Below are 115343 nucleotides of genomic sequence, written 5' to 3'. Positions count from 1 at the left end.
ATCGATCACCGCTGCGCGACGGCTGGCGGGGTCCGACACCAGATAGCTGATGGTGTTGGTCGGCTCGTCGAAAAACGCGCGGATCCGCGGCGAGATCCGCTGCGCCGACACCTGCGGGGAAGACGACACCTGGGGGGAAGAAGGGCTGGTCACGAGCATTTTCCCTGGTCCGGTAGAATGACTGTTGCGCCCCTTCGATATCTATTAGCATATTCGTCCCGTGCAAGCCGGGATCTGTAGAATTTCATGCTGATGGGTGTCACCGCCGCCGACATCGTCACCGTCGCGAGTGGCGGGTTGGTCGGGTTCATCCTCGCGCTGATCGGCGGCGGCGGCTCGGTGCTGGCGGTGCCATTGCTGGTCTATGTGGTCGGCGTCCGCTCGCCGCATGTGGCGATCGGCACCAGCGCGATCGCGGTGGCGATCTCGGCGCTCGCCAACATGCTGAGCCACTGGGCCGCCGGCAATGTGCGCTGGGCCTGCGCGCTGGTGTTCTCGGCGGCCGGGATCGGCGGCGCGTTCGCCGGCTCCACCGTCGCCAAGCAGATCGACGGCCAGCAATTGCTGGTGCTGTTCGGCCTGCTGATGATCGTGATCGGGTTGCTGATGTCGCGCGGCCGCGCCGGCGGCGGCGACCCCACCATCCGGCTGACGATGGCGACCGCGAAGACGATGCTGCCGAAGCTGATCGGCACCGGCTTCGGCGTCGGCGTGCTCGCCGGCTTCTTCGGCATCGGCGGCGGCTTCCTGATCGTGCCGGGACTGATCCTCGCCACCGGCATGCCGCTGACGTCGGCGATCGGCAGCTCGCTGGTCGCGGTGTTCGCGTTCGGCGCCTCGACGGCGGCGAGCTACGCACTGTCCGGACTGATCGACTGGCGGCTCGCCGGCTTCTTCATCGGCGGCGGGCTCGCCGGCGGACTGATCGGCATCGGCGCCGGCAGGCTGATCGGCTCCCACGACAAGGCGCTGCGCGGGGTGTTCTCCGCCGTCGTGGTGATCGTCGGGCTTTATGTCTGCACCCGCGGCGTGATGCACTTCCTGTCCTGACCGGGAGAGCCGGTCTTGCGAGCGTCATCGATGCGGCTCTAGACTTCCTCCTTTCAGCACCAGGGAGGATTTCATGGACTACACCGGCTTGCGCCCGCGCAGCGGCGCCACCGAGCGTCGCCAGACCAACCCCGATCGCGCCCGGACCGTCGATGCCCTCATCGCCCTCCGCGCCGGCCTGAAGCAGCTTCCGCCGAAGGGCCCCGGCAACTTCCTGCTCGCGACCTGGAATATCCGCCAGTTCGGCGGCAGCGGCCGGACAGACGATGCGCTGTACTGCATCGCCGAATGCATCAGCCGCTTCGATCTGGTCGCGGTGCAGGAAGTGCGGCAGGATCTGGTCGCGCTGAAACGCGTGATGCGGCTGCTCGGCCGCGACTGGGACTACATCTACACCGACGTGTCGTTCGCCGACGGCGGCAATGGCGAGCGCCTCGCGTTCCTGTTCAACCGCTCGCGCGTCCACTTCAGCGGCCTCGCCGGCGAACTGGTGCTGCCGAGCAAGGCGGCCACCGAAATGGTGGCGCAGATCGCGCGGACGCCGTTCATCTGCGGCTTCCAGTCGGGCTGGGCGAAGTTCAATCTCTGTACCGTTCACATCTATTACGGCAAGGGCAAGAAGGACGATCCGAAGCGGATCGAGGAGATCGACCTGACCGCGAAGCTGCTCGCCGCCAAGGCCAAGAGCTACATCAATCTGGACTCCGCGGCCGACTACTCGCCGGAAAATCTGGTGCTGCTCGGCGACTTCAACATCTTCGGCCGCGAGGACGCGACGTTCCAGGCGCTGACCCGAAACAAATTCATGATCCCCGAACAGCTGCTGCGGCAGACGAAGGGCAGCAACGTCGCCCAGGACAAGTTCTACGACCAGATCGCGTTTTTCAAGGAAACCCGCGGCATCAAAGAGATGAGCGCCGGCGTGTTCGACTTCTACAAATACGTCTTCAACGATCCCGAGCTCTACAAGGACGCGATGCCGGCGAAGGCGAAGTTCAAGGACTGGCGCACCTATCAGATGTCGGACCATCTGATCATGTGGACCGAGTTCGACGTCGACAAGGCCGACGTCTACCTGAAGTCGCTCGCCAGGGAGCACAGCGGCGAGAGCGACGCCGGCGGCGCGAAGACGACCGCGACGAAGAAGACGGCCAAGAAGCCCGCCAAGAAAGCCAAGAAGAAGACACCGGCGGAATAAGCCGCGGCAACACTCCCGACTGTCGTCGCCGCGACCACTGCGACGCGATGCGGCCACGCGCGCTGCGACAGAGCGCCTCAGGCCGGGTTGCCGGGCTAAACATCACTGTCATGTTGCACGGCTAATCTTGGGCTCCGCGATGCTTGATCGGCGGGTCGACGCAGATCGGCCGCCGCAGTCGATCAGGCGCAGTCGATCAGGGCGCAGCAATGCGTTTGCACGTCTCCGCATTCTCCGAAATCCAGCGAAAGGCTCCCTCTTTCATGCGCAACACCATGCTGACTTCGTTCGTTTCCGCTCTGCTCGCAGTGGCGGCGTCGGTCACCGTCGCGGCTGCGGCCGACGGCGCCATCGACAACGGCGCGCTGGCGAAATCCGAATTCCGCGATCATGCGCGGACCTTCGGACTGGTCTACACGCTGCCCAAGAACGTCAACGATGTTCTCGATGCGACCATCAGGGGCCCGCTGAAGGAAAAGCTCCTGAATGCGAAGCTCGACACCGAAGCGCAGATGCACAACATTCCGCACGTCACGGTGGTCCACATCCATAATGCCGATCCCGCCACGCCCGAGAAGATGCTCGCGGCGCTGCCCAAACTGCCGCCGGTCCTCGACGTCACGCTGAAGAATTTCTACACCACCGAAGCCGCCAAGGGCGCCGGCCATCCGTGGTGGCTCGACCTCGGCATCGTCAAGGAAGGCAAGAGCTTCGAGGAAATGATGGCGTTCAATACCGCCGCCACGGCCGCGCTGGCTCCGCTCCGCGACGGACCGCTGCCGCGTTGCACCGGACCGGTCTATGCGGTGATGAGCGATGCCGCCAAGGATCTGGTCCGCACCGTCGGCGTCAGCGGCGTCAATGTCGTCAAGGACGGCAAGGAACTGCGCTCGCACAACCCGCACAACACGCTGGTCTACAGCATGGCGAAGTTCACCCCGGAGCTGCAGGCGCAGATGAACCAGGCGGCGAAGGAGTTCAACCAGATCCTCCCGGACGGAATCCCCACCTCGTTCAAGAGCGTCTCGATCGTCGAGCTGGGCTTCGCCGGCAACGTGCTGCGCGAAATCTATCGGATCAGCCTCGAGGACGGCTCGGTGCTGAACGTCGCCACCGGCAAGATGGCTTCGCTGAAGTAGGCATCGGACCGGGCGCTCCGGCGTTTCGGTGCGCAAGCCGGCCAAGGAAAAGGGCGGCCCGATGATGGGCCGCCCTTTTTGATTCGCGATTTGGTTTCGATCCAGCCGAGGCGTTCGAAGTTACTCGGCCGCCATCTTGACGTCGGGCGCGGCGGCGAGGACTTCGGCGTCGACCTGCGCTTCGAACTTGGCGAAGTTCTTCTGGAACATGCCGACCAGTTTGCGCGCCGTCGCATCGAACGCGGCCTTGTCGGCCCAGGTCTTGACCGGATCGAGGATCTCGCTCGGCACGCCGTGCAGCGACGTCGGCACCGCGAAGCCGAAATACGGATCGGTGCGGAATTCGACGTTGCGCAACGAGCCGTCCAGCGCCGCTGTCAACAGCGCGCGGGTGACCTTGATCGGCATGCGGTGGCCGGTGCCGTAGATGCCGCCGGTCCAGCCGGTGTTGACCAGCCAGCAATCGACGTCGTGCTTGGCGATCAGCTCGCGCAGCATGTTGCCGTAGACCGAAGGATCGCGCGGCAGGAACGGCGAGCCGAAGCAGGTCGAGAATTCCGGCTCGGGCTCGGTGACGCCGCGCTCGGTGCCGGCGACCTTGGCGGTGTAGCCGGACAGGAAGTGATACATCGCCTGCGCCGGGGTCAATTTGGCGATCGGCGGCATCACGCCGAAGGCGTCGGCCGCGAGCATCACCACGTTCTTCGGCTGGCCGGCGCGGCCGGTCAGCGACGCATTCGGAATCGATTCCAGCGGATACGCCGAGCGGGTGTTCTCGGTCTTGGAGCCGTCGTCGAAATCCGGCTTGCGGGTGATTTCGTCGAGCACGACGTTTTCCAGCACCGCGCCGAACCGCGACGACGCCGCGAAGATCTCGGGCTCGGCCTCGGCCGACAGCTTGATGCACTTGGCGTAGCAGCCGCCTTCGAAGTTGAAGACGCCGTCCTTGCCCCAGCCGTGCTCGTCGTCGCCGATCAGCGTGCGGTTCGGGTCGGCCGACAGCGTGGTCTTGCCGGTGCCGGACAGGCCGAAGAAGATAGCGGTGTCGCCCTGCGGTCCGACATTGGCCGAGCAGTGCATCGGCATCACGCCCTTCTCGGGCAGATAGTAGTTCAGCGTGGTGAACACGCTCTTCTTCATCTCGCCGGCGTATTGGGTGCCGCCGATCAGCACGATCTTGCGGGCGAAGTCGATCGCCACGACGTTCTCGGAGCGGCAGCCGTGACGCTTCGGATCGGCGCGGAAGCTCGGCAGATCGATCAGCGTCAGCTCGGGAACGAAGCTCTCCAGCGCGGCGCGGTCGGGACGGCGCAGCAGCGTACGGATGAACAGCGAGTGCCAGGCGAGCTCGGTGAACACGCGGGTCTTGATCTGGAACGACGGATCGGCGCCGCCGTACAGGTCCTGCGCGAACAGCGTCATGCCTTCGGCGTGCTTCAGGAAGTCCTGATACAGCGTCTCGAACTGATCGGCGGTGATCGACTGGTTGCCGCCCCACCACATCGTGGTCTCGGTGGTGGCGTCGCGGACCGTGAACTTGTCCTTCGGGCTGCGGCCCGTGAATTCGCCGGTGTCGGCGCAGAGCGCGCCGTCGGCCGACAGCACGGCTTCGCCGTTCTTCAGCGCATGCTCATAGAGCTGCGGAGCGGCGAAATTCCAGTACACGCCGTTGAGATTTTTGAGTCCGAATTTGTCGGCGCCATGAGCACCGTTATGCACGCCCGTCTCTTGCACGAATGAATCCTCCTCGAGTCCGCGTTGTCCCGATCGCGCGATTGCCGCCAATGCGCTTCAGCCCGCGGTAAACGTCAATATATACCGCCTTGGTCCAGGTGGGGCGACTGAATAGTGGCGAACCTCGGCTTTGCCAACCCGGGCGGCAGTATTTCGTTTACCGCCGGAAGACATTGCGCTGGCTCAAGTCATGCGGCGGCCCGGGCGATGTCTGCCATGCGTTTGAGCATGTCCCGCAGCGCTGCGGCGGTGGTCACCCGCTCGGGAAACGGCAGCCGCAGGGTGGTTCGGCCGGCTTGCAGATCGAGCCCGTCGGGATCGAGACCGGTGCAGCGCCAGTCGCCCGCAGCGGCGCCGAGCAGCCGGGTCGCATAAAGATTCATCGTGCCCAAATGATCCGCATTCATGTGCTCGACCGCAGACGCTTCGGCTTCCAGCAGGCCGGCGGCCCCGCCGAGATCGGTCAGATAGTCCGAAGGCTCGAGATCGACGATGCGGCCGAAGCCCGCGACCAGATGGGCGGCGCTGGTCTCGATCCGGTACAGCGCGAAATCGGAAAAATCGATGTAATCGGCGGCTCCGGGGTGGGCCGCCAGATAGCGCCTGCGGAGCTGCGGAACATCGGCCGGATCGGCTTCGGCGGCGACGCCGAGCAGCATGATCCGGGCCCCTTCCAGCGGGTCCCCCTCGGCGCGCTCATCGAGCATCAGCGATACCCGCGGGTCGGCCAGCAGGTTCCGGGTGTGCACCGCCAGGCGGGAAATCAACAGGATCGGCGAACCGTCCGGCGCGCTGGCGAGGTTGACCAGCGAGCAATAGGGACCGCCGCTGCCGCGCAGCAGGGTGGCCAGCGCGCCCTCGCGGCGGCGGCGCAGAAGCGAGCTGGAGACCTTGCGGGGGTCGAATTCGGCCGTCGGCTGCATGGGGAAAATTCCGTCAATTCATTGCCGAATGGGGCTTTGATGCCCAGAAACCGGGCTTATATCAATGCCGGCCTGCGCCCCGTTCCCGAGATTTAGAAACCGGCCACATTTCAGCCCAGCTTGCATTGCTCGTTGACTGTGCTTTTTGGGCAACCTGAACCACGGATCGCCGAATCGTTCGCGGTCTCGCCACGCCGTTTCGGAAAGAGCTACATGCCAACAATCGCCCTGGTCGACGACGACCGCAACATCCTCACATCGGTCTCGATCGCTCTGGAAGCCGAAGGCTACCGGATCATGACCTACACGGATGGCGCGTCTGCGCTCGACGGATTCCGCACCTCGCCGCCCGACCTCGCCATCCTGGATATCAAGATGCCGCGGATGGACGGCATGGAGACGCTGCGGCGGCTGCGGCAGAAATCCGATCTGCCGGTGATCTTCCTCACCTCGAAGGACGAGGAGATCGACGAATTGTTCGGCCTCAAGATGGGCGCCGACGATTTCATCCGCAAACCGTTCTCGCAGCGCCTGCTGGTCGAGCGCGTCAAGGCGGTGCTGCGGCGCTCGGCGCCGAAGGACCCCGCCGCGGCGCCGAAGGAAACCGACGCCAAGGCGCTCGATCGCGGCCTGCTGCGGATGGACCCGGAGCGTCACACCTGCACCTGGAAGAACGAGCCGGTGACGCTGACCGTCACCGAATTCCTGATCCTGCAGGCGCTGGCGACCCGGCCGGGCGTGGTGAAGAGCCGCAACGCGCTGATGGATGCCGCCTATGACGACCAGGTCTATGTCGACGACCGCACCATCGACAGCCACATCAAGCGGCTGCGCAAGAAGTTCAAGGTGGTGGACGACGATTTCGAGATGATCGAGACGCTCTACGGCGTCGGCTATCGTTTCAAGGAAACCTGAACGGCGTGCCGGACCGCGGGCGCATCGGCGCCTGACGGCGCCGCCGCATTGCGATATGCTGGCGCATGATCCCGAAAAGGGAATACCGGTTTTCGGAGAAGATCATGCGGCAACGAGAATTGCTCATCGCCAATCACCGGGCAGGCTTGGCCATTGCTGGATCGCACCGCGGCTGATCGAGAGGTCCGCGACGGCGACGACGCCGCCGCGCAGGACGAGGCCGTGGCGCAGGTCCGGCCGTGGACGCGGCCGCTCGCCTGGGCGCGCCGCGCCGGGCAGTTCTTCTTCACGCTGAGCTTCTCCAGCCTGACGCGGCGGATCCTGTCGCTCAACCTCGCTGGCCTGATGGCGCTGTCGGCGAGCATTCTGTATCTGTCGCAGTTCCGCGCCGGCCTGATCGACGCCCGCGCCCAGAGCCTCTTGGTGCAGGCGGAGATCATCGCGGGCGCGATCGCCGCCTCCGCCACCGTCGAAACCAACACCATCACCATCGATCCGGACCGGCTGCTCGATCTCAAGCCCGGCGAGACCTACGGCCCGCCGGACGAATTCGCGGTGCTCGACTTCCCGATCAATCCCGAACGCGTCGCGCCGGTGCTGCGGCGGCTGATCTCGCCGACCAAGACGCGGGCGCGGATTTACGACCGCGATGGCGTGCTGATCCTCGACAGCCGCAGCCTGTATGGCCGCGGCGACGTGATGCGGTTCGAACTGCCGCCGCCGACCGCGGAAAAGCCCGGCATCGTCGAACGCGCGATGATCGCGGTCCGCACCTGGCTCAATCGCGGCGACCTGCCGCTGTATCGCGAGCTCGGTCCCGAAAACGGCAACGGCTACCAGGAGGTCGCCGATTCGCTGAAGGGCCAGAAGAACTCGATGGTGCGGATCAACGAGCGCGGCGAAGTGATCGTCTCGGTGGCGGTGCCGGTGCAGCGCTTCCGCGCCATCCACGGCGCGCTGATGCTGTCGACCCAGGGCGACGACATCGACCAGATGGTCACCGCCGAGCGGCTGGCGATCCTGAAGATTTTCGGGCTGGCGGCGATCGTGATGTTCGTGCTCTCGGTGCTGCTGGCCTCGACCATCGCGGGCCCGGTGCGCAGGCTCGCCGACGCCGCCGAGCGGGTCCGCCGCCGGATCCGCGCCCGCGTCGAAATTCCCGACTTCACCACAAGGCGCGACGAGATCGGGCATCTGTCCGGCGCGCTGCGCGAGATGACCGACTCGCTATACAACCGCATCGAGGCGATCGAGGCGTTCGCCGCCGACGTCAGCCACGAACTGAAAAACCCGCTGACCTCGCTGCGCTCCGCGGTCGAGACGCTGCCGCTGGCCAAGAATGCCAACAGCCGCTCGCGACTGCTCGCGGTGATCGAGCACGACGTGAAAAGACTCGACCGGCTGATCTCGGACATCTCGGACGCCAGCCGCCTCGACGCCGAATTGCAGCGCCAGGATGCCGCCCCGGTCGATCTGCGCCGGCTGCTGACGACGCTGACGCTGGTCGCCAACGAAACCCGGCTCGGCAATATCGCGATGGTCGACGTGCGGTTCGAGGGGCCGGCGAGCGATCCGTTCTCGGTGCCGGGCCATGATTCGCGGCTCGGCCAGGTGATCTCCAATCTGCTGTCCAACGCGCAGTCGTTCTCGCGCGAGGGCGGCCGCGTCCAGATCGTCTGCCGCCGCCGCAAGACCGAGATCGAGATCGTGGTCGACGACGAAGGCCCGGGCATCCGCGACGACGCCTTCGACAAGATCTTCGAGCGCTTCTACACCGACCGGCCGCATCAGGGCTTCGGCCAGAATTCCGGGCTCGGCCTGTCGATCTCCAAGCAGATCGTGGAGGCGCATGGCGGCAAGATCCGCGCCGAGAACCGCCCCGGTCCGCGCGATGCCGACGGCGAGCCGACCATCGCGGGCGCCCGCTTCATCGTCCGGCTGCCGTCGACATGACGGCCGCACCCAGCGTGCACGCCTCCGCCGTCCGGATCGGCGACCGCGCGGTGCTGATCCGCGGCCCCTCCGGATCCGGCAAATCCCGCCTCGCCTTCGGGCTGATCGTCGCAGGACGGGCGCGGCAGATCCCGCCGGTGGAACTGATCGGTGACGATCGTGTCATTCTGCAACGGCGCGACGGCCGGCTCTGGGTGCGCCCGGCGCCGGAGATCGCCGGAATGATCGAGGTCAGAGGCCTCGGCCTGCGCCGCGTTCCGGCCGCGCCGGAGGCCATGGTCGGCCTCCTGGTCGACCTCGCCGCCAGCGACGCCGCCCGCCTTCCGGAAGCTGCGTCGATGCGCGGGATCGTGGAGGGCGTCGAATTGCCGCGGGTGCCGGTAGGTGAAGCCTACGATCCGCTACCTCTGGTGGTGGCGGCGTTCACGACCATCGACGCCGTCGCCGCTGCGACACAGTTGGACGATTGCTGGAAGGATTTTTGTAACCATATGAGCCACACAATCGTCACTGAATAGACCGGCCCCGGTTCCCGATTTGCCCCCGTCTTGAAGGGAGAATCGCGAGAACCCCCTTGCATAGGGGCTCTGGATGGTCAAAGTGACCCGTTCGCGCGGTGCACCCACGAAGCGCCCGCGAGGAGTTTCCGATGATTGGTCTAGTACTTGTGACCCACGGGCGCCTTGCCGACGAGTTCAAGGCAGCGCTGGAACACGTGATGGGGCCACAAAAGCAAATCGAAGCCGTCACGATCGGCGCCGAAGATGACGCCGACCTGTGTCGCAGCGACATCATCGAGGCGGTGAATCGCGTCGACAGCGGCGACGGCGTTGCGATTCTGACCGACATGTTCGGCGGAACGCCGTCGAATCTCGCGATCTCCTGCATGAGCCGCCCGAAGGTCGAAGTGCTCGCCGGGATCAATTTGCCGATGCTGGTGAAACTGGCCAAGGTCCGCGAGGAACGCGCTTTGCCCGATGCCATCGCGCTGGCCCAGGAAGCCGGGCGCAAATACGTCACCATCGCCAGCCGGGTGCTGGCCGGAAAATGACCGCAGACGTGCCCCAGACCGCGACAGACGCACAGGCGGGCACCACCGCCGGAAAAATCTCCCGCGAGATTCCCGTCATCAACAAGCGCGGCCTGCATGCGCGGGCCTCGGCCAAATTCGTCCAGATGGCCGAGAAGTTCCAGGCCGATATCACCGTGACGCGCAACGGCGAGACCGTCGGCGGAACCTCGATCATGGGCCTGATGATGCTGGCCGCCGGGATCGGCACCACCGTCACCGTGTCGGCGACCGGACCCGAGGCGCAGCAGGCCGTCGACGCGCTGGCCGAACTGATGGGCAGCAAGTTCGGCGAAGAAGAATAAGCCCGCGCCGGCTTATCTCGCCGCCGCCGAGGGCGGCAGCACCAGGAAGAACACGTCCTGCACCGTGCCGCCCGCGATCCCGAGCAGCGGCCGGCTGAGCCACACCTTGCTGCGCAGGATCTGCGGCTGCGCCGCCACGATCTGCTCGGCGATCGCCAGACAGGCCTGATCCGCCGCCGGGCACACCAGCGCCGCGCCGCGCGCGGTGGCGTCGGCTTTCAGCGTTGCCAGATCGGCGGTCGCGAAGGCGCGGCTGTCGGTGCGCAGATAATACGCGGTGTTCTGCGCCAGCGCGGTTTCGCCCGCGACCAGCGCGATCGGCCTGTCGGTGTGGCGCTGCCAGACCCGCGCGATGTCGGAGGCCAGCAGGGAGGCGTATTCGAACGGCTCCGGCGCGCTGCTCGTATGGATCGCCACCGCCACGCCCGGCGCCGCGGCCAGGATCGTCAGCGCCAGCGCCGCAGCCCCGATCAGCATCCGCCGCAGCGCGTCGCGGCCGACCGCGATCAGCGGCGACGACAGCAGCACGATCGGCAGCAGCGTGAAGGCCGGCATCGTCCACAGCGGCACGATGCGGATGCCGGTCACCAGCGCCAGCGGCGCGGGGCCCACGATCATCAGCAGCTGGATCGTCACGATCAGCCGGCGCTGCGGGTCGGCCGGCCAGAGGCTCTCCGCCAGTGCGGCGCGCGACGGCCGCAGCAGCACCCAGGTGGCGATCAGCGCCAGCGCCGCATAGCCGACGCAGCCGGCGAGATAGCGCAGCGTGTCGAGCGCATTGTGCCCGAGGCCGTCGGATTCCCGCGCGGCCGCGTAGGCAAAGGTCGGGAAGCGGTGATCGATCAGCCAGGCCAGATGCGGCGCCAGCACCACCGCGCCGGCTGCGATCATCAGCCACGGCGCCGGCGAGGCGAAAAACCGCGCCCGCCGCCGATCCAGCAGCGCGCCGAGGCCCAGCGCGCCGATCAGCACGATCGACCAGTATTTGCCCAGCATCGCGCAGCCGGCGAACACGCCCGCCAGCGTCGGCCACAGCAGGCCGCGGGCCTCGAAGGCGCGCAGGAAGCAATGGATGGTCAGCGCCCACAGCGGCAGCAGCACCGCATTGGCGTTGTATTTCAGCGCGATGAAATTGAAGAACGGGATCAGCGTCAGCAGCGCCAGCCCGAACAGCGCCTTCTCGGCCGTCATATAGCGCCGCATCGTCCGCCAGGCGATGTACAGCGTGACCGCGATGTTGACGGTGGCGAGCAGATGGAACGTCAGGTCCGAGACCGGGACCACGCTGAACCAGGCGCGGGCGACGAAGGCCGAGAACGGCGGGTGTTTGTCGTAACCGAACGCCAGATGCTGCGACCAGGCGTACAACTCGGTTTCGTCGGCGTGCAGGTCGCGCGGCCAGGTGGCGATCGTCCGGTAGGCGGTCCAGATCGCCGCGTAGACCGCCAGCGACAGGATGACGGTACGCTCCTGCCGTTTGGGATCGAGCAGCGCGTCGATCCAGCGCTCGATCAGCGACAGGCGGCCGCGGGACGTGGCAATCGAGGTCATCCGGACCCTGGGTTCGAGGCATGCGCGGCGGACATCAGCCGGTTCGGCCCGCCCCGTCAAGCACGCCAAAAGCGGCGGTTTTTCGGGCGGTTGCGGTCGCCCTTCGCCTTGCCGCGCCGGAGTCCCGGTGCTATCTCGCGACCATGACCACCGCCCCCATCGACAACATCCGCAACTTCTCCATCGTCGCCCATATCGACCATGGCAAGTCGACGCTCGCCGACCGGCTGATCCAGATCACCGGCGGCATGTCCGACCGCGAAATGGCCGGCAAGGAGCAGGTGCTCGATTCGATGGACATCGAGCGCGAGCGCGGCATCACCATCAAGGCGCAGACCGTGCGCCTGAACTACCGCGCCAAGGACGGCAAGGACTACATCTTCAACCTGATGGACACGCCCGGCCACGTCGACTTCGCCTACGAGGTGTCGCGGTCGCTGGCGGCCTGTGAGGGCTCGCTGCTGGTGGTCGACGCCTCGCAGGGCGTCGAGGCCCAGACCCTGGCCAACGTCTATCACGCGCTCGATGCCGGCCACGAGATCGTGCCGGTGCTCAACAAGGTCGACCTGCCCGCGGCCGAGCCGGAGAAGATCAAGCAGCAGATCGAGGACGTGATCGGGCTGGACGCCTCCGACGCGGTGATGATCTCGGCCAAGACCGGCCTCGGCGTGCCCGACGTGCTGGAAGCGATCGTGACGCGGCTGCCGCCGCCGAACGGCGACCGCTCCGCCCAGCTCAAGGCGCTGCTGGTCGATAGCTGGTACGACGTCTATCTCGGCGTCGTGGTGCTGGTGCGGATCGTCGACGGCGTGATGAAGAAGGGCCAGCGCATCCGGATGATGGGCACCAACGCGGCCTATGATCTGGAGCGCGTCGGCTACTTCACGCCGAAGATGACCACGGTCGACGAACTCGGCCCCGGCGAAATAGGCTTCATCACCGCCGGCATCAAGGAAGTCGCCGACACCCGCGTCGGCGACACCATCACGGACGACAGGAAGCCGATCACCGAGATGCTGCCGGGCTTCAAGCCGGCGATTCCGGTGGTGTTCTGCGGCCTGTTCCCGGTCGACGCCGACGATTTCGAAACGCTGCGCGGCGCGATGGGCAAACTGCGGCTCAACGACGCCTCGTTCTCGTTCGAAATGGAAACCAGTGCCGCACTCGGCTTCGGCTTCCGCTGCGGCTTCCTGGGCCTGCTGCATCTGGAAATCATCCAGGAGCGGCTCAGCCGCGAGTTCGACCTCAATCTGATCGCGACTGCGCCGAGCGTCATCTACAAGATGACGCTGACGGACGGCACCGAAATGGAGATCCACAATCCGGTCGACATGCCGGACGTGGTCAAGATCGCCGAGATCCAGGAGCCGTGGATCGAGGCGACGATTCTGACGCCCGACGAATATCTCGGCTCGGTGCTGAAACTGTGCCAGGACCGCCGCGGTAATCAGAAGGAGCTGACCTATGTCGGCGCCCGCGCGATGGTGAAGTACGACCTGCCGCTCAACGAAGTGGTGTTCGATTTCTACGACCGCCTCAAGAGCGTGTCGAAGGGCTACGCCTCGTTCGACTATCACCTCACCGAGTACAAGCCGGCCGATCTGGTGAAGATGCAGATCCTCGTCAATGCCGAGCCGGTCGACGCACTGTCGATGCTGGTGCACCGCACCCGCGCCGAAGGCCGCGGCCGCGCCATGGTGGAGAAGATGAAAGAGTTGATCCCGCCGCACATGTTCGTCATCCCGATCCAGGCGGCGATCGGCGGCAAGATCATCGCCCGCGAAACCGTCCGCGCGCTGCGCAAGGACGTCACCGCCAAATGCTACGGCGGCGACATCACCCGAAAGCGCAAACTTCTCGAAAAGCAGAAGGAGGGCAAGAAGAAGATGCGCCAGTTCGGCAAGGTGGATATTCCGCAGGAGGCGTTCATTGCGGCGTTGAAGGTGGATAGTTGAGGGATTCGGATCTCCCGTCACTCGGAAATACACCGGCAGATCGGATAGCCGCGATATTGCGCGCAGTCGTAAGCACCGCTCCAGTTGTCGGGGGCTTGCTCACCGAAATCATCACAGAGTTGATCCCCAATCAAAGATTGGATCGGGTCGAAAGGTTCATATTAGCATTGGCCGAAGAGGTGCAGCGCGCCGGTTGCGAGCGATGCTTGCCCACTTCTGAGGGGCCTCAACTGGAGTTGGTCGAATCTGGCCTCCGGGCGGCCTCAATGACTAGCTCAACTTCAAAAATTGAACATCTGGCCAAGTGCGCGGCAAGGGGGCTTACCAAGGACGAAGGGGATGCGATTCGAGCTCAGAGGATCCTAAAAATCCTATCCGAGCTTGATCCCGAAGAGCTAATAGTATTGTTGTATCATACAAAGCTAACGATAGCGGCCGCGCAAGAATTTCGTAAGCTGCATCCGGCTATCTTTGATCTCCCCTTGCTTATGTACGGATGTGATCAAGACGTTCGTAAGCGGAATGCGGAATATCAGGCGGCGGAACGTCATCTTATTTCTTTGGGCCTGGTCAGCGAAGAGATTAAATTCGATAGCAAGACTGGTTCAGCTAAACTGACTATAAGGAAGGCCGAGAAGGACGTTCAGCTTACGATCGTCGGACGCCTAGTTCTGCATCATGCGGGATTGATCGAAGAGGTTTAGCTCACAAGCAGCCCGGTTGAACGAGGTGGCGTCAAGAATACCTGTTTTGCCCGCATACATTTTTAGCGGAGGCGAACGCCATGACCGATATGACTTACGATCCCGAAGCCGACGCGGTGTATATCAGGGTCGGGGCAGGCGAGGTCGAGAACACCGAGGAAGCCGGGCCGTTCATCTACGATCTGGACCAGCACGGCCGCATTCTGGGAATTGAAATCCTGACCGCGACCAAGGTCCTCGCGCCAGGCGATTGGCAGAACGCGCGCTTGCCGGGCAAGGCGCGCTTCAACGCTGCCGAGTAGCAACCAGCCTGCTACTCCGCCGCATCCCCGACCGGCCGCAACTCGCCGGCGGCTTTCATCTCGTCGTGCAGGGCGATCGGGTCCCAATCATAGCCGTTCGGCCAGGTCGGCACGCCGTTCTCCACAAAAACGCGTTTGAAGTATGCGGGGTCCTTGAGCGGCTCCAGCATCGGGCCGTGCTCGCTGAGAATAAAGCCGAGATCGTGCTCTCCGACGGTGTCATCGGAAAACTCAAGTTTCAGCCGGTGACCATCAAGCGCTGTCGCGCGTCGCACCTTAATCATCATCATCGTCCGGACCCGCAATTCGCTCGAGCGTTTCGTGCCGTCGCGCCCGCTCCCAATTCGCAAGCAGTGCCGTCCGCCGCAACGTTACCCATCGTCGCACAATCAGCATCGCGGTCGGTGGCAGTTTGCCCCGCAACAGACTGGCGTCCTCAATCACCACCAATGCCTCATAACCTTGATAAATCACGTGGACATGAGGTGGGTTATGGTCGCGATAGTACATCGCGATGGCAATTCCGAGAAAGTACGCGATCGTCGGCACGCCCGTCTCCACTTCGGCAGTCTCACAATAAGACGCAATAGACCCAGGATGACAACCAGGAATTGCAATCGCCGCCTGACCTGTTACACATGCCGCCATGCCAACCGATCCAGATAAGCCCACCTCTGAAACTGCCTGTGACCCTTTGGCATCGCTGCGGGAGCGGCTGCGGACGCAGGGCTTGCGGCCGATTGTGCGCAGCGCGCCGGACATGTGCGATCCCCAGTTTCTGGCCGATCTCCGCCGCGAAGTTGCGATGATGGCGCGCCATCCCGAGAATGATGCGATCGATGATGGGATCGAGGCGAATCGCGATCTCGAGGGTGGGGTGTGGGACGGCGATTTCGAAGATTTCCCGTAGCCCCCCGCCCCCTTCGCCGCAACGACCCGTGCTCCGTTTCCTGCTATGCGTCGCCGATTCAACGCTCTGCAAGGTGATTCGGATGGCAAAGCTCGCTCGCGCATTCGCTTCAAGTTTCATTGCGCTACTGATGGTAAGCGGCTCCGCCCTCGCCGATCCGATCGCACCGGCCGGCAAGCCGATTGGCCAGGACGGGGGCGGTCACACCATCTATCAGGTCAACGCCAACGGTATCTCGATCGGTTACAAGCTGATCGGTAGCGGCGCGCCGATGGTGATGATCATGGGGCTCGGCGGGACCGCCGAGAACTGGCCGCCGAAGGTCGTCGCGGCGCTGTCGCAGCGCTATCAGCTGATCCTGCCGGACAATCGCGGCATGGGCCACACCACCGCCAACGCCACCACCTTCAGCTATCCGCTGTTCGCCGCCGACGTGATCGGGCTGCTCGACGCGCTGGGTGTCAAACATACCCATGTGCTGGGCTATTCGATGGGCTCGACGATCACCCAGCAATTGCTGCTGCAATATCCGGATCGTTTCAACAAGGCGCTGATCCACGCCACCTCGACCGACGGCAGCAACGTCGCCAAGGCGCTGCATGGCCGGGTGCCGGCCGATCCGATCGTGGCGCGGCAGGTCGAGGCCACCACGCATTGGAAGACCCCGCTGGACAAGCTGCCGGCGATCCCCAATCAGGTGATGCTGGTGGTCGGCACCGCCGACGACGTGGTCGGCACCGACAGTTCGAAGACGCTGGCCGCCGCGATCCCGGGGGCGTGGCTGGTGCAGTTCAAGGGCGCGACGCACCACCTGATGTACGAGACCCCCGAGGGCTTCTCCGCCGCCGCGCTGACGTTCTTCGACACCGACGAGACGGTGACGGTGAAGCCGCAGGCCGGCGCCCCGGTGGTGCCGCCGGCCGGGCAACCCTGAGCGGAACGCCAGCACGACAACCGCCGGGCGAGCCGCCATTTTGCGTCAGATCACGACGCCGCCCCCGAATCCGCCGCATCATCGCCGGCGATGACCGCCACCGCCCACCTTCTCAGCGCCGCCGACATCGAGGCCGCCACCCGGATCGCCGAGCCGGATTTCGATCTGCTCGACGCGCTGGTGCGGACCGACGATCCGGACGATCAGGCCCACACGCTGGCGCGCGTGGTGTTGGCGGCGTTCGACAATTATTACGCGGTGTCGCGGCGGATTCCGGCGCTGGCGAAAGCGGCGTTCGAGGCGCGCGACTGGTCGGCGACGGTGCGGCTGTCGAAGATCCGGCTCGGGCTGTACACCGCCTGCATCGATCAGCTCGTGCCGCTGCTGAAGGCCGGGCTGCCCGAACTCGCCAATGACGAGCAGGTCTGGGCGCGCGCCGAGGCCGAGCTGCTGGCGGCGATCGCCGGCCGCTACGAGGCCGATTTCGCCTTCGCGTTCTGGCAGTCGCTGCGCCGCAAGCTGGTCAGCGACGAATGGCGGCCGGTGTCCTACGATACCGGCCCGGCGGCGCGTCCGCCGGCCTCTGTCGCCGCGGTGCTCAAGACCATCGCCGCCACGCTGCCGATCCGGCCGGAGGTGATCCGCGATGCGCTCGACGCCGCGGGCTTCACCGGCCCTTGGCGCGATCTCGACGGCGACGCAGCGCTTGCCGCCGCCGCGATCGAGGCGGCGCTGGAGCCGCTCGGCCCGCGCGCCGGCGAGAGCGCGAAGATCGAGATCGCCCAATCCGGATTCTTTCGCAATCGCGGCGCCTGCCTGATCGGGCGCATCCGGCTGCGCGACCGCGGCGACATGCCGCCGCGCAACATCCCGTTGCTGATCGCGCTGCTCAACGAGGACGACGGCCTCGTCGTCGACGCAGTGCTGTGCGACAGCGACGAGCTGCAATTCGCATTCTCCTCGACGCTGGCGAATTATCACGCCACCAACCCGCGCTATCACGAGCTGGCGCGGCTGCTGCACGAGCTGATGCCGAAGCGGCCGCTCGGCACGCAATATTCCTGCATCGGCTTTCATCACCTCGGCAAGGTCGCGGTGATGAACGAGATCCTCACCGAGCATCGCAAGAGCAAGCAAAAGCTCGCCACCGCGCCGGGCTTCAAGGGCACGGTGGCGATCGCGTTCACGATGCCGTCGTCGGCCTATGTGCTGAAGATCATCCGCGACCATCCGACCGACGACTACAAGTTCGATTATTTCGACGGCCTCGACGCGGTGCTGCGCAAGTACAATCTGGTGCACGAGATCGACCGCGCCGGCTCGATGCTCGACAACATCATCTATTCGAACGTCAAGCTCGCCCGCACGATGTTCGCGCCCGATCTGCTCGACGAGCTGCTCGAATCCGGCATCGACACCGTGACGCTGGAGCGCGACGCGCTGGTGTTCCGGCATCTGATCGTGCAGATCAAGCTGACGCCGCTGCCGCTGTATCTCACCACGGCTGCGGGCGCCGACGCCCGCGCCGCGGTGATCAATCTCGGCGACTGCATCAAGAACAACGCCGCCGCCGACATCTTCAACAAGGACCTCGACGGCCGCAATTACGGCGTCAGCCGGATCCGCAAAGTGTATCTGTTCGACTACGACGCGGTCGAACCGCTGACCGACGTCAAGGTCCGCAGCACCGCGATCGCCCCGGTGCCGGAGTTCGAGGACGGCGTGGTGTTCCGGCCCGAGGAGATGCTGGAGGGGCTGCGGATCGACGATCCCGGCCTGCGCCGCGCCTTCCGCGACGCCCATCCGGAACTGATGCAGCCGGACTATTGGGAGGCCATGCAGCGCGCGCTGCGCGAGGGCAGGGTGCCCAAGGTGATGAACTACCCGGCGTCGCGGCGGCTGCGGCGGTAGCTCCGCGCAAGTCCGGCCCGTGCCCGGGATGGGGCTGTGGCCAATGAAGTCGGGCACTTTCGTTTCAACGCGTCATGCCCGGCCTTGTGCCGGGCATCCACGTTCTCCCTGCGGAAGCCGCAAGAAAGGCGTGGATGGCCGGGACAAGCCCGGCCATGACGGGGTGAACTGCGAAGTGAACGACTGCGCAGGGCGAGCCGGGCGTCGCGAAGGATGAGGGATGCAGTGTGGAGAGGCCGCCTGACCACCCCGCCCTTGCCGAAGCTCCTCGCCGCCTCTACCTGTGCGAGGCTCATTCCCGGACGAGGACACCGCCCATGCTCGACGCCGCCATCAAGGCGCTGACCCAGATTCTGTCGCCGCCGATGCGCTCGATCCTGTGGCGTTCGATCGGCTTCGCGCTGGCGCTGATCGCAGTGGCGGCGATCGGGCTGCAGCGGCTGCTGAGCTGGCTGGCCTCGTCGAGCGAGTTGTGGGCCGAGGCCGCGCTGGGCGGCTTCCAGACCCCGCTCAACATCCTGTCCTGGGTATTCTCGATCGCCGCCGGTCTCGGCATCGTGGTCGGCGCGGTGTTCCTGATGCCGGCGGTGACCTCGCTGGTCGCCGGCATCTTCGTCGACGAGGCCGCCGAACATGTCGAGCGCGAATATTATCCGCATGACGAGCCGGGCGTCGCGCTGCCGGTCGGCGTGGCGCTGATCGAGACCGTCAAGACCGCGCTGCTGACGATTCTGGTCTATCTGGTGGCGCTGCCGTTCCTGCTGTTCGCCGGCGCCGGCGTTATCGTGTTCTTCGTCGCCACCGGCTGGCTGCTCGGCCGGGAATATTTCGAACTGGCGGCGATGCGCTTCCGCCCCGCCGCCGAGGCCAAGGCGATGCGGCGCGACAATGCCACCACGGTGTTCATCGCCGGGCTGGTGATCGCCGCCTTCGTGTCGATCCCGATCGTCAATTTGGCGACGCCGTTGTTCGGCATGGCCTTCATGGTGCATCTGCACAAGCGATTGTCCGGCTCGCGGCCGGAACTGATCGCGCCGGAGCGACGGGAGATCGGCGCACGCTGACGAGCGCGGGCGCCTCAACGACGGAGCGTCGTGTTACTCCGCACGACCGTCGCGGCGCCAGCGGCGCTTGACCGCATAGGCGACCTCCTGCGCGGCGCCACCGACGATCATCAGCAGAAAATTGGCCAGATGAGACATCTTCATCGCATCACTCCCGGTTCGGGCGGCTCGCCGCGATTCGTCGCGGCCGCTGCTACGACTCTCCCTGACTTGTTAGTTCAGGGTGCGCTGAATTGAATATTGGAATGATTTGCAGAGTTGCGAACCGAAATCTGCGGCATTCATGCCGATTTCACGCTTGTCATCGCGTGCTGACAGATTTGGTCAAGGCGATCGACCAGAGCCTGGCTGCGATCCGCCTCGACTGTCGTGCGGCGCTGACACGGAGTGTCAGTCCGGCGCGTTCGTGATCACCAGTCCGAACATGGCGCGCCCGATGACCGCCCGTCGCGGCTCCGCCATTACTATAATCGAGTACCACTTCGCAGATAATCCGTGGCCTGCCGGAACCGGGCGTCCGTCGCGCATTTGACAGTATGCGCCGGCGATGGTGGCCTCAGCGCAACAACGGACAGGGCGATGATGCGCGCGCTCAACGACAACAACCCTCCGCCCCGCGCGCCGCGCGCGGCATCGCTCGCCAAACCCGGCTGGGACGTCGAAGGCCGCGACTGGCCCAATCGCGACGCCAGTCGGTTCGTGCACGCCGCGGGGCTGCGCTGGCACGTGCAGCAGATCGGCCGCGGCCCGGTGCTGCTGCTGATCCACGGCACCAGCGCGGCGACGCATTCCTGGCGCACGCTGGCGCCGCTGCTGGCGGAGCACTTCACTGTCGTCGCGCCCGATCTGCCGGGCCACGGCTTCACCGAAACGCCGGCGCCGTCGCGCATGACGCTCGACGCGATGGCGCAGGATCTCGCCGCGCTGCTGCGCGGGCTCGGCCACCAGCCGGTTCTGGTCGCCGGCCATTCGGCCGGCGCCGCGCTGCTGGCGCGGATGTGTCTCGACGGCGGCATCGCGCCGGCCGGCCTGGTCGCGCTCAACGGCGCGCTGCTGCCGATCGGCGGCGCCGCGGGTCGGTTCATGCTGCCTTTGGCGCGGGTGCTGGCGTCGAGCGCGATGGTGCCGCGGCTGATGGCGCGGTTCGCCCGCAACCCCGGCATGGTCGAGCGCATGATCGCCGACACCGGCTCGTCGATCGAGCCCGCCGGGATCGACTATTATCGTCGGCTGGTCGGCAGCCCCGGCCATGTCGCCGCGGCGCTGCGGATGATGGCGAGCTGGCGGCTGGAGCGCACCGCGCTCGAGCTGCCGCAACTGGCGACGAGGCTGCTGCTGATCGCCGGCAGCAACGACAAGACCATCGCGGCGAGCAATTCGGCGCAGGTGCAGCGCATGGTGCCGGGCGCGCAGATCGAACTGATGCCGGGGCTCGGCCACCTGGCGCATGAGGAGCGGCCGCACGACGTCCGCGACCTCATGGTGGCATTCGCCCGCGACGCCGGCCTGCTGCCGCGGCGGCTCGCCGCCGCGGAGTGACCGAGGCAGAGTGACCGGCCGGCACCGGGCGGCGCTTACACGCCTTCGAACAGCGCGGTCGACAGATAGCGTTCCGAGAACGACGGCACGATCGCCACGATGGTCTTGCCGGCGTTCTCCGGGCGCTTGCCGAGCTCGATCGCGGCCGCAATCGCTGCGCCCGACGAGATGCCGCCGGGGATGCCCTCATGCCGCGCCAGCGCCCGCGAGGTCTCGATCGCGGTGGGGCCGGCGATCTGGATGATCTCGTCGATCACCGAACGGTCGAGAATGTCCGGTACGAAGCCGGCGCCGATGCCCTGGATCTTGTGCGGGCCGGGCGCGCCGCCGGACAGCACCGGGCTCTCCTCCGGCTCGACCGCGACGATCTTGATCGAAGGCTTGCGCGGCTTCAGCACCTGGCCGACGCCGGTGATGGTGCCGCCGGTGCCGACGCCGGCGACGAAGATGTCGATGCCGCCATTGGTGTCGTTCCAGATCTCTTCGGCGGTGGTGCGGCGGTGGACCTCGGGGTTGGCGAGGTTCTTGAACTGCTGCGGCATCACCGCGTTCGGAGTCGAGGCGATCAGCTCCTCGGCCTTGGCGATCGCGCCCTTCATGCCCTTGGCGGCTTCGGTCAGCACCAGCTCGGCGCCCAAAAACGCCAGCATCTTGCGGCGCTCGATCGACATCGATTCCGGCATCACCAGCTTCAGCCGATAGCCCTTGGCGGCCGCCACATAGGCCAGCGCGATACCGGTATTGCCCGAGGTCGGCTCGATCAGGATGGTGTCGGGCTTGATGATGCCCTCGCGCTCCATCGCGGCGACCATCGCGGCGCCGATGCGATCCTTCACGCTGGAGGCCGGGTTGAAATATTCGAGCTTGGCGAGGATCGTCGCCTTGACGCCGTTCTGCTCCGGCAGCCGGTTCAGCCGCACCAGCGGCGTGTCGCCATAGGCATCGGCGACCGAATCATACACCCGGCCGCGGCCGGGCTGATGGGCGGGCGCTGCGGCGGTGGATTTGAGCGATGCGGTTGCTGCGCTGGACATGGTCGCCTCCGGGAACTGAACGGTCGAAATCGGGATTGTCTGCTACGCATCTGATAGAAGCCGCCCGCGAACGTCAACGCGGCCGGTAAATATGGAACAATCGCCTCCATTCGCGGGCGTTCCGGCACATCCATTCTCCCGGATTTCCCGCTTTTGGACGGAATTCGCCACGCCGGCGAGGCTTCCATCCCGCTTGCCCTTCACAACGGCGTCACGCTGGCTGTAGTATCCCTTCCATGCTGCTTCGCAGCGTCGATCGGACGGGGGTCAGGAGCGTTTCTTGAACGCGCATGTCTCTAACGCGCATGTCTCGCATGGCGGTTGGCCGGTGCTGGTGTTGAACGCGGATTTCCGGCCGCTCAGCTACTATCCGCTATCGCTTTGGTCGTGGCAGGACGCGATCAAGGCGGTGTTCCTCGATCGCGTCAACATCGTGGCGCATTACGATCGCGCGATTCACAGCCCGAATCTCGAGATCCAGCTTCCCAGCGTCGTCTCGCTGAAATCCTTCGTGAAGCCATCGACGCATCCGGCGTTCACGCGGTTCAACGTATTCCTGCGCGACAGGTTTTCCTGCCAGTATTGCGGCGCACCGGAGGATCTCACCTTCGACCACATCATCCCGCGCTCCAAGGGCGGGCAGACGACGTGGGAGAACGTCGTCGCCGCGTGCTCGCCATGCAATCTGCGCAAGGGCAATCTGACCCCGGCCCAGGCCAAGATGTTTCCGCGCCAGACCGCATTCGCCCCGACGGTCCACCAGTTGCACCGCAACGGCCGGCTGTTCCCGCCGAACTATCTGCACGAGAGCTGGCTCGATTACTTGTACTGGGACACCGAGCTCGATCCGTAACCGGACTGGCGGCGGCAGGGCCGATCAGAGATTCCAGTTCGCGACGTTCAGGCGCTTGCGCTGATCGACGTCGTCGCCGATCCCGGCGAAGCCCGCCGGCGCCGCGAGGGACTCAGCGCCGCGCTACGGCGCGTCGGCGCTCGGCACCTCGCCGCTACTCGGCACGCCGCCGGTGGTCTCCTCGCCGGCGTTGGCTGCGGCTTCGCGCGACGTGGAGTAGATGTCCCACACCGCGATGAACATCGCCGCGATCACCGGGCCGATGACGAAGCCGTTGAGGCCGAACACCTGGAGGCCGCCGAGCGTCGAGATCAGCACCACGTAGTCCGGCATCCTCGTGTCCTTGCCGACCAGCACCGGGCGCAGCACGTTGTCGACCATGCCGATCACCAGCGCCCCATAGGCGATCAGCAGGATGCCCTGCCACATCGAACCGGTCGCGATCAGATAGACCGCCACCGGCGCCCACACCAGGCCGGCGCCGACCGCCGGGAGCAGCGAGACGAACGCCATCACCACCGCCCACAGCAGCGCGCCGCCGATGCCCAGGACGTAGAACGCCAGCCCGCCGAGCGCGCCCTGGATCAGCGCGATCAGCATGTTGCCCTTCACGGTGGCGCGAATCACCACGGTGAATTTGTTCAGCAGCAGGTTCTGCTGATCGACCGACAGCGGCAGCCCGCGGCGGATCCGGCCGGCGATCAGGTCGCCGTCGCGCAGCAGGAAGAACAGCAGATACAACATCACGAACAGGTTGACGGTGAAATCGACCGTGCTCTGGCCGATCGTCAGCGCCTGGCCGGCGAAATACTGGCTGCCGCGCATCAGCACCGAACTCAGCCGCTGCTGCAGCTCGGCGACGCTGCCGATGCCGAACCGCTCGAGCAGGTCGTTGATCCAGCTCGGGGGCTGTTCGATGAAGTCCCGCAGGTTGTTGAGCAAAGCGAGATTGCCGGATTCGATCCTGGCGTAGAGGCCGGTGGCCTCCTTGGCCAGCGCAGTGCCGATCGCCGAGAACGGCAGCAGCACCAGCAGGACGATGATCGTCACCCCGACCACCGCGGCGAGGTTGCGGCGGAAGCCGAAGGCGCGGTTGAGTTGTCGATACAGCGGCGCGAACAGGATCGCGATCACCACGCCCCACAGCAACGCGCCGTAGAACGGCAGCAGGATCCAGACGAAAGCGACCGAAGCGGCCGCCAGCAGAAAGAGAAAGAACTTGTTGTCGGCCGCGCGCATTCAAAAATCCCCATTGCCGTCGCCGGAGCCAACGATCGAGGCGGACGATTGGCTCCCGCGCCGAACGTAGTCCTGCAAACGTGGCGTGTATCGCAGCGACTCCTGCAACTCTCCCGATCGCGACACGCGTATCGCGGCATTCTCTCGCCGCAGCGTAAGACATTGGACGGCGGATGGAAATCCTTAGCCGCGCCCGACGAAGGACGGTCCGGCGATCACTCCGGAAGCGAAAGCGCTTCATCGCCACCAACGTCGCCTCGTAGCGATACGTGGTCGATTGTTAACTATGCAAAAAGTTCCATCCCACACCATGCTGCTGATACGGCCATGCTTCGGACCAGCTCCGAGGTGTCAGGCAGAGCGGCGGCCCTCTGTCTGTACATCACCCACAGCACATCCCCCGGCGCCTGAATCGGCAGGACGTTTTTCATGTTAGCAAAGCTCTCCATTCGCACCAAGATCACCACGCTGGTCGCGGCTCTGTTGATCGCCATGTCGGGCCTGGGCGCGATCGGCCTGCTGAAAATGCAGGGGATCAACGCCGCCACGGTCGAGATCACCAGCAACTGGCTGCCGACCATCATGACCCTCGGCGATATTCGGGCTGAAGTCATCCGCTATCGGCTGAACCTGCGAAACCACCTGCTGGAGACCAACCCCAGCCGCATGGCCAACATCGAAAAGCAATTGGCCGACAACGAAGAGCGGATCAAGAAGGCCCAGAATACCTACGAGCCGCTGATCTCGTCGCCGGAGGAGCGGCAGATCTACGAAACATGGGTCGCCGAATGGGCGAAATACCGGGCCATTGTCCCGAAGCTGCTCGAGTTGTCGCGCAACAGCCATGACGGGCAGATCTCGGCCGAGGGCGTTGAGATGCTCTCCAGCACCTTCAATCCGATCGGTGCTCGTATGGACGAGGCGATGAGCAAGGACATCGCGCTCAACAACAACGGCGCCACCCATGCGAGCGGCGTCGCCACATCGACCTACACCTCGGCGTTCTTCATCGTGGTGTCGATCCTCGGCGTGGCGATCGTGGTCGGCGTCATCGCCAGCGTGATGGTGGTCCGCGACATCACGTCGGGCATCGCCGCGATCATCAAGCCGATGCAGACCCTCGGCCAGGGCGATCTTTCCGCCGACGTGCCCTATCGTGGCGCGAGCACTGAAATCGGCGCGATGGCCGATGCGCTGCAGGTCTTCAAGGAGGCGCTGATCGCCAAGAAGGCGGCCGACGAAGCCGCGGCGCATGAGGCCGATGCCAAGATCGCCCGCGCCCAGCGCGTCGATACGGCGACCCGGCAATTCGAGTCGGCGATCGGCCAGATCGTCGAGACGGTGTCGTCGGCGTCGACCGAGCTGGAAGCCTCGGCCAGCACGCTCACCGCCACCGCCGGCCACGCCCAGGAACTGACCACCGCGGTCGCGGCGGCGTCCGAAGAAGCCTCGACCAACGTGCAGTCGGTGGCCTCGGCGACCGAGGAGATGTCGTCCTCGATCACCGAGATCAGCCGTCAGGTTCAGGAATCGGCGCGGATCGCCAATGATGCGGTCGATCAGGCCCGCAAGACCAACGACAGCGTCGGCATGCTGTCGGCGGCCGCGGCGCGGATCGGCGACGTCGTCGAACTGATCAACACCATCGCCGGCCAGACCAACCTGCTGGCGCTGAACGCCACCATCGAGGCGGCGCGCGCCGGCGAGGCCGGCCGCGGCTTCGCGGTGGTCGCGTCGGAAGTGAAGGCGCTGGCCGAACAGACCGCGAAAGCGACCGGCGAAATCGGTCAGCAGATCACCGGCATCCAGGCCGCGACCGATCAGTCGGTGTCGGCCATCAAGGAGATCGGCCTGACCATCGGCCGGATGTCGGAAATCGCCTCGACCATCGCCTCGGCGGTGGAAGAGCAGGGCGCCGCGACCCAGGAGATCTCGCGCAACGTGCAGCAGGCCGCGCAGGGAACCCAGCAGGTGTCCTCCAACATCACCGACGTCCAGCGCGGCGCGACCGAAACCGGCTCGGCGTCGTCGCAGGTTCTGTCCGCGGCGAAATCGCTGTCGCAGGACAGCAACCGGCTGAAGGAAGAAGTCGCCACCTTCCTGGAGACGGTGCGGGCGGCCTGATCGGCCGCTTCGGCACCGCAAATCGTCCAGACAGCGCCGCGCGACACCCTCGCGCGGCGTTTTGCCGTGAGCGGGCCGACGCGGCTTGCTTTGATCCGGAGGATCGCCACTCTCTGCTCATGACGGCGGAGCCGCCGGTTCATGTGGAGAGACTTGCGATGAGCGATGCCGTGGTCGACGACATCGTGGCGCTGCTGCCGCCGCTGCTGCGGTCGATCGAGGCGCTGGGCTTCGTCGCGCGCTATCTACATCCGCCGGAATTCGGCGAGGTGATGCGGCTCGCCGGCGAGCCCGACGCCGATCTGCGCGCCGAACTGCCGCGGCTGGCGGCCTGGCCGGATGCGTTCGCGCATCTGCGCGAGCCGCTGAAGCTCGCGGGCGAGCATGTGCTCGCGGCGTTCGACGGGCTGCGCGCGGTCGACGGCGGGCAGGGCGATCTCGTCTCGGTGTTCCGCGCGCTGCGCCATCTGCCGCAGGCGCTCGAGGCGCTGTATCCGCTGGCGGCGACCCTGCCGCCGGTGTCCGGCCTCTATCTCGATCCGGCGCTGCGCGAGGACGACGCCGTGCTCGCCCGGCTGGCGCAGCCGAAGCATCCCGACAGCGGCGTGTTCCACCACGACAACGAACCGGGCAGCCGCGGCGGGTTCTCGTTCTACGTGCCCGAGGACTACACGCCGGAGCGCGCCTGGCCGCTGGTGGTGGCGCTGCATGGCGGCAGCGGCCACGGCCGGCTGTTTCTGTGGAGCTGGCTGCGCGACGCCCGCAGCCGCGGCGCGATCGTGGTCGCGCCGACCGCGACCGGGCCGACCTGGGCGCTGATGGGTGAGGACGCCGACACGCCGAATCTTTCGCGCATCGTCGCGTTCATCCGCTCGCGATGGTCGATCGATCCGCAACGGCTGCTGGTCACCGGGCTGAGCGACGGCGGCACGTTCTGCTACGTCACCGGACTGGAGCGCGCCTCACCCTTCACGCATCTCGCGCCGATCGCCGCGAGCTTCCATCCGCTACTGGCCGGCATGGCCGATCCGGCGCGGCTGCGCGGGCTGCCGATCCAGATCGTGCACGGCCGGCACGACTGGATGTTTCCGGTCGAAATGGCGCGGCAGGCGCAACAGGCGCTGGTCGCCGCCGGCGCCGATGTCAGCTATCGCGAGATCGCGGATCTCAGCCACACTTATCCGCGCGAGATCAATGCCGCCTTGCTGGACTGGCTGAACGGGACAGGCTGAGCCTACGCCCGGCGCAGCCGCAGCACGGCGGACTTCGCCAATTCGGCCGCGTCGCCGCGATCGGCATAGAGCGCCAGCAGCAGCAGCACGAAGCCGGCGTGAAACAACGCGGCGCCGAACCCGACATGCGCGATCTGCCAGATCACGACAGGCGCGGCGCACATCAGCGCCGGCGCGATCACATAGATCAGCGACAGAGCCGGCGACGCGGGGTAGCCGAGCCGCCACACCGCGGCGCCGAGCGCGAACACGGCGAGCAGCGCCTTCACGGCGGCCATGAAGCGCAGCAGCATCACCAGTTCGGCGTCGGATTGCCGAGCGGCGAGACTGGTCGCGTCGGGCAATGTCGCCAGCAGTGCTGCGACAATCGCGGCGGCAGCGACGATCAGCGCAATGGCACGGCGGGAGGCCGATCCATGCACGCGATGCGTAGCAGCGGCGGACGTCGGCAAGGCTGATGCGTCGGTCATGGTCCGGCTCCTTGCGGCGGTAGCACAGCATCACCAGCCTAGCGCGGTTCATCGATTGATTGAAGCGATATGACCCTTGCCAGATGCACTGACTCCTCATCCTGAGGAGCCCGGCGAAGCCGGGCGTCTCGAAGGATGCGGAGACTCAGGGCCGACCGCGCATGGTTCGAGACGGCGCTACGCGCCTCCTCACCATGAGGTTGTGCATGCGGCGAGGATCCCTGAACGCCAGCGCTGATTCCATCAGAAACAGAACGACTCTAGCGCGCAGCGGTCGCGGCGACAAATCACGTTCGTCGCCACCCCCGCCGTGATCGCCCGGCGCGACCGGGCGAATCCGCCCAGTATCCCAGAGCGTTCGCGATCATCATCCGCCCCCCGCGATCATCATCCGTGCTCTGCAATACTGGGCCCTCCGCTTTCGCGGACGGCTGAGGATGGAGCGGGCGCTTCGTCGGAACGCGGACTCTGAACCACCGAGTTGAAGCAACTCTCCTCTCACGCGCCGCGAACACGAGCGGGCCGAACTACCTCACCAGCAGCGTCACCAGCACCGGCACCAGCAGCGCGGTGATCAGTGCGTTGAGGCTCATGGCGATGCCGGCGAACACGCCGGCGATGGCGTCGACCTGGAACGCGCGGGCGGTGCCGATGCCGTGCGACGCCAGCCCGACCGCGAAGCCGCGGGCGCGGAAATCGCGGATGCCGAGCGCGTTCATCAGCGGCGTCACCACGATCGCCCCCATGATGCCGGTGAGGATCACCGCGACCGCGGTCAGCGACGGATCGGCGTGCAGCGATTCGCTGATGCCCATCGCGACGCCGGCGGTGACCGATTTCGGCGCCAGCGACAGCACCACCGGCTCGGGCAATCCTGCGAGCTGCGCCAGCACCACCACCGAGACGATCGCGGCGACGCAGCCGACCACCAGCGCGATCGCCATCGGCACGATCGCGGCGATCACCCGATGGCGGTTCTCGTACAGCGGTACCGCCAGCGCCACGGTCGCCGGGCCGAGCAGGAAGTGCACGAACTGCGCGCCGCTGAAGTAGCTGGTGTAGGAGGTGCCGGTCAGCCACAGGAAGGCGCCGATGATCCACATCGCGTGCAGCACCGGATTCATCAGCGGATTGCGTCCGGTCGCCTGCGACACCGCGTCGGTCCCGGCGTAGACCAGCAGCGTCACCGTCAGCCACAGCAGCGGCGTCTGTGACAGATAGACCCACAGCGAGAACGGATCGCTGCTCATCGCGCGCCCCACATCGACAGCAGCCGGGCGGTGACCAGGAAGGTCGCGACCGTCACCAGCAGCGTGATCAGCACCGAGCCGGCGAGCACCAGCGCGATCGCGACGCCGTGCGCGGCGATCATGTCGAGCTGCTGGACTACGCCGACGCCGGCCGGCACGAACAGCAGCGACAGATGCGCCAGCATTCCCTTCGAGGCGTTCTCGACGCCGTCCTGGCGCAGCGGCCCGACCGCCAGCCATTTGAAGCGGTCGCGCGCGAGCAGCAGCAACAACAGCAGCACCAGCCCGAGCACGGGGCCGGGCAGCGGCAGCGCCAGCGCGCGCACCACCACCTCGGCGACGAGCTGGCACAGCAGAATCAGGCCGAGACTTGCGATCATCCGTCACCCCGGGCGTGCGTGAAGCCGCCACGGATGCGGCGTATCAGCCGGGCCTGTCAATTGCCCGGCCGCGCGATGCCGCAATGCAGCGGAGGAGGCCCTCAGCCCTTCAGCCGCTTGTTGCATTCGCTCCAGTAGCCGCCGCCCTTCTGGATCCAGCGCAGCCCGCCGGTGGTGTTGGCGGCCTTGTTGGCCTTCCATTGCTCGGCGCAGGTGTGCAGCCGCGCGCGGGTCGGCTTCTCCTTGGCGAATTTGGCGTCGACCGCGGTCGGGAACACGGCCGGTCCCTGCGGCGTCGTCGGCTCTGCGGATTTCGGCTTCGCTTTCGGCTTGGCCTCGGTCTTGGCCTCGGTTTTGGCGTCCGTCCTGGCTTCGGCCCTGCTGTCGGCTTTCGGCTCCGCCTTGTCCTTGTCCTTGGACTCCGCGGCGGCGGCCACCTCGCCGCATTGCGCCTTGCGGAAATCGCTCCAGCCCTGGCCGTCGAGCGTGCCGGCGGTCTTGGCGGCCTGATATCGGGCGCTGCATTCCTGCGCGGTCAGCGCGGTGCCGGGCGTCGTCGACATCCATGTCAGCAGCGCCGTCCCCAGCATGGCCGCTGCGATCGTCCCGAATGGTGGAGCTCTCATCGTCCCGGTCTCCTGGTTCATGACCCGGGAACATCCTAGCGCTGCTCTGCGCCCTGACAATTGCAAACTGGTCGAACTGCAACCGTTGCTGTCGCCGCCGCCCGCCCTGCGGCCGCGCCACCGGTATGGCGGGACGCGCCGTTCGCATTTGTCGGCGGTATTTGTATTTGCGATAAGGTCGCGTGCCCCCGAATCCCGCGCTGACCCGCACCGAGCTGTGGTCGAAAACCCTCAACGTCCTGGAGACCATCGCGATCGGCGCCGCCGGCGGCGGGCTGTCCTATTGGGTGCAGCTTCCCGGCGGGCTGATCACCGGCGCCATGGTGGCGGTCGCCGCCGCGGGCCTCGCCGGCCGCAACATGGGCCTGCCGCCGCCGCTGTCGCATATCGTGCTGATGGCGCTCGGGGTCTCGCTCGGTTCGATGGTGTCGCCGGCGATGATCCACAATCTCGGCTCGTATCCGGTGACGATCGGGCTGCTCGCGGTCGCGACGTTCTTCGCGACGTTCGGCAGCGCGATCTATCTGCAGCGGGTCCACGGCTGGGATCGCACCTCGGCGCTGCTCGCCGGCAGTCCGGGCGCGCTGTCGCAGATCATCATGCTCGCCACCGAGCGCAAGGCCGACGTGCCGGGCATCGCGGTGGTTCAGATCATGCGGGTGATCATCCTGACCAGCGCGGTGCCGCTGCTGCTGGCCGCGACCGGCATGATGGCGGGCGGGCCGCTGCCGGTGCGCGGGCCGGAGGCGACGCCGCTGGTGCTCGCGGCGATTGCGGCGGTCGCGGTCGGCGCGTCGCTGCTGCTGCGGCTGATCAAATTCCCGGCGAGCTGGATGTTCGGCGCGATGCTCGGCTCCTCGGTGCTGCACGGCTCCGGGCTGGTCGAGGGCACGCTGCCGGAGTGGGCCTATCTGTCGGCGCTGGTCGGGATCGGCACGCTGATCGGATCGCGGTTCGGCGCCATCAAGCTGCGCACCATCCTCAGCTATCTCGCCGCTGCGCTCGGCTCGTTCGCGGTCGCCATCGCGATCTCGTCGGTGTTCGTGGTCGCGATCCTGCTGACCACGCCGGTGCGGACCGCCGATCTGGTGGTGGCGTTCGCGCCCGGCGCGATGGACGCGATGATGGCGCTGGCGCTGACGCTGCACATCGATCCGGTGTTCGTCGGCGCGCATCACCTGTCGCGCTTCGTCTACGTCTCGATCGTGACGCCCGGCATCGTCCACTGGTTCGGACGAAGCCCCGACGATCTCGACGACTAGCGCTTTTCCGGTTCTGATAGAATCAGAACCGGAGCTCTCGATTCTTGATTTGACGCGTTTTCTTCACGCGAACCGGTATCCACTTCGCTCGAAAACGCTATAGCGCTCACGGCTTCTCGAAGAACGCGTCGTTGCGGGCGCGCCATTTCGGGTCCGAGAGCCAGTTGTAGTCCTGATCGGGCATCACCGGCACGGTCTCCATCACGTCCTTCACGATCGGGAGAAAGAAGCTCGATCGATCCTGCGTGACTTTGAGCGACCGGATCGGCACCACGATGCTGTCCTTGCCGGTGGTGAAGAATCCGCCCGACGCGATGATCGCGTAGTCGCGCCCGTCCTTGGTACCGAACACGATGTTGCGGACCTCGCCGACGATCTTGTCGTCGGAACTGCGGACTTCCGCCCCGATCATCTCGTCGGTCCGCAAACCGGGAGTGAGCTGGTCGATCCTGATCAGCGGTTTGGCGTCCTTGTCGTCGCGGCTGCCCGCCGGCGTCCCGCGCCGCGCTTTCGGCTCGCGCGCGGAATTCTGGATGTCGGCCTGCTCCTCGTCATTGTCTCCCAACGACCCCATCGGCGGCCCGGCGATCAGTTCGCGAATGTTGGCGAGCAGACGCTCGCAGTCGTCGTGGCGCCCATAGGATCGCAGCGTGAAGGCGGCGTCGCGCAGGCTCCGAAGGTCGCGCACGGCCTGACTGTTCGCCGGCCCGCGAAACCGGGGATTCTCCTGAATCGCCTCTTCGAGCTTGGCGTCGGCGATCTCGCACGCGGCCAGCGCCTGGGGCGTGCCGACGGTGCCGATCACTGCTGCCACGACCAGGAGTTTTGCGGTTGTCATTGCGAAGTGTCCTGTATCTGGCCCGAGCGTTCGAGCCCGAGACGTGAAGAGCGGTGCGAGCGACGACATTCAGCGAGTTCGGCTGGGCCGTCACGCCGCATAGGTCAGCCGGCGAACAGCATCGATGATTTCCGCCGGTTGGTAGGGCTTGAGGAAGAACAGGGCGTCCGGCGGAAGATCGCCGGCCTGCAATTTGAAATGTCCCGAAGTCGCGATGATCTTGATCGGGGGCCACCGTTCCCTGACGGCCGCCGCCAGTTTCAGACCGTTCATGGCACCCGGCATATCGATATCGGTGAACATCAGCCGGATATCCGGATCGCGCTCGAGCAGCCGAATGCCTTCGGCCGCACTGATCGCCTCCACGACGTCGACGCCCGCCGCGCGCAGAAACTCGACCACGTCCATGCGGATGAACATTTCGTCCTCGACGACGAGAACGCGGATGGGTGGGTTGATTGAAGCCATCTAACAGGGACTCACAGGGTTCGCATGACCCGGCGTCCGGGATGTCGACTGCAACTCGCGCATCGAACGGTCGGTCATGGCGGGTCGAGCGGAAACTTGATGGTGAACAGGGCTCCCCGGGGGATGTTCCTCGAGATCTTGAGTTCGCCCATCAACTGTCGGACCAGGCCGAGAATGACGCGAAAGCCGAGGCTCTTTCGCGGCTGGTTGATGTCGAATCCATCGGGCAGGCCGGCGCCTTCGTCGGAAATCTCGACGAGCAGATGTCCGTTGATCTCCCTGGCGTCCATCCTGATCACGCCGGGTCCATCGACATAGGCGTATTTGATGGCGTTGGTGACGAGCTCGTTGACCAGCAGGCCCAGAGGGATCGCCTTGTCGGCGGACAGGATGACGGGATCGGAGCGCGATTGAAGCGTGTGTTCCGGCGCCGAGCTCTGGAGATTCTTGCACAGATGGCCGACGAAGTCGGACAGATCGACGAAGCCGACCTTGCTGCCCCGCCACAGATGATCGTGCACCTCCGCGATCGAGGCGACGCGCATCGCCGCGTTTTCCAATGCGTTCTTGACGTCCGCGGACTCCGAACCGCGCGCCTGGACACGCAGCAGGCCGACCACCGAGGTGAGGCTGTTCTTGACGCGATGGCTCATCTCGCGCGTCAGCAGGGCTTCGTGATCGAGCGCTTCCTGAAGCTTGGCGTCGGCGTGCTGCCGTTCGATCGCGATGCCGAGCAGGCCTGCGAAGCCGGCCAGAAAATCCGCATCGGCGTCGTCGAACTGCCCCGGATCCGGACTATCCGCCTCGAGAATGCCGAACGCCGCATCGCCCTCGCCGCCCCGCCTGATCAGCACGTTGATCGCACGCTTGATGCCGTGATCGGCCAGGAGTTTCGGCGTCCGGAAGCGCGTCTCTTCCTGCAGGTGATTGGAGATGACCGATTGCCCGGTCTGAAAAGCGAAGCCCGCCGGCGATTCGATGTCGGCGCCGAGCGACACATGGTCCACGGTGCCGGCGGGCCAGCCGATGCCGGCACGCACGATCAGGCGCTTTTCGCCGGCCTCGTATTCGAGAACCTTGGCGTAGGAGCATCCCAGGCCGCGGGCGCTGAGATCGGCTGCCTGTTGAAGGATGTGCCGGAAGTCGCGCGACTGCAGCGCGGCCGTCCCGAACTCCCGTAGCAGCGCCTGTTGGCGGCGGCGGTAAGGCAGTTCATCCTGGCGGTTGAGAGAGGCATCAGAGGCCGCCGATGAGACCAGCCTCGTTTCGGAAGGCATTAAGCGGCCGATTCTGAGTAGCGTCACTTCGCAGGGATGCTGGCCACACGAGCGCCTCGACGAGAACCCGCACCAACCGCCCGAATGACGATACCCGACAACGCCGTCGAGGTGTTTCGGTTCCTGATCCCGATCGGTCGGCGCGCCGAAACGGCCGGTGGCCAGCGGGCGTTCAGCGCCTGATCCGGCCGATCCCCCAGCCGGCAATGGCGGCGAGGCCGAGCGACAGCAGCACGTTGTAGCCGGCGAAGGACAGGCCGAGCATGCGCCATTGCGCCTCGTCACAACGCACCACGGTCACCTTGTCGAGCTGGTCGAGCAGGCTGCCGGCACGGCCGAGATCGAGCACCGGGCCGCTGCAATCGCTCGGCCCGGCCCAGAACTTCCATTCGACGCCGGCGTGATAGGCGGCGAGCCCGGCATTGCCGAGCGCCAGCACCGCCAGCACCGCGAGGCCGGCCAGCAGCAGCGACACCGGAGCCTCGCGCCGGGCGGCGATCACGATCAGCGCGGCGAGCGGGACGGACGCATAATAGGCGTAGCGCTGCTCGAGGCAGAGCGGGCACGGGTAAAAGTCGAGGAAGAGCTGGAAATACCATGCGGTCGCCAGCGCCGCCACCGAGACGGCGCCGATCGTCAGCGCCACATTCTGCGCGATGCGCGCCGCGCGCGCCGGTCGCGAAGCGAGGCCGGGCTGGTCGAGGAGGTTGGCCGTCACGGGTTTCTCCGGGTGCGGCAGGCGTCGTATCGCGCGACCGGGGCGGTGTCGAGACGGCGGCCGATCAAACCGGAGTGTGAGCGGCGGCCCCCAGGCCCCCCGGGTTGACCCCGAATTCCCGCCCGCTATAGTCCGCGCGCTTCGCGGTCGGGCCTCTTCCGGCGGCGTTGGCCCCTGTGGCGGAACTGGTAGACGCGCTCGACTCAAAATCGAGTTCCGCAAGGAGTGCTGGTTCGATTCCGGCCAGGGGCACCATTCCCACGCCTCCCACAACGCTGCTTCTCCTCAGACCTGCGGCGCGGCGGGATCGCCTCGCGTTGATCGGGGGCAATGGACGGGGCGGCGATTGCGCCTAGAAATGCATTGACACATTTGCACGCTGAGTGACTAAATTACCTGAGTTTGTAAGTATTCATTTTGATGATCCTGGCAGGAGCGAGAATTGCTGGGGGGTTTTCTCGATACGTTCGAGTTGCGAGGCTCGCCCGGCGCGCAGAGTACCAGGCGATATCTGCGCAGCTTCGATCCGCCCGGCCGAGCCGTCACCATTCCGTGGCGAGACGAGGCCGACCTCCGCGGCTACTACCTGCCGGCGGGCGGATCCGATACGAAGGCCGCACCCGCAGTCGTTTGCATCGGCGAGACGCACAGCAAGGACACCCTGCTGGCAGTGATGGCCGCCCCGGCTCGCGCCAGGGGGCTGGCGCTGCTCTGCGTCGACCTCAGCCTGGCCGGCGCCGCCCCGGCGCCGCGCGGCTCCGTCCGCCTCGAAAGCTGCGTCTCCGCGATCATCGACGACCTTGCCGAGCGGCCCGGGATCGACCCGACCCGCATCGCCGTGGTGGCCGACGGCAGCCCGTCATCGCTCGTCGCCAGGGGCGTCGCGATGGACGGGCGCGTCGCCGCGGCGGTCTGCGACGGCGGGCTGTGGGAGCTCTGGGCCGATGCGCACGGCGCGTCGTCGGGTTGCTGCGCCGCCCTGCCACCGATGCCGATCGCCGCGATGATCCGTTGCCCGACGCTGGTCGCGCTGCGGCGGGACGGCGGAATCGATCCGGCCCACGCCAGGCGGCTCCTCGCCGGCCGGCCGGGCAGTCACCGCAGCGACTTCGTCGTCGCGGACTGTGCCGGGGCAGACGCCGAGATGGCACCCGAGACGATTCTCGGCTGGGTTGGACGGCGGCTGTCGCGGCAGCGCGGCCGACCGGCCGCAATCTCAATCGACTGAACGCCTCAGAAGCCTCCGGCGATCTTGAGGCAGGCCTTCTCCAGGCGAATCTTCAGCTCGGCGAGCTGTGCCGTGACGTCCTCCAGCGCCTCGCCGGAAAGATCCACGAAGATGAAGTCGTTGAGCGACTGCTCCTCGGCTGCGAGGCCGGCGATCTGCCTGGCGGCCTTGTCGGTCAGCGACAGGTTCACCACCCGGGCATCGGCCTCGTCGGCCAGCCGGCGAAGCAGGCCCTTCGCTTCGAGCAGCTTCGACTGTGTCGTGATGAACGAGGAGTCGACATGAATGGCCTTGGCGACGTGGCGCACCGAGACGCCGTCGCCGTCGTCGAGACGCTGAACAGTGGTCAGAATCGCGAATTGCGGGCCGCTGATGCCGAGGCTCTTGGCGCGAAAGTGCCGGATCTCATCGAGATAGACGGCGAGACTGCCGACCGTCGACGTGAACTCCCGGACTGCAGCCGGGTCGACCCCGTTTGTCCGCGTTGCGAGACTTGTCTTTGCCTTCTTGGGCATTCGCCCTCCGTCATGGACTGATGCCGGACTTTATCATGTGTTGCACATCGTTTTCTATATCAACGAGGTAATGCGGTGCTGTCAAACCCGACGTGCCGGCGCCGGCCGACATGCGCGCCATGCATCCCTTCCTCGGCTCCGTTCGGAGGCGATGGACCGCCGGCGGCGCTTTTCGGCCACAGCCCGCGGTTCTGCGAGACATTGTTTTGCAAAGGCTGCAACAAGTCGCGCTGAGTACGGCTGATCTGTCGCGGGAAGTGCCCATCCCCCGGCCCGTCTGTGGCGCAAATACAACGACAGTTCCAAAACAATTAGATGACTAGATAAACAATTTCCATCACGTGATGAAATCAATCATGATCGCCGCAGACGGGTGGGGCATAGCGAATCGTCCCGTTTGAGAAGCGTGTTCGGCCGAGCGCCGGGCATCCATCGAAGCACAGGGTCGTCTAGGCCGAGGCCTGCAGGGTGACCCTCAAGCACAGTTACTCTGGAGGACTGTACATGAATTCCGTCAAGCGACTGGCACTCGGCTCGGCCGCGGCACTGTTTGCCGTCGGCAGCGCGCAGGCGGCGGATCTTCCGCTCAAGGCCAAGGCCGTGGAATACGTCAAGATCTGCTCGATCTACGGCGCCGGCTTCTATTACATCCCGGGCACCGACACCTGCATCAAGCTCGGCGGCTATCTGCGCGCCGACGCCACGATGAACGGCGCGAGCGCGTACAACGCGCCGGCCTGGAACGGCGCCTCGGGTGCCAAGAACCGCAACGCCAACGGCTACATCTTCCGTTCGCGCCAGGATCTCAACATCGACACCCGCACCGCGACCGAATACGGCGTGGTCCGCACCTATTTCGATGCGACCTTCAACTGGACCACCGGTGACGGCGTCGCCGCCGGCACGCTCGGCGTGTACTACGCCTTCATCCAGTTCGCCGGCTTCACCTTCGGTAAGGCCGTGTCGCAGTTCGACACCCCCTGGACCGGCTACCCGGGCAACAACACCTCCTTCCTGATCGGCGGCTACGACGACGTCACCGGCATCAACCAGATCGCCTACACGGCGGAATTCGGCAACGGCGTGTCGGCCTCGATCTCGCTCGAAGATCAATCGTCCTACCTGCAGTCGGCTCTGTACAACACCCGCATTGCTTCGACCGTCACTGGTGGCTTCGGTGCCAACTCCTACGCCGGCACGCAGATCCCCGACATCGTCGGCAAGATCCGCGTCGACCAGGCCTGGGGTCTGTTCCAGGTGTCGGCCGCGGCTCACCAGGTTCGCGCCAGCTACTACGACACGGCCCTCGAGACCTCCGGTCACCCGAGCGATACCTGGGGCTATGCGGTGCAGGGCGCGATCTCGCTCAAGAACCTGCCGACCGGTCCCGGCGACAGCATCAACCTCACGGCGACCTACTCGAACGGTGCGACCCGTTACGTGATCGGCGGCGTGAGCCCGAATTCGTTCGCGATCTACGGCAACAACAGCGCCCCCGGCTCGTATCAGAGCATCGCGTTCGCGCATGCGGCTGACGGCGTGTTCTGGGGCCCGAACAACGTCGTCGGCACCGGCATCGAGAAGACCACCGCCTGGGGCGTCCGTGGTGCCTTCAACCACAACTGGAGCCCGTTCTGGTCGACCTCGCTGTTCGGGTCGTACACCTCGATCGACTACAACGGCACGGCGACGGCTCTGATCGCGGCCTCGTGGGGCGCGCCGTTCAATCCGGATTTCCGGATTGCCCAGATCGGCACCGTCACGCGCTGGACCCCGGTCAAGAACCTGACCTTCTCGGGCGAAGTGATGTACACCTACCTCGACCAGGCGAACGCCGGCTTCCAGGCGATCACGGCGATTCCGGCTCTCGCCAAGCCGGCCGCCACCTACGAGTTCAAGGACCAGGGCGTCTGGAGCGGCAACCTCCGCGTTCAGCGCACGTTCTGATCCCATCTCCGAGCGATGGACCTTCGAACCCCGGCGGGCGACCGCCGGGGTTTTTCATGTCGGACACCTATGTCGGCCACCGCGATGAGGTCGCTCCAGCCCGTGCAAACGGCGCATCCATCGCGGCCATCGCAGAGGTCGCTACGGATCGGCGGCGGCGCATAGCCGTACGCCGCGACGCGCGGACCGCCGGCCCGAAATCATAATGACTGACTAACTCAGCTATTGAACTCAGTGAAAATGCTCATATACTTCCCACGTTGGCCGACATGATTGGTCGGCGCCAGCGAAGGAGATCGCAGAGCTCTTCTTTATGTAATACCTCCAAGAAACCTCCGGCAATGCCCTGCCGGAGGTTTTCGAGTCTTTGGACGACCCGTCGCCTCGCCCCCGTCTGGCTTCCTCTGCACACCCGACCCGCTTCCTTGCGTTCCTTACGGCGACGCGCTCGGGGTTGCTCCGGGCCGATCCCGGAGTCGGGCGCGTGCACATGGCATGTCCGCGCATAGGCGTCCCCGATCAATGCGACCCAGCATTGCACGCGCGGCATGTCGGCATCCGCGCCGGATCGCCTGCCTCCGCCGCATCGCGCGAAGAGAGCACGTAGAATCAAGTCGCTAGCCGATCGATCCGATCGCAGCGCAAAGCTCCAGTCCCTTCAGCGGCCGAACTGCTGCGCCGCAGCAAATAGCGGCGTCCGCCGTTGGTTGCATGGCCCTTTTCCGCCAGGCGATTAGAGCAAATGGATCAATCACTTCCGTGGGCGGACCGGCCCGCGCAGCAGAAAGAGTCGTGATGGACGTCCCCGCCTCCCGCGTTCTCGCTCCCCACCTCCGTGCGAAGATCATGACGGCGGCCGACGCTGCCGCGCAGATTCCCTCCGGCGCCAATGTCGGGATGAGCGGCTTCACCGGGTCGGGCTATCCGAAGCTGCTGCCGCTGGCGCTGGCCGAGCGTATCAACGCGCATCACGCCCGCGGTCAGAAATTCAAGGTCTCGGTCTGGACCGGCGCCTCGACCGCGCCCGAGCTCGACGGCGCGCTCGCCAAGGTCGACGGCATCGAGATGCGGCTGCCGTATCAGTCCGATCCGACCTGCCGCAAGCGCATCAATGCCGGGCGGATGGAGTATATCGATATCCATCTGTCGCACGTCGCCCAGCACGTCTGGTTCGGCTTTCTCGGCAAGCTCGACGTCGCGATCGTCGAGGTCGCCGGCATCCGCGAGGACGGCAGCCTGATCCCGTCGTCATCGATCGGCAACAACAAGACCTGGCTCGACCTCGCCGACAAGGTGATCCTCGAAGTCAACGCCTGGCAGGACGCCCGCCTCGAAGGCATGCACGACGTGTACTACGGCACGCAATTGCCGCCGCACCGCAAGCCGATCCCGATCCTGGCCACGGGAGACCGGATCGGCGAACCCTATTTGCGTTGCGATCCGTCGAAGATCGTCGCCATCGTCGAGACCAATCTGCCGGATCGCAATTCGGGATTCTCCGCGCCCGACGAGAGTTCGCAGGCGATCGCCGAGCACATTCTCGAATTCCTCGGCCACGAAGTGAAGAAAGGCCGGCTGCCGCCGAATCTGCTGCCGCTGCAATCCGGCGTCGGAAATGTCGCCAATGCGGTGATGGCCGGGCTGGAGAGCGGCCCGTTCGAGAACATGACGGCCTACACCGAAGTGCTGCAGGACGGCATGCTGAGCCTGCTGCGCAAGGGCAAGCTGACGCTGGCCTCGGCCACCGCGCTGTCGCTGTCGCCGGACGGCTACGACGAATTCCTGCGCAATCTCGATTTCTATCGCGAGCGCATCGTGCTGCGGCCGCAGGAAATCTCCAACCATCCGGAAGTGATCCGCCGCCTCGGCGTGATCGCGATGAACGGGCTGATCGAGGCCGACATCTATGGCAACGTCAACTCGACCCACATCATGGGCACCAGCATCATGAACGGCATCGGCGGCTCGGGCGATTTCGCCCGCAACTCGTATTTGTCGTTCTTCATGACGCCGTCGGCCGCGAAGGGCGGCAAGATCTCCTGCATCGTCCCGATGGCCTCGCATGTCGACCACACCGAGCACGACGTCCAGATCATCGTCACCGAGCAGGGCCTCGCCGATCTGCGCGGCCTGTCGCCGAAGCAGCGCGCCAAGGTGATCATCGAGAACTGCGCGCACCCGACCTTCAAGCCGGCGCTGAAGGAATACTACAAGCGCGCGCTGGAATATTCGCCCGGCCTGCACACCCCGCACATCCTCGACGAGGCGCTGACCTTCCTGCCGAACTGGATGGCCAACAAGGCGGCCCGCGAAGCCTGGCGCGAGGACGCGGTGGTGCAGGCGGATGTGTGGCGGTGAGGCACGCGTCATTGCGAGCGAAGCGAAGCAATCCAGAGCGCCGCGCACGAGCTGGATTGCTTCGTCGCTTCGCTCCTCGCAATGACGAACTCAAGCGCCTGATCTTGTTGCTATCAATCTGAGTCAGACGCTGAGGAGCGGCCTGTAGGCCGAGTCTCGAACGTTGAGCGACGAGCACTGTGCCTTGCGGCCATCCTTCGAGACGCCCGCCGAAGCCCTGCGGGCTTCGCCGTGCTCCTCAGGATGAGGAGATGCCCGTTGTGATGTTGAAGGGTTGCTACTCAGCCGGCTGCAGCCGAACCGCTTTCTTGCGCGGGGCGATCCAGAAGGCGTCGGGGCGTTCGAACAGGAAGGTGGCGCCGCTCATCATCGCCAGCCGCCAGATGATCAATGCGCCGACCACGCCGGCGATGTTGACCAGGATCGCAATCACGCCGAGGTCGAGAAAGCCCGCGAACTTCAGCAGCAGCGACCGGCTGATCGCCATCGGCAGGAAGAAGGCGAGATAGATCACGATCGAATGCTCGCCGCAGAACCGCAGGCCATCGAGCCAGCGCTTCTCCGCCAGCAGCGTGCCGGTGGCGATGATCGCGCCGGCGCCGGCGAGGCCCAGCACGAGCGACAGCAGCGGTGCTTCGCTCAATCCGGCATGGACCAGCGCGGCGTTGATCACGGCCCATAGCGCCAGCCCGATCAGCGCCAAGGCCGGCCGCGCCCGGGCGGCGTCGGAGAACGCGAAGACGTAGCGGGCGAACAGATAGCCGGCATAGAAATAGAAGAATCGCGCGCAGAATTCGTCGGGCACCATCCAGCCGGTCTGGAGGTGCAGCGATTCCAGCAGTGCGGCGACGCCCAGGATCAGCAGCGGCGGCACGCGCCGCGTCAGCTTGGTGACGACGAAGAAGATCGGCAGCAGATAGATGAACCACAGCGTGCCGAAGGGATCGATGAACGACAGCGCATACAGCTTGGCGACGCCGGCCCAGCCCATCTCGGCTGCGAAGCTCGGCGCCTTGAAGGCGAACTGGATCGTCACCCACAGGATGTAGAAGTAAGCGAAATGCACCACCTTGCGGTCCAGATAGGTGCGCCAGTCGCGATCGATCACCACCGCCAGGAACAGGCCGGAGAGCAGGAAGAAATCCGGCATCCGGAACGGCTTGGCGAATTCGACGACGTAGTGCATGAAGCTGGTCTGACCGGCCGCGGCCTCGACGCCGAGCACGGAATGCATCATCACCACCATGATGATGCAGATGCCCTTGGCGTAGTCCACCCAGTCGACGCGGTCGCCGTGCATGCGGGCCGGGACATCTGTGCCGTTTGCGGTCATCATTGTTCCTGTCTGGTGCGGCTCGCGCGTATCATCGCCGATATCGGTTGCGTTAGTGTTTCCGCGATCAATGAATGTGCCGGACTTGTCCCGATCCGGCGGGTGCGTCGCTTTGCTGCGGCAGTACGAGTCTGTTAACCATCGTCGCCCGCATCACCCCTCGAGCTGCCCTTGCCCCGTTCCTTCGATACGCCTCTTCCCATCGACGACGCGCTGGACGATCTCGCCGCCGCGCTGGGCGGCAACAGCACCGCCGTGCTGGTGGCGCCGCCCGGCGCCGGCAAGACCACGCGGGTGCCGCTGGCGCTGCTCGATGCGCCGTGGCTGAAGGGCCAGAAGATCATCGTGCTGGAGCCGCGCCGGATCGCGGCCCGCGCCAGCGCCGAGCGGATGGCCAAGACGCTGGGCGAGCGCGCCGGCGAGACCGTCGGCTATCGGGTCCGGTTCGGCACCAAAATCTCGCGCGCCACCCGGATCGAAGTCGTCACCGAGGGCATCTTCACCCGGCAGATCCTGGATGATCCGGAACTTGCCGGCGTCGGCGCGGTGCTGTTCGACGAATTTCACGAGCGCTCACTCGACGCCGATCTCGGTCTGGCGCTGGCGCGCGACGCCCAGCAGGGGCTGCGCGAGGATCTGCGCATCCTGGTGATGTCGGCGACGATCGACGGCGCGCGGGTGGGCAAGCTGCTCGGCGACGCGCCGGTGGTCGAAAGCCTCGGCCGAGCGTTTCCGGTCGAGACCCGCTATCTCGGCCGGCGTTCCGACGCGCCGATGGAGCGGCAGATGGCCGAGGCGATCGCGTCGGCGCTGCGCAGCGACGCCGGCTCGGTGCTGGCGTTCCTGCCGGGCGCGGCCGAGATCCGCCGTACCGAGACGATGCTGCGCGAGCGCGTGCAGGACGCGTCGATCGAGATCGTGCCGCTGTTCGGCGCGCTCGATGCGGCGGTGCAGGACCGTGCCATCCAGCCGGCCCCCAAAGGCCAGCGCAAGGTGGTGCTGGCGACGTCGATCGCCGAGACCTCGCTGACCATCGAGGGCGTCCGCATCGTGGTCGATTGCGGGCTGTCGCGGGTGCCGCGCTACGAGCCGGATATCGGGCTGACGCGGCTCGAGACCGTGCGGGCCTCGCGCGCCGCGGTCGATCAGCGCCGCGGCCGCGCCGGCCGCATCGAGCCGGGCGTGTGCTACCGGCTGTGGGACGAGCCGCAGACCGCCTCATTGCCGGCCTATACCCAGCCGGAGATCCTCAGCGCCGATCTCACCTCGCTGCTGCTCGATCTGGCGCAATGGGGCGTGGCTGATCCGGCGACGCTGGCGTTCCTCGATCCGCCGCCGGGGCCGGCGCTGAAGGAAGCGCGCGAACTGCTGCGCGAACTCGGCGCGCTCGACGCCGACGGCCGGATCACAGATGAAGGCCGGTCGTTGCGCGCGATGGCGCTGCCGCCGCGGCTGGCGCGGATGATCGTCGATGCGGCGCGGCTCGATCACGGCGAGGAGGCCGCCGAGATCGCCGCCATCCTCACCGAGCGCGGCCTCGGCGGCGACAGCGTCGATCTCGACCATCGCCGCGACCAGTTCCGCCGCGACCGCTCGCAGCGCGCGAGCAGTGCTCGGCAGATGGCGCAAAGGTGGGCGGGGCAGGCGGGCACGGCGTCCTCTTCTCCCTCCCCCCTTGCGGGGGAGGGTCGGGGTGGGGGGTCAACGGGCACGGCTGCGGTTCGGGGCACCCCCACCCCCGACCCCTCCCCGCAAGGGGGAGGGGAGTCGCGCCGAGGGTCGGGGCGGCGAAGTGCCCAACAGGCAGATGGCGATCAGTCTTTGTCGACAGGCGTCCTGCTCGCCTTCGCCTTCCCGGATCGCGTCGCCAAGAATCGCGGCAATGGCTCGTTCGTGCTCGCCAATGGCCGCGGCGCGACGATCGAGCAGACTTCGGCGCTGGCGCGGGCGCCGTATCTGGCGGTGGCGGAATTGACCGGGACGGCGGCGCAGGGGCGGATTCTGCTGGCGGCGCCGCTCACGCTGGCCGAGATCGAGCAGCATTTCGCCGACCAGATCACCGACGCCGACGAGGTCTCGTTCGATCGCGCCGCGATGGCGCTGCGGGCGCGGCGGCGACGCGCGCTGCATGCGATCACGCTGTCGGAGGCGCCGCGGGCGCTGACGCCCTCGGCCGAGACCGCGCGGGTGCTGGCCGACGGGCTGGTCGCGGCCGGGCTGGAGCGGCTGCCATGGTCGAAGCCGCTCGCACAATGGCGCGGCCGGGTGATGTTTCTGCGCAAGGCCGAAGGCGATGTCTGGCCGGACCTCTCGGAAGCCGCGCTCGCCGAGCAGCGCGAGCAGTGGCTGATGCCGGCGCTGTTCGACAAGACCGGATTGAAGGATTTTTCCGCCGGCGATCTGTCCGATGCGTTGATGAATCTGCTGCCGTGGGAGCTGCGCGCGCGGCTCGAGCGCGAGGCGCCGACCCATTTCGAGGCGCCGACCGGCACCCGCCTGCCGATCGACTACGACGCCGAACAGGGCCCGACCATCGCGGTGCGGCTGCAGGAATTGTTCGGACTCACCACGCATCCCTCGGTGGCGGGCGGCAAGGTGCCGCTGGTGCTGGAACTGCTGTCGCCGGCGCAACGCCCGGTGCAGGTGACGCGCGACCTGCCCGGATTTTGGCGCGGCTCCTATGCCGCCGTGCGCGCCGATCTGCGCGGCCGCTATCCGCGCCACCCCTGGCCGGAAGATCCGGCGAGCGCGCCGCCGACCCGCCGTGTCAAGCCGAAGGGCACCTGAATACGCGGAGCCCGAAGTTCCGCACCCGGCTTTAAGTCTTCACTCACCCTTTTGGGCAAAATAGCGGGGCGCGCGGGCCGCATCGGTCGCAGCGCCTGCGCGCGCGTGATCCAATCGCGCGGCTGTTGTTCTTGTGGGTAGGCGTCATGCGTAACATCATGATTTTCGCAGCGGTCCTGGTGGTTCTCGGCACGGTGATGGCCCAGATCGCCGACCGGATGATGCCGGCGCCGGCGCAGGCCAGCGTCGCCAGCAAGGCCACGATCGGGATGTCGTCGCATGCGGGCGGGCGCAGCGTGGCGATTCCGCGCGATGCGCGCGGGCATTTCCAGACCGACGGCCGGATCGACGGCCAGCGCCTCGCCTTCATGGTCGACACCGGCGCCTCGGTGGTCGCACTCAACGAGACCTCGGCGGCGCGCTTCGGCCTGCGGCCGCGGCCGGCGGAGTACACCGCCAAGGTTTCCACCGCCAACGGCACCGTGAAGGCGGCGCGGACGCGGATCGCGATGCTCGACATCGGCGGGCTCATTGTGCGCGACGTCGACGCCATGGTGCTGCCGGACGAGGCGCTTTCGGAAAATCTGCTCGGCCTGTCGTTCCTGTCGAAGCTGAAGCGCTTCGAATACGCCAACGGGCAGATGGTGCTGGAGCAGTAATTACTTGCGCCCGAGCAGCATGTCCTTCGCGGCCAGCAATCCGCCGCCGGCGATCAACAGCGCCGCGAACGCCAGCGTGGCCGTCGGCCGCGCGTAGCCGGCGAGGATCAGGAAGCCGGTCGACAGCAGCGGCGTCGCGTAGGACGCCGCCCCCAGCACGCGGATGTCGCCGCGCTTCATGCCGATGTCCCAGGCGTAGAACGCCGCCCCGACCGGGCCGATGCCGAGCGCGACGATCGCGAGCCATTGCGTTGCGCCCTGCGGCCACATCGTGGATTCGATCAGGCCGTGGACCAGAGCCGCGAGCAGCGCGGTGACGAAGCAGAAGCCGGCGACCGCATCGGTCGGCACGGCCTTCAGCCGCCGTGACAGCACCGAATAGGCCGCCCACACGAAGGCGGCGACGAACGCCGCCGCCAGCCCGGCCCAGTTGGCCGGATCGAGCGCCGCGCCATTGCCGGTGAACAACAGCGCCGTGCCGGCCAGGCCGAGCAGCGCGCCGGCGATGTGGTGCGCCTTCAGGCCTTCGCCCGGCAGCAGTCCCGAGAACAGCACGATCAGCAGCGGCCACAGATAATTCAAGAGCCCGGCCTCGGCCGGCGGCGCCAGCCGCAGCGCCAGGAAATACAGCGCGTGATAGCCGAACAGCCCGCCGACGCCGACCGCCCAGACCAGCGGCGGCTGCCGCAAGGCGCCGATTGCGCCCGGCCGCACGATCCATCCGGACGCCGCGGCGATCGCGCCGATCACGAAGGTCATGGCGGCGAGTTGAAACGGCGGGATCGATCCGGTCGAAACCGTCAGCACCGCGAGCAGCGACCACATCAGGATCGCGGACAGTCCGATCAGCGTGGCGGCTCTTGGTGTCATCGCGCGATAAACGCAGGCGTCTGCTCGATCCAGCCGATGACGTCTCCCCGCGTCATGGCCGGGCTTGACCCGGCCATCCACGTCTCTTGGCGCCGGCCGTCGTAAGACGTGGATACCCGGGACGAGCCCGGGCATGACGATTCTGTTTTTTCCAGGATTCGCAGTTCGAGGCTCACGTCATCAACTGGCCGCCATTGATCGACAGCGTCGAGCCGGTGATGTAGCCGGACTCGTCGCCGGCGAGAAACACCACGGCGCGCGCGATCTCCTCGGCCTCGCCGAGCCGGTTGCACGGGATCAGCGGCAGGATCGCCTTGTCGAGCACGTCTTTCGGCACCGCCTGCACCATCTCGGTGTTGATGTAGCCCGGGCAGATCACGTTGACGGTGATGCCACCGCGCGCGTTCTCCAGCGCCAGCGCCTTGGTGAAGCCGATGTCGCCGGCCTTCGCGGCGGAGTAATTGACCTGGCCGAACTGGCCCTTCTGGCCGTTGATCGACGAGATGTTGACGATGCGGCCGAACTTGCGCGCGCGCATCCCCTCGATCACCTGCCGCGTCATGTTGAACAGCGAACCGAGATTGGTGTTGATCACCGCATTCCATTGCTCGAGCGTCATCTTGTGAAACGCGCCGTCGCGGGTGATGCCGGCATTGTTGACGAGAACGTCGACCGGCCCGAGATCGGCCTCGACCTGTTTGACGCCCGCCGCGCACGCATCGAACGAACTCACGTCCCACTTGTATACCGGGATACCCGTCTCGTTCTTGAACTTCTCCGCCGCCGAATCATTGCCCGCATAGGACGCCGCGACCGCATAGCCAGCCGCCTTCAACGCCTTGCTGATCGCCGCACCGATTCCGCGCGTCCCCCCAGTCACCAACGCCACACGCGCCATTTTTGAAATTCCTCCCGCAGACATACTTTTCTAGAATTCGATTGTGTCGTCCCAAATAAAATCCGCCGGCGATCCGAACATCAAGCAAAAACGCCCGGCAATCTGCCGGGCGTTTGAACATTCGGTGGTGCAGCGCAACTCCGCAAAGATCGTGCCGAGTCGTGCTGCTGTTTGTTGCGTCAATCGCGCGCAAGGCACATCGCGATGCCCATGCCGCCGCCGATGCACAGCGTCGCGAGTCCTTTCTTCGCATCGCGCTTCTGCATCTCGTGCAGCAGCGTCACCAGCACGCGCGCGCCGGATGCGCCGACCGGATGGCCGATCGCGATCGCGCCGCCATTGACGTTCACTTTGGAAACGTCCCAGCCGAGATCCTTGTTCACCGCGCAGGCCTGCGCCGCGAATGCTTCGTTGGCTTCGATCAGATCGAGATCGCCGATATTCCAGCCGGCCTTTTTCAGCGCCGCGCGCGACGCCGGGATCGGGCCGGTGCCCATGATCTTCGGATCGACGCCGGCATGCGCCCACGACACGATGCGGGCCAGCGGCGTCTTGCCTTCCTTGGCGGCCTGCTTGGCCGTCATCAGCACCACGGCGGCGGCGCCGTCATTGATGCCCGAGGCGTTCGCCGCGGTGACGGTGCCGTCCTTCTCGAATGCCGGCTTCAGCTTCGCCATCGCGTCCATGGTGGCGCCGTGGCGCGGATACTCGTCGCTGTCGACGACGATGTCGCCCTTGCGGGTCTTGATCGTGAACGGCACGATCTCGTCCTTGAACCTGCCGGCCTTCTGTGCGGCTTCGGCCTTCTGCTGCGAAGCGACCGCGAACTCGTCCTGCTGCTGACGGGTGATCTGGTACTGCTTGGCGACGTTCTCGGCGGTGTTGCCCATGTGGTAACCGTTGAAGGCGTCCCACAACCCGTCCTTGATCATGGTGTCGACGAATTCGACCGCGCCCATCTTCACGCCACCGCGCAGATACTGGGCATGCGGCGCCATGCTCATCGATTCCTGGCCGCCGGCCACGACGATGTCGGAATCGCCGTTGAGCAGCGCCTGATAGCCGAGCGCGACGGTACGCAGGCCGGAGCCGCACAATTGATTGACGCCCCAGGCCGGGCTCTCGACCGGAATGCCGGCGGCGATCGATGCCTGACGGGCGGGGTTCTGGCCCTGCGCGGCGGTAAGGATCTGCCCCATGATCACTTCGGAGACGCGCGCCGGCTCGATACCGGCGCGTTCGAGTGCCGCCTTGATGGCGACGGCGCCCAATTCGTGCGCGGGCGTGGTGGCGAAGGCGCCGTTGAAGCTTCCGACAGCGGTGCGTGCAGCGCTGACGATGACGACATCGTCCGACATGGACATCTCCTGGGGCTTGGGTTGTTTGAAACGAATTTATTTGGACGGCGGGTGCCGGTTGGGTCGGCCAGCGTCGGCCCCATCCTGAGAATGCCGCCCCGGCGTGTCAATCCGGGGACGGGTCGATCTTGCCCATAAAGTCACGCCGACGGCATCATTCAAGGCACCGAATGCCCGCCGATTAACCCTGGCGCACAAAACGGTAGCCGAACCGGATTGGAAGTGCTTACTTTATTGCATTGCGTTCTGCCCCGCTGTCGGGAGCGGCGGGTTCCTTTCCTCCATGCGTGTGGGTGCCATGGCGAAATCAGACCAACCAACGACAATCAAAAAATATGCGAACCGGCGGCTCTACAACACCGGCACCAGTACTTACGTCACACTCGAAGACCTCGCGACGATGGTGAAGGACGGCGAGGACTTCCTCGTTTACGACGCCAAGACCGGCGACGACATTACGCGATCGGTGCTTGCGCAGATCATCTTCGAACAGGAGAACAAGGCCGGGCAGAACCTGCTGCCGACCACCTTCCTGCGCCAGCTGATCCGCTTCTACGGCGACAGCATGCAGATGGTGGTGCCGAAATATCTCGAGCAGTCGATCGACTCGCTCACCCGCGAGCAGGAAAAATTCCGCAAGCAGATGTCCTCGACCTTGAGCATGACGCCGTTCGCGCCGCTCGAGGAAACCGTCCGCCGCAACATGGAGCTGTTTCAGCAGACCTTCTCGATGTTCGTGCCGCGCAAGCCGAGCCACGAGGCGGACGCCGAGGCGGTCTACGCCGAGCCGGTGCGCGAAGCCGACAATATCGACGACCTGCGTCGGCAGATGAAGGACATGCAGGAGCGGCTCGACCGGATGTCGCTCGAGCAGCCGAAAAAAGAAGAGTAATCAGTTCACGATGCGGTCCCGGCCGCGGCGGGCTCCGCTGCGGCCGGCCTGTCCCAGGGACGATGCTGTGAGGCCAGCCCGATCAGCCGGCCCTGGATGTAGTCGCAACCCCAGTCGCGCAGCATCAGCGCGGACTCCTCGTCCTGCACCCATTCCGCCACCGTCTTGATGCCGAGCCGTCGCGCCAGATCGATCAGCGTCTGGACGAAGGCGCGGTCGTCGGCCGAGCGCGCGATGTTCTGCACGAAAGCGCCGTCGATCTTCACGATATCGACGCCGAGACTGCGCAGATTGCGGAACGAGGTGTAGCCGGCGCCGAAATCGTCGATCGCGATCTTCGAGCCGAATTTCTTCAGCCGGGTGACGAAGCCGCGGACTTCCTCGATGTCCTGGATCGCCACCGTCTCGGTGATCTCCACGATCAGCCGTTCGGCGACGCCGGGATGCGCCAGCATCAGCGATTCGATTCCCGCCCACCAGTCGCCGTCCATCGTGGTGTCGGGCGAGATGTTGAGGCTGAGCGTCATCTGCGGCGCGGCGGCGAGTTCGGCGACGACGAGTTCGAGCACGCGGTGATCGACCAGCCGGATCAGCCCGAGCCGTTCTGCGACAGGCACGATGTCGGGCGCGAGCAGCACCTGACCGTCGTTCTGCCGCATCCGGACCAGGCATTCGTGAAACGCCGGCGCGCGGGTCGCGGCGTCGACCACCGGCTCGTAGGCCAGCACGATCCGGCGTTCGTTCAGTGCGGTGACGATCTCGTCGGTGACCCGGATGTTGACGCGGCGCTGCGCGTCGCGCTCGACATTCGGCCGCCACATCGAAAACGCGCCGCAACGGCGATGCTTGGCGGCGGCCAGCGCCTCCTGGGCGCGGTTGATCGCCTCGTCGGCGGTGCGGGCGTGGCGCGGCGAACTGATCGCGCCGATCGACGCCGTGATCGACACTGGGCCCGATCGGGTCGGGACGATCTCGTCACGGATCGCGGCGAGGAAACGCTCCGCCGCGACATGCGCATCGTCGATGGTACAGGCCTTCAGCACCACGCCGAATTTGTTGCCGGAGAACCGGCCGAGCTCGTCGCCGGCGCGCAGCCGCGCGCGGACCCGCTGCGCGATCGTGCAGATCACTTCGTCGGCGACGTCGAAGCCGAACGAATCATTGATCCGTGACAGATGATCGATGCCGATCAGCATGAAGCAGAGGCTGTTGCGGAAGCGCGAGGCCTCCTCGATCGCCTCGGCCAGCGCCGCGACCAGATTGATGCGGTTGAGTTCGCCGGTCAGCGGATCGTGCTGCGACAGCTTCAGCAACTGCTGGTCGCGGGCGTGGCGCTCGTTGTTGATGCGGACGACGCCTTCGACGCGGACCGGTCGTCCGTCGGCGCCGGCATGCCAGCAGCCGCTTTCCTCGATCCAGACGATCGGCGCGGAGGTCGCGGCGCGGACGCCGTATTCGATCCGGTACGGCACGCAGTTCGGGCCGGCGGCGGCAGCCGCGTTGAGCAGCGCGTCGGCGCGGACCGCGCGGGACGGCTCGAGCAGCGAGGCGAAAGCGGTGCCGGTCGACAGCGTTTCGGCGGGAATGTCTTGAAACAGGTCGGCGGCGGCGCCGGTCCAGACCATGGCGTCGGTCGCAAGCTCCCAGACGAAGGCCGCCTGTCCGAGCGCGGACAGGATTTCCGCCGGATCGGGCCCGCGAGACTCGGTCGACGCGATCGGCTGGTCGGGCGCAGAATCGGCTGGCGACACAACTGCCTCGTTTCGGGACGGGATCAGATGATTCTCCACCACAGAATAGAGCGTTGCAGCTTGTTCAAGCTAGGGCGAGATCGTTAACAATCGGGAAACCTACTTGAACGGCACCTCGGAACGATACGAGGCGAAGCGGCATACTCCTTGCGATGTGACCTTTGAGGCGCGGCAAGTGTCCCGAAATGGTTCAGGCTTGAAACGATGGCGAAGATTTGGGTCGATCGAAGCGATGACGATATTGTCTTCGGAGCGGACCACGCCGCCGAGCCGGAGCTGATCGAGCCGATGCCGGTTCCGGTGCTGCCGCAGCCGCGGCGGAGCCGCTACACCGATCAGGCCGTCCGCCCCTCGTCGAATTTCGTCGCGCAATTGATGGCAGTCGATCGGGGCTATCCGCAGACCCGCGCGGTGGATCGCGCCGAGCCGGGCCAGGCCACGGCGGCATACCGCACGGCCAACGCCTATGCCGCGTCCGGGCGCACCCGACGATTCTCCTGAGCCGATGTGATCGCCGTCATCGCTGCGGCTGACCGGCCGCGACGTCTTCGGCCGGCTGCAGACGGGGCGACTGCACCCGCGGCGATGCCGCGGCGGCTGCGACCGGCTGGGGCCGATCCAGCAGCACGGCCTCTGCGATCGAGGCCGCCGATGTCGAGGCGTCGGTCGGGGCCGATGACGCCACCACCGGCGCCATGGATTCGGGAGTCGTGGGTTCGGGCGTCTTGGGTTCGGGAGTCGTGGACGACGGAGTGGTCGCAGCTTGCTGCGGCGGGTCCTGTGCGACCGCCGGAGCGGTGCGGGCCTTGCGGGTCGACCGATGGCGCAGCGCGATGCCGGCGAGGAAATCGACCAGCATCAGCGTCGCCAGCAAGAACACCGTGGCGTTGGCGAACGGCGGCAGCATGACGAATTCGGCGACCGTGCCGCCCAACACCAGCAGCGACAGCAGATGGTCGGTGAAATAGCGGGCGCCCGGGCGACCCGCCTTGATCACCTCGAACAACAGCATCAGGACGCCGAATGCCACCAGGATGTCACCGGCGGTGAGGGTCCAGACTGCGCCCGAAGGCAGGGGGATCCGGCTGAAGACCGCGTCGAAACCGACACCCGGCATCAGGAAGACGACGATGTTGCAGATCGCGATCGGGATCAGCAGCAGCGGGAAACCGATAATCGACATCGGCAAAAGCCTGTTGTTCAGAAAGACCACAAGTCAACGGGCGACCGTCCGGGCGCCCGGCGGATACTCTCTAACGCAACAGTTGGAACGAATTCGGGCGTCGGGCGCCGCCGCCGGATCATATCCCAGCCCCGACGTCGCGGATCAGCGACGTCACTGGTATCGCCCGCCAGGCTTGCAAGCCCGCAAAGCGGCGCGGCCAGGCCGCGCCGGGAGCGCCTGAGCCGGGCTCAGGCGTCCTTCTTCTTGATCACCTGGCGACCCTTGTACATCCCGGTCTTGAGGTCGAGATGATGCGGGCGGCGCAGTTCGCCGGAATCCTTGTCTTCCGCGTAGGTCGGGCGCTTCAGCGCGTCCGCCGACCGGCGCATGCCACGCCGCGAGGGCGAAGTTTTTCTTCTCGGAACGGCCATTTCAGTGATCCTTGACGGGATTGATCTCGTCGTCCACGGCGGGACGGCCCGGCACTCGCGCGCAGGCGTAAAGCTAGGCCGGGCTTATAACGGAAGGCCGGCCGCAATGCTAGAGCGCGGAGCGGTCTAAATCGCCTCAGGATCCGCTATTTTCGCGCCAGCATTGCTGCAATTCGGCGGATCTCGCCCGCGCCACATAGGTCACGGCCAGCCGGCGCACGCCCGGTCCCGGCTTCTTCGCGCTGCGGATGCGCGGATTGGGCAGGATCGAGGCCATCAGCGCGGCCTCCTTCTGCGTGAGCTGGCTGGCCGGGCGGCCGAACGCATAGGCCGCCCCGGCTTCGGCGCCGAACTGCCCGTCCGGGCCCCATTCGGCGATGTTGAGGTAGAGTTCGAGAATCCGCTGCTTCGACAGCACCAGGTCGATCCACATCGCCAGCGGGAATTCCAGCGCCTTGCGCACGACGCTGCGGCCCGGCCACAGGAACAGGTTCTTGGCGACCTGCTGGGTGATGGTGGAGCCGCCGCGGGTGGCCTCGCCGCCGTCCTGCAGATCGTCGAGCACGTCACGCACCGAGTCCCAATCGATGCCGCGATGGCTGCAGAATTTGGCGTCCTCGGAGGCGACCACGGTGCGCGGCAAGGCCGGCGAAATCCGTTCGATGTCCACCCACTCCCGGGTCACCGTCGATCCGGTCAGCCAGCGCCATATCATCAGCGTCGAAACCGGATGGCCAGCGCCGTAAAACGGGGTGAGAACGTAGGGCGCCGCGAGCAGCACCAGCAGCGTCAGGAGGGCGGCGCGGATCGGCCGTCTCATGCCGCCCCGGTGCGGGTCGGACGGCCCTCGACGTCGAGGATCGGATTGGCCGGCATCATTTGCGCCCCCTGATGTACCGCCACGTCGAGCGCCGAATTGACGAAGCCGGTGCCATGATGAATGGTCCGGCCGAATTTTATCTGGAGCACTTCCGAATGGCCACCGGCACTTCCACAATCGACTTTGCCAAACGGCTCGACTCGACCGCCGAGGATACCGAATCCCTGCTCGGACGGCTGTTGTCCGACGAATTGCTGGCGGACGAGATCGCCCGTCCCCGCCGGCTGATGGAGGCGATCCGCTACTCGACGCTCGGCGGCGGCAAGCGGCTGCGGCCGTTTCTGGCGGTGGAAAGCGCGGCGGTGTTCGGCGTCGATCGCGCCTCGGCGCTGCTGGTCGGCGCGGCCCTGGAGTGCATCCATTGCTATTCGCTGATCCACGACGATCTGCCGGCGATGGACAACAGCGATCTGCGCCGCGGCCGCCCGACGCTGCACAAGGCCTATGACGACGCCACCGCGATTCTGGCCGGCGACGCGTTGCTGACGCTGGCCTTCGACATCATCACCCGCGACGAGGTGCATCGCGATCCTCAGGTGCGGCTCGATCTCAACCGGGTGCTGGCGCGTTGCGCCGGGCTCGGCGGCATGGTCGGCGGCCAGATGCTCGACCTCGCCGGCGAGGGCCGGTTCGGCGACCGCGAGCCGGTCGACGTGGCGAGGCTGCAGCAGATGAAGACCGGGGCGCTGCTGCGCTACGGCTGCGTCGCCGGCGCGATTCTCGGCGAGGCGCCGCCGGAGCATTATCGCGCGCTCGACGATTATGGCCGCGCGCTCGGCGAGGCGTTCCAGATCGCCGACGATCTGCTCGACGTCGAGGGCGACGCCGCAGCTCTCGGCAAGCCGGCCGGCGCCGACGCGGCGCTGGGCAAGACCACCTTCGTCACCCAGCTCGGCGTCGACGGCGCCAAGCAGCGGGTGCGCGATCTGATCGCGCGGGCCGACGAGGCGCTGGCGCCGTTCGGCCCCAGGGGCGATGTGCTGCGCGCCGCCGCCCGGTTCGTCGCCGAACGGAAGAACTGATCCGCGGATGAGCGGCGAAGCGCCCGAGGATCCGCACCTCCTGCGCTTCAGAAGACTACCGCGCGCGGTCCGGGTGGTGGTTTCCCGGCCGCGGCTGTTCATCTCGATCGCGGTCGGTGGCGTCGCGTTTCTGCTGCTGCCCGCGACGCTGCGGCCGGTGACGCGGGCGCTGATCGGCTGGGACGTCTCGATCGTCGTCTATCTGGCGCTCGCCTTCGCCATGATGGTCCGCTGCGGCGTCGACTATATCCGCCGCAACGCCGTGCTGCAGGACGACGGCCGTTTCCTGATCCTGATGATGACCGCGCTCGGCGCCTTCGCCAGCATCGCGGCGATCGTCAGCGAGCTCGGCGCCGGGCATCGCGGCGCGGCGGAGCTTGCGCTCGCCATCGTGACGATCGCGCTGTCCTGGGCGATGGTGCACACCACTTTCGCGCTGCACTACGCGCATGAATATTATCGCGGCGGCAAGGCCGGAGGGCTGGCGTTTCCGGGAAGCGGCGCGCCCTTCGAGCCCGATTATTGGGACTTCGTGTACTTCTCGTTCGTGATCGGCATGACCGCGCAGGTGTCCGATGTCGGCATCACCGACAGGGACATCCGCCGCACCGCGACCGCGCATGGCGTGGCGTCGTTCGTGTTCAACACCGCGCTGGTGGCGCTGATGGTCAACATCGCCGCCAGCGCGATCTGAGGCCGGTTAGCGGTCGCGGCGAAACGACTACTCGGTCGCCAGCGAGCGGACGATGTCGAGCAGGCGGCGGGCTTCGGGATGCGACGTGCGCGCGTCGTCGTCGTCGAAAGCGACGAGCCGGACACTGTCTTCGTTGGAGCAATCGAGCCGGGCCATCGGCCAGTGCGGGAAGGCTCGCTCGGCCACCGGGCCGAACGCCAGCACCTGGACGTCGCCGTGCCGCTCGTCGCGCTGAATCTTCTCGAACACCATTTCGACGGCGTGGCGCGGACCCTCCAGCAATTGGGCGAAGACGCCGCGACCGATCGCCAGCGCGCCGGTGATGCCGAGCCGCGGGTTGTTGTGGCGCGCCGCGGCCAGGATGGATTCGACCTCGGCCGCGGCCTGGCCCGGCCCGCCCTCCGTCCGTTGTCTGCTCCAGTAGACGCAGCGATAGTGCCGATCCGGCATTCAGGCGGCTCGGAACGGATCGTCACGGCAGACTTCTTCTTCGTCGCCCTTGGCGGCGAGGAAGTCGTCGACCTGTTCGGGCGGAATCGGCCGGCTGATCAGATAGCCTTGCACATGCGTACAGCCGTCGGCGGCGACGCGCTCCATGTGCTCGGCGGTCTCGACGCCCTCCGCGACGGTCGCCATGCCGAGGTTCTGGCCGAGCGAGGCGATCGCGCGCACGATCGCGCGGTTGCTGGGGTCTTCGGCGGTGCCGCGGACGAAGCACTGGTCGATCTTGATCTTGTCGAACGGGAAGCTGCGCAGATAGCCCAGCGACGAGTAGCCGGTGCCGAAATCGTCGAGCGAGACGCGAATGCCGGTCCCGCGCAACTGCTGCAGCACGCCGAGCGCGGTGCCGCGCGCGTCCAGCATGACGCTTTCGGTGATTTCGAGCTCCAGCCGCCTCGGATCGAGATCGCTGTCCGCCAGCGCCGACAATACGGTCGTGGCGAGCGTGCGGTGGGTGAATTGCACGGCCGAGATGTTGACCGCGACGGTGATGTCGTCCGGCCAATTGGCGGCATCGCGGCAGGCGGTCCGCAGCACCCATTCGCCGATCGGATTGATGATGCCGGTCTCTTCCGCGAGCGGAATGAAGTCGAGCGGCGACACCGTCCCGCGGGTCGGGGAATTCCAGCGCAGCAGCGCTTCGAAGCCGGTCACGCGCCTGGTCTGCAGATCGAATTGCGGCTGATAGACCAGCGAGAATTCGCGCAACGCCAGCGCCCGGCGCAGATCGGTCTCGAGCGCGCGCCGCGCCTTCACGGTCTCGTCCATCCCGGATTCGAACACGCAATAGTCCGTCAAGCGGTCCTGCCGGGTGCGGTTCAGGGCGAGGTCGGCGTTCTTCATGACCTGGTCGACATCGGCGGCATCCAGCGCCAGCGGCGCGATGCCGACCCGGGCCGTGATGTCGATCAACTGCCCTTCCAGCATATACGGGCGGCTCAGCAGGTCGCACAGGCGCTTGGCCAGGATGATCGCGGAATCGGGTTGCGCACGTCCGAACTGAATGATGCCGAACTGATCGCCGTACAGCCGCGTCACGATGTCGACGTCGGACACGGCGGAGCGGATCCGCTTCGACACCAGACAGAGCAGGGCGTCGCCGATGTTGCGGCCGAGCGCATCGTTGACCGCCCTGAAACGGTCGAGGTCGACGGTCAGCAGGGCGCAGTCGCCACGCACCGCGGGCGAGCTGTCGAGCAGATCCTGCAGCCGCTCGCGCAGCAATCGCCGGTTGCCGAGCTCGGTCAGCCGGTCGGTTCGCGCCAGCCGCGCGTCGCGCGCATCCTGAGCGAGCTGATCGGTGATGTCCCCGGCGCAGACGAAATAGCCTTCGGGCAGCACCATGGTGCGGATCCGGAAGCTGCGGCCGCTGGGGAACAGCACGGTGCGTTCGCCGCCTTCCAGTTTCTGCCAGGACTCGATCTGCAGGCGCGCCAGCAGATCCCCGGGCGAGATATCGCCGAGCAGCCGACCAAAGGCCGGATTGGCCATCAGGATCCGGCCATCGGGCGCGATCATCGCCAGCGCCGAATCGATCGCCGCGAAGGCGGACAGCGCCAGTCCGGCGGCCTGCTTCGGCGACACCGTGCGCAACGACCTGCGCGTGTGCGATTCGGCGAGCGCGGTCCCAGCTTGTGTGATGGAGTGCACGGATCCCATACCGCCACAAAACGTCGGGAATGTTGCCAAAGGTATAACCGATAGTAGCGCTGTCCCCCGACGGTGAACGGGGGGTTAGCGAACGCGCGCCAACTGAACCGGACTTGTTGATTTGGTGGTTACGCTGCCGATCCGGGCGCACCGCAGGCGCCGCCGATCGGCGGCGTGCGGGGCTCTCTTGACCTGCCCGGGCGACCGGGCGATGCAGACCGCGTCGGCCATTCGACCGACCAGCTCGTGGGTCTCGTGGAAGCGAAATTCCAGATCTTCCTGATCCTGCTCGCCGTGCTGGCGGCGACCGCGCTGCTGGCGCGCCGGCTCCACGTGGCCCCGGCGATCCTGTGGCTGCTGGCCGGCATCGTGCTGGCGTTCATTCCCGGCATGCCGGCGATCGAGCTGCCGCCGGACCTGATCCTGCTGCTGGTGCTGCCGCCGCTGATCTATTCGGCCAGTGTGGCGATGAGCTGGCGCGAGTTCCGCTTCAATCTGCGCGCGATCGGCCTGCTGGCGATCGGCTGCGTGATCTTCACCGCCTGCGCGGTCGCGGTGGCGACGCACTATCTGCTGGGCCTGCCATGGGCGGTCGGCTTTCTGCTCGGCGCCATCGTCGCGCCGCCCGACGTGGTGGCGCCGCTCGCGATCGCCCGCAAGCTCGGCCTGCCGCGGCGGATCTTGGTGGTGCTGGAGGGCGAGGGGCTGGCCAACGACGCCACCGCGCTGATCCTGTATCGCTTCGCGCTGGCCGCGATCATGACCGGGATGTTCTCGCTACCGAAGGCGTCGGGCAGTTTCGTGGCGATCCTGGCGGGGGAGATCGCCTTCGGCATCGCGATCGGCTGGCTCAGCCTGCGGGCCCGGCGCTACGCCCGCGATCCGCAGATCGAGATCACGCTGTCGCTGCTGACGCCCTACATCGCCTACTGGATTCCGGAGCATCTCGGCGGCTCCGGCGTGATCGCGACGGTGGCCTGCGGCCTCTACATCTCGTGGAACGGCCCGCTGCTGATCCCCGCCGCGACCCGGCTGCAGGGCATCTTCTTCTGGGATTTGATCATCTATCTGATCGAGGGGCTGCTGTTCCTGCTGATCGGCTTTCAGATGCGGGCGATCCTGGAGCGGTCGGAAGAGTTCGCCTTCGACGACATCGCGGTCGCGACGCTGCTGGTGGCGGCGATCGTCGTCCTGGCGCGCTTTCTCTGGGTCTATCCGGCGACCTATCTGCCGCGTCTGATGAGCAAGCGGATCCGCGCCCGCGAGCGGCGTCCGAGCTGGCGCGCGGTGTTCGTGGTCGGCTTCACCGGCGTGCGCGGCGCGGTGTCGCTCGCCACCGCGCTGGCGCTGCCGTTCACGCTGCCGGACGGATCCGGCTTTCCCGAACGGGACCTGATCCTGTTCGTCGCCTTCGGCGTCATTCTGATCACGCTGGTCGGGCTCGGCCTGACGCTGCCGGCGGTGGTGACCGCGCTCGGCATCGGCCGCGACGGCCGCAGCGAGCACATCGCCGAGCACGAAGCCGAGATCACCGCGCGGCGCGCGGCTTTGGCTGCGGCGCTGCAATCGCTCGACGCGCTGACCGACGGTCGTGAATTGTCCGCGGAGGTGGTGAAGCTGCTGCGCGCACGGCACGACATCCGCGCCCATCAATTGCCGGCATCGCTCGACGACAAGGCCTATGCGGCGACCGCCAACGCGCGCGCGCTGGTGCGCGAACTGATCGCGGCCGAGCGACAATTCATCCACGCCCAGCTCCGCGCCGGCAAGATCACCGACGAAGCGCGGCGGCGGATCGAGCGCGACCTCGATCTGGAGGAGGCGAGCCTGGCGAATCGGGAGTTTCGGAGCGGATAGGGCGTATGTGGCCCCACTAGCCTCGGAAGCCTTGGGGGCCGGCCGTCCGGGCATTCGCCCCGCTGACAATCGGACCGACATCAGTTAGCGTTTCGCTATGACCAAGCACGGCCTTGAACTTCTCTTCGAGCGCGTCGCGGCTTGGCCCGAAGCGGCTCAGCAGGAACTCGTCGACTCGATCGCAGACATCGAGACGCGACACGACGTCGTCTACAGGCTGAGCGAGGAAGAGCGCGCGGCTGTCGGCCGTGGTCTTGCGGACATTCGCGCCGGCCGGTTCGCGGGCGATGAAGCGGTCGAGGCGCTGTTCGATCCGGCGAAAAGTCCTTTTATGGAATCGACCGAAGCTAATTATTAGCAACGCGCAAGGGTGCGAGCTATGAGATTGCTCCTTTCCAAATTTCTATTTTTGCTTAGTTTTCTTATTTTGTTTTCCCATCCCGCCTCTGCGGAGGTTGTTAGTCATCCGACTGTTTGCCGAAATTGGGGGCAAATTGCGATGGGCGTCTACGCCCGATATCACGCCAGGTATAAGACTGTCTTTGCGTTTATGGCGTCTCAAGCCCGAGATGAAGAGGCCGACGCGCGCGGAAAGGGTTGGTCAGAAGAGGATATTAGGCACCTGCAAATGATCGTCGCTAAAGCGCAAAGCAGTCAATCGAATGGTGTCGAGCAATTTGGCCAAGAAGAGTTCAACGATTGCATCGCTCAATGGAAGTCGACTTCAACGGACGAAGAACGTGCCGCAGAGGACAAGGCTATCGAGCGACATAACGCATCCATCTTAGTATCAAAGAAGAAGCAAATGACGCAATTGGCGCGCACGTTGTGGTGCCAGAAATATCAGAGCGTAGCCATTGATCTCATAACTTCGCATCGAACCGGCGTAGACTATAAGGATGCGGCAATACTGGCTGCATCAAAAGCCTATGGCCAAGGCGGCGAAGTGTTGCGCAATTCCGACCAAGACTCAAATTACTATATGATGCTTGCCGCCGCAGTCTACTTTTCGCGCGAGAAATACGGCGCTGACAATAGGGCTTTCATCGCCCGCGTATTCGACGATTGTATGCGCGGCGAATTACTCGACGCTAGTGTGGGCCGGTAGTGGGACGTTAGACTCTAAATAGGTGAATTCCCAGTATAGTCGGTTGTGCCCATAAGATCAGTTGGTCTCTGTTGTGGGTCAGAGGTGAATGGGTCGGCAAACATGAGATGTTGATATGATCTTCATTTGGTTCGAAGCAGAACTTAAGGGTGAAATAGACAGCCTCTATTTGGAATGGCGCCGAAATGCCGCAGCAGGGGAGGGAGTGATGATGGCTTTGGATTCAGAGGTGTGGGGGCCTCCTGAAGGAACGATGCTAAGCCGCAGTTACCCGTCCGAGTTCTTGGTCTTTCTGAAACAGAGAAAGTTCCCCTTTCGACAGCGACGCTGATCGAGGAGAAGTCGGTGGATTAACGTCGCGAAGAGGTTTCGTCAGTAGAAGCCTGCTTCGTCTCTTGGCGCGGATTACTCCGCCGCCGGCACCATCTGGGCCGCGCCCGGCTTCGGCGAGGCGCCGTAGCGCTGTTCGATGTAGTCGATCACCAGCGCCTTGAAGTCGTTGGCGATGGTCGGGCCGCGCAGGGTGCGGAATTTTTCGCCGTCGACGAACACCGGCGCGGCCGGGCTTTCGCCGGTGCCGGGCAGCGAGATGCCGATATTGGCGTGCTTGCTCTCGCCGGGGCCGTTGACGATGCAGCCCATCACCGCGACGTTGAGGTTTTCGACGCCCGGATAGCGGGTCTTCCAGCTCGGCATCTCGACGCGGATGAAGTCCTGGATCGAGCGCGCCAGTTCCTGGAACGTGGTCGAGGTGGTGCGGCCGCAGCCTGGGCAGGCCGCGACCAGCGGCACGAAGGTGCGGAAGCCCATGGTCTGCAGCAATTCCTGCGCGACCTGCACTTCCAGCGTGCGGTCGCCGCCGGGCTCCGGCGTCAGCGAGATCCGGATGGTGTCGCCGATGCCCTGCTGCAGCAAAATGCCGAGCGCGGCCGAGGAGGCGACGATGCCCTTCGAGCCCATGCCGGCCTCGGTGAGACCAAGATGAATGGCGTAGTCCGAGCGCGACGCGAGGTCCTGATACACCGCGATCAGATCCTGCACGGCCGACACCTTGGCGGACAGCACCATCTTGGTCTTGGGCAGGCCGATCTCTTCGGCGCGGGCGGCCGACAGCAGCGCCGACTGCACCATCGCCTCTCGGGTGACGGCGCGGACGTCGCGCGGCTGCGCCGAGGCGGCGTTCTCGTCCATCAGCTTGGTCAGGAGCTCCTGATCGAGCGAGCCCCAATTGGCGCCGATCCGGACCGCCTTGTTGTTCTTGATGGCGATCTCGACGATGTCGGCGAACTGGGTGTCGCGCTTGGCCTTGAAACCGACATTGCCCGGATTGATCCGGTATTTGTCGAGCGCCTCGGCGCAGGCCGGATAGTCGGCGAGCAGCTTGTGGCCGATGTAATGGAAGTCGCCGATCAGCGGCGTGGTCAGGCCGAGCTTGCGCAGGCCGTCGCGGATATGCGGCACGGCGGCGGCGGCCTCCTCGCGGTCGACCGTGATCCGGACCATCTCGGAGCCGGCGCGCGCCAGCGCTGCGACCTGCCGGATGGTGCCTTCGACGTCCGCGGTGTCGGTGTTGGTCATCGACTGCACGACGATCGGCGCACCGCCGCCGACGGCGATGTCGCCGACCATGACCTGGGTGGTTTGGTGCCGCGGCGCGGGGCCGGCGACGTCGTTCTGCAGCGGATTTTCGAGCTTGTTCATGGCGTCCGGAATATCAGGTTTTTGTGACAGTCAGCAATGGATCAATCGGCGCAGGAACCCTCGAGCAGCAGTCCATTGGCGTGGAACCCTGGGCGCAGAGCCGCGAGTTCCGACCTCAAACAGCCGCAACCCGGCCCGGCCGGTTGACCAGATACAGCCCGGCCATCACCAGCAGCGCCGCAAAGCCGAAGGCCGGGGTCAGCGGTTCGTGCAGGATCAGATAGCCCGCCGCCACCCCGAATAAAGGGGTGAAAAAGGTAAATGCCGACAATTTGCTGGCCGAATAGGTCATCACCAGGCTGAACCAGAGTAAAAAGGTCAGCCCGACCACCCAGATCGACTGATAGGCCATCAGCGCCAGCGACAGCGGGCTCGGCACCTTGTCGATGGTTTCGCCGGACACCAGCGCCGCGAAAGCGAGAATCGGGATCGAAATCGCCACCTGGTAGGCCAGCCCCTTTTCGGCGGGGGCCCGTTGCAGCGGGCTCGCCTTGACGATCAGCGTGGTGGCTCCCCACAGCGCCCCGCCGCCGACCAACATCAGGTCGCCGAGCAGCACCTTCGCGTCGACATTGGGCTGCGGCACCCCGATCGCCGCCGCCACGCCGGCGAAGCTCAGGGCCAGCCCCGCCCACTGGATGGCGCGCAGCCGTTCGCCGAGGAAATGGTAGGCGCCCAGCGCCACCACAAACGGCGCCACATAGAGAAACACCACCCCGCGCGACGCCGTGGTCAACGTCAAACCGTAATAGATCAGCACGAATTCCAGCCCGAACAGCAGGCCGGCGAACAGCCCTGCCTTCAGCGTACCGTCGCGCTGGAACAGCCTGACACCGCGCGCCCAGGCGATGATCAGGAGCACCAGCAATCCCGCAGCCGAGCGGATCGCCGCCTGTGTGAACGGCGGAATTTCCGGCAGCACCAGCTTCACGGCAATCTGGTTGAAGCCCCAGCTGAAACAGCACAGCAGCATCAGGGCGATCGCGCCCGCAGTCAGCGGCCGGCCGACCGAGCCGCCTACCGTTGACGCCATCGGCCGGATGTCTGTTGTGCGTTGAAAGAAAAAATGGACATTGCGCCTCCGGCTTGCCGCCGTGTTGTCGCGGGCGTGCTCGCATGCGAGCGACGCTCCTCCCAATGGTTCAAGGCGTAGACCGCGTCAGGTGGATTGGCAATGCCCGCAGACGCCGGTGATCTCCACCACCGAGAGCTTCGGCGTGAAGCCGGTCTGGCGCGCCGCCTCGCTCAGGCTCTGCGCGACAGCGGTCGCCGGAATCTCGCCGACCGAGCCGCAGGATTCGCAGATCAGGAATGCGACCGCGGAGGCGTCGTCGTGTTCGCGTCCGCAGGCCAGAAAGGCGTTGCGGCTTTCGATCCGGTGCACCAGCCCGTTCTGCATCAGGAAGTCGAGCGCGCGATACACCGTGATCGGCGCCGGCCGCGGCATCACCCGCGCCAACTCGTCGATCACCTCGTAGGCGCCGAGCGGGCGATGGCTGGACAGCAGCGCGCTCAGCACCTGGCGCCGGATCGGCGTCAGGTTCTGTGATCGGTCCGCACAGATCCGTTCGGCGTGCTCGATGCCTTCCGCGGCGCAACGGTCGTGATCGTGACCGGGCGCGGGAAAAGCCGGCTTCAAAGCTGTCATCGCATGGCCTCAACGCAGCAGCAGATCCCGCCGCAGTCCCCAATGCGGCAGCACCAACGGATAGTTGACGACGCCCCTCCGCACAAGCCTCGCGACGCCGTGCCGGTTCCGACGGAACGAGCCATGCGAAAGTCCAAGGGGCCGCATGCGTAAGATGATACTGTCGCAATTCATGAGCTTGCTTACTTTACGCCAACTCACAAAGCGAGGCATCCCATGAGCCCCGGGTCGGTCGATCAGCATTTCATGTTCACATTGGCGGAGGTGCAGCGGCTGCTGCGCGCCTATGCGGATCGGCAGGCGGCGCGGCACGGCATCACCCGCGCCCAATGGGCGGTGCTGGCCAAGGTCGAGCGCGCCGAAGGCCTCAAGCAATCCGAACTCGCCGAGCAGATGGAACTGCAGCCGATCACGCTGACGCGATTGATCGACAAGCTGTGCGACAGCGGCTGGCTGGAGCGCCGCAGCGACGACAGCGACCGCCGCGTCAAGCGGCTGTATCTGCGCAAGGCGGCGCGTCCGCTGCTCGGCAAGCTGTCGGGGCTGCGCTCCGAACTCACCGCGACCGCGCTGGCAGGCATAGCTCCTTCGGATGCGCAGCGGCTGCTGACGCAGATGGAGACCATCAAGGAAAACCTGCGCAATGCGATCCAGGTCTGCAACGCCGACTCTCACCGAAAGGAACAGCGCCATGGCTGATCCCGTCCTCAAATTTCCGTCCGACCAGAAGGCCGCTCCGGACGAGGCCGGTGCGCCTCCGGGCGAACGACCGAGCCGGGGTCTGCTCGCCGGCCTGCGCCGCTATCGCCGGACGCTGTTGCTGGTGGTGCTGCCGATCGTGGTGCTGATCGCCGGCGTCGCCTTCTATCTGGAGGGCGGCCGCTACGTCACCACCGACGACGCCTATGTCGGGGCGCAGAAGGTGCTTATCACGCCGGATGTCGCCGGCAAGATCGTCGCGATCACCGTCAAGGAAGGCCAGGTGGTCGCTCCCGGCGACGTGCTGTTCCAGGTCGATCCGGTGCCGTACCGGTTCGCCGAACAGCAGGCCCGCGCCAAGCTCGCCGACGCCAGAACCTCCTACAACAACCTGCGCTCCAACGTGAAGATCTACGGCGCCACGATCGATCTTCTGAACGCCGGCATCGGCCTCAAGCAGCGCGACGTCGAGCGCAAAACGTCCCTCGCCGAGAGCCGGTCGGGCTCGCTGCTCGATCTCGACAATGCCAACGCCGCGCTGGTCACCGCCAAGGCGCAGCTCGAGCTCGCCAAGCAGCAGCAGGACACGGCGCTGAACCAGTTGCTCGGCAATCCCGATCTGCCGCTCGAGCAGTTTCCCGCCTACATGCAGGCCAAGGCGGCGCTCGACGACGCCGAGCGCAATCTCCGGCTCTCCACCGTGCGCGCGCCGATGCACGGCACCGCGACGCAGGTCGATTCGATCCAGCTCGGCCGCTTCGTCGCCGCCGGCACGCCGGTGTTCAGCGTGATCGACACCTCGGCGCCGTGGGTCGACGCCAATCCGAAGGAAAGCGATTTCACCTATGTGGCCGTCGGGCAGAAGGTCGCGATCGACGTCGACGCCTTCCCCGGTCACGAATTCACCGGCACGGTATCGTCGCTTTCGCCCGGCACCGGCGCGCAATTCGCCGTGCTGCCGCCGCAGAACGCCACCGGCAATTTCGTCAAGGTGGTGCAACGCGTGCCGCTGCGGATCAAACTCGACGAGTCCGATCCGATGGTGCGGAAGCTCAAGGCCGGCATGAGCACCACGGTGTCGATCGACACCGACCATCGCCGCTCGCTGGCGAAACTGCTCGGCTTCGGGCCGGCCGTCGCCGCGCCGCACGAGGGCAAGTAAGTGATGCCGGCGGCTGCGACATCGTCGGCGGTCCCCGGCTTTCGCCGCAACATGGTGACGATCTGCGCCATGACGGCGACGATCATGCAGGCGCTCGACACCACCATCGCCAACGTCGCGCTGCCCTATATGCAGGGCTCGCTGTCGGCGTCGCAGGACCAGATCAACTGGGTGCTGACCTCCTACATCGTCGCCGCCGCGATCATGACCGCGCCGGTCGGCTGGATCGCCAACCGGTTCGGCCGCAAGCGGATCTTCATCATCTGCGCGGCCGGCTTCACGGTCGCCTCGGTGATGTGCGGCCTGGCGCAGGACATCACCCAGATGGTGGCGTTCCGGCTGCTGCAGGGCGTGTTCGGCGCCGCTTTGGTGCCGCTGTCGCAGGCGGTGATGCTCGACAGCTACGCGCTGCACGAGCGCGCCAAGGCGATGGCGATCTGGGGCATGGGCGTGATGATGGGGCCGATCATGGGCCCGTCGCTCGGCGCCTGGCTGACCGAGACCTATTCGTGGCACTGGGTGTTCTTCGTCAATCTGCCGTTCGGCGCGATCACCGTGATCGGCCTCCTGATCTTCATGGACGAGACCGACAAGAACCACGAATTGCGGTTCGACTGGTTCGGCTTCCTCGCGCTCGCGGTCGGGATCGGGTCGATGCAGCTCGCGCTCGACCGCGGCGAGCAGCTCGACTGGTTCAATTCGCCGGAGATCATCGTCGAATCGATCGTGTCGGCGGCAGGCTTCTACTACTTCTTCGCGCATTCGTTCACGACGCCGAAGCCGTTCATCCAGTTCGCGATCTTCAAGGACCGCAACTTCATCGGCGGCTGCGTGTTCATGGCGGTGATGGGCCTGGTGCTGTTCTCCACCATGGCGCTGTCGTCGCCGTTCCTGCAGAACGTCGAGGGCTTTCCGATCATGACTGCCGGCCTGCTGCTGGCGTCGCGCGGCTGCGGCACCTTCGTGGCGATGATGCTGGTCGGCCGGATCATGCGGCACATCGAGGCGCGGATCCTGATCGCCACCGGGCTGACGCTGACCTGCCTGTCGCTCTACGTCATGACCGGCTGGACCGACCAGACCAGCGTGCGCACCATCATCGCCACCAGCATCGTGCAGGGCTTCGGCTTCGGCCTGGTGTTCGTGCCGCTGTCGACGGTGGCGTTCATGACGCTGCCGGGACATCTGCGCACCGACGGCACCTCGATGCTGACGCTGCTGCGCAACGTCGCCTCCTCGATCGGCATCTCGCTGGTGATCGCCCAGCTCACCTCGGGCACGCGCGCCACCCACGCCGTGCTGGTCGAGCACATCACCCCGTTCAATCAGGCGCTGCAGATGCCGAACGTCACCGGCACGATCGACATGGCGACCACCACCGGCAAGGCGATGATGGACGCCATCGTCACCGCGCAGGCGCAGATCATCGCATTCGCGCTGGACTACCAGATGGTGATGCTGTTCACCGCCTGCACCATCCCGCTGGCGCTGCTGATCGGCTCGACCAAAGCCGCGCTGCGCAAGCAGGGCGAGGCGCCGGATCATGCCGCGGTGATGGAGTAGCGCCTGCTCTCGATCAGCGCGGCGGTTATTCACCATCGTCATGCGCGGGCTTGACCCGCGCATCCATCGCTCTTCGAAGAAGATGGATTGCCGGGTCGAGCCCGGCAATGACGTATGTTGTTGCGTTAGTTCACCTTCTCGATCGCCATCGCGACGCCCTGGCCGACGCCGACGCACATTGTTGCGAGCGCCAGCCTGCCGCCGCGCTTCTCCATGCCGTGCACGGCAGTGAGGGCGAGCCGCGTGCCGCTCATGCCGAGCGGGTGGCCGAGCGCGATCGCGCCGCCATGCGGATTGACGAAATCGGCGTCGTCACTGACGCCGAGCTGGCGCAGGCAGGCGATGCCCTGCGAGGCGAAGGCTTCGTTGAGTTCGATCAGGTCGAAATCGCTGATCTTCAGCCCCAGCCGGTCCATCAGCTTGCGGGTCGCCGGCACCGGGCCGATGCCCATGATCCGCGGCGGCACCGCGGCCGACGCGATGCCGAGAATCTTCGCCCGCGGCGTCAGCCCATGCCGCTTCACCGCGGCTTCCGACGCCACGATCATCGCGGCGGCGCCGTCATTGACGCCCGAGGCGTTGCCGGCCGTCACGGTGCCGGGATTGCGCACGATCGGCTTCAGCTTGGCGAGGCCTTCGAGCGTCGTCTCCGGGCGCGGATGCTCGTCCTTGTCGACGATGATCGGCCCGGCCTTGCCGCCCGGCGCCGACACCGGCGCGATCTCCTCGGCGAAATAGCCAGCCGCAATCGCCGCGCCGGCGCGCTGCTGGCTGCGGATCGCGAAGGCGTCCTGGTCGGCGCGGGAAATCTGGAATTCCTCGGCGACGTTCTCGCCGGTCTCCGGCATCGCGTCGACGCCGTATTGCGCCTTCATCAGCGGGTTGATGAAGCGCCAGCCGATCGTGGTGTCGAAGATTTCCGCCGAGCGGGAAAATGCCTCGGTCGCCTTGCCTTGCACGAACGGCGCTCGCGTCATCGATTCGACGCCGCCGGCAATCGCCAGATCGATTTCGCCGGCGCGGATCGCGCGGCCCGCGGCGCCGACCGCGTCGAGGCCCGAGGCGCACAGCCGGTTCAGGGTCTGGGCCGGCACCGAATCCGGCAGGCCGGCGAGCAGCGTCGCCATCCGGGCGACGTTGCGGTTGTCCTCGCCGGCCTGGTTGGCGCAGCCGAAGAACACCTCGTCCACCGCGCTCCAGTCGAGATTGGGATGCTTGGCCATCAGCGCCTTGATCGGAACCGCGGCGAGGTCGTCGGCGCGGACCCGGGCGAGCGACCCGCCGAACCGGCCGATCGGGGTGCGCACTGCGTCGCAGATAAAGACGTCGGCCATCATTCTCTCCCTTGCTGGCGCGTTCCGGGCTGCGGCCGGAATTGGCGGCGAGTTTTAGGAAGCGGCTCGGGGCAGGTCAATGTGCGCCGGCCGCACAGGGCGTTGCGGAAACCGTGCATGGCGGCCGTCGCCCGGTAGGAAGGTCGGGCGGAATTTTGCTATGCATCGGGTCATGACCATCCGCCCCGACATCGCTCCGCCACCCGACACACCCGTGCCCGCCGAGCCGCCGGCGAAGGTGTCGCCGATGATGGAGCAGTACCACGAGATCAAGGCCGCCAATCCCGGCCTCTTGCTGTTCTACCGGATGGGCGATTTCTACGAATTGTTCTTCGAGGACGCCGAAATCGCCTCGCGCGCGCTCGGCATCACGCTGACCAAGCGCGGCAAGCATCAGGGCCTCGACATCCCGATGTGCGGCGTGCCGGTCGAGCGCTCCGACGACTATCTGCACCGGCTGATCGCGCTCGGCCATCGCGTCGCGGTGTGCGAACAGACCGAGGACCCGGCCGCGGCGCGCGCCCGCAAGAGCGTGGTGCGCCGCGACGTGGTGCGGCTGATCACGCCCGGCACGCTGACCGAAGACACGCTGCTCGATGCCCGCGCCAACAACTATCTGCTGGCGATCGCCCGCGCCCGCGGCTCGTCCGGCGCCGACCGCATCGGGCTGGCCTGGATCGACATCTCGACCGGCGAATTCAGCGTCACCGAATGCGCCACCGGCGAACTCTCTGCGACGCTGGCGCGGATCAACCCGAACGAGGCGATCGTCTCGGATGCGCTGTACAGCGACGCCGAGCTCGGGCCGAGCCTGCGCGAACTCGCAGCCGTGACGCCGCTGACCCGCGACGTGTTCGACAGTGCCACCGCCGAGCGGCGGCTGTGCGATTACTTCGCGGTCGCCACCATGGACGGCCTCGCGGCGCTGTCGAGGCTGGAAGCCGCGGCGGCCGCCGCCTGCGTCACCTATGTGGACCGCACCCAGCTCGGCAAACGCCCGCCGCTGTCGCCGCCGTCGCGCGAGGCCACCGGCTCGACGATGGCGATCGATCCCGCCACCCGCGCCAATCTCGAACTGACGCGGACGCTCGCGGGCGAGCGTCGCGGCTCGCTGCTGGATGCGATCGACTGCACCGTCACCGCCGCCGGCTCGCGGCTGCTGGCGCAGCGCCTCGCCGCACCCCTGACCGATGCAGCCGCGATCGCCCAGCGGCTCGACGCGGTCGAAGCCTTCGTCGCCGACGGCGCATTGCGCGAGCAGATCCGCAGCGCGCTGCGCGCCGCGCCCGACATGGCCCGCGCGCTGGCGCGGTTGTCGCTCGGCCGTGGCGGCCCGCGCGATCTGGCGGCGCTGTGCAGCGGCATCCGTGCGGCCGACGAGGTGCTGCAACAGCTTTCGCAGCTCGCCGCACCGCCGCAGGAGATCGCCGCCGCGATGGCGGCGCTGCGGCGGCCGTCGCGCGATCTGTTCGTCGAACTGACGCGGGCGCTGGCCGACGAACTGCCGCTGTTGAAGCGCGACGGCGGCTTCGTCCGCGACGGCTACGAGGCCGCGCTCGACGAGACCCGCAAGCTGCGCGACGCCTCGCGCCTGGTGGTGGCGGCGATGCAGGCGCGCTACGCCGACGAGTCCGGCGTCAAGGGCCTGAAGATCCGGCACAACAACGTGCTCGGCTATTTCGTCGAGGTGACCGCGCAGCACGGCGACAGGCTGATGGCGCCGCCGCTCAACGCCACCTTCATCCATCGCCAGACGCTGGCCGGCCAGGTCCGCTTCACCACCGCCGAACTCGGCGAGATCGAGGCCAAGATCGCCAATGCGGGCGACCGCGCGCTCGGGCTCGAACTCGAGATCTTCGACCGCCTGGCCGCGATGATCGACGCCGCCGGCGACGATCTGCGCGCCGCCGCGCACGCCTTTGCGCTGCTCGACGTCGCCACCGCGCTGGCGAAGCTTGCCGTCGACGACAACTACGTGCGGCCGGAGGTCGACTCTTCGCTGGCGTTCGCGATCGAGGGCGGCCGGCATCCGGTGGTCGAGCAGGCGCTGAAGCGTGCGGGTGAGCCGTTCATCGCCAATGCCTGCGATCTGTCGCCGGGACCGGCGCAAGCCTCAGGGCAGATCTGGCTGCTGACCGGCCCCAACATGGCCGGTAAGTCGACCTTCCTGCGCCAGAACGCGCTGATCGCGCTGCTGGCGCAGACCGGCAGCTTCGTGCCGGCCGGTCGCGCCCGGATCGGGATCGTCGACCGGCTGTTCTCCCGCGTCGGCGCCGCCGACGACCTCGCCCGCGGCCGCTCCACCTTCATGGTCGAGATGGTCGAGACCGCCGCGATCCTCAACCAGGCCGGCGAGCGCGCGCTGGTGATCCTCGACGAGATCGGCCGCGGCACCGCGACCTTCGACGGCCTGTCGATCGCCTGGGCGGCGATCGAGCATCTGCACGAACAAAATCGATGTCGCGCGCTGTTCGCGACGCATTACCACGAGCTGACGGCGCTGTCGGCCAGGCTGCCGCGGCTGTTCAACGCCACCGTCCGGGTCAAGGAATGGCGCGGTGAGGTGGTGTTCCTGCACGAGGTGCTGCCGGGCTCGGCCGACCGCTCCTACGGCATCCAGGTCGCGAAACTCGCCGGGCTGCCCGCCTCCGTGGTGGCGCGGGCGAAATCGGTGCTGGCGAAACTCGAAGCCAACGACCGCGGCCAGCCCAAAGCCCTGATCGACGACCTGCCGCTGTTCGCCATCACCGCGCGCGCGCCCGCCGAACCGTCGCCGCCGAGCGAGGCCGAGCAATTGATCGCGGCGGTGCAGGCGCTGCACCCGGACGAGCTGAGCCCCCGCGAAGCGCTCGACGCGCTGTACGCGCTGAAGGCGAAGCTGCCGAAGGCAGATTGACCTCCGTTCCGCGTCATTGCGAGCGCAGCGAAGCAATCCAGAGCCCCGTGCACTGAGCCCCTGGATTGCTTCGTCGCTTCGCTCCTCGCAATGACGGATCTTGCGCGGCTGATCCGGTGCGCAAAACGACAATGGCCGGGACGAGCCCGGCCATTGAAATCGTTCAGAACTTTGCCGAAAGCGGAGCTTACTTCTTCGCCGGCGCCTTGGCGGCGGGGTCAGCGGGCTTCGCCGCGTCGGCGGGGGCAGCGGCCGGCTCGGCCGGCTTGTCGAGCCGCTCGACCTTGGCGGCCTGGCGGAGCTGGGCGACGTAGTCCGACTGCGCCTTGCGGGTGACGTACTGCTCGATCTGCGGCCTGACCTGGTCGAAGGTAGGCGGCTTGCGGTTGCGCTTCTCCTCGACCTTGATGATGTGCCAGCCGAACTGGCTCTTCACCGGGTCGGAGATCTTGCCGGGCTCCAGCGCAAATGCCACCGCGGAGAATTCCGGCACCATCTGGTCCTTGGTGAAGAAACCGAGGTCGCCGCCGTCGGAGGCGCCCGGATCCTTCGACTTCTTCTTCGCCAGCTCGGCGAAGTCGGCGCCCTTCTTCAGTTCCTCGGCGACCGCCTTGGCCTCGTCCTCGGTCTCGACCAGGATGTGGCGGGCGTGGACTTCCTGCTCGCCGGAAATCTGCTTGGCGGCGTCCTCATAGACCTTCTTCATCGCCTCGTCGGTGGTCGCGGCCTTGCCCTGAACGCCGAGCAGATCGTCCATCAGCAGGCGGTTGCGGGCGAAGTCGAGCCGCTTCTTGAATTCCGGGCGGTCGGCGATCTTCTTGTCTTCGGCGGCCTTGGCGACGATCTTCATGTCGATCAGGAACGCCAGCACGTTCTCTTTCTTGGTCGCCGGGTCCATCTGCGCCAGGCTCGCGCCGAGTTCTTCCTCGGCGAGCGCGACGTCGCTCTGACGGATCTCGGCGCCGTTCACCTTTGCCAGCACCGGGTCGGCGTCCTGGGCGCGCGCCATCGGGCTCGCGAGCAGCGCAAAAGCGAGACAACCGGTCGCGGCCGCGCCGATGATGCCGGAGCGCAGGGCCGATCGGGCTGCGGGTGACGCAGGGGTCATGGAAAATCCTTGTTCTGAAAGCCGGGGTGTCGGGGGCGGCGGGACAGTCACCCAATCACGGAGCCTTGGCAACGCGAAAACTCTGTCAAAATGATGAATTCCATCACCGGGCCGCGCGTTGACATCCCCCTACCCCAGCCATATCTCTGCCGCCACTGGCACGGGTATCAAGGTCGTCCGACGGCCCTGGCCACGCCGCCGGCCCTCGGATTGCTGGATGACCAATCATTTCGCGCCCGCGCCTGTATCCCGATAGGTGGCTGGGCGTCACGATGAGTTGATAGCGGCTCGAGTGAACGGCACACAGGCTGCGAAGTCACATCGCAAGGACAGGAAGCTGGTATGATCGGCGCGTTCGCCCGCAAACTCTTCGGCTCTTCGAACGATCGCAGGATCAAGGCCTATCAGGCTCGGGTCACCGCCATCAACGCGCTGGAGCCGGAGGTCGCGGCGCTGTCGGACGAGGCGCTGCGCGCCCGCACCGTCGACTTCCGCGCCCAACTCGAAGCCGGCAAGACGCTGGACGACCTGCTGGTCCCGGCCTTCGCCACCGTCCGGGAGGCCGCCAAGCGCACCCTCGGCCAGCGCCATTTCGACGTGCAATTGATCGGCGGCATGGTGCTGCACGAAGGCGACATCGCCGAGATGAAGACCGGCGAAGGCAAGACGCTGGTCGCCACCCTGGCGTGTTATCTCAACGCGCTGGCCGGCAAGGGCGTCCACGTCGTCACCGTCAACGACTACCTCGCCAGCCGCGACGCCGGCTGGATGGGTCAGATCTACACTTTCCTCGGCATGTCGACCGGCGTGATCGTGCACGGCCTCGACGACAGCGAGCGCCAGCGGGCCTATGCCTGCGACATCACCTACGGCACCAACAACGAATACGGCTTCGATTATCTGCGCGACAACATGAAGTATCGGCTCGAGGACATGGTCCAGCGCGGCCATTTCTTCGCCATCGTCGACGAAGTCGACTCGATCCTGATCGACGAAGCCCGCACCCCGTTGATCATCTCCGGCCCGCTCGACGACCGCTCCGAATTCTACAACACCATCGACACCTTCATTCCGAGCCTCGACAAGTCGGACTACGACATCGACGAGAAGCAGCGCTCGGTGGCGCTGACCGAAGCCGGCATGGAGAAGATCGAAAAGCTGCTCGGCGACGCCGGCCAGCTCAAGGGCGAGTCGCTGTACGACATCGAGAACGTCTCGGTGGTGCACCACATCAACCAGGCGCTGCGCGCGCACACCCTGTTCCAGCGCGACAAGGACTACATCGTCCGCAACGACGAGGTGGTGATCATCGACGAATTCACCGGCCGCATGATGCAGGGCCGGCGCTATTCGGAAGGCCTGCACCAGGCGCTGGAAGCCAAGGAGCACGTCACGGTCCAGCCGGAAAACCAGACGCTGGCCTCGATCACGTTCCAGAACTACTTCCGGATGTACGGCAAGCTCGCCGGCATGACCGGCACGGCTGCGACCGAAGCCGACGAATTCTACGACATCTACAAGCTCGAAGTGGTCGAGATCCCGACCAACCTGCCGATCTCGCGTCTCGACGAGGACGACGAGGTGTATCGCACGCAGGCGGAGAAATACGCCGCGATCCTCGCCGAGGTCGAGCGCGCCAACAAGCGGCTGCAGCCCGTCCTGGTGGGCACCGCGTCGATCGAGAAGTCCGAGCTGCTCGCCGATTTCCTGCTGAAGAACGGCTACAAGCAGATCGATTTCGGCGATCCGAAGGCGCTGGAGAAGCTCTATGCGGCGGCCCGCGCCGGCAAGCCCGCCAAGCTGTTCGCGGTGCTGAACGCGCGCTTCCACGAGCAGGAAGCCTACATCGTCGCCGAGGCCGGCGTGCCGGGCGCGATTACCATCGCCACCAACATGGCCGGCCGCGGCACCGACATCAAACTCGGCGGCTCGCTGGAAATGCGGGTGCCGCAGGAGACCGCGGGCATCACCGACGAGGCCGAGAAGGCCGCCAAGATCGAGCAGATCAAGGCCGATATCGAGCGCTTCCGCGAGATCGTGCTGAACGCCGAGGACGAGATCGAGATCGAGCCGGCCAAGGGCAACAAGCCGGCCAGGACCGTCAAGCGCCCCGGCGGCCTCTACATCATCGGCTCGGAGCGCCACGAGAGCCGCCGCATCGACAACCAGCTCCGCGGCCGCTCCGGCCGTCAGGGCGACCCCGGCCGCTCCAAATTCTTCCTGTCGCTGGACGATGATCTGATGCGGATCTTCGGCTCCGGCAAGCTCGACACCATGCTGACCCGGCTCGGCCTGAAGGAAGGCGAGGCGATCATCCATCCTTGGATCAACAAGGCGCTGGAGAAGGCGCAGCAGAAGGTCGAGGCGCGCAACTTCGACATCCGCAAGAACCTGCTGAAGTTCGACGACGTCCAGAACGATCAGCGCAAGGTGATCTTCGATCAGCGCATCGACCTGATGAAGGAAGAGAGCGTGGTCGAGACCGTCACCGACATGCGCCACACCTTCATCGAGGATCTGGTCAGCAAGCACGTGCCCGAGCACGCTTATGCCGAGCAGTGGGATGTCGCCGGCCTCAAGGAAGAGCTGAACCGCGTCGTCGGCCTCGATATTCCGGTCGACGAATGGGCCAAGGAAGAAGGCATCGCCGACGAAGAGCTGCTGACGCGGCTCGAGAAGGTGTTCGACGAGCACATGGCGGCGAAGGTGGCGCAATGGGGCCCCGACGTCATGCGCTACGCCGAGAAGAGCATCCTGCTGCAGACGCTCGATCATCTGTGGCGCGAGCATCTGGTGATGCTGGATCATCTGCGTCAGGTGATCGGCCTGCGTGGCTACGGCCAGCGCGACCCGCTGCAGGAATACAAGTCGGAGGCGTTCAACCTCTTCCAGGAGATGAGCGCGCATCTGCGCGAGGCGGTGACCGCGCAACTGATGCGGGTCGAGATCATCCCGCCGGAGCAGCCTCAGGAGCTGCCGCCGATGGAGGTCCACAAAATGGACCCCAACACCGGCGAAGACGAAATGGCGTTCGCCAATGTCTCGCTGGCGCCGGCCGACACCGCCGACAAGACCGCCCGCGACCCGAACCGCCCCGAGACCTGGGGCAAGGTCGGCCGCAACGAGGACTGCCCGTGCGGCTCCGGCAAGAAGTACAAGCACTGCCACGGCAGGTACGCGTAAGCGCGTCGACCTCGGTTCATCGAATCGCAGCAATGCCCGGCTTGCGCCGGGCATTTTGCGTCTGAGGACCGCAGAATCCGAGTCGTGACGATGTCGCCACCGAGAGGGCGGCCCATCAGGTCGTCATTCCGGGGCGCGCCGTCAGGCGCGAACCCGGAATCCAGAGGTTGTTCGCGACGCGAGATTCCGGGTTCGCGAGCTGACGCTCGCGCCCCGGAATGACGATGGTGGTGGGTGTTGCCGATCCTCGGCCGGCGGGTGAAGCGTGAGGTCCGCCTCAGCGGAACGCCGAGAACCGGCTGTCGAAATTATTCGACGACACGACGGGTGCGGCACCGGTGATCGTGCCGGTCGATGACGGCCGGGTTGCGGTCGCGCTGGTGTCGACCGACGGCTTGAGCGGCGGCCGGCCGGTGGCCTGTTTGGTCTCGCTCGACCTCGGCACGGCCGCCTGCGGCCGCGGCGGCGCGGGTGTGGTTTCGTTGCGCCGCGCGGTGATCACCTGCGGCGGCGAGGACGGCGGCGATGCGGTCGATGCGGTGGTCTCGCCGCTGCCGACCCGGCGCGACAGGCCGGACAGCAGGCCGCCGATATCGTCCTTCGCCGCCGAGGCGACGCGCGGTGTCGTCGGCGCAGAGGTCGCGGCCACGGTCGTCGTCTCGGGCGCGTTCTGCAGCAGATTGTCGGACGGCCGCGGCGGATTCACCGTCGGCGGGATGGTGCCGGGTGCACGCTCCATCGCCAGCGATACCGGGCTCTCGTCGGCTTCGGAAAGGCCGGTCGAAGCGTCGGGGATCTTCGAGGCGAACACCTGATGCATGCCGCCGTCGATCCCGGTGCGCAGCCGCGCCACCGGCGTCCCCTTCGAGATCAGTTCGGCGAGCTTGGTCTGGTCCTTGTGGTCCTTTTCGCGCACCGCGTCGGCGATGTCGGCGGGGACCGTATAGGCCGGGCATTTGGCGGACGCATTGAATGCCAGCGGCCTGGTGGAGCCGGGCGGGGGCGCGGCGTCGAACACGTATTTCTGTTCGCAGAAGTCGACCTTGGGCTCCTGCCGTGTCACCTCGAAATGGTCGTTGCCGACCTTCAGCATCTTCCAGAACGCCATGTTCGGATTGTTGCGATGCTTGGCGAAGTTCGCCGGCGTCATCTTGAACGGATAGGCCTGGAGCTGGAACGCGCGCTGGCCGCCGAAGAACGATTCCCGCCCCAGCGCGTAGATCTCGGCGATCTGCTCGTCGGTCATCGCGTAGCAGCCGCGCGACGAACAATCGCCGTGCACCATAAGTTGGGAGCCGGTGCGGCCCAGCGACTTGTCGAACGCGTTCGGATAGCCGGTGTTGAACGACAGGTAATAGGACGATTGCGGATTCATCTGGCCGGGCGAGATCGAATAGAACCCTTCCGGCGCCTGGCGGTCGCCCTCGCGGATCTTCGGGCCGAGATCGCCGGACCAGCGGCAGATCGGGTAGGTCTTGAGCAGCGCGAACACGCCGCTGCGGTCCTGCTTCCAGACCTCGAGCTCGGCTTCCTGCTTGAACAGCCGCACCAGGATCGGCGACTGCAGGTCCATGTTCTTGTCCTGCATCGCGGCGACCAGCTTGGGCGACACCGGCTGGTTGGCCTTGGCGTTTCTGGCGAGCGACATCTGGTCGCCGTTGCAGCCGGCCAGCACGGCGCTCGCGGCGATCGCGGCGGAGGCCAGCAGCGCGCGCAGCAGCGGAGTTCTCGTCACAGCGAAGCTCCCCAGACGACCGGCAAACCTGCACCCCACATTGATCGGCTCAATCCGTGAGCAGCTCAGTCCGTCGCTCCGACGCGATCCCTCCGGCCCATTGGGTCGAATTGTGTCGCTCGAATTTACCAAGAAGCGCAGGAGGTTTTCGCCTCGACACGGCGCATCCTGCACTCACGAAAGATTATCCTTAAGCCCCCGCCCTCGCAAGCCGGGCGGCTGGCCGCACGGGTCCCGCGTCGAACGTGGTCAAGGAACACTGAATTGCGTCCCCGCGGCGAAACTGCGGCCGGGCGGACGAAATCGGGGGCTGGCCGACGGGATGGTTAGCAAACCCGCAATGGCGCGGCGCCGCGGGTCAGCCGAGCCTGCGGCCGATTTCCAGGAATTTCTGCCGGCGCTTGGTGCGGACCGCGCTGGGATCGAGGCCGCCGAGTTCGGCGAAGGCCGCCGCGATGGCGTCGCCGGTGGTGGCGATCATTGCCGCCGGGTCGCGGTGGGCGCCACCCTTCGGCTCGGACAGGATCTGGTCGATCACCCCGAACCGCAGCAGATCCTGCGCGGTGATCTTCATCGAATTGGCGGCTTCCTGCGCCTTGGTGCCGTCGCGCCACAGGATCGAGGAGGCGGCTTCGGGCGAGATCACGCTGTAGATCGCGTGTTCGAGCATCAGCACCTTGTTGGCGGTGGCGATCGCGATCGCGCCGCCGGAGCCGCCTTCGCCGATCACCACGGCGACATTCGGCACGCCGAGCGACAGGCAGGCGTCGGTCGAGCGCGCGATCGCCTCGGCCTGGCCGCGCTCCTCGGCGCCGATGCCCGGATAGGCGCCGGCGGTGTCGACCAGCGACAGCACCGGAATGCCGAAGCGGTCGGCCATTTCCATCAGCCGGACCGCCTTGCGGTAGCCTTCGGGCCGCGCCATGCCGAAATTGTGCTTGAGGCGGGTCTCGGTCGAGGAGCCCTTCTCCTGACCGATCACGCAGATGCTCTCGCCGCGGAACCGGCCGAAGCCGCCGATCAGCGCCTCGTCCTCGCCGAATTTGCGGTCGCCGGCCAGAGGCGTGAATTCGGTGATCAGTGCTTCGATGTAATCGACGCAATGCGGCCGCTGCGGATGCCGCGCCACCTGGGTCTTCTGCCAAGGTGTCAACGTCGCATACAGCTCGTTGAGCGCCTGGACGGCCTTTTCCTCGATCTTGGCGACTTCCTCGTGGATGTCGCTGCCGGACGCCGCCAGCGCGCGCAATTCGTCGATCTTGGAATCCAGTTCCGCGACCGGCTTTTCGAAGTCGAGATAGCTGCGCATGGGCTCGGACATGACCAGGGACATGGGGAGGGCTGCGGCGGCCGACATCGGCCCGGCTCCGGCTTTTCCAGCCGAACGCGCATCAAGTCAAGCGGCTGGGCCGGCCGGCGGCTTAGGCAAAAGAATCAGGCGCCGCCGGTTGCAAGCCTGCTGCGGTATGGCGCGCCGGCCTCAGCCCTCCGCCAGCGGATGCAGGTCGCGCACCAGGCTTTTCAGCCGGTCCTCGACCACATGGGTGTAGATCTGCGTGGTCGAGATGTCGCTGTGGCCGAGCAGCGTCTGCACGATCCGCAGATCGGCGCCGTTGTGCAGCAGATGGCTGGCGAAGGCGTGGCGCAGCACGTGCGGGCTGACCAGCCGCGGCGGCAGCCCGGCGCGCATGGCGAGTTCCTTGAGGTCGCGGCCGAAATGCTGCCGGGTCAGATGGCCGCTCTCGCCGAACGACGGAAACAGCCATTTCGAAACGGCGGCGGCCTTCTTGTTGCCCGCCGCAGCCTTCTCCGCGGCTGCGGCGGTCGCGAGATAACGCGTCATCGCCTGCTTGGCGCTGGAATTGAGCGGCACCAGCCGCTCCTTGTCGCCCTTGCCGCGGACCACGATCATCCGGGCATCGCCCCGCGCCGCCGTCCGCGGCAGCGACACCAGCTCGGAGACCCGCAGCCCGGTCGCGTACAGCACTTCCAGCAGGCAATACAGCCGTGCGGCGCGAAGTCCCGCCGGGCCCTCCGCGGCGTCGGCCTCCTGCCGCGCGCAGGACAGCAGGCGGTCGACATCGGCGATCGACAGCACTTTCGGCAGGCCGCGGCCACGCTTCGGCCCGGCCAGGATCGCCGCCGGATCGTCGACCCGGATGCGCTCGCTCAGCAGGAATCGAAACAGATGCCGCAGCGCCGACAGCCGCCGGGCCACGCTCGACGAGGCGAAGCCGCGGGTATCCAGATCGGCCAGATAGCCGCGCAGCGCCTCGGTGTCGGCGGAAGCGATGCTCTTGCGGCGGCGGCCGAGATAATGGGAGAGGTCGGCGAGGTCGCGGCGATAGGCGTCGATGGTATTGGCGGAAGCGCCCTGTTCGGCGGCGATCATGTCGAGAAACAGCTCGCTCAGCCCGGCATCCGAATAGGAGGCGGGCCGCAGCGGCGTGGTGTCCCGTTCGGCCTCGGAGGCCGGGACGCTGGCGGAAGGACTGAATCTCGCTCGCGGTTTTCGCATGCGACCAGCCTACCGGCTATTTCTTGAGAAATTTGTCCTGCGGCACCACCACGGTGATTTCCCGCGGTTTCGGGCTGGTGAAGTTGGCGAGTGCGAAGATGGCCCCGTAGATCAGGCCGCCGATCACCGCGACGACCGACAAAAAGCGGAACAAGGTAGGCATTCGCTGATCTCGGCGGCGGTGGAACGGCGATTGCCGGCGCAATTGCTGGATGACGGCCGACGATGACCATGTTCGCCCGCGCGTGGCAAGAGACTCTGGCAACCGCAGCAACCGCAGTAGTATAGCTGGCCGTTCCGAGCCCAGAGATCCGGCGCCCAAGCCCACGGGTGATACGACTATGTCTGAAACCGCACCGACGGCCGCCGCCGCCAGGTCCCAGGAAGCCGAGATCGTCGCGGCGCTGGGCCAGCGCCCGGTCGTGCTCATCGGCATGATGGGCGCCGGCAAGTCGACCGTCGGCCGCCGGCTGGCGCTGCGGCTCGGGCTGCCGTTTCTCGACGCCGACACCGAGATCGAGCACGCCGCCGCGATGACGATTCCGGAGATCTTCGAAACCCATGGCGAGCCGCATTTCCGCGACGGCGAGGCCCGGGTGATCGCGCGGCTGCTCGACGGCGGGCCCAAGGTGCTGGCGACCGGCGGCGGCGCGTTCATGCGCGAGGAGACCCGCGAGCGGATCCGCGACAAGGCGATCTCGATGTGGCTCGAAGCCGAGGCCGACGTCATCCTGCGCCGGGTCAAGCGCCGCGCCGACCGGCCGCTGCTGCAGACGCCCGATCCGGCCGGAACCATCGCCCGGCTGATCGACGAGCGCTATCCGGTGTATCGTGGCGCCGATCTGACGATCGCGTCGCGCGATGTGCCGCACGAGAAAATCGTCGACGAATGCGTTGCCGCGCTGCACGACTATCTCTGCAGCGCCCCCGCCCCAACCCTGAGCGAGACACCATGACTGCGCCGCTGAATCATTCCGCTCCGATCAATGTCGAGGTCGCGCTCGGCGACCGCGCCTATGACATCGTGATCGGCCGCAACGTGCTCGGCACGCTCGGCGAGCGGATCGCGAAGCTGCGGCCCGGCGCGCGCACCGCGATCGTCACCGATCGCACCGTGGCGCAGCACTGGCTGGCGAAGACCGAAGCGGTGCTGGATGCGGCCGGCGTCGCCCATCAACGCATCGTCGTCGGCGAGGGCGAAAGCTCCAAGACCTATGCGGGGCTGGCGGAGGTCAGCGAGGCGCTGATCGCCGCGAAGATCGAGCGCAACGATTTGGTGATCGCGCTCGGCGGCGGCGTGGTCGGCGATCTCGCCGGCTTCGCGGCCTCGATCCTGCGCCGCGGCGTCGATTTCGTGCAGGTGCCGACCTCGCTGCTGGCGCAGGTCGATTCCTCGGTCGGCGGCAAGACCGGCATCAACTCGCCGCAGGGCAAGAACCTGCTCGGCGCGTTTCATCAACCCGTTCTGGTGATCGCCGACACCGCGGTGCTCGACACGCTGTCGCCGCGGCAGTTCCGCGCCGGCTATGCCGAAGTGGCGAAATACGGCGCGCTCGGCGACGAGGCGTTCTTCGCCTGGCTCGAGGCCAACCACGCCGAGATCGTCGGCGGCGGCCCGGCGCGCGAGCACGCCATCGCCACCTCGTGCCGGGCCAAGGCGGCGATCGTGGCGCGCGACGAGCGCGAAAACGGCGAGCGCGCGCTGCTCAATCTCGGCCACACCTTCGGCCATGCGCTTGAGGCCGCGACCGGCTTCTCCGACCGGCTGTTCCACGGCGAGGGCGTGGCGATCGGCATGGTGCTGGCGGCGCGGTTCTCCGCCGAACGCGGCATGATGCCCGAGGCCGACGCCATCCGGCTGCAGCGTCATCTCGCCGATGTCGGCCTGCCGACCCGGCTGCAGGACATCGCCGGCTTCGCGCAGGAGGGACTGGCCGATGCCGATGCGCTGCTGGCGCTGATGGCGCAGGACAAGAAGGTGAAGCGCGGCCGGCTCACCTTCATCCTGATGGAAGGGATCGGCCACGCCGTGATCGCCAACGATGTCGAGCCGGCGCCGGTTCGCGATTTCCTCGCCCGGCAGCTCGCGCGCGCATCGTGAGCGAGCGCGACATGATGGACTGGTTCGCGTTCGGCGTGGTGATCGCCTGCCTGTTCGGCTCGGCGTTCTTCTCCGCCAGCGAGACCGCGCTGACCGCGGCCTCCCGCGCCAACATGATGCGGATGGCGAAGCAGGGCAATCGCAACGCCGGCATCGTCGGCCGGCTGCTGGCGACGCGCGAGCGGATGATCGGCGCGCTGCTGCTCGGCAACAACATCTTCAACATCGGCGCCTCGGCGCTGGCGACCGGCCTGTTCACGGCGTGGTTCGGCGAGTTCGGCGTGCTCTACGCCACCGCGGTGATGACGGCGCTGGTGGTGATCTTCGCCGAGGTGCTGCCGAAAACCGTCGCCATCAACGCGCCGGACCGCTTCGCGCTGTCGGTCGCCAAGCCGATGCGGCTGATGGTGCTGTTGCTCGGCCCGCTGCTGACGGTGATCGAGGCGCTGGTCCGCGTGCTGATCCGGCTGCTCGGGATCAAGGCCGGCGCGCATCCTTCGCTGCTGTCGGCGACCGAGCGGCTGCGCGGCGCGGTCGAACTGATCCATCACGAAGGCGGCGTCGCCAAGCACGATCGCGACATGTTCGGCGGCCTGCTCGATCTCAGCGAGCTGCAGGTCTCCGACGTCATGGTCCATCGCACCGAGATGGTGATGGTGAACGCCGACCTGCCGCCGGAGGAACTGGTGCGCGAGGTGCTGGCCACCGAGTACACGCGAATCCCGCTGTGGCGCGAGAAGCCGGAGAACATCATCGGCGTGCTGCACGCCAAGGATCTGCTGCGGGCGATGCGCGCCGCCGATGGCGACGCCAGCAAGATCGTGGTCGACAAGATCGCGCTGCCGCCGTGGTTCGTGCCGGAGATGCGGCTGGTGTCGGAACAGCTCAAGGCGTTCCGCTCGCGCAAGACTCACTTCGCGCTGGTGGTCGACGAATACGGCGAAGTCGAAGGCATGGTGACGCTCGAGGACATCCTCGAGGAGATCGTCGGCGACATCTCCGACGAGCACGACGTCGTGGTCGCCGGCGTCCGCACCCAGCCGGACGGCTCTGTGGTGGTCGACGGCTCGGTGCCGATCCGCGATCTCAACCGTGCGATGGACTGGAATCTGCCGGACGAGGAAGCCACCACGATCGCCGGCCTGGTGATCCACGAGGCGCGCTCGATCCCGGAGCGCGGCCAGAGTTTCACCTTCCACGGCTTCCGCTTCCGCGTGCTGCGCCGCGAGCGCAATCGCATCACCGCGCTCCGCATCGTCCCGGTCCTGCGCGAGACGGAAGCCGAACTCGCCGACAAGAAGAAGGGCAAGATCGCGCGCATCAGCGGTCCCGCGGCTTGAGCCCCGGCGCGTGGCGCCGCTTACGCTTCGCCCGGCGCCTTGGCCTTGAGCGCCAGCGCGTGGACGCCGCCAGCGAGTTCCGCCGCCAGCAGCTCGTTGACCATGCGGTGGCGGTCGATCCGGCTCTTGCCGGCGAATGCGCCCGACACGATATTCACCCGAAAATGCGACTCGCTGCGGCCGGAATGGCCGGCGTGCCCCTCATGAAGGTTGGATTCGTCGATCACCTCGAGGCTTTCCGGGGTGAAAGCTTCGCGCAACTTCTGTGTGAGACTGTCCTTGACGCCCATGGCCCGACCGATCACTCGTGCTTCGTCCGCTCTCACCATCAACCTGGGGCTTGCTGATAATGTCAAGACTTGAAGCTCGGGCCGAGGCGTAGTCAAAGTCACCCATGGCAATCGACTCGTCCAAATTCTTCGACAAGATCCGCGTCAAGCCGACCAAGGCCGCGGCGGCGAAGGAGGCTGCGCGCGAACAGGTGATCATGTGCGACGCGCCGGGCTGCGCCAATCGCGGCGCGCATCGGGCCCCGAAGGGCCGCGGGCTGGAGAAGGATTACTGGCACTTCTGCCTCAATCACGTCCGCGAATACAATCAGGGCTACAATTTCTTCGAGGGCATGAATGCCGACGCGGTGGCGCGCTATCAGAAGGACGCGCTGACCGGGCATCGCCCGACCTGGAAGATGGGCCAGAACGGCGCCAAGAGCCGCACCAGGAACCCCGAGGATCTCGAGGGCGCCGCCGATCCCTTCAATGTGATCAACGAGTTCAACGGCCGCAGCCGCTGGCGGCGCGGGCCCGATCCGTCCGCCGAGCAGACCAAGTCGGAACCGCGCAAGGTGTTCAACGCCGAGCGCAAGGCGCTGCAGGTGATGGGGCTCGACAGCGACGCGACGCTCGAGGTCGTCAAGGCGAAGTACAAGGCGCTGGTCAAGCAGCATCATCCCGACGCCAATGGCGGCGACCGCTCGACCGAGGATCGCCTGATCGAGATCATCAAGGCGTATAATTACTTGAAGACGGTGGTGCGGACCTGAGCACCGACTCTGCCGCCCTATAACGCCCGCAACAACATTCCCCGACCCTCATCCTGAGAAGCCATGCTTGCCCGCAGAGCGGAGCCGGGCGTCTCGAAGGATGAGATGCGTGGCACATGGTTCGAGACGCGCCGCTGCGCGGCGCTCCTCACCATGAGGTTGTGCCTGGCGCTGGCCTCGAGAGGCTATGCCGCGCGCCTTACGTCGGGTTCACGCCGCTCCGCCGTCGCCGCCACAGCAGCCAGCCTGCGAAAATGACCACGCCGGCCACGCCCGCGACCACCGGCAGCCAGTGGTGCCATCGGCCGTGCGCCTGTTCCAGCGCGGTCGCGGCGATCACGCCGGGCAGCACATGCGCCGGGGCCCACAGCAGGATCGCCGGGATGTTGATCGCGAAGAACCGCGCCGGCTGCATCTGCAGCGCGCCGGCCGTGATCGGGACGAAGGCGCGGATCGGCGGCACGAACCGGGCGAACAGCACCGCCCAGCCGCCGTATCCGACGAAGAACGCCTCGGCCCGCGCCACCAGTTCGGGATAGCGCGCCATCGGCCACGCCGACAGGATCCGCCGTTGCTGGCGGTGCCCGATCCAGTAGGCGGCGCCGTCGCCCAGCGCGGCCCCGGCCGCCGCCGCCGCGAGCACGCCGATCAGATCGAGTTGCCCGCCGGGAATCAGCGCGCTCAGCGCCAGGATGATGGTCGAGCCCGGCACTACGGTTCCCAGCACCGGCACCGCTTCGAGCAGCGCGGCCGTGAACAGCGTCAGATAGGCCAGTTCGCGATGGGCGGAGGCGAAGGCGATCAGGGTATCGAGAAAGGCGTTCACGCAGGGCCTCGCAGGCGCGGGAGGGTGTCGGTGGCGGCAGTCTACGCCAATGCGGCTCAGGAAGAGTTGCGCGGCGCGCGCCGGCGAAGCCGACCCGAACGGCCTGCGGTTTCGCAAGGCAGCCTTCCAAAAACCGGGTTCGGTGCCTATCTCAATGAAACATCGACGGAACTTTGATCATACGGCGGGCTTCTGCCGATCGCGGCGGTCTGCTAGGTTTAAATCCGCACTCAACCGCATCCACCACATAGATCGGGTTTCGGGCGCGTCCGGGACCACGGAGGATTGATGACCGCCGCCACGACCAAAGCCCAGGAGATCACCGGCCTGCCCGACATGAAGGTGTCGGTCCGCCAGGTCTTCGGCATCGACAGCGACCTCGAAGTGCCCGCATTTTCCGAGGCCGATCCGCATGTGCCCGACGTCGACAGCGACTACCGCTTCGACCGCGCCACCACACTCGCAATTCTGGCCGGCTTCGCCCGGAACCGCCGCGTGATGGTGACGGGCTTCCACGGCACCGGCAAATCGACCCATATCGAGCAGGTCGCGGCCCGGCTGAACTGGCCCTGCGTCCGCGTCAATCTCGACAGCCACATCAGCCGGATCGATCTGGTCGGCAAGGACTCGATCGTGGTCCGCGACGGCAAGCAGGTCACCGAATTCCGCGACGGCATCCTGCCCTGGGCGTTGCAGCACAACGTGGCATTGGTGTTCGACGAATACGACGCCGGCCGCCCCGACGTGATGTTCGTCATCCAGCGCGTGCTGGAAGTCTCCGGCCGGCTGACGCTGCTCGACCAGAACAAGGTGATCAAGCCGCATCCGGCGTTCCGGCTGTTCGCGACCGCCAACACCATCGGGCTCGGCGACACTTCGGGCCTGTATCACGGCACGCAGCAGATCAATCAGGGCCAGATGGACCGCTGGTCGATCGTCACCACGCTGAACTACCTGCCGCACGACGAGGAAGTCGAGATCGTGCTCGCCAAGGCCAAGCACTATCGCAACCCCGAGGGGCGCGACATCGTCAACAAGATGGTCCGGCTCGCCGACCTCACCCGCAACGCCTTCGCCAATGGCGATCTGTCGACCGTGATGAGCCCGCGCACGGTGATCACCTGGTCGGAGAACGCCGAGATCTTCGGCGACATCGGCTTCGCGTTCCGCGTCACCTTCCTCAACAAATGCGACGAGCTGGAGCGCCCGCTGGTGGCGGAGTTCTACCAGCGTTGCTTCAACGCCGAGCTGCCGGAAAGCTCGGTGAATGTGGCGATGAGCTGATGACTTCTTCTCTCCCCGCCCGGCGGGGAGAGGTCAGCGAGCGGAGCGGGCCGGGTGAGGCGTCTTCTTCACCCACTCCCCCGCCAGCGGCGGGGAAGAGAAGGTAGCGATGAAGGCCAACCCGAAATCCCGTTCCGAAGGCGACGCGACCACGACTGCGTCCGAGCCTGCACGCTATGAAAAGGATCTCTACGGCTGGGTCGAGGATCAAGTCGTGCTGTTGAGGGCGAACGAGGTCGGCTCGATCGATGCCTCGCATATCACGCGGGAGTTGGCCGAGTTGGGACGCAGCGAATTCGAGAAGCTGGTCAGCGCCATTCGAATCGTTCTCGTTCACCTCTTGAAATGGGATCATCAGCCCCAACGCCGCTCGCGAAGCTGGGCGACGACGATCCGGGAGCACCGCGATCGGATCGACTACGTGCTACGTGACAACCCTAGCCTGAAGCCTCGTATTCCGCAGGCGACAAAGGATGCCTACCGCTTCGCAAGGCGCGGAGCAGCGCGCGAGACGTTGATGGACGAAGAGGCCTTTGCGGCCGCGTGTCCCTACAGCTGGGAGGACATCACGATGCGGCCTGTGTTGTGGGACGACGAGGCCTCTCGTCGAGAGCGCGAACGCGGCGAATGAAGACAAGCGAGAAAGCAGAATCCGATCTTGCGGCAGCGTCCCGTTCCTACGAGGCGGACTATTACGGCTGGATCGAGGATCAAGTTGCGCTTTTGAAAGCCGGACGGCTGTCGGAGATCGACGCCGAGAACATCGCCGAAGAGATCCGCAGCGTCGCCCGGCGGCAATACGACAAGCTGGAAAATGCGATGCGCGCACTGATCTACAATCTGCTGAAATGGGATCTTCAGCCGGACCGACGATCCCCCAGCATGGTGTTGTCGATCGATGCGCATCGCGATCAGGTCACGGCGATTCTCGACCGCAATCCAAGTCTTGCGAACAACGTTCCCGAAGCGCTCGTCGATGCTTATCTATATGCGACCTACGACGTGATGCGCGACACTGATCTTCCCGAATCGACGTTCGCGCCTGAATGTCCTTACGACTGGTATCTGATCAGAAACCGGCCGGTCGAGTTCGATGCCGTCAATTCACCGTCCTCCAGCGAACGCCCATGACCACATCCAACACCAAATTCCGCACCGGATCCAAGGAAGCGCCGACCGAGCCGTTCAAGCGGGCGGTGACGTCGTGTCTGCGGGCGATCGCCAAGGCGCCGGAGCTGGAGGTCAGCTTCGCCGCCGAGCGCCCCGGGCTGTCGCCCGGCAAGGCGCGGCTGCCGGAGCCGGCGCGCAAGATGAGCAAGCGCGACGCCGCGATCGTGCGCGGCCATGCGGATTCGATTGCGCTCAAGCTCGCCTGCCACGATCCGAAAGTGCATCGCAAGCTGATGCCCGGCAATCCGCAAGCGCGCGGCGTGTTCGAGGCCGTTGAGCAGGCGCGCGTCGAGGCGCTCGGCGCGCGGCGGATGGCGGGGGTCGCCAAGAACCTCACCGCGATGCTCGACGATCATTTCCATCGCGGCAAGTTCGACGAGATCACCGACCGCGCCGACGCGCCGCTGTCGGACGCGCTGGCGATGCTGGTGCGCGAGCGGCTGACCGGGCTGGCGCCGCCGGCGGCGGCGAAGAAGCTGGTCGATCTGTGGCGCCCGGTGCTGGAAGACAAGATCGGGCCGCGGCTCGACGAGCTCGAGCGCTTCGCCGAGAATCAGGCGAAGTTCGGCGACGCCATCCACGATCTGCTCGACGCGCTCGAACTCGGCGACGATCGCGATGCCGATTCGGACGAGGAAGAGAACCAGGACGACAAGCAGGAAGGCGAGAACGATCAGTCCGGCGCCGAGGGCACGCCGGAGAGCGAAGCCGCCCAGGAGATGAGCGCCGATCAGGCGGAGGCCACCAGCGACGACGTCAGCGACAGCGCGATGGAAAGCGCGCAGGCCTCGGCCTCCGATGCGTTCGACGATTCCGAAACCGGCGAGGACGACACGCCGGGCGAGGCGACACGGCCGAACAATCGCGGCGCCAACGAGCCGCGCGGGCCGGAATATCACGCCTTCGCGCCGAAATTCGACGAGGTCGTCGCCGCCGAGGACCTTTGCGACCACGACGAGCTGGAGCGGCTGCGCAGCTATCTCGACAAGCAGCTGGCGCATCTGCAGGGCATCGTCGCGCGGCTCGCCAACCGGCTGCAGCGCCGCCTGATGGCGCAGCAGAACCGCGCCTGGGATTTCGACCTCGAGGAAGGCATCCTCGATCCGGCCCGGCTGTCGCGCGTGGTTACCGACCCGTTCCATCCCTTGTCGTTCATGAGCGAGAAGGAAGCCACGTTCCGCGACACCGTGGTGACGCTGCTGCTCGACAATTCCGGCTCGATGCGCGGCCGCCCGATCACCGTGGCGGCGACCTGCGCGGATATTCTGGCGCGCACGCTGGAGCGCTGCGGCGTCAAGGTCGAGATTCTCGGCTTCACCACGCGGGCCTGGAAGGGCGGGCAGTCGCGCGAGGCGTGGCTCGCCGCCGGCAAGCCGGCGTCGCCGGGCCGGCTCAACGATCTGCGCCACATCATCTACAAATCCGCCGACGCGCCGTGGCGTCGGGCCCGCAAGAATCTCGGGCTGATGATGCGCGAGGGGCTGCTGAAGGAGAACATCGATGGCGAGGCGCTGGACTGGGCGCACAAGCGGCTGCTCGGCCGCTCCGAACAGCGCAAGATCCTGATGATGATTTCGGACGGCGCGCCGGTCGACGACTCCACGCTGTCGGTCAATCCCGGCAACTATCTGGAACGGCATCTGCGCCACATCATCGAGGAAATCGAGACCCGCTCCCCGGTCGAACTGATCGCGATCGGCATCGGCCACGACGTGACGCGCTATTATCGCCGCGCGGTGACGATCGTCGACGCCGAAGAGCTCGGCGGCGCGATCACCGAGAAGCTCGCCGAACTGTTCAGCGAAACCGCGGACGCGCCCGCACCGGGACGCCGTCGCCGGCTGCATTCGTGACCGCGCGCGAAGCGTGATGACACGGCTGAACGCTCCATCTGCCGAGTTGGTGGAGCACGGCGCTCCCCCTGGGGATCGCGCGCTCCCTCCCCCCTTGCGGGGGAGGGTCGGGGTGGGGGGTGCCCCAAGCGAGACGCTATCCTTGTCGGCCCCTACCCCCGACCCCGGATCAAGTCCGGGGCAGGCTCCCTCCCCGCAAGGGGGAGGGGAGACGACGCGCCGCAGCTTTATCGCAGGCAGTCTCGCACTCGGCGGTTTGGCGTCTGTGCAGGTCTTCTCCGCGCATCCCGCTTTGGCGCAGTCGACCAAGGCCGAGCTCGATGCCTTTTCCATCCCCGCCCCCGAACGCATCGCGGTGCGGGCGCGGCCGATCGATTCGTTCGACCTGCGCGACCGCGCCCATCGACGGTTCGGCGCGCTGCAGTTTCGCAGCGGACTGATGCTGACCTCGCCGTTTCGCGGTTTCGGCGGCCTGTCGGCGCTGCGGCTGGATCCGAAGGGCGAGCGCTTCGTGGCGATCAGCGATCGCGGCCTCTGGTTCACGGGGCGCATCGCGTACAACGGTGCGGAGATGACCGGCGTCGCCGACGTCGAGGCTGCGCCGCTGCTCGGGTCCGACGGCCAGCCGCTGACGAAGCGCAAATGGTACGACAGCGAAGCGCTCGCTTTCGACGGCGGCACCGCTTTTGTCGGCTACGAGCGCGTCAATCAGATCCTGAAATTCGATTTCGGCCGCGACGGCGTCCGCGCTTTGGGCCAGCCGATCGCGGTGCCGCCGGGCTTGCGCAAACTGCCGAACAACAAGGGAATCGAGTCGCTTGTGGCGGTGCCGAAGGGCCTGCCGCTCGCCGGCACGCTGATCGCGATCTCCGAGCGCGGCCTCGATGCCGATCGTAACATCGTCGGCTTCCTGATCGGGGGCAGGGCGCCGGGACAATTCGCGGTCCGCCGCAGCGATGATTTCGACGTCAGCGACGCGGCGCTGCTGCCGTCCGGCCAATTGCTGATCCTCGAGCGCAAATTCTCCTGGATTCAGGGCGGGCACATCCGGATTCGGAGAATCGAGCTGTCGGCGCTGACGCCGGGCGCGATCGTCGACGGCCCGGTGCTGTTCAACGCCGATCTCGGCCACGAGATCGACAACATGGAGGGCATCGACGTCCATCTCGACGCCGCCGGCGACACCGTGCTGACGATGGTGTCGGACGACAATTTCTCGATGCTGCAGCGGACGCTGCTGCTGCAGTTCGTCCTCGTGGACGATTGAGGATTCGCCGCCCCGGTCAGTTCGTCGCCCGAACCGCGTCACCGGAGGCCGTGCCGGTTTCCGCGGCCGCCTTGCCGCCGGAGTCGGATTCGCCGGTCGAACTCAGCGCGAGGCGGATCATGCGCGCGAGATCGGTCCGCCGATACGGCTTCGACAGCAGCAGGATGTCGGAATCGATCCGGTCGTTGTGGATCAGCGCGTTCTCCGAATAGCCGGAGGTGAACAGCACTTTCAGCCCGGGCCGCCGCCGGGCCATCTCCGCCGCCAACTGCACGCCGTTGTAGGGGCCCGGCATCACCACGTCGGTGAACAGCAGGTCGAATCGCGTGCCGCTGTCGCCGATCGACAGCGCCGCCGTGGCGTTGCCGACCGACAGGGTGGTGTAGCCGAGACTCTTGAGCTGGGCGTTGACATAGCTGCGCACCATGGCGTCGTCCTCGACGACCAGGATGGTTTCGGTGCCGCCGATCGCGCCCTGCTCCGCGATCGCCGGCGCCTCGCGTTCGACGTCGGCGGTGGCGCGCGGCAGATACAGCCGGAACGTGGTGCCGAGGCCTTCCTCGCTGTACAGCGTGATGTGGCCGCCGGATTGTTTGATGAAGCCGTACACCATGCTCAGCCCGAGCCCGGTGCCTTTTCCGACGTCCTTGGTGGTGAAGAACGGATCGAACACCTTGCTGCGGATCGCCTCGGGAATGCCGCAGCCCGAATCGGTGATGGCGATCATCACGTAGGAGCCGATCTCGACATTGCCCAGCCGCTTGGCGAACTCCTGGTCGACGACGATGTTGCAGGTCTCCAGCGTCAGCTTGCCGCCGTTCGTCATCGCATCCCGGGCGTTGACCGCGAGATTGACCAGCGCGGATTCGAGTTGGCCGCGATCGACGTAGATCGGCCAGACGTTGCTCGCGAGCGCGGTCTCCACTTCGATCTGTTCGCCGAGCGTCGGCCGAAGCAGGCTCTGCAGCCCGGCGACCAGCGCGTTGACGTCGGTGTCGTCCGGCCGCAGCGGTTGCTTGCGGGCGAAGGCGAGCAGGAGCCGCGTCAGCTCCGCGCCGCGATCGGCCGCCTCGCTGATCAGCTTGGCGATGTTGGCCAGATGCGGCTGGTCGGCGACGCCGTCGCTGATGATGTCGATGGTGCCGGTGATCACCGTCAGCATGTTGTTGAAGTCGTGCGCGATGCCGCCGGTGAGTTGCCCGATCGACTCCATCTTCTGCGACTGGCGGAGCTGCTCCTCGAAGGCGATCTTCGAGGTCAGGTCGCGCAGGAATGCGTTGATGACGAAGCTGCCGTCGCGATACAAAGCGGTCATCGCGACCTCGATCGGGATCGGCGTGCCGTCCTTGCGGATCGCTTCGATCTCGACGCGGAAGCCGGAGCTGTCGCGGCCGAGCGTCGACGCGAACCGCCGGAACTCCTCGGTCCGCTGGTCGAACTGGTCGGGCGGAATGATCAGTTCGAAGACGTTGCTGCCGATCGCCTCGGTGCGCGGCCAGCCGAACATCTCCTCGGCGTGCGGGCTCCACTCGGTGATCGTCGCGAGCGCGTCGATCTGCACGAAGGCGTCGAGCGCGGTGTCGACGATCGCCCGCGCCATCTGCTCGCTGCGGCGCAGCGCCTCCTCGGCCTTCTTGGTCTGGGTGATGTCGTGATACACCATCACCGCGCCCTGGATGTCGCCGGTCTCGCTGCGCAAGGGCCGGCCGTTCGCGATCAGGTAGGATCGGCGGCTCGATTTGCTCGGCTGCACGACGAACTCGAAATCGACGATGGTCTCGCCGCGATAGGCCCGCAACAGCGGGGACTGGTCCGGCGGCAGCGGCTTGCCGTCGGGAAAGTAGCGTTCGAACGTGCGGGTCGTATTGAGCAGCCCGACGCCGGACAGCGTCCCGAACATCTGACGCGCGGCGGGGTTGGTGAGCATCACCATGCCGCGCGCGTCCGCGACCAGCACCGGGTCGACCATGTTGTCGATGGTGTTCTGCAGGACCCCGGCGAGGCGGCTGCGTTCTTCCGCCTCCTCCGCAAAGGCGATCGCCTTGCGCTCGGCTTCGTTGGTCATCTGCTCGAAGGCTTCGGCCAGCAGCTTGATTTCCTGACCCCCGCCGGGCGCGAGTTCGAACTTCTCGCCGCGCGCGAAAGCCTGAACCGAGCGGGTGATCCGGACCAGCGGTCGGGTCAGCGACTTCGCCAGTGGAAACGCCATCAGCATCGCCGCCAGCACGGCGACCGCGCCGCCTGCCAGCGTCGAATTGCGGACCGCCGTTTGCACCGAGGTCAGAGATTGATGCGGCCGCATCTCGATCACGCCGATCTTCGGACCGTCGGCGAGACGTACCCAGCCCCAGCCGGCACCGAAACGCTGCCCGGTGCGATCCTCGACCACGCGCGGGGTCGTATCCTGGCCGTCGAGCAATGCCGCGAACGCCGGGAAATCGTCCTGCACGCGGCTGGGCTTGCCGAGATCGAATCCGAATTCGCGCGATCGGTCGGGATGCAGCAGATAATCGCCGGCGTCGTTGACGATGTAGATCAGGTTGCCGTTGGTGACGCTGTTCCGGACCCGCTCGAACAGCGCGGTCAGATTGGTGTTGATCACCAGCACGCCGAGCCGCGTGCCGTCGGCCGCGTCGATCGGCGCCATCGTGCGCACGGTAGGAACGTAGGGGATTTCCAGCCCCGTCGCCGTCTTGTTCAGTTCGATTCGGGAGATCGCTAACTCGCGCGGCGGCAGCGCCATGCCTTCCTTGAAATAGTCGCGGTCGCCGCGGCGTGTCAGCTGCGACGCCGGCGTCGCGCGGATCGTGCCGTTCGGGCCCAGGCGGTCGACCCGCACCAGCTCGCGGCCGCCGTCATCGGTCCCGAGGATGCGCAGGATGTCGCAATTCGGCTTTCCGACCAGTTCTGCCGCGAAGCGATCCTCGATTCGTCGGCGCCAGTCCGGTGGCGCCTCGCCGGAGCCGTCGCTGGTGCGGCCGCGATTGGCGAGCAAGTCGCGGAGGGCGGCGGAGGCCTGCGCACTGACCGCGTCCGCGCGCGTGCCGCGCAGATACGCATCCATCAGCAGCGCATGGAGCTGCGAGCGCGTCTGCAACTGCAGCAATGCGCGCGGCATGACCATTTCGACGATGCTGCGGTAGTTCAGGAAGCCGAGTACCGCCGTGGTCACCAGGACCAGCGCCACCATCGCCAGCGTCAGGCGGGTCGAGAGCTTCATCGCGACCTCTGCGATGCGGGGGGTCATCGCCGCCGCCGTCAAACCAGATCGGGCGCGGCCTCGGGGACATGATGTACGGTATATACGGTCCGACAGGTTGGCTGGTCGACAGCTTGACAGCTTGTGCGTGTGTCCGGCCGATACGTCACCTCGGTAAACTACGAGATTCGTCTAAGGATGGACCCACGGACAATCCAGGGCGAAACCGGACCCGAGAGGAGGCATCGAGCGTCCGTCGGCAGCGTGCGGCCGGCCGCCGGCTCCGGCCACCGGCGCGACGACATCCACGCATGCGAAAACAGCCGGGTCTTTCGAACCCGGCCGTCCGGACATTTCGGAATGCTAAAACAGCGGCCGATCAGCTCGCGGCTGCAGCCGGCTCGCCCTGTTTCTTCTTGGCGATCGCGCGCTTCAGCTCGGCCGCTTTCGGCGACAGCTCGGCGATGCTGGCCTTGAGCAGGTAGGCATCGAGGCCGCCGCGATGATCGACGCTCTTCAGCGCGTTGGTCGACACCCGCAGCCGCACCGGGCGGCCGAGCGCGTCGGACAGGAAGGTGACGTTGACCAGATTGGGCAGAAAGCGCCGCTTGGTCTTGATATTCGAGTGGCTGACCTTGTGGCCGGTCTGGACACCCTTGGCGGTCAGTTCGCAGCGCCGGGACATGGCGGAAATCCTCTGTCATCCCCGCCAGCCCACGGGCAGGCGCGGGGGGTCTATCGACGTCCATTTCAGGAACCGCGGACGTATAGGCGGACGCGCGTCCAGCGTCAAGCTGGCGCCGCCTCTGCGGTCGATTTTGGCGCGCGAATGGAACTCTCGAGCCCGGCGCCGAGCCTTGATTTGCCATGTCCCGGCAACGATCTACAACCATATAAACGACTCATTCGGTTCCGAAACGGTTGGTTCGGATCGGTTCGCGGTTTTCGACAGGATCGGTTGCGAGCTCGGTTTCAAGATCGGTTGGTTTCAAGATCGGTTGAATGGCGCGCCCGCAGGCAGGACCCCCTTGGTGAACATTCCCGTCAGCTTCGCAACTCGTCGGACCGCCATCGCTCCCCTGCTGCGGCCCCGGCTGCCGGCAAGTCTGCTGGCGGGCCTTTTGGCGATCGGGCTGGCGGAGTCGAGCCCCGCCGCGGCCCAGGGCAAACTCGACGCCCGGTACGAGGCCACGCTCGCCGGCATCGAGGTCGGCAAGGGCGCCTGGGTCATCGAGATCACCGACGACGGTTACGCCGCCGCCGCCAACGGCGCGACGTCGGGCGTGCTGCAGGCGTTTTCGCGCGGCAGCGGCAGCGGAGAGGCGCAGGGGCGCATCGTCAACGGCCAGTTCGCGCCGATGAATTACAAGGCGACCACGACCAGCGCCAAGAAGATCGAGACCATCCGGATCACGCTGGCGAACGGCAACGTCAAGGACTCCTCGATCGAGCCGGAGCAGCCGCCGGATGCCGACCGCATCCCGGTCACCGACGCGCATCGCCGCGGCGTGGTCGATCCGATGACCGGATCGTTTCTCCGCGTGCCCGGCACCGGCGATCTGATGGCTCCCGATTCGTGCCGGATCTCGACGCCGATCTTCGACGGCCGGATGCGCTACGATCTGCGGCTGGAGTACAAGCGCACCGAAATGGTGAAGGCCGAAAAAGGCTATCAGGGCGCCGTGCTGGTTTGTGGAATCTACTTCACCCCGGTGTCCGGCTACATCCCGGATCGCGCTGCGATCAAATACCTGACCGAGCAGCGCAACATGGAAGTCTGGCTGGCGCCGATCGCGGGGACGCGGGTGCTGGTGCCGTTCCGCCTGAAGATTCCGACCCCGCTCGGCAATGCGGTGCTGCAGGCGACCCAGTTCGTCACCACGGCGACTCCGCCCAAATCCGCCTCGCGGACGCAATAGTGCCTCCGGCGGCTGTGGCGCGGTCGAGCGACTCCCGAGTCGAATCCTGTTGACTCACTGCGGAATCACGGAACGCATGGCAGCGGGGATCATGACCGTCGATCGGTATGTTGATCTTCCGGATTGCCCCTGATCTTGTGGCGGAGGTCCAGCCTAACGCGAGATGTTGCGACCGAACGTTGTGGGACTCGGCGAGTCTGCCGATTCGGCCGCGTTTCGTTCCGGACTCGTTCCACACCTTAACCAGCGTGCGCCGCGGCGTCGCAACGTGACACACATCTGACCGCGGCGACGCAGAAATCCAGTCGATATGCCTCACTCGTTCTCCGCGCCGTTTACCAATGCGCCGTTTACCAATGATCGCGCACCCGGCGCTGGCGTCACCGCGGTGCTCGGCCCGACCAACACCGGCAAGACCCATCTGGCGATCGAACGGATGGTGGCGCATCCGTCCGGGCTGATCGGTCTGCCGCTGCGGCTGCTGGCGCGGGAGGTCTATAACAAGATCGTCGATCGGGTCGGGCCGGACGCGGTGGCGCTGGTGACCGGCGAGGAGAAGATCAAGCCGCCGAAGGCGCGGTTCTGGGTGTCGACCGTCGAGGCGATGCCGCGCGATCTCGACGTCTCGTTTCTCGCGGTGGACGAGGTCCAGATCGCCGCCGATCTGGAGCGCGGCCACGTCTTCACCGACCGCCTGCTGCGCCGGCGCGGCCGCGACGAGACGCTGCTGCTCGGCGCCGCGACGATGCGGCCGATCATCGAGCGGCTGCTGCCGGGCGCCAGCATCGTCACCCGGCCGCGGCTGTCGCAGCTCGAATTCGCCGGCGACCGCAAGCTGACGCGGCAGCCGCGCCGCACCGCGATCGTGGCGTTCTCGGCCGACGAGGTCTACGCCATCGCCGAGCTGATCAAGCGTCAGCACGGCGGCGCCGCGGTGGTGCTGGGTTCGCTGTCGCCACGCACCCGCAACGCCCAGGTCGCGATGTTTCAATCCGGCGACGTCGATTATCTGGTCGCCACCGACGCGATCGGCATGGGGCTCAATCTCGACGTCGATCACGTCGCCTTTGCGTCGGACCGCAAGTTCGACGGCTATCAGTTTCGCCGGCTCAATCCGTCGGAATTCGCCCAGATCGCCGGCCGCGCCGGCCGTGCCACCCGCGACGGCACCTTCGGCACCACCGGGCGCTGCGCGCCGTTCGAGCCCGAACTGGTCAATGCCTTGCAGAACCACACCTTTGATACGGTGAAGACGCTGCAATGGCGGAATTCCACGCTGGATTTCGCCTCGGTCGCCGCGCTGCAGGTGTCGCTGGCCGAGACGCCGCGGCACGAAGCGCTGACCCGCGCGCCGGTGGCCGAGGACGTCCGGGTGCTCGACCACGCCGCCCGCGACGCCGAGGTGCGCGAGATGGCGCATGGCGCAGCCGCCGTGGAGCGGCTATGGGACGTCTGTCAGGTTCCGGACTATCGCAAGATCGCTCCGGCGGCCCATGCCGAACTGGTGACGACGCTGTATCGGTTCTTGATGCAGAAAGGCCGGATTCCGGATAGCTGGTTCGCCGCGCAGGTCGAGCAGGCCGACCGGACCGACGGCGGCATCGACACCTTGTCGGCACGGATCGCGCAGATCCGGACATGGACTTTCGTCGCCAACCGTGCCGACTGGCTGGCCGATCCTGAACACTGGCAAGGCATTTCGCGCGACATCGAAAATAAATTGTCTGATGCGTTGCACGAACGCCTCACGGAGCGTTTCGTAGATCGTCGGACCAGTGTATTGATGCGCCGCCTGCGGGAAAACACGATGCTGAATACGGAAATTGGGAAGACCGGCGAGGTGATCGTCGAAGGGCATGTGATCGGTCGTCTCGACGGCTTCACATTCGCGCCCGACGCCGCCGAAGCGGGATCCGACGCGAAGGCCTTGCAGGCGACCGCGCAGAAGGCTCTGGCCGGCGAGATCGAACAGCGCGCCGAGAAGCTCTCCAGCGCGCCCGACGAGCAATTCGTGCTGACCTCGGACGGCACGGTGCGCTGGACCGGCGACGCGGTGGCGCGGCTGGTCGGCGCCGACGACGTGCTGCGGCCGCGGCTGCGCATCATCGCCGACGATCGTCTGGCCGGCGCGCCGCGCGAAGCAGTGCAGACCCGGCTCGACCTCTGGCTCAAGACCCACATCGAGAAGATCCTCGGGCCGCTGTTCGAACTGGGCAAGGCCGAGGACATCACCGGCATCGGCCGCGGCATCGCCTTCCAGCTCATCGAATCGCTCGGCGTGATCGAGCGCGCCAAGATCGCCGCCGAGATGAAGGATCTCGACCAGCCGTCGCGCGCCACCTTGCGCAAATACGGCGTGCGGTTCGGCGCCTATCACATCTACGTCCCGTCGCTGCTGAAGCCGGCGGCGCGCGCGCTCGCCTCGCTGCTGTGGGCGCAGAAGCTCGACAATGTCGACATGTCGGCGCTGTCCGGCGCGCAGCATCTCGCCAGCAGCGGGCGCACGTCCTTCCCGGTCGACAAGGCGCTCGATCGCGACGCCTATCGTGTGCTGGGTTACCGGCTGTGCGGCGAACGCGCGGTGCGGGTCGATATCCTCGAACGGCTCGCCGATCTGATCCGCCCGGCGCTGGCCTGGCGCGAAGGCACCTCGGGCGAAAAGCCCGCGGGTGCGTTCGACGGCCGCAGCTTCGTGGTGACGCAGGCGATGACATCGCTCACCGGCTCGGCCGGCGAAGATTTCGCCTCGATCCTGCGCGCGCTCGGCTACCGGATGGAGAAGCGGCCGGCCCCGCCGCCGCAGCCCAAAGCCGCAGAGACGGTCACGGAGACGGCGCCGGAGGCTGCGGCTGCCGCCGATGGGGCCGGCGACACCGGGCTGTCGGCCGAAGACCACGCCATTCTGGCCGGCGCGATTGCGTTCGAACCGGCGGCGACGGCCGAGGCAGGTGACGTCGCCGAGGTCGCGGATCAGACCTCCGATCAGGACGCGGCCGTCAGCGAGCCGGCATCGGAGCCGGTCGCCGAGTCGGCCGAGTCGCCGGTGGCCGAGCAGTCCCCGGTGGCCGAGCCATCCGAGCCCGTTGCTGAATCGGCAGCCGAGTCTGCTGCGGCCGATACGCCGCAAGAACCCGTCGCGCCCCAGGAATCGGCTGAAGGATCGGCGGAGCAATCGGCTGAACCAACGGCTGACGCAGCGCCGCGAGAAGCAGCCGAATCGGACGCCCCCGCGACCGAATCCGCCGCGGCTGACGAGGCTCCCGCCGGGAGCGCTGCCGTCGCTGCCGAAACGGCCGCGCCCGCCGAGCCCGAGATGGTCGAAGTCTGGCGCCCGGGTGGGCGTTCGGACGAGCATCGGGCCCGTCCCGATCGTAATCGCCAGCGCCATCGTCCGCAGCAGGGCGGCCAGGCTGCCGCTCCGGCGGAAGGCGAGGCCGGTGAGGCGAAGCGCGATCGTCCCGGCGGTGGCCGGCGTGGCGACCGCAAGGGCGGTGGCGATTTCCGTCGCGATCGTCGCGAGGGCGAGGGTGCGCCGGCTCAGGCCGCCGGCGAAGGCCGTCCGCCGCGTGAGCGTTTCAAGGGGCGTGGCGACAAGCAGGACAAGTTCAAGGGCGGGCCGAAGGGCGGCCGCGACAATCAGGGCGGCGGTTCGCATCGGCAGGTGCATTCCAGCGCGCCGCCGCGCGAACGCGATCGGCCGATCGATCCGAACTCACCGTTCGCCAAGCTCGCGGCGCTGAAGGAGCAACTCTCCGCCGCCCGCAAGGAGTAAGCGTGGCTGCGCGGCCCGCGCGGCGGATTCCATGGTGATGTGTGGAGCGCCAGCGACTCGATAAATGGCTCTGGCATGCGCGGATCGTGCGTGCCCGCAGCACCGCGGCGGCCTTGGTCGAAGGCGGCCATGTCCGCGTCAACGGCGTGCGGGAGAAGTCGCCCGGACATGGAATCAAGGCCGGCGACGTCGTCACGATTGCGCTGGATCGTGGCGTGCGGGTTCTGAAGGTGATTGGGTTTGCGGAACGTCGCGGCGATGCCGCCTCGGTTACTGGACTTTATGCCGATCTCGAGGTGCCCCGGGAATAGGCATCTTCACTTGCGGCTGTAGAACTCCTGCGGTACGCAAACACTCAAAATTAGAACCGTTCCGGAGCCTTCGGATGACTTATGTCGTCACTGAAAACTGCATCAAGTGCAAATACACCGATTGCGTTGAGGTTTGCCCCGTCGATTGCTTCTACGAGGGCGACAACATGCTGGTCATCCATCCGGACGAATGCATCGATTGCGGCGTGTGCGAACCCGAATGCCCGGCCGATGCGATCAAGCCGGACACCGAGCCGGGGCTCGAGAAGTGGCTCGAACTGAATTCGGAATACGCCAAGACCTGGCCCAATCTGACCCAGAAGAAAGAATCGCCCGACGACGCCAAGCAGTTCGACGGCATGGAAGGGAAGTTCGACAAGTTCTTCTCGGCGGAGCCGGGCACCGGCGACTGAGGTCGAGCGCGGGTCGTAAAATGATACCGGGGCGCAGTTTTCCACACCCGGCTTAACCCTGTTGATGATGAGTCGACCCGGCATCCGCGAGGATCCGGCCGGATTCGTCATAAATCATTGATTTTTGCGGGAAATGTGCTATATTTGGCACATTCTACACACTCGGCATGCCGTTTTGCGGCCGGGAAGGGATCCCGTCAAAAACAACGAACAGGGGCGTGGCAGTTCCACGCGCAGGCTGTGTCACAGAAAACGCGTAAAATGAGTGTCTCGTCCAAGGGTGCCAAGCGTGGCGCTGCGGCCGGCCGCAGCGCGACCAACCGATCCAGTACGTCTGCCAAAGACACCCGGACCGTCAAGTCCCCTGCTTCGAAGGCCGTTGCTGCCAAGTCCGTTGCTGCCAAGTCCGTCGCCGCCAAGGCCGTTGCCGCCAAGTCCACTGCGTCGAAAGCCACCGCTACCAAGGCCCCTGCTTCGAAGGCCTCTGCTTCAAAGGCCTCTGCTTCAAAGGCCTCTGCTTCAAAGGCCTCTGTCTCCAGGGCTACCCCTGCAAAGGCGAGCGCCGGCAAGGCGACTGCGAAGACGACCACCGCAAAGGGTTCCGCCGCGAAGGCTTCGGCCTCCAAGACGGCAGCTCTCAAGTCCTCGAAAAACAAAAGAAGTGCAATGCCAACCAAGACTGCGAAAACTGCTGCCGCGGCGCCCGCTCCCAAGGCGGCTGCCGCCAAGTCGACCGTCAAGCCCGCCGCCAAGGCCCCGGTAGCGCCGCCGAAGGCTGCCGCGAAGCCCGAGGTCAAGCCGGCTGCGCCTGCGAAGGTGGAGGAGCCGAAGAAGGTCGTGACCCAGCGTCAGGGCTTCAAGGCCAGCGAGTTCGTGGTCTATCCGGCCCATGGCGTCGGCCAGATTCTGGCGATCGAGGAGCAGGAGATTGCGGGCGCCAAGCTCGAACTGTTCGTCATCAACTTCATCAAGGACAAGATGACGTTACGGGTGCCCACCGCCAAGGTCGCCAATGTCGGGATGCGCAAGCTGTCCGACCCGGCGCTGGTGAAGAAGGCGCTGGAAACGCTGAAGGGCCGCGCCCGCGTCAAGCGGACGATGTGGTCGCGCCGCGCCCAGGAATACGAAGCGAAGATCAACTCCGGCGACATCGTCGCGATCGCCGAAGTGGTCCGCGACCTGTTCCGTTCCGACTCGCAGCCCGAGCAGTCCTACAGCGAACGCCAGCTCTATGAAGCGGCGCTCGACCGGCTGTCGCGCGAAATCGCGGTGGTCCAGCAGGTCACCGAGACCGAAGCCGTCAAGGAAGTCGAAGGCCAGCTCGCCAAGAGCCCGCGCCGCGGCGCCAAGGCCGAGGCGGACGCCGATGGCGATGGCGATGGCGATGCCGACGCTGACACCGACGACGCGGTCACCGACGAAGCCGCCTGAGCCGCAACGTCTCCCGCGAACAGATCAGGCCCGGCGCAAGCCGGGCCTTTTTTGTCGGGCCAGGCTGTTGTCGAGCTACGCGTCTATCCATTGATTGAAGCGATCTGGTCCTTGCCAGATGCACTGCCCCTCATCCTGAGGAGCCCGGCGAAGCCGGGCGTCTCGAAGGATGGGGCGACAGATGAATGCCGGCGGCGCATGGTTCGAGACGGCGCTTCGCGCCTCCTCACCATGAGGCTGTGCCTGTAGCAAGAGATACGGGTCGTCAGAAATGCTTGAGCGCGAACGATCTGCGATGAGACCTTCGTCCAGGCGTCGATCGGCACCGCCGACGATGCGTGGTCAGTCCACCACGATCTTGACCAGCTCGCGCGGCTTCACGGTGGCGTTGGCGTCGAGCCCGTTGAGCACCCGAAAGCGGTCGAGCGGGCGGTCGACGCCGGACATCCGTTGCGAGAGCGATTCCACCGTGTCGCCGGGTTGCACGGTGATCACCTTGATCCGCAGCGGCCGCGCCGCCTGGATCTCGTCGAGCGTCAGCCGTCGGAACGAATTCACGGTGTCGCGCGAATTGCGCTCGCTCTCGGCCGATTTCGCCCGGGTCGCGAAGATGAAGCGATAGACGTCGCTGCCGAATCGCAGCGCGTAGACCTTGAACTGCCATTGATCGCCGCGGGCGGCGACCGAGGCGGTCGGAAATCCGTTGATGCTCAGTTCCTCGGTCGAACTCTTGTCGACGTTCTCCATCCAGCCCGAATTGAGATAGTCGCCGAGCGACTGTTCGGCCGGCACCCGCACCACGTCGAACCGCATCGCCTGGCTGCCGCCCTCGCGAACGCCGATCACCGCCTGCGCAGTGTTGTCGAGCGTGAAGCTCTCCGGCACCTGGAAGGTGAAGCCGAGCTTGGGATGCAGGAAGCGGCGGCCGCGGACGAAGCCCTCGCTCGGGTCCTCGCCATAGACGATGTTGTCGATCGCGTTGAGATAGGTCTCGCGGTCGCGCTCGCCCTTGGCGGTCTGTTCCGGCGAGGCGTATTGCCGAGCGTTGTTCTGCGCGTTGCGCACCCGCTCGGGCGTCGCCGGATGCGACGCGAGGAAGTCCTGCGAGCGCGGATCGCCGCGGCTGGCCTTCAGCGCGGCGTTGCGCTCCATCGCGGTGAGGAAGCGCGAGGCGCCGAACGGATCGAACTGGGCGCGCGCCGAAATGCCGACGCCGATGCCGTCGGCCTCGAGCTCCTGCTGCCGCGAGAAGCTCGCCATCGACAGCTTGGTCTTGGCCAGCGCCAGCGCGGTCATTTCCGGATCGGTGCCCATGTCGGTGACCACGCGGGTGACCAGCGCGGCCTGGCGCGCCTGGTCCTCGCGGATCGCGGCGTGCTTGGCCAGCACATGCGCCATCTCGTGCGACAGCACCGAAGACAATTCCGAGGTGTCGCTGGCGAGCGCCACCAGCCCCCGCGTGACGTAGAGCTGACCGGTCGGCAGCGCGAAGGCGTTGACCGCGCCGGAATTCAGGATCGTCACCTTGTAGGTGAGGTCGGGTCGATCCGACGCCGCCACCAGACGGTCGACCGTCGCGGTGATCAGCGCTTCCAGCCTCGGATCGTCATAGGCGCCGCCATAGGTGGCGAGGATGCGCTCGTGTTCGCGCTCGGCGGCCGGCGATTGGGCGGCCGGACGCGCCGGCTTCGCCGCCGGCGTGCTGGAGGGGATCGACGCGGTCTCGAAGCGGCGAAAATCGCCGCAGCCGGCCAGCGCCAGCGCGCCGGCCAGAACAGGCACGGCCAACCAGCGGCGGCTTGTCCAGATGCTGCGCCGTCCCTCGGATCCGATCACGTGCTGGCTCTCTCCAGGCCCTATCGCGCGCCTGGCATCTCGATCTGTCCCACCTCGCGAATTCGGATCTGTGGGCCGGCCCGCCCTTCGACCCAGCCCCGCACCCGGATTCGCTTTTTCTCCAAGGACTTGGGCGCAATGCCCGCCGCCTCGAAAGACCCCAATATGCGCCTTGAAATAGTCACCGCAAAGTCCCGAGTCCAGCGCCGGCCGAAGTTCAGATAGACCGTGCCGCCGGTTTCCCGGACCGACAAAATCCTGCCTTCGATCACCGAGAATCGCCCGACTCGGGACATGATATCGCCGGGATTTCCGGCGTTTTTGAGGGCTGCCGGATCGACCCAGAGCCCGCGCCGCGCGACTCGCGCCGTCGCCTCCGCGGCCACTAGCTCGGAGCGGCAGTCGTCGTCCGCGATCCCGAGCCCGACCATCGCGTCGCCGGCGTCGAGCAGCAGGCGCTGCAGCGGCTGCGTCTCTCCCTCGGCGAGCACGAAGGCCGGCTGCCGGCCGTAGCGATCCGGCGCATCGTCGACGCCGCGCAGCGCGACACGACGGCCGCGCGCGAGCGACGCCAGCGTGGCCTTCGCCTCGGCCTGCCGCGACGGATCGATCTCGATGCCGGCCAGTCGGATTTCGCGGCCGTCCTGCAGCCGGAGCGTGCGGCCATCCTCGATCGCCGCCACGACGGCTTCGCCTTGCTCGGGGAGAGTCAGGCAACCGGCCAGAGCAACGCCCTCGATGCCAGGCGTCGCGCAGGCGATCATCGCGACGCATCCGATCAGCGCGATGCATCGTTTTCGCCGGTGCGCTGTCTTCGTCATCGCCATCATTGCGTGGACTCGCAGGCAGCGTCGTTACGACCCCGCCACAGCGCGCGTCGCGGACGATCGCGGCCATCCGCTTACTAAGCGTGTTGCGATCACGCAAGTGCATTCCATCGAGCGGAAATCGCGCGCGCTTGCCGCTGCGCAAGCGATGCGGCATGATCGCACCACGACCAGAAGCGCCGCGACGAAACCGGCGCCGGTCAGGGAGGACCACGTGAGACCAATCCGCACCACACTACTCGCTTGTCTGTCGATCGCCGCGATCTCGGCCGCGCAGGCGCAATCGCAGCCGCCGCTGAAGCTCGGCGCGATCCTCGACATGTCCGGCCTCTACGCCGACATCACCGGCACCGGCAGCGAGACCGCGGCGAAGATGGCGGCGGAGGATTTCGGCGGCACCGTGCTCGGCCGCAAGATCGAGATCATCGCCGCCGACCATCTCAACAAGGCCGACCTCGCCTCCAGCATCGCGCGCGACATGCTGGACAATCAGGGCGTCGAGGCGATCATCGACGTCGCCGCCTCCGCCACCGCGCTCGCCGCCGGCGAAATCGCCAAGGCGCGTAACAAGATCATCATGTATTCCGGGCCGGGTTCGGTGCGTCTGTCCAACGAGGCGTGCGGTCCCTACACCATCCACTATTCCTACGACACTTTCGCGCAGGCCAACGTCTCCGGCCTCGCCTCGGTCAAGCAGGGCCTCGACACCTGGTTCTTCCTGTCCGCGGACTATGCCTTCGGTCAGGACCTCGAGCGCGACACCGCCAACGTCGTCAAGGCCTCCGGCGGCAAGGTGCTCGGCGGCGTCAAGCATCCGATCAACACCTCGGACTTCTCGTCCTTCCTGCTGCAGGCGCAGAGCTCGAACGCCAAGGTGATCGGGCTCGCCAATGCCGGCGGCGACACCATCAACGCGATCAAGCAGGCGGCCGAATTCGGCATCACCCGCAAGGGCGGCCAGAAGATCCTGCCGCTGCTCGCCTTCATCACCGACATCGACAGCATCGGGCTGGAGACCGCGCAGGGCCTGCTGATCGCCGGCGCGTTCTACTGGGATCTCAACGACGACACCCGCGCCTTCTCGAAGCGCTTCATGGAACGCACCAAGCGGGTGCCGACCTCGGCGCAGGCGGGGCTGTACTCCGAGACGATGCACTATCTGCAGGCCGTCAAGGCGGCGGGCACCACCGACGCCGCCGCGGTGATGATGAAGATGAAGGAAATGCCGGTCAACGATTTCTTCGCCCGGAACGGCAAGATCCGCGAGGACGGCCGCATGGTCCACGACATGTATCTGTTCGAGGTGAAGAAGCCGTCGGAGTCCAAGGGTCGCTGGGATTACTACAAGCTGCTCGCCACCGTCCCCGGCGACCAGGCGTTCCAGCCGCTGTCGGAATCGCGCTGCCCGTTGGTGAAGAAGTAGCAACCAGCACCCTCACCCTGAGGAGCCCGGCGTAGCCCGAAGGGCGAAGCCGGGCGTCTCGAAGGGCGAGGGCTGTTCTGCTCATGGTTCGAGACGGCGCTTGCGCGCCTCCTCACCATGAGGGCGGTGACCGGTTCGAGCGCCGCAACGAGACAATAGAAACACAAGGAACATCCGCCCCATGACCGACGTCGTCCTGCAGCATCTCGACCAGGGCCTGCTCACCATCACCATGAACCGGCCCGACCGGCGCAATGCGCTCAATCAGGACATGATCCGCGGGCTGGTCGAGGCGGCGCATCGCGCCAAGGACGATCCGCAGGTACGCGCGGTGTTGCTGAAGGGCGCCGGCGGCACGTTCTGCGTCGGCGGCGACGTCAAGTCGATGGCGGCGGCCGGCGACCCGCCGCCGCTCGAACAGAAGGTCGCCAATCTGCGCCGCGGCATGGAAGTCTCGCGCATCCTGCATCAGATGCCGAAGCCCGTGGTGGCGCAGATCGACGGCGCGGCGGCCGGCGCCGGGCTGTCGATGGCGCTGGCCTGCGACCTGCGCGTTGCGGGTAGCGGCGCCAAGATCACCACCGCCTTCGCCAAGGTCGGGCTGTCCGGCGATTTCGGCGGCACCTATTTCCTCACGCATCTGATCGGCGCCGCCAAGGCGCGCGACCTGTATCTGACCTCGCCGGTGCTCACCGCGCAGGACGCGTTGGCGCTCGGCATCGTCAGCCGCGTGGTGCCCGACGTCGAGGTCGAGAGCGCCGCGCGGGAGCTGGCGCTGTCGCTGGCGCAAGGGCCGAGCGTGACGCTGGGCTACATCAAGACCAACATCACCAACGCGCAGACGCTGTCGCTCGAAGCCTGTTTCGACGCCGAGGCGCTGCATCATTCGCGCTGCGCAGAGACCGCCGATCACAAGGAAGCCGCAGCGGCTTTCGTGGAGAAGCGCGCAGCCGTGTTTCAGGGACGCTGACGATGGCGCCGTTCCTCCGCCTGCGCCAGATCTGCCTCGTCGCCGACGCCATCGAACCCGCCGCGTCGCAGATCGCCGCGATTCTCGGATTGAACATCTGCTACCGCGATCCCCATGTCGGCAAATACGGCCTAGAGAACGTGCTGATCCCGGTCGACACCACGCTGCTGGAAATCGTCGCGCCGATCCAGCCGGGCACCGCGGCCGGGCGCTTTCTCGAAAAGACCGGCGGTCGCGGCGGCTACATGGCGATCTTCTGCTGCGACGATCCGGACGCGCGCAGCCGCCACGCCGCCACGCTCGGCGTCCGCACCGCCAATGTGATCGACCACGCGCCCTATCACGGCGTGCAACTGCATCCGCGCGATTGCCGCGCCGCCTTCATCGAACTGAATCATACTGACGGCAGCGACAACATCCGCGGCGCTTATCCGCCCGCCGGCCCGGACTGGGCCAACGCGATCCGCACCGATACGACGCAGGCGCTGGTATCCGTCGAGCTGCAGAGCCCCGACCCCGCCGACCTCGCGGCGCACTGGGGACGGATTCTCGAACTGCCCGTCCATGCCGGCACCGACGGCGTCGCCGAATTGCAATTGCCGAACGCGAACTTGCGTTTCGTCCGCGGTGACAACGAGGCGATGACGGCGCTGACGTTCAAGGTCGCCGATGCGGCGAAAATTCGCGAGGCCGCGAAGGCTCAAGGCGTCGCGACAACCAGCGCCGGCTTCACGCTCGCCGGGGTTGAGTTCAGGCTCTCCACCTAACCACGAGTCATTCCGGGGCGCTCGCGAAGCGAGCGAACCCGGAATCTCGACCTTCAGAATCTCGGGATTCCGGGTTCGCCGCTGCGCGGCGCCCCGGAATGACGAACTCATACTATGTTTATCGCCACATAGCCGACCTCATCCTGAGGAGCCCGGCGCAGCTCGAAGAGCGAAGCCGGGCGTCTCGAAGGATGGGCAACGGGCACCCGCCGTGCGCAACTACTCATGGTTCGAGACGGCGCTTTGCGCCTCCTCACCATGAGGGCTGTGCCACACGATGACGCCCTGCTGGGAGCAAGGTCCAGTCACCGCCCCTTGAAATGCGCGATGCGGCGTTCTTCGGTGGCTTTGACGCCTTCCTTGAAGTCTTCGGTGGAGCGCAGCCTGGTCTGTTCGGCGAGTTCGTGCCTGGTCGCTTCCATCACCCGGTCGGCCAGCGTGGCGCGCATCGTCGCGCGGGTGGACAACAGGCCGAGCGGGGCGCATTCGGCGATCTCGCGGGCGAGCTTCAGCGCCGCGCTACGCACTTCATTCAACGGTACCAGTTCGTTGGCCAGCCCCATCTTCACCGCGTCCTCGCCGGTGACGCGGCGCGACGTGTAGAACATCAGCTCGGCATTGTTGCGCCCGATCAACTCCGGCAGCGTCACGGTGAGGCCGAAGCCGGGATGGAAGCCCAGCTTGGTGAAGTTCGCCGAAAACCGCGCCTCCGGGCAGGTGACGCGGAAATCCGCCGACACCGCGAGCCCGAGCCCGCCGCCGATCGCGGCGCCATGGATCGCCGCGACGATCGGCTTCTTGGCCCGAAAAATCCTGACCGCCTCGATGTACAGATGGCCGATCTGGCCGAGGCTGTCAGCGGGGTCGCCTTTGGCGGCCGCGGGATCGACCTCCTGCCGCGCCGGATCGCCGAAATTGGCGCCGGCGCAGAACGCCTTGCCCTGCGCCGCCAGCACGGTGGCGCGGATCTCCGGATCGGCGTCGATGGCGTCGAGCGCATCGGCGATCTGCTGGATCAGCGCGATGTCGAAAAAGTTCAGCGGCGGCCGCCGGATCTCGATCAGCGCGACGTGGCCGGTGATTTCGACGGCAATATCCTTGGTGGTCATGAGGTATTCCTTGATCTTTTGGGCGCGCTGTTCAGCGCAGGCCGAGCCCGCGCGCGATGATGCCGCGCAGCACCTCGGTGGTGCCACCCTGAATCGTGAGTTTGGGCGCCAGTTTGGTGGCGAAGGCGGTGAGTTCGTCGAGCGTGGCGTGGTTCGAGGCCTCGCCGTCGACGAAGGCGGATAGTTCGCGCACCCGGTGCGGCAATTGCTGCTCCCAGATCGTGCCGATGTCTTTGACGATCGAGGCTTCCACCACCGGCTCCTTGCCGGCCTGCAGCATGCCGGCGACCGACACCGACATCCGCCGCATGGTGTGGAGCTGCGCCACCAGCCGGCCGATACCCTCGGCGCCGCGGGTGTCCGGCTCGGGGCCGAGCGCGCGCACCAGTTCGGTCAGCACGTAGTAGGTCTCGAGAAAACGCTCCGGCCCGGAGCGCTCGTAAGCGAGTTCGGAAGTCGCCTGCTTCCAGGCGCCGTCGATCTCGCCCAGCAGATGATCGTCCGGCACGAAGGCGTCGGTGAACACCACCTCGTTGAATTCGTGCTGCCCGGTGATCTGCCCGATCGGATTGACCTTGATGCCCGGCGATTTCATGTCGACCAGGAACTGCGTCAGGCCGTGGCGGCGGTTCTCCTTGGTCGGCGGCGAGGTGCGGAAGATCGCGATCATGTAGTCGGCCATGTGGGCCGAGGTGGTCCAGATCTTGGCGCCGTTGATCAGATAGCCGCCGTCGGTCTTGGTCGCCTTGGTCTTGGCGGCGAACAGGTCGGAGCCGGAATTCGGCTCGCTCATGCCGATCGCGAAGCACAATTCGCCGCGACAGATCCGCGGCAGGATGTCCATCTTGATGTGCTCGGGCGCGTATTTCAGCAGCACCGGGCCGCTCTGGCGGTCGGCGACGAAGAACCGCCGGGTCGGCGCGTTGGCGACGCGCATTTCCTCGGTGACGACGTAGCGCTCGAGAAACGTGCGCTCGTGCCCGCCATATTGCTTGGGCCAGGTCATGCCGAGCCAGCCGCGCGCGCCGACGCGGCGGGAGAATTCCGGCGCGTCGGAGTCTTCACGCTGCGGCTTGTGCGGATCGAAGGTGCCGACGGCGATCTCCTCGGCGAGGAAGGCGCGGACTTCCTTGCGCAGCTCCTCGCAGACGGGCGGCAGGCGGATCGGATCGAAACGGAGGGCGGCGGTCATGATGTGTCTCGTCGGGTTTCGGGGCGATCAGCGCGAGGCGACCAGCGGCCACAGATCGTCGGCGCCGCGCGCCGCCACCATGCGGCCGAGCGCGACCGCCCAATGGCTCTCATTGCCGAAATCGTCGCGCCAGCCGAGCGCGCGCAGCGAATAGCGATGCAGGATGTGTTCGGCGGTGAAGCCGATCGCGCCATGCACCTGATGGGCGATCGCCGCGCCTCTTTCGGCGGCCTCGGCGCAACGGATCTTGGCGGCGGCCGCTTCGAGCATCACGGCGTCGTCGAACGATGTCGCATTCGCCAGCGTGTCGGCCGCCGAGGTCGCGGCCGCCAGCGCGGCGGAGGTTTCGCCGGCGAGCTTCGCCAGATTGTGCTGCACCGCCTGGAATTTCGCGATCTTCTTTTCGAAGGCGACGCGCTCGTTGGCGTAGCCGACGCTGATCTCCAGCAGCGTCTCCAGCGCGCCCGCGATCTGCAGGCTGCGCGCCACCGCGCCCATCAGCAACAGCGCGGTCTGATCGAAGCCTTGCGGCGCGACCGCGAAGGTCAGCGGCGTCACCCCGTCGAACGTCACCGTATCCGACGGATCGCCGCCGAGCCCGATTCCATGCTCGATCCGGCACGCGGCCGCCTCGACCAGCGCGACGACGACGATCTCCTTGCTGTGCGCCAGCACCGCGATGAACTGCGCGTCCTGCGCGAACGGCACGCCGCGCGCGCGGCCGGTCAACGTGCCGTCGACGCCGAGCGTGATGCGATCCTTCGGATGCACCGGCGCGATCGTCATCGCGCCTTCCGGCGACGCGATCTTGGCCTGCGCCAGCAACCAGCCGGCGAGCATCGTCTCGGCCAGCGGCGCCGCGAGCCCGGCGCGGCCGGCGGCGTTCAGCACCGCGAAGCCTTCGGCGAGGCTGGCGCCGGAGCCGTCGCAATCTTCCGGCACCCACGACAGCGGCAATCCGGACTCGCTCAGCGCCTGCCACAGCGGCGCTTTCCAAGAACCCTGCTTGTCGGAATTGATGCTCTGCGCATCGGCGAGGTCGGCGAAGATCTTCTCCGCGGTCTCGACGACGATATTGTCGGTCTCCGTCACAGCGTTCCCCATTCGCGCACCCTCATCGCAGCCCGCGAAGCGGACAGGGGAGCAGCCTTGTTTGTTGCGCGGCATGATGCGGAAAAGCGCAAGCGATGACAAGCGTCGCCGCCGCGGAGCGGTCTGCGGCGGCGGCATGGAGTTATTCCGCGATGCGGGTTGAGGCCGCTTGCCCCACGCGTCGCAGCCGATATGGTGCTGCCCGCAGCGCGGCGCGCACGTCGAACAACAGGGAGCGAAGATGGCGACGAACGGACTGAATGTGATCGTGACGGGATCGGCCTCCGGCCTCGGCGCCGCCACCGCGAAGATCCTGGCGCGCGACGGCGCCCGACTCGTGATCAACTATTCGTCCAGCCAGGCCGACGCCGAGACCACCGCGGAGGAGTGCCGCAAGCTCGGCGCCGCCGAGGTCGTGGTGGTGCAGGGCGACGTGTCGAAGGACGACGACTGCAAGCGCATCGTCGAAGCCGCCGCGCCTTGGGGCGGGCTCGACGCGCTGATCAACAATGCCGGCATCACCAAGCACGTCTCGCATCATCTGCTCGATCAGTTGTCGGCGGAGGATTTCCAGCGGCTCTACGCGGTCAACACCATCGGCCCGTATCAGATGGTCCGCGCCGCGCGGTCGCTGCTGTCGGCCGGCGCCAAGGCGGCGGGCCGCGCCTCGGCGGTGGTCAACGTGTCGTCGGTCGCCGGCGTCAGCGGCATCGGCTCGTCGATCGCCTATGCGGCCAGCAAGGGCGCGCTCAACACCATGACGCTGTCGCTGTCGCGCGCGCTGGCGCCGAACATCCGCGTCAACGCGATCTGCCCGGGCTATATCGACACGCCGTGGTTCACCAAGGGCCGCGGCGCCGAAGAGGCCAAGCAGGTCCGCGACATGGTGGTGGCGAAGGTGCCGCTGAAGATCGCCTCGAGCCCGGAGGATATCGCCGAGCTGGTGTGCTTCCTGGCGACGCCGAAATCCAGCAGCATGACCGGCGAGCTGGTGCGGATGGATGCCGGCATGCATCTCGGCTGAGCCGGCCACGCGACCTGTAACGAAACGGCCCGGTGATGACACCGGGCCGTTTGCGTTTCAGCGATCGAGGTAGCGGTTGCCGGGATCGGAGATCACCCGCCGCGCCACCAGCCGGTTCCAGATGAACAGCACCAGCACCGCGCCGATCGTGGCGGTGATGAAGCCGGCGCCCTGGTTGGGCCCGTAATGCCCGATCATCTGGCCGATCGCGGTGGCCAGAAACGCGCCGGCGATGCCCAGCACCGTGGTCAGCAGGAAGCCCTGCGGATTGTTCGGTCCCGGCGAGAGAAACCGCGCGATAATGCCGGCGACGAAGCCGACCAGGATGATCCAGAGGATACCAGTCATGGGCAACCGTCCTTTCCGAAACGCTCAGCGTCGGTCAACGCGTCGAAACCATCAGACCCAGCGCGAGGCTTCGTCCTCGGTCGGCAGCCGTCCGTCCGGCGTGAGCTGATCGACGAATTGCGGCAATTGCCGGCTGAGGCCGTCGAGCAGTTCGTCACGCGACATCCCGGTCTGCTGCGTCAGCATGTCGAGCTGGTCGGCGCCGAGCGCGTTGGCGAGATCGTTCGGGCCGATTGGCTTGTTCTCGCCGCGGCCGACCCACGATTCGGCGGCGTCGCCGAGCCCGCTGGTCTGAAACTGTTTCATCAGGTCGCCGAGCCCGCCGGACAGGATGCTGCCCGCCGCGCCGCCGGCGAGCAGGCCGCCGAGTCCGCCCTTGAGCAGGTCACTCAGCCCGCCGCCAGATCCGCCACCGGGCATCCCGGCATTGACGGTGTCGCGCGGCAAGGGCGGGCGGGACGACGGCACAGAGGTCGTGCGGCCCTGGCCGGCCGGCGCCTGCGCATCCGGCGTCGTCACATGCTTGTAGGCCTTGTAGGCAAGCAGCGCGAGGATCGCCATGGTGAACTTGGACATCCCGCCGCTCTTGTCGTTGGGATCGGCGGCGCCGCGCGGGCCGTTCTGCATACCATTGAGGATATCCATCAAACCCATCGTGGCCTCCCTTTGAACCGTCACGCTCCCCGAGCCGATGACAACGCCCAGGCGCGGCGTTTCGTTCGCCGTCCGGAACCAGATAGGAGCCGGCCACGGCGAGAACAAGGCGAAGGCAATTTGCCGCGGACTAATCGAAGTGTGACGAAGCCGCGACGGCGCTGCCAAGGTTGCACCGTGCTGCCAAAGCGGTGCCGAGCGGTTGTCGAGTCGCGGCGCCCGCCCCACCCCCAACCGTCACCCTCCGCGAAAGCGGAGGGCCCAGTATTCCAGAGCGCAAAAGATGATCGCCAGCTCACTGGAATACTGGGTCGCCCGGACAAGCCGGGCGATGACCGCTGGTGGTGTGGGTCGCCCCGCCGGTGCTGTGCCGGATCGCCCATTCCGGGGGTGGCGATCCGCCGCCCCCTCTGCTATGTGGATTCCCGACGCCCGCGGCACGCCGCGGCCGGCCGGTCCCGTAGCTCAGCCGGATAGAGCGGCGGTTTCCTAAACCGTAGGTCGGATGTTCGAGTCATCCCGGGATCGCCAACGCGCCCTGCGCGCCGGACTCATCTCAAGCGAAGCCTGAACTTTGATGCACTGACTCGTCATGCCCGGGCTCGTCCCGGGCATCCACGCCTTGCGCCGGCGACCGCGAAAGAGACGTGGATGGCCGGGACAAGCCCGGCCATGACGGGTTGATAGCTCGGTGCGAAGCTCGGCTCACACCCTCACCATCCGCTTCCCCCTGTTCTCCCCCGCCAGCAGGCCGATCAGCGCGGCCGGGGTGTTCTCCAGACCGTCGATGACGTCTTCCTGCACTTTCAGCTTGCCGCTTTCGACCCAGGCTTGCAGCTTGGCGACCGCCTCGTCGCGCTGGTCCATGTAGTCCATCACGATGAAGCCCTGCATGATCAGCCGCTTCACCACGATCAGGCCGGGGATGCCGCGCGGGCCGGTGGCCGACGGGGTGCGGTCGTATTGCGAGACCGCGCCGCAGCAGGCGATGCGGCCCTTGAGATTCATCTGCGCCAGGCAGGCCTCGAGAATGTCGCCGCCGACATTGTCGAAATACACGTCGATGCCGTTCGGCGCCGCGGCGCGCAGCGCCTTGAACAGCGCGCCGTCCTTGTAGTCGACCGCGGCGTCGAAGCCGAGCTCGTTGACCAGCCAGTCGCACTTGGCCTTGCCGCCGGCGATGCCGACGACGCGGCAGCCCTTGATCTTGGCAATCTGCCCGACGATCGAGCCGACCGAGCCTGCCGCGGCCGACACCACCACGGTCTCGCCGGCTTTCGGCCGGCCGATGTCGAGCAGGCCGAAATAAGCGGTGAGGCCGGCGATGCCGTAGACGCTCAAGAGATGCGTCAGCGGCTCGACCTTCGGCAGCTTGGTGAGATGCTTGGCCGGCAGCGCCGCGTAGTCCTGCCAGCCGGTGTCGCCGAACACGATGTCGCCGGGCGACAATCCCTCGGCTTTCGAGCTCACAACCTCGGCGATGCCGCCGCCGGGCATCACGCTGTCGGTCTCGACCGCGGCCCGATAGGTCGCGCCCTGCATCCAGGCGCGGTTGGCGGCGTCGAGCGAAATGTAGCGCACGCGGACCAGCGCCTCGCCGTCCTTCGGCTCCGGCACCGCCGCTTCCGCCATGCGGAAATGCTCCGGCCCGAGCTTCTCCTTCGGCTTCTCGATCAGCAGCACCTGGCGGTTGACGGCGGTCATGTTGGCTCTCCCTGAATGCAGTGTTGTTGTCGCGTTTGGCGGCGGACGCTAGTCGGCGCCGTTGCTGCGCGCAACTTTCAATTCGCGCGCG

Annotated in this window: 103 protein-coding genes and 2 tRNA genes (1 of these 105 cut by a window edge); 57 read left to right on the top strand and 48 right to left on the bottom strand. The window is 66.4% G+C overall.

The window, feature by feature from the left end:
* Positions 1-153, bottom strand: partial view of an MBL fold metallo-hydrolase gene (locus SR870_RS18055; RefSeq protein ID WP_322514907.1) — the 5' end (the start) only. It extends 792 nt beyond the left edge of the window; the window shows 153 of its 945 coding nt (coding positions 1-153); its start codon is at positions 151-153; the stop codon falls past the left edge of the window.
* Positions 154-246: 93 nt separating this feature from the next.
* Here SR870_RS18055 and SR870_RS18050 point away from each other — a divergent pair, with 93 nt between their 5' ends.
* The 3 genes from SR870_RS18050 to SR870_RS18040 all read left to right on the top strand — a co-directional run bounded on the left by SR870_RS18050 (position 247) and on the right by SR870_RS18040 (position 3387).
* Positions 247-1050, top strand: a complete 804-nt coding sequence (locus tag SR870_RS18050) for a sulfite exporter TauE/SafE family protein (protein ID WP_322514906.1) — start codon at positions 247-249, stop codon at positions 1048-1050.
* 73 nt (positions 1051-1123) lie between these two features.
* A complete protein-coding gene (locus tag SR870_RS18045) occupies positions 1124-2248 on the top strand; it encodes an endonuclease/exonuclease/phosphatase family protein (RefSeq protein WP_322514905.1) in 1125 nt (374 codons plus the stop codon).
* 263 nt (positions 2249-2511) lie between these two features.
* The gene (locus SR870_RS18040; RefSeq protein WP_322514904.1) at positions 2512-3387 is read left to right on the top strand and encodes a hypothetical protein; all 876 of its coding nucleotides are present in this window, start codon (positions 2512-2514) and stop codon (positions 3385-3387) included.
* 120 nt (positions 3388-3507) lie between these two features.
* On the opposite strand, the gene SR870_RS18035 is transcribed toward SR870_RS18040, so the two are convergent.
* Together SR870_RS18035 and SR870_RS18030 are read right to left on the bottom strand one after the other, a co-directional pair.
* On the bottom strand, positions 3508-5121 hold the full coding sequence (locus tag SR870_RS18035; RefSeq protein WP_322514903.1) for a phosphoenolpyruvate carboxykinase: 1614 nt from the start codon (positions 5119-5121) through the stop codon (positions 3508-3510).
* A gap of 188 nt (positions 5122-5309) precedes the next feature.
* Positions 5310-6044, bottom strand: a complete 735-nt coding sequence (locus SR870_RS18030; protein ID WP_322514902.1) for a HugZ family protein — start codon at positions 6042-6044, stop codon at positions 5310-5312.
* A 213-nt stretch (positions 6045-6257) separates the two neighbouring features.
* Between SR870_RS18030 and SR870_RS18025 the strand changes: the two genes are divergently transcribed.
* From SR870_RS18025 to SR870_RS18005, 5 genes are all read left to right on the top strand, one after another.
* A complete protein-coding gene (locus SR870_RS18025) occupies positions 6258-6959 on the top strand; it encodes a response regulator transcription factor (RefSeq protein ID WP_011439364.1) in 702 nt (233 codons plus the stop codon).
* 153 nt (positions 6960-7112) lie between these two features.
* Complete coding sequence (locus SR870_RS18020; RefSeq protein ID WP_416221093.1) at positions 7113-8912, top strand: stimulus-sensing domain-containing protein; 1800 nt, start codon at positions 7113-7115, stop codon at positions 8910-8912.
* Complete coding sequence (locus tag SR870_RS18015; RefSeq protein ID WP_322514901.1) at positions 8909-9430, top strand: HPr kinase/phosphatase C-terminal domain-containing protein; 522 nt, start codon at positions 8909-8911, stop codon at positions 9428-9430. Before SR870_RS18020 ends, SR870_RS18015 begins: the two co-directional genes overlap by 4 nt.
* Positions 9431-9561: 131 nt before the next feature.
* Positions 9562-9963 carry a PTS sugar transporter subunit IIA gene (locus tag SR870_RS18010; protein WP_011439367.1) on the top strand — a complete coding sequence of 134 codons (402 nt, stop codon included), beginning with the start codon at positions 9562-9564 and terminating at the stop codon, positions 9961-9963.
* Positions 9960-10286: an HPr family phosphocarrier protein gene (locus tag SR870_RS18005; protein ID WP_322514900.1), complete on the top strand. Its 327-nt coding sequence runs from the start codon at positions 9960-9962 to the stop codon at positions 10284-10286. Before SR870_RS18010 ends, SR870_RS18005 begins: the two co-directional genes overlap by 4 nt.
* A 12-nt stretch (positions 10287-10298) precedes the next feature.
* On the opposite strand, the gene SR870_RS18000 is transcribed toward SR870_RS18005, so the two are convergent.
* Entirely contained in the window at positions 10299-11837 is a 1539-nt protein-coding gene (locus SR870_RS18000; protein WP_322514899.1) for a glycosyltransferase family 39 protein, read from the bottom strand.
* A 143-nt stretch (positions 11838-11980) separates the two neighbouring features.
* Between SR870_RS18000 and lepA the strand changes: the two genes are divergently transcribed.
* From lepA to SR870_RS17985, 3 genes are all read left to right on the top strand, one after another.
* A complete protein-coding gene (lepA, locus tag SR870_RS17995) occupies positions 11981-13792 on the top strand; it encodes a translation elongation factor 4 (protein ID WP_322514898.1) in 1812 nt (603 codons plus the stop codon).
* Positions 13793-13848: 56 nt separating this feature from the next.
* Entirely contained in the window at positions 13849-14496 is a 648-nt protein-coding gene (locus SR870_RS17990) for a hypothetical protein (protein WP_322514897.1), read from the top strand.
* An 80-nt stretch (positions 14497-14576) separates the two neighbouring features.
* Positions 14577-14798 (top strand): DUF2283 domain-containing protein, encoded by a 222-nt coding sequence (locus tag SR870_RS17985; protein ID WP_322514896.1) that lies wholly within the window; start codon positions 14577-14579, stop codon positions 14796-14798.
* Between the two features lie 11 nt (positions 14799-14809).
* Here SR870_RS17985 and SR870_RS17980 read toward each other — a convergent pair whose 3' ends face one another.
* Both SR870_RS17980 and SR870_RS17975 read right to left on the bottom strand, forming a co-directional pair.
* On the bottom strand, positions 14810-15088 hold the full coding sequence (locus SR870_RS17980) for a DUF2442 domain-containing protein (protein WP_322514895.1): 279 nt from the start codon (positions 15086-15088) through the stop codon (positions 14810-14812).
* Positions 15075-15347, bottom strand: coding sequence for a DUF4160 domain-containing protein (locus SR870_RS17975; protein ID WP_322514894.1), 273 nt, complete (start codon positions 15345-15347; stop codon positions 15075-15077). The genes SR870_RS17980 and SR870_RS17975 overlap by 14 nt, the downstream gene beginning before the upstream one ends.
* Before the next feature lie 97 nt (positions 15348-15444).
* On the opposite strand from SR870_RS17975, the gene SR870_RS17970 reads away from it, so the two are divergent.
* The 5 genes from SR870_RS17970 to bchO all read left to right on the top strand — a co-directional run bounded on the left by SR870_RS17970 (position 15445) and on the right by bchO (position 21156).
* Positions 15445-15708: an antitoxin MazE-like protein gene (locus SR870_RS17970; RefSeq protein WP_322514893.1), complete on the top strand. Its 264-nt coding sequence runs from the start codon at positions 15445-15447 to the stop codon at positions 15706-15708.
* Positions 15709-15838: 130 nt separating this feature from the next.
* On the top strand, positions 15839-16642 hold the full coding sequence (locus SR870_RS17965; protein ID WP_322514892.1) for an alpha/beta hydrolase: 804 nt from the start codon (positions 15839-15841) through the stop codon (positions 16640-16642).
* 90 nt (positions 16643-16732) lie between these two features.
* On the top strand, positions 16733-18553 hold the full coding sequence (aceK, locus tag SR870_RS17960; RefSeq protein ID WP_322514891.1) for a bifunctional isocitrate dehydrogenase kinase/phosphatase: 1821 nt from the start codon (positions 16733-16735) through the stop codon (positions 18551-18553).
* Positions 18554-18870: 317 nt separating this feature from the next.
* Entirely contained in the window at positions 18871-19617 is a 747-nt protein-coding gene (locus SR870_RS17955; protein WP_322514890.1) for a sulfate transporter family protein, read from the top strand.
* A 582-nt stretch (positions 19618-20199) separates the two neighbouring features.
* The gene (gene bchO, locus SR870_RS17950) at positions 20200-21156 is read left to right on the top strand and encodes an alpha/beta fold hydrolase BchO (RefSeq protein WP_322518300.1); all 957 of its coding nucleotides are present in this window, start codon (positions 20200-20202) and stop codon (positions 21154-21156) included.
* Between the two features lie 35 nt (positions 21157-21191).
* Here bchO and cysK read toward each other — a convergent pair whose 3' ends face one another.
* Complete coding sequence (cysK, locus tag SR870_RS17945; protein ID WP_322514889.1) at positions 21192-22190, bottom strand: cysteine synthase A; 999 nt, start codon at positions 22188-22190, stop codon at positions 21192-21194.
* Positions 22191-22470: 280 nt separating this feature from the next.
* Between cysK and SR870_RS17940 the strand changes: the two genes are divergently transcribed.
* Entirely contained in the window at positions 22471-23043 is a 573-nt protein-coding gene (locus tag SR870_RS17940) for an HNH endonuclease (RefSeq protein WP_322514888.1), read from the top strand.
* Between the two features lie 123 nt (positions 23044-23166).
* On the opposite strand, the gene SR870_RS17935 is transcribed toward SR870_RS17940, so the two are convergent.
* Positions 23167-24282 (bottom strand): AI-2E family transporter, encoded by a 1116-nt coding sequence (locus tag SR870_RS17935; RefSeq protein WP_322514887.1) that lies wholly within the window; start codon positions 24280-24282, stop codon positions 23167-23169.
* A 429-nt stretch (positions 24283-24711) separates the two neighbouring features.
* On the opposite strand from SR870_RS17935, the gene SR870_RS17930 reads away from it, so the two are divergent.
* Positions 24712-26406 carry a methyl-accepting chemotaxis protein gene (locus tag SR870_RS17930; protein WP_322514886.1) on the top strand — a complete coding sequence of 565 codons (1695 nt, stop codon included), beginning with the start codon at positions 24712-24714 and terminating at the stop codon, positions 26404-26406.
* Positions 26407-26564: 158 nt separating this feature from the next.
* On the top strand, positions 26565-27638 hold the full coding sequence (locus SR870_RS17925) for a phospholipase (protein ID WP_322514885.1): 1074 nt from the start codon (positions 26565-26567) through the stop codon (positions 27636-27638).
* Between the two features lie 2 nt (positions 27639-27640).
* On the opposite strand, the gene SR870_RS17920 is transcribed toward SR870_RS17925, so the two are convergent.
* From SR870_RS17920 to SR870_RS17905, 4 genes are all read right to left on the bottom strand, one after another.
* The gene (locus tag SR870_RS17920; RefSeq protein ID WP_322514884.1) at positions 27641-28108 is read right to left on the bottom strand and encodes a hypothetical protein; all 468 of its coding nucleotides are present in this window, start codon (positions 28106-28108) and stop codon (positions 27641-27643) included.
* 527 nt (positions 28109-28635) lie between these two features.
* Complete coding sequence (locus SR870_RS17915; RefSeq protein ID WP_322514883.1) at positions 28636-29358, bottom strand: LrgB family protein; 723 nt, start codon at positions 29356-29358, stop codon at positions 28636-28638.
* The gene (locus tag SR870_RS17910) at positions 29355-29738 is read right to left on the bottom strand and encodes a CidA/LrgA family protein (RefSeq protein WP_322514882.1); all 384 of its coding nucleotides are present in this window, start codon (positions 29736-29738) and stop codon (positions 29355-29357) included. The genes SR870_RS17915 and SR870_RS17910 overlap by 4 nt, the downstream gene beginning before the upstream one ends.
* Before the next feature lie 101 nt (positions 29739-29839).
* Positions 29840-30364 carry a hypothetical protein gene (locus SR870_RS17905; protein ID WP_322514881.1) on the bottom strand — a complete coding sequence of 175 codons (525 nt, stop codon included), beginning with the start codon at positions 30362-30364 and terminating at the stop codon, positions 29840-29842.
* Between the two features lie 182 nt (positions 30365-30546).
* On the opposite strand from SR870_RS17905, the gene SR870_RS17900 reads away from it, so the two are divergent.
* Positions 30547-31626: an AbrB family transcriptional regulator gene (locus tag SR870_RS17900; RefSeq protein ID WP_322514880.1), complete on the top strand. Its 1080-nt coding sequence runs from the start codon at positions 30547-30549 to the stop codon at positions 31624-31626.
* A gap of 106 nt (positions 31627-31732) precedes the next feature.
* Here the strand turns inward: SR870_RS17900 and SR870_RS17895 are convergent, their stop codons facing one another.
* The 4 genes from SR870_RS17895 to SR870_RS17880 form a co-directional block, all read right to left on the bottom strand.
* Positions 31733-32464, bottom strand: a complete 732-nt coding sequence (locus SR870_RS17895; RefSeq protein WP_322514879.1) for a PRC-barrel domain-containing protein — start codon at positions 32462-32464, stop codon at positions 31733-31735.
* A 90-nt stretch (positions 32465-32554) separates the two neighbouring features.
* A complete protein-coding gene (locus SR870_RS17890) occupies positions 32555-32932 on the bottom strand; it encodes a response regulator (protein WP_322514878.1) in 378 nt (125 codons plus the stop codon).
* 74 nt (positions 32933-33006) lie between these two features.
* Positions 33007-34209, bottom strand: coding sequence for a sensor histidine kinase (locus SR870_RS17885; protein ID WP_322514877.1), 1203 nt, complete (start codon positions 34207-34209; stop codon positions 33007-33009).
* A gap of 172 nt (positions 34210-34381) precedes the next feature.
* Positions 34382-34927, bottom strand: coding sequence for a disulfide bond formation protein B (locus SR870_RS17880; RefSeq protein ID WP_322514876.1), 546 nt, complete (start codon positions 34925-34927; stop codon positions 34382-34384).
* Between the two features lie 170 nt (positions 34928-35097).
* Here SR870_RS17880 and SR870_RS17875 point away from each other — a divergent pair.
* Together SR870_RS17875 and SR870_RS17870 are read left to right on the top strand one after the other, a co-directional pair.
* Positions 35098-35182 (top strand) — tRNA-Leu (locus SR870_RS17875).
* A gap of 187 nt (positions 35183-35369) precedes the next feature.
* Positions 35370-36155 (top strand): hypothetical protein, encoded by a 786-nt coding sequence (locus tag SR870_RS17870; protein ID WP_322514875.1) that lies wholly within the window; start codon positions 35370-35372, stop codon positions 36153-36155.
* A gap of 5 nt (positions 36156-36160) precedes the next feature.
* Here SR870_RS17870 and SR870_RS17865 read toward each other — a convergent pair whose 3' ends face one another.
* Positions 36161-36670 carry a MarR family winged helix-turn-helix transcriptional regulator gene (locus SR870_RS17865; RefSeq protein ID WP_322514874.1) on the bottom strand — a complete coding sequence of 170 codons (510 nt, stop codon included), beginning with the start codon at positions 36668-36670 and terminating at the stop codon, positions 36161-36163.
* Positions 36671-37174: 504 nt separating this feature from the next.
* Here SR870_RS17865 and SR870_RS17860 point away from each other — a divergent pair.
* Complete coding sequence (locus tag SR870_RS17860; protein ID WP_322514873.1) at positions 37175-38617, top strand: porin; 1443 nt, start codon at positions 37175-37177, stop codon at positions 38615-38617.
* Positions 38618-39412: 795 nt separating this feature from the next.
* The gene (locus SR870_RS17855) at positions 39413-40975 is read left to right on the top strand and encodes an acetyl-CoA hydrolase/transferase family protein (protein WP_322514872.1); all 1563 of its coding nucleotides are present in this window, start codon (positions 39413-39415) and stop codon (positions 40973-40975) included.
* Between the two features lie 277 nt (positions 40976-41252).
* On the opposite strand, the gene SR870_RS17850 is transcribed toward SR870_RS17855, so the two are convergent.
* A complete protein-coding gene (locus tag SR870_RS17850) occupies positions 41253-42308 on the bottom strand; it encodes an acyltransferase family protein (RefSeq protein ID WP_322514871.1) in 1056 nt (351 codons plus the stop codon).
* Positions 42309-42479: 171 nt separating this feature from the next.
* Here SR870_RS17850 and hrpB point away from each other — a divergent pair, with 171 nt between their 5' ends.
* Together hrpB and SR870_RS17840 are read left to right on the top strand one after the other, a co-directional pair.
* Positions 42480-45095 (top strand): ATP-dependent helicase HrpB, encoded by a 2616-nt coding sequence (gene hrpB, locus SR870_RS17845; protein WP_322514870.1) that lies wholly within the window; start codon positions 42480-42482, stop codon positions 45093-45095.
* A 146-nt stretch (positions 45096-45241) separates the two neighbouring features.
* Positions 45242-45754, top strand: a complete 513-nt coding sequence (locus SR870_RS17840) for a TIGR02281 family clan AA aspartic protease (protein WP_322514869.1) — start codon at positions 45242-45244, stop codon at positions 45752-45754.
* Here the strand turns inward: SR870_RS17840 and SR870_RS17835 are convergent, their stop codons facing one another.
* The 3 genes from SR870_RS17835 to SR870_RS17825 all read right to left on the bottom strand — a co-directional run bounded on the left by SR870_RS17835 (position 45755) and on the right by SR870_RS17825 (position 48880).
* Positions 45755-46624, bottom strand: coding sequence for a DMT family transporter (locus tag SR870_RS17835; RefSeq protein WP_322514868.1), 870 nt, complete (start codon positions 46622-46624; stop codon positions 45755-45757). It abuts the gene before it with no gap.
* Between the two features lie 172 nt (positions 46625-46796).
* Positions 46797-47522, bottom strand: a complete 726-nt coding sequence (phbB, locus tag SR870_RS17830) for an acetoacetyl-CoA reductase (RefSeq protein WP_322514867.1) — start codon at positions 47520-47522, stop codon at positions 46797-46799.
* Positions 47523-47701: 179 nt separating this feature from the next.
* Positions 47702-48880, bottom strand: coding sequence for an acetyl-CoA C-acetyltransferase (locus SR870_RS17825; protein WP_322514866.1), 1179 nt, complete (start codon positions 48878-48880; stop codon positions 47702-47704).
* A 298-nt stretch (positions 48881-49178) separates the two neighbouring features.
* Between SR870_RS17825 and phaR the strand changes: the two genes are divergently transcribed.
* Positions 49179-49772, top strand: coding sequence for a polyhydroxyalkanoate synthesis repressor PhaR (phaR, locus tag SR870_RS17820; RefSeq protein ID WP_322514865.1), 594 nt, complete (start codon positions 49179-49181; stop codon positions 49770-49772).
* Positions 49773-49777: 5 nt separating this feature from the next.
* Here phaR and SR870_RS17815 read toward each other — a convergent pair whose 3' ends face one another.
* A complete protein-coding gene (locus SR870_RS17815; protein ID WP_416221092.1) occupies positions 49778-51523 on the bottom strand; it encodes a putative bifunctional diguanylate cyclase/phosphodiesterase in 1746 nt (581 codons plus the stop codon).
* A gap of 204 nt (positions 51524-51727) precedes the next feature.
* Between SR870_RS17815 and SR870_RS17810 the strand changes: the two genes are divergently transcribed.
* Positions 51728-52024 (top strand): hypothetical protein, encoded by a 297-nt coding sequence (locus SR870_RS17810; RefSeq protein ID WP_322514864.1) that lies wholly within the window; start codon positions 51728-51730, stop codon positions 52022-52024.
* 16 nt (positions 52025-52040) lie between these two features.
* Here the strand turns inward: SR870_RS17810 and SR870_RS17805 are convergent, their stop codons facing one another.
* From SR870_RS17805 to mtgA, 3 genes are all read right to left on the bottom strand, one after another.
* Complete coding sequence (locus SR870_RS17805; RefSeq protein ID WP_322514863.1) at positions 52041-52706, bottom strand: hypothetical protein; 666 nt, start codon at positions 52704-52706, stop codon at positions 52041-52043.
* A gap of 230 nt (positions 52707-52936) precedes the next feature.
* Entirely contained in the window at positions 52937-53119 is a 183-nt protein-coding gene (rpmF, locus tag SR870_RS17800) for a 50S ribosomal protein L32 (protein ID WP_011439415.1), read from the bottom strand.
* Positions 53120-53255: 136 nt separating this feature from the next.
* A complete protein-coding gene (gene mtgA, locus SR870_RS17795; protein ID WP_322514862.1) occupies positions 53256-53939 on the bottom strand; it encodes a monofunctional biosynthetic peptidoglycan transglycosylase in 684 nt (227 codons plus the stop codon).
* A gap of 155 nt (positions 53940-54094) precedes the next feature.
* Here mtgA and SR870_RS17790 point away from each other — a divergent pair, with 155 nt between their 5' ends.
* Positions 54095-55021: a farnesyl diphosphate synthase gene (locus SR870_RS17790; protein ID WP_322514861.1), complete on the top strand. Its 927-nt coding sequence runs from the start codon at positions 54095-54097 to the stop codon at positions 55019-55021.
* A gap of 7 nt (positions 55022-55028) precedes the next feature.
* The gene (locus tag SR870_RS17785) at positions 55029-55715 is read left to right on the top strand and encodes a DUF1345 domain-containing protein (RefSeq protein WP_322514860.1); all 687 of its coding nucleotides are present in this window, start codon (positions 55029-55031) and stop codon (positions 55713-55715) included.
* A 27-nt stretch (positions 55716-55742) separates the two neighbouring features.
* Here SR870_RS17785 and SR870_RS17780 read toward each other — a convergent pair whose 3' ends face one another.
* Together SR870_RS17780 and SR870_RS17775 are read right to left on the bottom strand one after the other, a co-directional pair.
* Positions 55743-56165, bottom strand: coding sequence for a BLUF domain-containing protein (locus SR870_RS17780; protein WP_322514859.1), 423 nt, complete (start codon positions 56163-56165; stop codon positions 55743-55745).
* Positions 56166-57800, bottom strand: a complete 1635-nt coding sequence (locus SR870_RS17775) for a GGDEF domain-containing protein (protein ID WP_322518298.1) — start codon at positions 57798-57800, stop codon at positions 56166-56168.
* Between the two features lie 321 nt (positions 57801-58121).
* Between SR870_RS17775 and SR870_RS17770 the strand changes: the two genes are divergently transcribed.
* The 3 genes from SR870_RS17770 (at position 58122) to SR870_RS17760 (ending at position 60831) form a co-directional block, all read left to right on the top strand.
* Positions 58122-59723: a Na+/H+ antiporter gene (locus tag SR870_RS17770; protein ID WP_322518297.1), complete on the top strand. Its 1602-nt coding sequence runs from the start codon at positions 58122-58124 to the stop codon at positions 59721-59723.
* A 97-nt stretch (positions 59724-59820) separates the two neighbouring features.
* The gene (locus tag SR870_RS17765; RefSeq protein ID WP_322514858.1) at positions 59821-60081 is read left to right on the top strand and encodes a hypothetical protein; all 261 of its coding nucleotides are present in this window, start codon (positions 59821-59823) and stop codon (positions 60079-60081) included.
* Positions 60082-60102: 21 nt separating this feature from the next.
* Positions 60103-60831, top strand: coding sequence for a hypothetical protein (locus SR870_RS17760; protein ID WP_322514857.1), 729 nt, complete (start codon positions 60103-60105; stop codon positions 60829-60831).
* 405 nt (positions 60832-61236) lie between these two features.
* Here the strand turns inward: SR870_RS17760 and ispG are convergent, their stop codons facing one another.
* The 3 genes from ispG to SR870_RS17745 all read right to left on the bottom strand — a co-directional run bounded on the left by ispG (position 61237) and on the right by SR870_RS17745 (position 64180).
* Positions 61237-62532 (bottom strand): flavodoxin-dependent (E)-4-hydroxy-3-methylbut-2-enyl-diphosphate synthase, encoded by a 1296-nt coding sequence (ispG, locus tag SR870_RS17755; RefSeq protein WP_322514856.1) that lies wholly within the window; start codon positions 62530-62532, stop codon positions 61237-61239.
* Between the two features lie 115 nt (positions 62533-62647).
* The gene (locus SR870_RS17750; RefSeq protein ID WP_322514855.1) at positions 62648-63565 is read right to left on the bottom strand and encodes a DMT family transporter; all 918 of its coding nucleotides are present in this window, start codon (positions 63563-63565) and stop codon (positions 62648-62650) included.
* Between the two features lie 126 nt (positions 63566-63691).
* Positions 63692-64180: a Fur family transcriptional regulator gene (locus SR870_RS17745; RefSeq protein WP_322514854.1), complete on the bottom strand. Its 489-nt coding sequence runs from the start codon at positions 64178-64180 to the stop codon at positions 63692-63694.
* 216 nt (positions 64181-64396) lie between these two features.
* Between SR870_RS17745 and SR870_RS17740 the strand changes: the two genes are divergently transcribed.
* Genes SR870_RS17740 through SR870_RS17730 form a run of 3 tightly spaced genes read left to right on the top strand, consistent with a single transcriptional unit; the run spans position 64397 to position 67604 of the window.
* The gene (locus tag SR870_RS17740) at positions 64397-64879 is read left to right on the top strand and encodes a MarR family transcriptional regulator (RefSeq protein WP_322514853.1); all 483 of its coding nucleotides are present in this window, start codon (positions 64397-64399) and stop codon (positions 64877-64879) included.
* Positions 64872-66041, top strand: a complete 1170-nt coding sequence (locus SR870_RS17735; RefSeq protein ID WP_322514852.1) for an HlyD family secretion protein — start codon at positions 64872-64874, stop codon at positions 66039-66041. The genes SR870_RS17740 and SR870_RS17735 overlap by 8 nt, the downstream gene beginning before the upstream one ends.
* 3 nt (positions 66042-66044) lie before the next feature.
* On the top strand, positions 66045-67604 hold the full coding sequence (locus SR870_RS17730; RefSeq protein WP_322514851.1) for a DHA2 family efflux MFS transporter permease subunit: 1560 nt from the start codon (positions 66045-66047) through the stop codon (positions 67602-67604).
* 125 nt (positions 67605-67729) lie between these two features.
* On the opposite strand, the gene pcaF is transcribed toward SR870_RS17730, so the two are convergent.
* Entirely contained in the window at positions 67730-68938 is a 1209-nt protein-coding gene (gene pcaF / locus SR870_RS17725; RefSeq protein ID WP_322514850.1) for a 3-oxoadipyl-CoA thiolase, read from the bottom strand.
* Positions 68939-69110: 172 nt separating this feature from the next.
* Between pcaF and mutS the strand changes: the two genes are divergently transcribed.
* Positions 69111-71834 (top strand): DNA mismatch repair protein MutS, encoded by a 2724-nt coding sequence (gene mutS, locus SR870_RS17720; RefSeq protein ID WP_322518296.1) that lies wholly within the window; start codon positions 69111-69113, stop codon positions 71832-71834.
* A gap of 187 nt (positions 71835-72021) precedes the next feature.
* On the opposite strand, the gene SR870_RS17715 is transcribed toward mutS, so the two are convergent.
* Entirely contained in the window at positions 72022-72942 is a 921-nt protein-coding gene (locus SR870_RS17715) for a peptidylprolyl isomerase (protein ID WP_322514849.1), read from the bottom strand.
* Positions 72943-73284: 342 nt separating this feature from the next.
* Here SR870_RS17715 and secA point away from each other — a divergent pair, with 342 nt between their 5' ends.
* Positions 73285-76125 carry a preprotein translocase subunit SecA gene (secA, locus tag SR870_RS17710; RefSeq protein ID WP_322514848.1) on the top strand — a complete coding sequence of 947 codons (2841 nt, stop codon included), beginning with the start codon at positions 73285-73287 and terminating at the stop codon, positions 76123-76125.
* Between the two features lie 277 nt (positions 76126-76402).
* On the opposite strand, the gene SR870_RS17705 is transcribed toward secA, so the two are convergent.
* From SR870_RS17705 to SR870_RS17690, 4 genes are all read right to left on the bottom strand, one after another.
* Positions 76403-77860, bottom strand: a complete 1458-nt coding sequence (locus SR870_RS17705) for a L,D-transpeptidase family protein (protein WP_322514847.1) — start codon at positions 77858-77860, stop codon at positions 76403-76405.
* A 358-nt stretch (positions 77861-78218) separates the two neighbouring features.
* A complete protein-coding gene (locus SR870_RS17700; protein ID WP_322514846.1) occupies positions 78219-79181 on the bottom strand; it encodes an acetyl-CoA carboxylase carboxyltransferase subunit alpha in 963 nt (320 codons plus the stop codon).
* Between the two features lie 159 nt (positions 79182-79340).
* Complete coding sequence (gene xerD, locus SR870_RS17695; RefSeq protein ID WP_322514845.1) at positions 79341-80378, bottom strand: site-specific tyrosine recombinase XerD; 1038 nt, start codon at positions 80376-80378, stop codon at positions 79341-79343.
* Between the two features lie 16 nt (positions 80379-80394).
* On the bottom strand, positions 80395-80541 hold the full coding sequence (locus tag SR870_RS17690) for a histidine kinase (RefSeq protein WP_322514844.1): 147 nt from the start codon (positions 80539-80541) through the stop codon (positions 80395-80397).
* Positions 80542-80719: 178 nt separating this feature from the next.
* Between SR870_RS17690 and SR870_RS17685 the strand changes: the two genes are divergently transcribed.
* From SR870_RS17685 to SR870_RS17675, 3 genes are read left to right on the top strand one after another with little or no spacing between them, the layout of a single operon-like run.
* Complete coding sequence (locus SR870_RS17685) at positions 80720-81334, top strand: shikimate kinase (RefSeq protein WP_322514843.1); 615 nt, start codon at positions 80720-80722, stop codon at positions 81332-81334.
* A complete protein-coding gene (gene aroB / locus SR870_RS17680; protein WP_322514842.1) occupies positions 81331-82479 on the top strand; it encodes a 3-dehydroquinate synthase in 1149 nt (382 codons plus the stop codon). The genes SR870_RS17685 and aroB overlap by 4 nt, the downstream gene beginning before the upstream one ends.
* 14 nt (positions 82480-82493) lie before the next feature.
* Positions 82494-83819: an HlyC/CorC family transporter gene (locus SR870_RS17675; RefSeq protein WP_322518295.1), complete on the top strand. Its 1326-nt coding sequence runs from the start codon at positions 82494-82496 to the stop codon at positions 83817-83819.
* Positions 83820-83839: 20 nt separating this feature from the next.
* On the opposite strand, the gene SR870_RS17670 is transcribed toward SR870_RS17675, so the two are convergent.
* Positions 83840-84109, bottom strand: coding sequence for a BolA family protein (locus SR870_RS17670; protein ID WP_322518294.1), 270 nt, complete (start codon positions 84107-84109; stop codon positions 83840-83842).
* A gap of 104 nt (positions 84110-84213) precedes the next feature.
* Here SR870_RS17670 and SR870_RS17665 point away from each other — a divergent pair, with 104 nt between their 5' ends.
* The gene (locus SR870_RS17665; protein ID WP_322514841.1) at positions 84214-84861 is read left to right on the top strand and encodes a J domain-containing protein; all 648 of its coding nucleotides are present in this window, start codon (positions 84214-84216) and stop codon (positions 84859-84861) included.
* Between the two features lie 199 nt (positions 84862-85060).
* Here SR870_RS17665 and SR870_RS17660 read toward each other — a convergent pair whose 3' ends face one another.
* Positions 85061-85687: a DedA family protein gene (locus tag SR870_RS17660; protein WP_322514840.1), complete on the bottom strand. Its 627-nt coding sequence runs from the start codon at positions 85685-85687 to the stop codon at positions 85061-85063.
* A 288-nt stretch (positions 85688-85975) separates the two neighbouring features.
* On the opposite strand from SR870_RS17660, the gene cobS reads away from it, so the two are divergent.
* From cobS to SR870_RS17635, 5 genes are all read left to right on the top strand, one after another.
* Positions 85976-86971 (top strand): cobaltochelatase subunit CobS, encoded by a 996-nt coding sequence (cobS, locus tag SR870_RS17655; RefSeq protein ID WP_322514839.1) that lies wholly within the window; start codon positions 85976-85978, stop codon positions 86969-86971.
* Positions 86972-87080: 109 nt separating this feature from the next.
* A complete protein-coding gene (locus SR870_RS17650; protein ID WP_322514838.1) occupies positions 87081-87602 on the top strand; it encodes a DUF29 domain-containing protein in 522 nt (173 codons plus the stop codon).
* On the top strand, positions 87599-88102 hold the full coding sequence (locus tag SR870_RS17645; protein WP_322514837.1) for a DUF29 domain-containing protein: 504 nt from the start codon (positions 87599-87601) through the stop codon (positions 88100-88102). The genes SR870_RS17650 and SR870_RS17645 overlap by 4 nt, the downstream gene beginning before the upstream one ends.
* The gene (cobT, locus tag SR870_RS17640) at positions 88099-89994 is read left to right on the top strand and encodes a cobaltochelatase subunit CobT (RefSeq protein WP_322514836.1); all 1896 of its coding nucleotides are present in this window, start codon (positions 88099-88101) and stop codon (positions 89992-89994) included. Before SR870_RS17645 ends, cobT begins: the two co-directional genes overlap by 4 nt.
* A 16-nt stretch (positions 89995-90010) precedes the next feature.
* Entirely contained in the window at positions 90011-91261 is a 1251-nt protein-coding gene (locus SR870_RS17635; RefSeq protein ID WP_416221091.1) for an esterase-like activity of phytase family protein, read from the top strand.
* A 16-nt stretch (positions 91262-91277) separates the two neighbouring features.
* On the opposite strand, the gene SR870_RS17630 is transcribed toward SR870_RS17635, so the two are convergent.
* Together SR870_RS17630 and rpmB are read right to left on the bottom strand one after the other, a co-directional pair.
* Entirely contained in the window at positions 91278-94508 is a 3231-nt protein-coding gene (locus SR870_RS17630; RefSeq protein ID WP_322514835.1) for a PAS domain S-box protein, read from the bottom strand.
* 331 nt (positions 94509-94839) lie between these two features.
* A complete protein-coding gene (rpmB, locus tag SR870_RS17625; protein WP_322514834.1) occupies positions 94840-95145 on the bottom strand; it encodes a 50S ribosomal protein L28 in 306 nt (101 codons plus the stop codon).
* A gap of 346 nt (positions 95146-95491) precedes the next feature.
* Between rpmB and SR870_RS17620 the strand changes: the two genes are divergently transcribed.
* The 5 genes from SR870_RS17620 to SR870_RS17595 all read left to right on the top strand — a co-directional run bounded on the left by SR870_RS17620 (position 95492) and on the right by SR870_RS17595 (position 102306).
* Positions 95492-96379, top strand: coding sequence for a DUF3108 domain-containing protein (locus SR870_RS17620; RefSeq protein ID WP_322514833.1), 888 nt, complete (start codon positions 95492-95494; stop codon positions 96377-96379).
* Between the two features lie 310 nt (positions 96380-96689).
* Entirely contained in the window at positions 96690-100151 is a 3462-nt protein-coding gene (locus SR870_RS17615; protein WP_322514832.1) for a helicase-related protein, read from the top strand.
* 41 nt (positions 100152-100192) lie between these two features.
* Positions 100193-100462, top strand: coding sequence for an RNA-binding S4 domain-containing protein (locus tag SR870_RS17610; RefSeq protein WP_322514831.1), 270 nt, complete (start codon positions 100193-100195; stop codon positions 100460-100462).
* Between the two features lie 74 nt (positions 100463-100536).
* Positions 100537-100875, top strand: a complete 339-nt coding sequence (gene fdxA / locus SR870_RS17605) for a ferredoxin FdxA (RefSeq protein WP_322514830.1) — start codon at positions 100537-100539, stop codon at positions 100873-100875.
* A gap of 261 nt (positions 100876-101136) precedes the next feature.
* The gene (locus tag SR870_RS17595; RefSeq protein ID WP_416221172.1) at positions 101137-102306 is read left to right on the top strand and encodes a CarD family transcriptional regulator; all 1170 of its coding nucleotides are present in this window, start codon (positions 101137-101139) and stop codon (positions 102304-102306) included.
* 342 nt (positions 102307-102648) lie between these two features.
* On the opposite strand, the gene SR870_RS17590 is transcribed toward SR870_RS17595, so the two are convergent.
* Positions 102649-104142 carry a M48 family metalloprotease gene (locus tag SR870_RS17590; RefSeq protein ID WP_416221090.1) on the bottom strand — a complete coding sequence of 498 codons (1494 nt, stop codon included), beginning with the start codon at positions 104140-104142 and terminating at the stop codon, positions 102649-102651.
* A gap of 20 nt (positions 104143-104162) precedes the next feature.
* Positions 104163-104972, bottom strand: a complete 810-nt coding sequence (locus SR870_RS17585; protein ID WP_322514828.1) for a thermonuclease family protein — start codon at positions 104970-104972, stop codon at positions 104163-104165.
* Positions 104973-105183: 211 nt separating this feature from the next.
* Between SR870_RS17585 and SR870_RS17580 the strand changes: the two genes are divergently transcribed.
* The 3 genes from SR870_RS17580 to SR870_RS17570 all read left to right on the top strand — a co-directional run bounded on the left by SR870_RS17580 (position 105184) and on the right by SR870_RS17570 (position 108129).
* Entirely contained in the window at positions 105184-106392 is a 1209-nt protein-coding gene (locus SR870_RS17580; RefSeq protein WP_322514827.1) for an ABC transporter substrate-binding protein, read from the top strand.
* Between the two features lie 181 nt (positions 106393-106573).
* Entirely contained in the window at positions 106574-107362 is a 789-nt protein-coding gene (locus SR870_RS17575; RefSeq protein ID WP_322514826.1) for an enoyl-CoA hydratase, read from the top strand.
* 2 nt (positions 107363-107364) lie between these two features.
* Positions 107365-108129 (top strand): VOC family protein, encoded by a 765-nt coding sequence (locus tag SR870_RS17570; protein ID WP_322514825.1) that lies wholly within the window; start codon positions 107365-107367, stop codon positions 108127-108129.
* Between the two features lie 305 nt (positions 108130-108434).
* On the opposite strand, the gene SR870_RS17565 is transcribed toward SR870_RS17570, so the two are convergent.
* The 3 genes from SR870_RS17565 to SR870_RS17555 are packed head-to-tail and all read right to left on the bottom strand — an operon-like array spanning position 108435 to position 111522.
* Positions 108435-109238, bottom strand: coding sequence for an enoyl-CoA hydratase/isomerase family protein (locus tag SR870_RS17565; protein ID WP_322514824.1), 804 nt, complete (start codon positions 109236-109238; stop codon positions 108435-108437).
* A 31-nt stretch (positions 109239-109269) separates the two neighbouring features.
* On the bottom strand, positions 109270-110430 hold the full coding sequence (locus SR870_RS17560) for an acyl-CoA dehydrogenase family protein (RefSeq protein WP_322514823.1): 1161 nt from the start codon (positions 110428-110430) through the stop codon (positions 109270-109272).
* Between the two features lie 27 nt (positions 110431-110457).
* Positions 110458-111522 carry an acyl-CoA dehydrogenase family protein gene (locus tag SR870_RS17555; RefSeq protein ID WP_322518292.1) on the bottom strand — a complete coding sequence of 355 codons (1065 nt, stop codon included), beginning with the start codon at positions 111520-111522 and terminating at the stop codon, positions 110458-110460.
* Positions 111523-111763: 241 nt separating this feature from the next.
* Here SR870_RS17555 and SR870_RS17550 point away from each other — a divergent pair, with 241 nt between their 5' ends.
* Positions 111764-112546, top strand: a complete 783-nt coding sequence (locus tag SR870_RS17550) for an SDR family oxidoreductase (protein WP_322514822.1) — start codon at positions 111764-111766, stop codon at positions 112544-112546.
* A gap of 57 nt (positions 112547-112603) precedes the next feature.
* On the opposite strand, the gene SR870_RS17545 is transcribed toward SR870_RS17550, so the two are convergent.
* Positions 112604-112894 carry a GlsB/YeaQ/YmgE family stress response membrane protein gene (locus SR870_RS17545; RefSeq protein ID WP_322514821.1) on the bottom strand — a complete coding sequence of 97 codons (291 nt, stop codon included), beginning with the start codon at positions 112892-112894 and terminating at the stop codon, positions 112604-112606.
* A gap of 51 nt (positions 112895-112945) precedes the next feature.
* Positions 112946-113548 carry a YidB family protein gene (locus SR870_RS17540; RefSeq protein ID WP_322514820.1) on the bottom strand — a complete coding sequence of 201 codons (603 nt, stop codon included), beginning with the start codon at positions 113546-113548 and terminating at the stop codon, positions 112946-112948.
* Between the two features lie 454 nt (positions 113549-114002).
* On the opposite strand from SR870_RS17540, the gene SR870_RS17535 reads away from it, so the two are divergent.
* Positions 114003-114079: transfer RNA gene (locus SR870_RS17535), tRNA-Arg, on the top strand.
* A gap of 174 nt (positions 114080-114253) precedes the next feature.
* On the opposite strand, the gene SR870_RS17530 is transcribed toward SR870_RS17535, so the two are convergent.
* Positions 114254-115252, bottom strand: a complete 999-nt coding sequence (locus SR870_RS17530; RefSeq protein ID WP_322514819.1) for an NADP-dependent oxidoreductase — start codon at positions 115250-115252, stop codon at positions 114254-114256.
* Positions 115253-115343: the final 91 nt, after the last annotated feature.

The organism is Rhodopseudomonas palustris, from assembly GCF_034479375.1.
Lineage (GTDB): Bacteria > Pseudomonadota > Alphaproteobacteria > Rhizobiales > Xanthobacteraceae > Rhodopseudomonas > Rhodopseudomonas palustris_M.
Note: the sequence above shows the minus strand (reverse complement) of the source record. Positions and strands in the feature narration are given on the sequence as shown.

Excerpts from the sequence above, each read along its gene's own strand:
- SR870_RS18050 (WP_322514906.1), top strand. The coding sequence starts at position 247 with ATGCTGATGGGTGTCACCGCCGCCGACATCGTCACCGTCGCGAGTGGC.
- SR870_RS18045 (WP_322514905.1), top strand. The coding sequence starts at position 1,124 with ATGGACTACACCGGCTTGCGCCCGCGCAGCGGCGCCACCGAGCGTCGC.
- SR870_RS18040 (WP_322514904.1), top strand. The coding sequence starts at position 2,512 with ATGCGCAACACCATGCTGACTTCGTTCGTTTCCGCTCTGCTCGCAGTG.
- SR870_RS18030 (WP_322514902.1), bottom strand. The coding sequence starts at position 6,044 with ATGCAGCCGACGGCCGAATTCGACCCCCGCAAGGTCTCCAGCTCGCTT.
- SR870_RS18025 (WP_011439364.1), top strand. The coding sequence starts at position 6,258 with ATGCCAACAATCGCCCTGGTCGACGACGACCGCAACATCCTCACATCG.
- SR870_RS18015 (WP_322514901.1), top strand. The coding sequence starts at position 8,909 with ATGACGGCCGCACCCAGCGTGCACGCCTCCGCCGTCCGGATCGGCGAC.
- SR870_RS18010 (WP_011439367.1), top strand. The coding sequence starts at position 9,562 with ATGATTGGTCTAGTACTTGTGACCCACGGGCGCCTTGCCGACGAGTTC.
- SR870_RS18005 (WP_322514900.1), top strand. The coding sequence starts at position 9,960 with ATGACCGCAGACGTGCCCCAGACCGCGACAGACGCACAGGCGGGCACC.
- SR870_RS18000 (WP_322514899.1), bottom strand. The coding sequence starts at position 11,837 with ATGACCTCGATTGCCACGTCCCGCGGCCGCCTGTCGCTGATCGAGCGC.
- lepA (WP_322514898.1), top strand. The coding sequence starts at position 11,981 with ATGACCACCGCCCCCATCGACAACATCCGCAACTTCTCCATCGTCGCC.
- SR870_RS17985 (WP_322514896.1), top strand. The coding sequence starts at position 14,577 with ATGACCGATATGACTTACGATCCCGAAGCCGACGCGGTGTATATCAGG.
- SR870_RS17980 (WP_322514895.1), bottom strand. The coding sequence starts at position 15,088 with ATGATGATGATTAAGGTGCGACGCGCGACAGCGCTTGATGGTCACCGG.
- SR870_RS17970 (WP_322514893.1), top strand. The coding sequence starts at position 15,445 with ATGCCAACCGATCCAGATAAGCCCACCTCTGAAACTGCCTGTGACCCT.
- SR870_RS17965 (WP_322514892.1), top strand. The coding sequence starts at position 15,839 with ATGGTAAGCGGCTCCGCCCTCGCCGATCCGATCGCACCGGCCGGCAAG.
- aceK (WP_322514891.1), top strand. The coding sequence starts at position 16,733 with ATGACCGCCACCGCCCACCTTCTCAGCGCCGCCGACATCGAGGCCGCC.
- SR870_RS17955 (WP_322514890.1), top strand. The coding sequence starts at position 18,871 with ATGCTCGACGCCGCCATCAAGGCGCTGACCCAGATTCTGTCGCCGCCG.
- bchO (WP_322518300.1), top strand. The coding sequence starts at position 20,200 with ATGCGCGCGCTCAACGACAACAACCCTCCGCCCCGCGCGCCGCGCGCG.
- cysK (WP_322514889.1), bottom strand. The coding sequence starts at position 22,190 with ATGTCCAGCGCAGCAACCGCATCGCTCAAATCCACCGCCGCAGCGCCC.
- SR870_RS17935 (WP_322514887.1), bottom strand. The coding sequence starts at position 24,282 with ATGCGCGCGGCCGACAACAAGTTCTTTCTCTTTCTGCTGGCGGCCGCT.
- SR870_RS17930 (WP_322514886.1), top strand. The coding sequence starts at position 24,712 with ATGTTAGCAAAGCTCTCCATTCGCACCAAGATCACCACGCTGGTCGCG.
- SR870_RS17925 (WP_322514885.1), top strand. The coding sequence starts at position 26,565 with ATGAGCGATGCCGTGGTCGACGACATCGTGGCGCTGCTGCCGCCGCTG.
- SR870_RS17920 (WP_322514884.1), bottom strand. The coding sequence starts at position 28,108 with ATGACCGACGCATCAGCCTTGCCGACGTCCGCCGCTGCTACGCATCGC.
- SR870_RS17915 (WP_322514883.1), bottom strand. The coding sequence starts at position 29,358 with ATGAGCAGCGATCCGTTCTCGCTGTGGGTCTATCTGTCACAGACGCCG.
- SR870_RS17910 (WP_322514882.1), bottom strand. The coding sequence starts at position 29,738 with ATGATCGCAAGTCTCGGCCTGATTCTGCTGTGCCAGCTCGTCGCCGAG.
- SR870_RS17905 (WP_322514881.1), bottom strand. The coding sequence starts at position 30,364 with ATGAGAGCTCCACCATTCGGGACGATCGCAGCGGCCATGCTGGGGACG.
- SR870_RS17895 (WP_322514879.1), bottom strand. The coding sequence starts at position 32,464 with ATGACAACCGCAAAACTCCTGGTCGTGGCAGCAGTGATCGGCACCGTC.
- SR870_RS17890 (WP_322514878.1), bottom strand. The coding sequence starts at position 32,932 with ATGGCTTCAATCAACCCACCCATCCGCGTTCTCGTCGTCGAGGACGAA.
- SR870_RS17885 (WP_322514877.1), bottom strand. The coding sequence starts at position 34,209 with ATGCCTTCCGAAACGAGGCTGGTCTCATCGGCGGCCTCTGATGCCTCT.
- SR870_RS17865 (WP_322514874.1), bottom strand. The coding sequence starts at position 36,670 with ATGCCCAAGAAGGCAAAGACAAGTCTCGCAACGCGGACAAACGGGGTC.
- SR870_RS17860 (WP_322514873.1), top strand. The coding sequence starts at position 37,175 with ATGAATTCCGTCAAGCGACTGGCACTCGGCTCGGCCGCGGCACTGTTT.
- SR870_RS17855 (WP_322514872.1), top strand. The coding sequence starts at position 39,413 with ATGGACGTCCCCGCCTCCCGCGTTCTCGCTCCCCACCTCCGTGCGAAG.
- SR870_RS17850 (WP_322514871.1), bottom strand. The coding sequence starts at position 42,308 with ATGACCGCAAACGGCACAGATGTCCCGGCCCGCATGCACGGCGACCGC.
- SR870_RS17840 (WP_322514869.1), top strand. The coding sequence starts at position 45,242 with ATGCGTAACATCATGATTTTCGCAGCGGTCCTGGTGGTTCTCGGCACG.
- SR870_RS17835 (WP_322514868.1), bottom strand. The coding sequence starts at position 46,624 with ATGACACCAAGAGCCGCCACGCTGATCGGACTGTCCGCGATCCTGATG.
- phbB (WP_322514867.1), bottom strand. The coding sequence starts at position 47,522 with ATGGCGCGTGTGGCGTTGGTGACTGGGGGGACGCGCGGAATCGGTGCG.
- SR870_RS17825 (WP_322514866.1), bottom strand. The coding sequence starts at position 48,880 with ATGTCGGACGATGTCGTCATCGTCAGCGCTGCACGCACCGCTGTCGGA.
- phaR (WP_322514865.1), top strand. The coding sequence starts at position 49,179 with ATGGCGAAATCAGACCAACCAACGACAATCAAAAAATATGCGAACCGG.
- SR870_RS17810 (WP_322514864.1), top strand. The coding sequence starts at position 51,728 with ATGGCGAAGATTTGGGTCGATCGAAGCGATGACGATATTGTCTTCGGA.
- SR870_RS17805 (WP_322514863.1), bottom strand. The coding sequence starts at position 52,706 with ATGTCGATTATCGGTTTCCCGCTGCTGCTGATCCCGATCGCGATCTGC.
- rpmF (WP_011439415.1), bottom strand. The coding sequence starts at position 53,119 with ATGGCCGTTCCGAGAAGAAAAACTTCGCCCTCGCGGCGTGGCATGCGC.
- mtgA (WP_322514862.1), bottom strand. The coding sequence starts at position 53,939 with ATGAGACGGCCGATCCGCGCCGCCCTCCTGACGCTGCTGGTGCTGCTC.
- SR870_RS17790 (WP_322514861.1), top strand. The coding sequence starts at position 54,095 with ATGGCCACCGGCACTTCCACAATCGACTTTGCCAAACGGCTCGACTCG.
- SR870_RS17785 (WP_322514860.1), top strand. The coding sequence starts at position 55,029 with ATGAGCGGCGAAGCGCCCGAGGATCCGCACCTCCTGCGCTTCAGAAGA.
- SR870_RS17780 (WP_322514859.1), bottom strand. The coding sequence starts at position 56,165 with ATGCCGGATCGGCACTATCGCTGCGTCTACTGGAGCAGACAACGGACG.
- SR870_RS17765 (WP_322514858.1), top strand. The coding sequence starts at position 59,821 with ATGACCAAGCACGGCCTTGAACTTCTCTTCGAGCGCGTCGCGGCTTGG.
- SR870_RS17760 (WP_322514857.1), top strand. The coding sequence starts at position 60,103 with ATGAGATTGCTCCTTTCCAAATTTCTATTTTTGCTTAGTTTTCTTATT.
- ispG (WP_322514856.1), bottom strand. The coding sequence starts at position 62,532 with ATGAACAAGCTCGAAAATCCGCTGCAGAACGACGTCGCCGGCCCCGCG.
- SR870_RS17750 (WP_322514855.1), bottom strand. The coding sequence starts at position 63,565 with ATGGCGTCAACGGTAGGCGGCTCGGTCGGCCGGCCGCTGACTGCGGGC.
- SR870_RS17745 (WP_322514854.1), bottom strand. The coding sequence starts at position 64,180 with ATGACAGCTTTGAAGCCGGCTTTTCCCGCGCCCGGTCACGATCACGAC.
- SR870_RS17740 (WP_322514853.1), top strand. The coding sequence starts at position 64,397 with ATGAGCCCCGGGTCGGTCGATCAGCATTTCATGTTCACATTGGCGGAG.
- SR870_RS17735 (WP_322514852.1), top strand. The coding sequence starts at position 64,872 with ATGGCTGATCCCGTCCTCAAATTTCCGTCCGACCAGAAGGCCGCTCCG.
- SR870_RS17730 (WP_322514851.1), top strand. The coding sequence starts at position 66,045 with ATGCCGGCGGCTGCGACATCGTCGGCGGTCCCCGGCTTTCGCCGCAAC.
- pcaF (WP_322514850.1), bottom strand. The coding sequence starts at position 68,938 with ATGGCCGACGTCTTTATCTGCGACGCAGTGCGCACCCCGATCGGCCGG.
- mutS (WP_322518296.1), top strand. The coding sequence starts at position 69,111 with ATGACCATCCGCCCCGACATCGCTCCGCCACCCGACACACCCGTGCCC.
- SR870_RS17715 (WP_322514849.1), bottom strand. The coding sequence starts at position 72,942 with ATGACCCCTGCGTCACCCGCAGCCCGATCGGCCCTGCGCTCCGGCATC.
- secA (WP_322514848.1), top strand. The coding sequence starts at position 73,285 with ATGATCGGCGCGTTCGCCCGCAAACTCTTCGGCTCTTCGAACGATCGC.
- SR870_RS17700 (WP_322514846.1), bottom strand. The coding sequence starts at position 79,181 with ATGTCCGAGCCCATGCGCAGCTATCTCGACTTCGAAAAGCCGGTCGCG.
- xerD (WP_322514845.1), bottom strand. The coding sequence starts at position 80,378 with ATGCGAAAACCGCGAGCGAGATTCAGTCCTTCCGCCAGCGTCCCGGCC.
- SR870_RS17690 (WP_322514844.1), bottom strand. The coding sequence starts at position 80,541 with ATGCCTACCTTGTTCCGCTTTTTGTCGGTCGTCGCGGTGATCGGCGGC.
- SR870_RS17685 (WP_322514843.1), top strand. The coding sequence starts at position 80,720 with ATGTCTGAAACCGCACCGACGGCCGCCGCCGCCAGGTCCCAGGAAGCC.
- aroB (WP_322514842.1), top strand. The coding sequence starts at position 81,331 with ATGACTGCGCCGCTGAATCATTCCGCTCCGATCAATGTCGAGGTCGCG.
- SR870_RS17675 (WP_322518295.1), top strand. The coding sequence starts at position 82,494 with ATGGACTGGTTCGCGTTCGGCGTGGTGATCGCCTGCCTGTTCGGCTCG.
- SR870_RS17670 (WP_322518294.1), bottom strand. The coding sequence starts at position 84,109 with ATGGGCGTCAAGGACAGTCTCACACAGAAGTTGCGCGAAGCTTTCACC.
- SR870_RS17665 (WP_322514841.1), top strand. The coding sequence starts at position 84,214 with ATGGCAATCGACTCGTCCAAATTCTTCGACAAGATCCGCGTCAAGCCG.
- cobS (WP_322514839.1), top strand. The coding sequence starts at position 85,976 with ATGACCGCCGCCACGACCAAAGCCCAGGAGATCACCGGCCTGCCCGAC.
- SR870_RS17650 (WP_322514838.1), top strand. The coding sequence starts at position 87,081 with ATGAAGGCCAACCCGAAATCCCGTTCCGAAGGCGACGCGACCACGACT.
- SR870_RS17645 (WP_322514837.1), top strand. The coding sequence starts at position 87,599 with ATGAAGACAAGCGAGAAAGCAGAATCCGATCTTGCGGCAGCGTCCCGT.
- cobT (WP_322514836.1), top strand. The coding sequence starts at position 88,099 with ATGACCACATCCAACACCAAATTCCGCACCGGATCCAAGGAAGCGCCG.
- SR870_RS17635 (WP_416221091.1), top strand. The coding sequence starts at position 90,011 with ATGACACGGCTGAACGCTCCATCTGCCGAGTTGGTGGAGCACGGCGCT.
- SR870_RS17630 (WP_322514835.1), bottom strand. The coding sequence starts at position 94,508 with ATGACCCCCCGCATCGCAGAGGTCGCGATGAAGCTCTCGACCCGCCTG.
- rpmB (WP_322514834.1), bottom strand. The coding sequence starts at position 95,145 with ATGTCCCGGCGCTGCGAACTGACCGCCAAGGGTGTCCAGACCGGCCAC.
- SR870_RS17615 (WP_322514832.1), top strand. The coding sequence starts at position 96,690 with ATGCCTCACTCGTTCTCCGCGCCGTTTACCAATGCGCCGTTTACCAAT.
- fdxA (WP_322514830.1), top strand. The coding sequence starts at position 100,537 with ATGACTTATGTCGTCACTGAAAACTGCATCAAGTGCAAATACACCGAT.
- SR870_RS17595 (WP_416221172.1), top strand. The coding sequence starts at position 101,137 with ATGAGTGTCTCGTCCAAGGGTGCCAAGCGTGGCGCTGCGGCCGGCCGC.
- SR870_RS17585 (WP_322514828.1), bottom strand. The coding sequence starts at position 104,972 with ATGATGGCGATGACGAAGACAGCGCACCGGCGAAAACGATGCATCGCG.
- SR870_RS17575 (WP_322514826.1), top strand. The coding sequence starts at position 106,574 with ATGACCGACGTCGTCCTGCAGCATCTCGACCAGGGCCTGCTCACCATC.
- SR870_RS17570 (WP_322514825.1), top strand. The coding sequence starts at position 107,365 with ATGGCGCCGTTCCTCCGCCTGCGCCAGATCTGCCTCGTCGCCGACGCC.
- SR870_RS17565 (WP_322514824.1), bottom strand. The coding sequence starts at position 109,238 with ATGACCACCAAGGATATTGCCGTCGAAATCACCGGCCACGTCGCGCTG.
- SR870_RS17560 (WP_322514823.1), bottom strand. The coding sequence starts at position 110,430 with ATGACCGCCGCCCTCCGTTTCGATCCGATCCGCCTGCCGCCCGTCTGC.
- SR870_RS17550 (WP_322514822.1), top strand. The coding sequence starts at position 111,764 with ATGGCGACGAACGGACTGAATGTGATCGTGACGGGATCGGCCTCCGGC.
- SR870_RS17545 (WP_322514821.1), bottom strand. The coding sequence starts at position 112,894 with ATGACTGGTATCCTCTGGATCATCCTGGTCGGCTTCGTCGCCGGCATT.
- SR870_RS17540 (WP_322514820.1), bottom strand. The coding sequence starts at position 113,548 with ATGGGTTTGATGGATATCCTCAATGGTATGCAGAACGGCCCGCGCGGC.
- SR870_RS17530 (WP_322514819.1), bottom strand. The coding sequence starts at position 115,252 with ATGACCGCCGTCAACCGCCAGGTGCTGCTGATCGAGAAGCCGAAGGAG.